Annotated in this window: 102 protein-coding genes, 12 tRNA genes, 1 other RNA gene and 1 pseudogene (2 of these 116 only partly in view); 56 read left to right on the top strand and 60 right to left on the bottom strand. The window is 72.2% G+C overall.

Annotated elements, in window-relative coordinates; all coding sequences use genetic code 11:
• Positions 1–126: the 3' portion of an RNA polymerase sigma factor SigJ gene (gene sigJ, locus DEJ43_RS19280; RefSeq protein WP_015035057.1), read on the top strand. The gene continues 834 nt to the left of window position 1, outside the view; the window shows 126 of its 960 coding nt (coding positions 835–960); its start codon lies off the left edge, out of view; it ends in the stop codon at positions 124–126.
• A gap of 36 nt (positions 127–162) precedes the next feature.
• Here sigJ (DEJ43_RS19280) and DEJ43_RS19275 read toward each other — a convergent pair whose 3' ends face one another.
• From DEJ43_RS19275 to DEJ43_RS19240, 8 genes are all read right to left on the bottom strand, one after another.
• Positions 163–819 carry a phosphatase PAP2 family protein gene (locus DEJ43_RS19275; RefSeq protein ID WP_079179232.1) on the bottom strand — a complete coding sequence of 219 codons (657 nt, stop codon included), beginning with the start codon at positions 817–819 and terminating at the stop codon, positions 163–165.
• Positions 816–2,210, bottom strand: a complete 1,395-nt coding sequence (locus tag DEJ43_RS19270) for a diacylglycerol/lipid kinase family protein (protein ID WP_181399533.1) — start codon at positions 2,208–2,210, stop codon at positions 816–818. Before DEJ43_RS19270 ends, DEJ43_RS19275 begins: the two co-directional genes overlap by 4 nt.
• A gap of 245 nt (positions 2,211–2,455) precedes the next feature.
• Positions 2,456–2,528, bottom strand: a tRNA-Lys gene (locus DEJ43_RS19265).
• 171 nt (positions 2,529–2,699) lie between these two features.
• Positions 2,700–5,861: an FG-GAP-like repeat-containing protein gene (locus tag DEJ43_RS19260; RefSeq protein WP_015035054.1), complete on the bottom strand. Its 3,162-nt coding sequence runs from the start codon at positions 5,859–5,861 to the stop codon at positions 2,700–2,702.
• A 106-nt stretch (positions 5,862–5,967) separates the two neighbouring features.
• Positions 5,968–8,154, bottom strand: a complete 2,187-nt coding sequence (locus DEJ43_RS19255; RefSeq protein ID WP_015035053.1) for an FG-GAP repeat domain-containing protein — start codon at positions 8,152–8,154, stop codon at positions 5,968–5,970.
• Positions 8,155–8,385: 231 nt separating this feature from the next.
• Complete coding sequence (locus DEJ43_RS19250; protein WP_015035052.1) at positions 8,386–10,704, bottom strand: DEAD/DEAH box helicase; 2,319 nt, start codon at positions 10,702–10,704, stop codon at positions 8,386–8,388.
• A 197-nt stretch (positions 10,705–10,901) separates the two neighbouring features.
• Positions 10,902–11,471 (bottom strand): hypothetical protein, encoded by a 570-nt coding sequence (locus DEJ43_RS19245; protein WP_071891418.1) that lies wholly within the window; start codon positions 11,469–11,471, stop codon positions 10,902–10,904.
• Positions 11,472–11,762: 291 nt separating this feature from the next.
• Positions 11,763–12,113, bottom strand: a complete 351-nt coding sequence (locus tag DEJ43_RS19240) for a metallopeptidase family protein (protein WP_041662692.1) — start codon at positions 12,111–12,113, stop codon at positions 11,763–11,765.
• Between the two features lie 104 nt (positions 12,114–12,217).
• On the opposite strand from DEJ43_RS19240, the gene DEJ43_RS19235 reads away from it, so the two are divergent.
• The 3 genes from DEJ43_RS19235 (at position 12,218) to DEJ43_RS19225 (ending at position 12,500) form a co-directional block, all read left to right on the top strand.
• Positions 12,218–12,290: transfer RNA gene (locus DEJ43_RS19235), tRNA-Glu, on the top strand.
• Positions 12,291–12,330: 40 nt separating this feature from the next.
• Positions 12,331–12,404 (top strand) — tRNA-Asp (locus tag DEJ43_RS19230).
• Between the two features lie 22 nt (positions 12,405–12,426).
• Positions 12,427–12,500, top strand: a tRNA-Phe gene (locus DEJ43_RS19225).
• 98 nt (positions 12,501–12,598) lie between these two features.
• Here DEJ43_RS19225 and DEJ43_RS19220 read toward each other — a convergent pair.
• From DEJ43_RS19220 to DEJ43_RS19210, 3 genes are read right to left on the bottom strand one after another with little or no spacing between them, the layout of a single operon-like run.
• Complete coding sequence (locus tag DEJ43_RS19220) at positions 12,599–13,441, bottom strand: cytochrome c biogenesis CcdA family protein (RefSeq protein WP_015035049.1); 843 nt, start codon at positions 13,439–13,441, stop codon at positions 12,599–12,601.
• Positions 13,438–14,289 carry a DsbA family protein gene (locus DEJ43_RS19215; RefSeq protein ID WP_015035048.1) on the bottom strand — a complete coding sequence of 284 codons (852 nt, stop codon included), beginning with the start codon at positions 14,287–14,289 and terminating at the stop codon, positions 13,438–13,440. Before DEJ43_RS19215 ends, DEJ43_RS19220 begins: the two co-directional genes overlap by 4 nt.
• Positions 14,290–14,346: 57 nt before the next feature.
• On the bottom strand, positions 14,347–14,697 hold the full coding sequence (locus DEJ43_RS19210; protein WP_041662691.1) for a hypothetical protein: 351 nt from the start codon (positions 14,695–14,697) through the stop codon (positions 14,347–14,349).
• 141 nt (positions 14,698–14,838) lie between these two features.
• On the opposite strand from DEJ43_RS19210, the gene hrpA reads away from it, so the two are divergent.
• From hrpA to DEJ43_RS38775, 3 genes are all read left to right on the top strand, one after another.
• Positions 14,839–18,777 carry an ATP-dependent RNA helicase HrpA gene (gene hrpA, locus DEJ43_RS19205; protein WP_015035046.1) on the top strand — a complete coding sequence of 1,313 codons (3,939 nt, stop codon included), beginning with the start codon at positions 14,839–14,841 and terminating at the stop codon, positions 18,775–18,777.
• Between the two features lie 87 nt (positions 18,778–18,864).
• A tRNA-Asp gene (locus DEJ43_RS19200) sits at positions 18,865–18,938 on the top strand.
• Positions 18,939–18,964: 26 nt separating this feature from the next.
• On the top strand, positions 18,965–19,324 hold the full coding sequence (locus DEJ43_RS38775; protein WP_369124459.1) for a DUF6274 family protein: 360 nt from the start codon (positions 18,965–18,967) through the stop codon (positions 19,322–19,324).
• A 330-nt stretch (positions 19,325–19,654) separates the two neighbouring features.
• Here DEJ43_RS38775 and bldC read toward each other — a convergent pair whose 3' ends face one another.
• Together bldC and DEJ43_RS19190 are read right to left on the bottom strand one after the other, a co-directional pair.
• The gene (gene bldC / locus DEJ43_RS19195) at positions 19,655–19,861 is read right to left on the bottom strand and encodes a developmental transcriptional regulator BldC (RefSeq protein ID WP_003949541.1); all 207 of its coding nucleotides are present in this window, start codon (positions 19,859–19,861) and stop codon (positions 19,655–19,657) included.
• A gap of 581 nt (positions 19,862–20,442) precedes the next feature.
• Positions 20,443–21,312, bottom strand: a complete 870-nt coding sequence (locus DEJ43_RS19190) for a DUF8083 family protein (protein ID WP_015035044.1) — start codon at positions 21,310–21,312, stop codon at positions 20,443–20,445.
• A gap of 155 nt (positions 21,313–21,467) precedes the next feature.
• On the opposite strand from DEJ43_RS19190, the gene DEJ43_RS19185 reads away from it, so the two are divergent.
• The gene (locus DEJ43_RS19185; RefSeq protein WP_041664066.1) at positions 21,468–22,559 is read left to right on the top strand and encodes a Leu/Phe/Val dehydrogenase; all 1,092 of its coding nucleotides are present in this window, start codon (positions 21,468–21,470) and stop codon (positions 22,557–22,559) included.
• Positions 22,560–22,893: 334 nt separating this feature from the next.
• A complete protein-coding gene (locus tag DEJ43_RS19180) occupies positions 22,894–23,148 on the top strand; it encodes a DUF3073 domain-containing protein (RefSeq protein ID WP_015035042.1) in 255 nt (84 codons plus the stop codon).
• 162 nt (positions 23,149–23,310) lie between these two features.
• Here the strand turns inward: DEJ43_RS19180 and purM are convergent, their stop codons facing one another.
• The 4 genes from purM to DEJ43_RS19160 all read right to left on the bottom strand — a co-directional run bounded on the left by purM (position 23,311) and on the right by DEJ43_RS19160 (position 27,930).
• Positions 23,311–24,390, bottom strand: a complete 1,080-nt coding sequence (gene purM / locus DEJ43_RS19175; RefSeq protein WP_015035041.1) for a phosphoribosylformylglycinamidine cyclo-ligase — start codon at positions 24,388–24,390, stop codon at positions 23,311–23,313.
• 43 nt (positions 24,391–24,433) lie between these two features.
• Positions 24,434–25,960 (bottom strand): amidophosphoribosyltransferase, encoded by a 1,527-nt coding sequence (gene purF, locus DEJ43_RS19170; protein ID WP_015035040.1) that lies wholly within the window; start codon positions 25,958–25,960, stop codon positions 24,434–24,436.
• A gap of 228 nt (positions 25,961–26,188) precedes the next feature.
• Positions 26,189–27,085: an META domain-containing protein gene (locus DEJ43_RS19165; protein ID WP_015035039.1), complete on the bottom strand. Its 897-nt coding sequence runs from the start codon at positions 27,083–27,085 to the stop codon at positions 26,189–26,191.
• 56 nt (positions 27,086–27,141) lie between these two features.
• Positions 27,142–27,930: a maleylpyruvate isomerase family mycothiol-dependent enzyme gene (locus DEJ43_RS19160; protein WP_015035038.1), complete on the bottom strand. Its 789-nt coding sequence runs from the start codon at positions 27,928–27,930 to the stop codon at positions 27,142–27,144.
• Positions 27,931–28,008: 78 nt separating this feature from the next.
• On the opposite strand from DEJ43_RS19160, the gene DEJ43_RS19155 reads away from it, so the two are divergent.
• Complete coding sequence (locus DEJ43_RS19155) at positions 28,009–28,413, top strand: nuclear transport factor 2 family protein (RefSeq protein WP_015035037.1); 405 nt, start codon at positions 28,009–28,011, stop codon at positions 28,411–28,413.
• On the opposite strand, the gene DEJ43_RS19150 is transcribed toward DEJ43_RS19155, so the two are convergent.
• From DEJ43_RS19150 to purS, 5 genes are all read right to left on the bottom strand, one after another.
• The gene (locus tag DEJ43_RS19150; protein ID WP_015035036.1) at positions 28,401–29,288 is read right to left on the bottom strand and encodes a M23 family metallopeptidase; all 888 of its coding nucleotides are present in this window, start codon (positions 29,286–29,288) and stop codon (positions 28,401–28,403) included. The two genes, DEJ43_RS19155 and DEJ43_RS19150, sit on opposite strands and share 13 nt — an antisense overlap.
• A 26-nt stretch (positions 29,289–29,314) precedes the next feature.
• Entirely contained in the window at positions 29,315–29,815 is a 501-nt protein-coding gene (locus DEJ43_RS19145) for an ArsR/SmtB family transcription factor (RefSeq protein ID WP_015035035.1), read from the bottom strand.
• An 87-nt stretch (positions 29,816–29,902) separates the two neighbouring features.
• Positions 29,903–32,152 (bottom strand): phosphoribosylformylglycinamidine synthase subunit PurL, encoded by a 2,250-nt coding sequence (gene purL / locus DEJ43_RS19140; RefSeq protein ID WP_015035034.1) that lies wholly within the window; start codon positions 32,150–32,152, stop codon positions 29,903–29,905.
• The gene (gene purQ / locus DEJ43_RS19135; RefSeq protein ID WP_015035033.1) at positions 32,152–32,832 is read right to left on the bottom strand and encodes a phosphoribosylformylglycinamidine synthase subunit PurQ; all 681 of its coding nucleotides are present in this window, start codon (positions 32,830–32,832) and stop codon (positions 32,152–32,154) included. Before purQ ends, purL begins: the two co-directional genes overlap by 1 nt.
• Entirely contained in the window at positions 32,829–33,074 is a 246-nt protein-coding gene (purS, locus tag DEJ43_RS19130) for a phosphoribosylformylglycinamidine synthase subunit PurS (RefSeq protein ID WP_015035032.1), read from the bottom strand. The genes purQ and purS overlap by 4 nt, the downstream gene beginning before the upstream one ends.
• Positions 33,075–33,440: 366 nt before the next feature.
• Between purS and DEJ43_RS19125 the strand changes: the two genes are divergently transcribed.
• From DEJ43_RS19125 to DEJ43_RS19090, 8 genes are all read left to right on the top strand, one after another.
• The gene (locus DEJ43_RS19125) at positions 33,441–33,782 is read left to right on the top strand and encodes a histone-like nucleoid-structuring protein Lsr2 (RefSeq protein ID WP_071891413.1); all 342 of its coding nucleotides are present in this window, start codon (positions 33,441–33,443) and stop codon (positions 33,780–33,782) included.
• Positions 33,783–33,927: 145 nt separating this feature from the next.
• Positions 33,928–33,999: transfer RNA gene (locus DEJ43_RS19120), tRNA-Gly, on the top strand.
• 81 nt (positions 34,000–34,080) lie between these two features.
• Positions 34,081–34,156: transfer RNA gene (locus tag DEJ43_RS19115), tRNA-Gly, on the top strand.
• Between the two features lie 160 nt (positions 34,157–34,316).
• Entirely contained in the window at positions 34,317–35,327 is a 1,011-nt protein-coding gene (locus DEJ43_RS19110; RefSeq protein ID WP_015035030.1) for an ABC transporter ATP-binding protein, read from the top strand.
• Positions 35,328–35,393: 66 nt separating this feature from the next.
• Complete coding sequence (locus DEJ43_RS19105) at positions 35,394–36,209, top strand: ABC transporter permease (protein ID WP_015035029.1); 816 nt, start codon at positions 35,394–35,396, stop codon at positions 36,207–36,209.
• 38 nt (positions 36,210–36,247) lie between these two features.
• Entirely contained in the window at positions 36,248–37,564 is a 1,317-nt protein-coding gene (locus DEJ43_RS19100; protein ID WP_015035028.1) for a sensor histidine kinase, read from the top strand.
• Entirely contained in the window at positions 37,561–38,175 is a 615-nt protein-coding gene (locus DEJ43_RS19095; RefSeq protein WP_015035027.1) for a response regulator transcription factor, read from the top strand. The genes DEJ43_RS19100 and DEJ43_RS19095 overlap by 4 nt, the downstream gene beginning before the upstream one ends.
• A gap of 22 nt (positions 38,176–38,197) precedes the next feature.
• Positions 38,198–38,273 (top strand) — tRNA-Gly (locus DEJ43_RS19090).
• Positions 38,274–38,345: 72 nt separating this feature from the next.
• On the opposite strand, the gene DEJ43_RS19085 is transcribed toward DEJ43_RS19090, so the two are convergent.
• The 6 genes from DEJ43_RS19085 to ffs all read right to left on the bottom strand — a co-directional run bounded on the left by DEJ43_RS19085 (position 38,346) and on the right by ffs (position 47,053).
• The gene (locus tag DEJ43_RS19085; RefSeq protein ID WP_015035026.1) at positions 38,346–39,254 is read right to left on the bottom strand and encodes a phosphoribosylaminoimidazolesuccinocarboxamide synthase; all 909 of its coding nucleotides are present in this window, start codon (positions 39,252–39,254) and stop codon (positions 38,346–38,348) included.
• An 88-nt stretch (positions 39,255–39,342) separates the two neighbouring features.
• Positions 39,343–40,803 carry a N,N-dimethylformamidase beta subunit family domain-containing protein gene (locus tag DEJ43_RS19080; protein WP_015035025.1) on the bottom strand — a complete coding sequence of 487 codons (1,461 nt, stop codon included), beginning with the start codon at positions 40,801–40,803 and terminating at the stop codon, positions 39,343–39,345.
• 251 nt (positions 40,804–41,054) lie between these two features.
• Positions 41,055–43,025, bottom strand: coding sequence for a M48 family metalloprotease (locus DEJ43_RS19065; protein WP_015035024.1), 1,971 nt, complete (start codon positions 43,023–43,025; stop codon positions 41,055–41,057).
• Positions 43,026–43,275: 250 nt separating this feature from the next.
• Positions 43,276–44,526, bottom strand: coding sequence for a phosphoribosylamine--glycine ligase (purD, locus tag DEJ43_RS19060; RefSeq protein WP_041662689.1), 1,251 nt, complete (start codon positions 44,524–44,526; stop codon positions 43,276–43,278).
• A gap of 61 nt (positions 44,527–44,587) precedes the next feature.
• The gene (locus DEJ43_RS19055; protein WP_071891410.1) at positions 44,588–46,747 is read right to left on the bottom strand and encodes a DNA polymerase III subunit gamma and tau; all 2,160 of its coding nucleotides are present in this window, start codon (positions 46,745–46,747) and stop codon (positions 44,588–44,590) included.
• 207 nt (positions 46,748–46,954) lie between these two features.
• Positions 46,955–47,053, bottom strand: an RNA gene (gene ffs / locus DEJ43_RS19050) — signal recognition particle sRNA small type.
• A 129-nt stretch (positions 47,054–47,182) separates the two neighbouring features.
• On the opposite strand from ffs, the gene DEJ43_RS19045 reads away from it, so the two are divergent.
• A tRNA-Ser gene (locus DEJ43_RS19045) sits at positions 47,183–47,270 on the top strand.
• Between the two features lie 83 nt (positions 47,271–47,353).
• On the opposite strand, the gene DEJ43_RS19040 is transcribed toward DEJ43_RS19045, so the two are convergent.
• Positions 47,354–47,758 carry a hypothetical protein gene (locus tag DEJ43_RS19040; RefSeq protein ID WP_015035021.1) on the bottom strand — a complete coding sequence of 135 codons (405 nt, stop codon included), beginning with the start codon at positions 47,756–47,758 and terminating at the stop codon, positions 47,354–47,356.
• A gap of 135 nt (positions 47,759–47,893) precedes the next feature.
• Here DEJ43_RS19040 and sigJ (DEJ43_RS19035) point away from each other — a divergent pair, with 135 nt between their 5' ends.
• Complete coding sequence (gene sigJ / locus DEJ43_RS19035; RefSeq protein ID WP_041662687.1) at positions 47,894–48,934, top strand: RNA polymerase sigma factor SigJ; 1,041 nt, start codon at positions 47,894–47,896, stop codon at positions 48,932–48,934.
• A gap of 18 nt (positions 48,935–48,952) precedes the next feature.
• On the opposite strand, the gene DEJ43_RS19030 is transcribed toward sigJ (DEJ43_RS19035), so the two are convergent.
• A complete protein-coding gene (locus DEJ43_RS19030; RefSeq protein WP_041662686.1) occupies positions 48,953–49,516 on the bottom strand; it encodes a hypothetical protein in 564 nt (187 codons plus the stop codon).
• A gap of 156 nt (positions 49,517–49,672) precedes the next feature.
• On the opposite strand from DEJ43_RS19030, the gene DEJ43_RS19025 reads away from it, so the two are divergent.
• The 5 genes from DEJ43_RS19025 to DEJ43_RS19005 all read left to right on the top strand — a co-directional run bounded on the left by DEJ43_RS19025 (position 49,673) and on the right by DEJ43_RS19005 (position 53,858).
• Positions 49,673–49,903 carry a hypothetical protein gene (locus DEJ43_RS19025; RefSeq protein WP_041662685.1) on the top strand — a complete coding sequence of 77 codons (231 nt, stop codon included), beginning with the start codon at positions 49,673–49,675 and terminating at the stop codon, positions 49,901–49,903.
• Positions 49,904–50,165: 262 nt separating this feature from the next.
• Complete coding sequence (locus tag DEJ43_RS19020; protein ID WP_015035017.1) at positions 50,166–50,579, top strand: hypothetical protein; 414 nt, start codon at positions 50,166–50,168, stop codon at positions 50,577–50,579.
• A gap of 61 nt (positions 50,580–50,640) precedes the next feature.
• Positions 50,641–51,315 (top strand): ABC transporter ATP-binding protein, encoded by a 675-nt coding sequence (locus tag DEJ43_RS19015; protein WP_015035016.1) that lies wholly within the window; start codon positions 50,641–50,643, stop codon positions 51,313–51,315.
• On the top strand, positions 51,312–53,564 hold the full coding sequence (locus tag DEJ43_RS19010; protein ID WP_015035015.1) for an FtsX-like permease family protein: 2,253 nt from the start codon (positions 51,312–51,314) through the stop codon (positions 53,562–53,564). The genes DEJ43_RS19015 and DEJ43_RS19010 overlap by 4 nt, the downstream gene beginning before the upstream one ends.
• An 84-nt stretch (positions 53,565–53,648) precedes the next feature.
• Positions 53,649–53,858 (top strand): DUF4287 domain-containing protein, encoded by a 210-nt coding sequence (locus DEJ43_RS19005; RefSeq protein ID WP_015035014.1) that lies wholly within the window; start codon positions 53,649–53,651, stop codon positions 53,856–53,858.
• A 10-nt stretch (positions 53,859–53,868) separates the two neighbouring features.
• Here DEJ43_RS19005 and DEJ43_RS19000 read toward each other — a convergent pair whose 3' ends face one another.
• On the bottom strand, positions 53,869–55,158 hold the full coding sequence (locus DEJ43_RS19000) for an MDR family MFS transporter (RefSeq protein ID WP_015035013.1): 1,290 nt from the start codon (positions 55,156–55,158) through the stop codon (positions 53,869–53,871).
• A 102-nt stretch (positions 55,159–55,260) separates the two neighbouring features.
• On the opposite strand from DEJ43_RS19000, the gene DEJ43_RS18995 reads away from it, so the two are divergent.
• The 3 genes from DEJ43_RS18995 (at position 55,261) to DEJ43_RS18985 (ending at position 58,260) form a co-directional block, all read left to right on the top strand.
• Positions 55,261–56,247 (top strand): ArsR/SmtB family transcription factor, encoded by a 987-nt coding sequence (locus tag DEJ43_RS18995; protein ID WP_041662684.1) that lies wholly within the window; start codon positions 55,261–55,263, stop codon positions 56,245–56,247.
• A gap of 70 nt (positions 56,248–56,317) precedes the next feature.
• Entirely contained in the window at positions 56,318–57,145 is an 828-nt protein-coding gene (locus DEJ43_RS18990; RefSeq protein WP_015035011.1) for an alpha/beta fold hydrolase, read from the top strand.
• A gap of 56 nt (positions 57,146–57,201) precedes the next feature.
• The gene (locus DEJ43_RS18985) at positions 57,202–58,260 is read left to right on the top strand and encodes an aldo/keto reductase (RefSeq protein WP_015035010.1); all 1,059 of its coding nucleotides are present in this window, start codon (positions 57,202–57,204) and stop codon (positions 58,258–58,260) included.
• A gap of 150 nt (positions 58,261–58,410) precedes the next feature.
• Here DEJ43_RS18985 and DEJ43_RS18980 read toward each other — a convergent pair whose 3' ends face one another.
• Positions 58,411–59,268, bottom strand: a complete 858-nt coding sequence (locus DEJ43_RS18980) for a helix-turn-helix transcriptional regulator (protein WP_015035009.1) — start codon at positions 59,266–59,268, stop codon at positions 58,411–58,413.
• Between the two features lie 281 nt (positions 59,269–59,549).
• Between DEJ43_RS18980 and DEJ43_RS18975 the strand changes: the two genes are divergently transcribed.
• A complete protein-coding gene (locus DEJ43_RS18975; protein WP_015035008.1) occupies positions 59,550–60,380 on the top strand; it encodes an alpha/beta fold hydrolase in 831 nt (276 codons plus the stop codon).
• Positions 60,381–60,396: 16 nt separating this feature from the next.
• Positions 60,397–61,596: a winged helix DNA-binding domain-containing protein gene (locus DEJ43_RS18970; RefSeq protein WP_041664059.1), complete on the top strand. Its 1,200-nt coding sequence runs from the start codon at positions 60,397–60,399 to the stop codon at positions 61,594–61,596.
• Positions 61,597–61,757: 161 nt separating this feature from the next.
• On the opposite strand, the gene DEJ43_RS18965 is transcribed toward DEJ43_RS18970, so the two are convergent.
• Positions 61,758–62,387 carry a MarC family protein gene (locus tag DEJ43_RS18965; protein WP_015035006.1) on the bottom strand — a complete coding sequence of 210 codons (630 nt, stop codon included), beginning with the start codon at positions 62,385–62,387 and terminating at the stop codon, positions 61,758–61,760.
• A gap of 149 nt (positions 62,388–62,536) precedes the next feature.
• On the opposite strand from DEJ43_RS18965, the gene DEJ43_RS18960 reads away from it, so the two are divergent.
• Together DEJ43_RS18960 and DEJ43_RS18955 are read left to right on the top strand one after the other, a co-directional pair.
• Entirely contained in the window at positions 62,537–62,953 is a 417-nt protein-coding gene (locus DEJ43_RS18960; RefSeq protein WP_041662681.1) for a YciI family protein, read from the top strand.
• Positions 62,954–63,114: 161 nt separating this feature from the next.
• Positions 63,115–63,657 (top strand): GNAT family N-acetyltransferase, encoded by a 543-nt coding sequence (locus DEJ43_RS18955; RefSeq protein WP_015035004.1) that lies wholly within the window; start codon positions 63,115–63,117, stop codon positions 63,655–63,657.
• A gap of 16 nt (positions 63,658–63,673) precedes the next feature.
• Here DEJ43_RS18955 and DEJ43_RS18950 read toward each other — a convergent pair whose 3' ends face one another.
• On the bottom strand, positions 63,674–65,188 hold the full coding sequence (locus DEJ43_RS18950; protein ID WP_015035003.1) for an MFS transporter: 1,515 nt from the start codon (positions 65,186–65,188) through the stop codon (positions 63,674–63,676).
• A gap of 64 nt (positions 65,189–65,252) precedes the next feature.
• Here DEJ43_RS18950 and DEJ43_RS18945 point away from each other — a divergent pair, with 64 nt between their 5' ends.
• Both DEJ43_RS18945 and DEJ43_RS18940 read left to right on the top strand, forming a co-directional pair.
• A complete protein-coding gene (locus DEJ43_RS18945) occupies positions 65,253–65,945 on the top strand; it encodes a TetR/AcrR family transcriptional regulator (RefSeq protein ID WP_015035002.1) in 693 nt (230 codons plus the stop codon).
• Between the two features lie 97 nt (positions 65,946–66,042).
• Complete coding sequence (locus DEJ43_RS18940; protein WP_015035001.1) at positions 66,043–66,330, top strand: metal-sensitive transcriptional regulator; 288 nt, start codon at positions 66,043–66,045, stop codon at positions 66,328–66,330.
• A 169-nt stretch (positions 66,331–66,499) separates the two neighbouring features.
• Here DEJ43_RS18940 and wrbA read toward each other — a convergent pair whose 3' ends face one another.
• Entirely contained in the window at positions 66,500–67,108 is a 609-nt protein-coding gene (gene wrbA / locus DEJ43_RS18935; protein ID WP_015035000.1) for an NAD(P)H:quinone oxidoreductase, read from the bottom strand.
• Positions 67,109–67,283: 175 nt separating this feature from the next.
• On the opposite strand from wrbA, the gene DEJ43_RS18930 reads away from it, so the two are divergent.
• From DEJ43_RS18930 to DEJ43_RS18910, 5 genes are all read left to right on the top strand, one after another.
• The gene (locus DEJ43_RS18930) at positions 67,284–67,922 is read left to right on the top strand and encodes a TetR/AcrR family transcriptional regulator (protein ID WP_015034999.1); all 639 of its coding nucleotides are present in this window, start codon (positions 67,284–67,286) and stop codon (positions 67,920–67,922) included.
• 120 nt (positions 67,923–68,042) lie between these two features.
• On the top strand, positions 68,043–68,615 hold the full coding sequence (locus DEJ43_RS18925) for an RBBP9/YdeN family alpha/beta hydrolase (RefSeq protein WP_015034998.1): 573 nt from the start codon (positions 68,043–68,045) through the stop codon (positions 68,613–68,615).
• Between the two features lie 10 nt (positions 68,616–68,625).
• On the top strand, positions 68,626–69,564 hold the full coding sequence (pip, locus tag DEJ43_RS18920) for a prolyl aminopeptidase (protein WP_015034997.1): 939 nt from the start codon (positions 68,626–68,628) through the stop codon (positions 69,562–69,564).
• Between the two features lie 42 nt (positions 69,565–69,606).
• The gene (locus DEJ43_RS18915) at positions 69,607–70,251 is read left to right on the top strand and encodes an HhH-GPD-type base excision DNA repair protein (RefSeq protein WP_015034996.1); all 645 of its coding nucleotides are present in this window, start codon (positions 69,607–69,609) and stop codon (positions 70,249–70,251) included.
• A gap of 115 nt (positions 70,252–70,366) precedes the next feature.
• The gene (locus tag DEJ43_RS18910) at positions 70,367–71,920 is read left to right on the top strand and encodes a M28 family metallopeptidase (RefSeq protein WP_015034995.1); all 1,554 of its coding nucleotides are present in this window, start codon (positions 70,367–70,369) and stop codon (positions 71,918–71,920) included.
• 17 nt (positions 71,921–71,937) lie between these two features.
• Here DEJ43_RS18910 and DEJ43_RS18905 read toward each other — a convergent pair whose 3' ends face one another.
• On the bottom strand, positions 71,938–73,533 hold the full coding sequence (locus tag DEJ43_RS18905) for a helicase HerA-like domain-containing protein (protein WP_015034994.1): 1,596 nt from the start codon (positions 73,531–73,533) through the stop codon (positions 71,938–71,940).
• Between the two features lie 97 nt (positions 73,534–73,630).
• Here DEJ43_RS18905 and DEJ43_RS18900 point away from each other — a divergent pair, with 97 nt between their 5' ends.
• On the top strand, positions 73,631–73,927 hold the full coding sequence (locus DEJ43_RS18900; protein WP_015034993.1) for a type II toxin-antitoxin system VapB family antitoxin: 297 nt from the start codon (positions 73,631–73,633) through the stop codon (positions 73,925–73,927).
• A 117-nt stretch (positions 73,928–74,044) separates the two neighbouring features.
• Positions 74,045–74,674, top strand: a complete 630-nt coding sequence (locus DEJ43_RS18895) for a LytR C-terminal domain-containing protein (RefSeq protein ID WP_015034992.1) — start codon at positions 74,045–74,047, stop codon at positions 74,672–74,674.
• A gap of 57 nt (positions 74,675–74,731) precedes the next feature.
• Here DEJ43_RS18895 and upp read toward each other — a convergent pair whose 3' ends face one another.
• Positions 74,732–75,367 carry a uracil phosphoribosyltransferase gene (gene upp, locus DEJ43_RS18890; protein WP_015034991.1) on the bottom strand — a complete coding sequence of 212 codons (636 nt, stop codon included), beginning with the start codon at positions 75,365–75,367 and terminating at the stop codon, positions 74,732–74,734.
• Between the two features lie 93 nt (positions 75,368–75,460).
• On the opposite strand from upp, the gene DEJ43_RS18885 reads away from it, so the two are divergent.
• The 9 genes from DEJ43_RS18885 (at position 75,461) to DEJ43_RS38155 (ending at position 81,369) form a co-directional block, all read left to right on the top strand.
• A complete protein-coding gene (locus DEJ43_RS18885) occupies positions 75,461–75,670 on the top strand; it encodes a hypothetical protein (RefSeq protein ID WP_041662680.1) in 210 nt (69 codons plus the stop codon).
• Positions 75,671–75,953: 283 nt separating this feature from the next.
• Entirely contained in the window at positions 75,954–76,490 is a 537-nt protein-coding gene (locus DEJ43_RS18880) for a tRNA adenosine deaminase-associated protein (protein WP_015034989.1), read from the top strand.
• Positions 76,491–76,740: 250 nt separating this feature from the next.
• Positions 76,741–77,169 carry a tRNA adenosine(34) deaminase TadA gene (gene tadA, locus DEJ43_RS18875; RefSeq protein WP_041664056.1) on the top strand — a complete coding sequence of 143 codons (429 nt, stop codon included), beginning with the start codon at positions 76,741–76,743 and terminating at the stop codon, positions 77,167–77,169.
• 55 nt (positions 77,170–77,224) lie between these two features.
• Positions 77,225–77,309: transfer RNA gene (locus tag DEJ43_RS18870), tRNA-Ser, on the top strand.
• A gap of 410 nt (positions 77,310–77,719) precedes the next feature.
• A complete protein-coding gene (locus tag DEJ43_RS37515) occupies positions 77,720–77,884 on the top strand; it encodes a hypothetical protein (protein ID WP_015034987.1) in 165 nt (54 codons plus the stop codon).
• 10 nt (positions 77,885–77,894) lie between these two features.
• Positions 77,895–78,188 carry a Dabb family protein gene (locus tag DEJ43_RS18865; protein ID WP_015034986.1) on the top strand — a complete coding sequence of 98 codons (294 nt, stop codon included), beginning with the start codon at positions 77,895–77,897 and terminating at the stop codon, positions 78,186–78,188.
• A 244-nt stretch (positions 78,189–78,432) separates the two neighbouring features.
• Positions 78,433–79,278, top strand: coding sequence for an RNA polymerase sigma factor SigF (locus DEJ43_RS18860; protein WP_150161197.1), 846 nt, complete (start codon positions 78,433–78,435; stop codon positions 79,276–79,278).
• A 235-nt stretch (positions 79,279–79,513) separates the two neighbouring features.
• The gene (locus tag DEJ43_RS18855) at positions 79,514–80,425 is read left to right on the top strand and encodes an RNA polymerase sigma factor SigF (RefSeq protein ID WP_015034984.1); all 912 of its coding nucleotides are present in this window, start codon (positions 79,514–79,516) and stop codon (positions 80,423–80,425) included.
• 701 nt (positions 80,426–81,126) lie between these two features.
• Positions 81,127–81,369: a hypothetical protein gene (locus DEJ43_RS38155; protein WP_106433728.1), complete on the top strand. Its 243-nt coding sequence runs from the start codon at positions 81,127–81,129 to the stop codon at positions 81,367–81,369.
• On the opposite strand, the gene DEJ43_RS18840 is transcribed toward DEJ43_RS38155, so the two are convergent.
• Positions 81,350–82,294, bottom strand: coding sequence for an oxidoreductase (locus tag DEJ43_RS18840; RefSeq protein ID WP_015034982.1), 945 nt, complete (start codon positions 82,292–82,294; stop codon positions 81,350–81,352). The genes DEJ43_RS38155 and DEJ43_RS18840 overlap by 20 nt on opposite strands.
• A 67-nt stretch (positions 82,295–82,361) precedes the next feature.
• Here DEJ43_RS18840 and DEJ43_RS18835 point away from each other — a divergent pair, with 67 nt between their 5' ends.
• Positions 82,362–83,066: a TetR family transcriptional regulator gene (locus tag DEJ43_RS18835; RefSeq protein WP_015034981.1), complete on the top strand. Its 705-nt coding sequence runs from the start codon at positions 82,362–82,364 to the stop codon at positions 83,064–83,066.
• Between the two features lie 105 nt (positions 83,067–83,171).
• Here the strand turns inward: DEJ43_RS18835 and DEJ43_RS18830 are convergent, their stop codons facing one another.
• The gene (locus DEJ43_RS18830) at positions 83,172–83,405 is read right to left on the bottom strand and encodes a hypothetical protein (protein WP_015034979.1); all 234 of its coding nucleotides are present in this window, start codon (positions 83,403–83,405) and stop codon (positions 83,172–83,174) included.
• Positions 83,406–83,563: 158 nt separating this feature from the next.
• On the opposite strand from DEJ43_RS18830, the gene DEJ43_RS18825 reads away from it, so the two are divergent.
• Positions 83,564–84,007 (top strand): MarR family winged helix-turn-helix transcriptional regulator, encoded by a 444-nt coding sequence (locus DEJ43_RS18825; protein WP_015034978.1) that lies wholly within the window; start codon positions 83,564–83,566, stop codon positions 84,005–84,007.
• Between the two features lie 96 nt (positions 84,008–84,103).
• Positions 84,104–85,612, top strand: a pseudogene (locus DEJ43_RS18820) (MDR family MFS transporter); the annotation flags it as partial.
• 96 nt (positions 85,613–85,708) lie between these two features.
• Here the strand turns inward: DEJ43_RS18820 and DEJ43_RS18815 are convergent.
• The 9 genes from DEJ43_RS18815 to DEJ43_RS18775 all read right to left on the bottom strand — a co-directional run bounded on the left by DEJ43_RS18815 (position 85,709) and on the right by DEJ43_RS18775 (position 96,366).
• Positions 85,709–86,494, bottom strand: coding sequence for a TetR/AcrR family transcriptional regulator (locus tag DEJ43_RS18815; protein ID WP_015034976.1), 786 nt, complete (start codon positions 86,492–86,494; stop codon positions 85,709–85,711).
• 35 nt (positions 86,495–86,529) lie between these two features.
• The gene (locus DEJ43_RS18810) at positions 86,530–88,059 is read right to left on the bottom strand and encodes an MFS transporter (RefSeq protein ID WP_015034975.1); all 1,530 of its coding nucleotides are present in this window, start codon (positions 88,057–88,059) and stop codon (positions 86,530–86,532) included.
• 79 nt (positions 88,060–88,138) lie between these two features.
• A complete protein-coding gene (locus tag DEJ43_RS18805) occupies positions 88,139–90,346 on the bottom strand; it encodes an ArnT family glycosyltransferase (RefSeq protein ID WP_015034974.1) in 2,208 nt (735 codons plus the stop codon).
• Positions 90,343–91,626 carry a bifunctional glycosyltransferase family 2/GtrA family protein gene (locus tag DEJ43_RS18800; protein WP_051025900.1) on the bottom strand — a complete coding sequence of 428 codons (1,284 nt, stop codon included), beginning with the start codon at positions 91,624–91,626 and terminating at the stop codon, positions 90,343–90,345. The genes DEJ43_RS18805 and DEJ43_RS18800 overlap by 4 nt, the downstream gene beginning before the upstream one ends.
• A 26-nt stretch (positions 91,627–91,652) precedes the next feature.
• Complete coding sequence (locus DEJ43_RS18795) at positions 91,653–93,212, bottom strand: sensor histidine kinase (protein WP_015034972.1); 1,560 nt, start codon at positions 93,210–93,212, stop codon at positions 91,653–91,655.
• Positions 93,213–93,218: 6 nt separating this feature from the next.
• Positions 93,219–93,962, bottom strand: coding sequence for a response regulator transcription factor (locus DEJ43_RS18790; RefSeq protein WP_015034971.1), 744 nt, complete (start codon positions 93,960–93,962; stop codon positions 93,219–93,221).
• Between the two features lie 78 nt (positions 93,963–94,040).
• Positions 94,041–94,937: an amidohydrolase family protein gene (locus tag DEJ43_RS18785; protein ID WP_015034970.1), complete on the bottom strand. Its 897-nt coding sequence runs from the start codon at positions 94,935–94,937 to the stop codon at positions 94,041–94,043.
• Entirely contained in the window at positions 94,924–95,259 is a 336-nt protein-coding gene (locus DEJ43_RS18780) for an antibiotic biosynthesis monooxygenase family protein (protein ID WP_015034969.1), read from the bottom strand. Before DEJ43_RS18780 ends, DEJ43_RS18785 begins: the two co-directional genes overlap by 14 nt.
• Positions 95,260–95,496: 237 nt before the next feature.
• Entirely contained in the window at positions 95,497–96,366 is an 870-nt protein-coding gene (locus tag DEJ43_RS18775; protein ID WP_041662678.1) for a DUF2797 domain-containing protein, read from the bottom strand.
• A 91-nt stretch (positions 96,367–96,457) separates the two neighbouring features.
• Between DEJ43_RS18775 and DEJ43_RS18770 the strand changes: the two genes are divergently transcribed.
• Complete coding sequence (locus DEJ43_RS18770; protein WP_041662676.1) at positions 96,458–96,877, top strand: hypothetical protein; 420 nt, start codon at positions 96,458–96,460, stop codon at positions 96,875–96,877.
• Here DEJ43_RS18770 and DEJ43_RS18765 read toward each other — a convergent pair.
• The 6 genes from DEJ43_RS18765 to DEJ43_RS18735 all read right to left on the bottom strand — a co-directional run bounded on the left by DEJ43_RS18765 (position 96,862) and on the right by DEJ43_RS18735 (position 100,506).
• Entirely contained in the window at positions 96,862–97,683 is an 822-nt protein-coding gene (locus tag DEJ43_RS18765) for a BRO family protein (RefSeq protein WP_015034966.1), read from the bottom strand. The genes DEJ43_RS18770 and DEJ43_RS18765 overlap by 16 nt on opposite strands.
• 136 nt (positions 97,684–97,819) lie before the next feature.
• A complete protein-coding gene (locus DEJ43_RS18760) occupies positions 97,820–98,185 on the bottom strand; it encodes a PH domain-containing protein (RefSeq protein WP_015034965.1) in 366 nt (121 codons plus the stop codon).
• 80 nt (positions 98,186–98,265) lie between these two features.
• The gene (locus DEJ43_RS18755) at positions 98,266–98,601 is read right to left on the bottom strand and encodes a hypothetical protein (RefSeq protein ID WP_071891404.1); all 336 of its coding nucleotides are present in this window, start codon (positions 98,599–98,601) and stop codon (positions 98,266–98,268) included.
• 650 nt (positions 98,602–99,251) lie between these two features.
• Positions 99,252–99,761, bottom strand: a complete 510-nt coding sequence (locus tag DEJ43_RS18745) for a hypothetical protein (protein ID WP_015034963.1) — start codon at positions 99,759–99,761, stop codon at positions 99,252–99,254.
• 325 nt (positions 99,762–100,086) lie between these two features.
• Positions 100,087–100,159, bottom strand: a tRNA-Arg gene (locus DEJ43_RS18740).
• A 256-nt stretch (positions 100,160–100,415) separates the two neighbouring features.
• A tRNA-Ser gene (locus tag DEJ43_RS18735) sits at positions 100,416–100,506 on the bottom strand.
• A gap of 267 nt (positions 100,507–100,773) precedes the next feature.
• Here DEJ43_RS18735 and DEJ43_RS18730 point away from each other — a divergent pair.
• Positions 100,774–101,199 carry an SSI family serine proteinase inhibitor gene (locus DEJ43_RS18730; RefSeq protein WP_041662671.1) on the top strand — a complete coding sequence of 142 codons (426 nt, stop codon included), beginning with the start codon at positions 100,774–100,776 and terminating at the stop codon, positions 101,197–101,199.
• 144 nt (positions 101,200–101,343) lie between these two features.
• On the top strand, positions 101,344–105,396 hold the full coding sequence (locus DEJ43_RS18725) for a PAS domain-containing protein (protein WP_015034960.1): 4,053 nt from the start codon (positions 101,344–101,346) through the stop codon (positions 105,394–105,396).
• Positions 105,397–105,531: 135 nt separating this feature from the next.
• On the opposite strand, the gene DEJ43_RS18720 is transcribed toward DEJ43_RS18725, so the two are convergent.
• The 6 genes from DEJ43_RS18720 to DEJ43_RS18695 all read right to left on the bottom strand — a co-directional run.
• Entirely contained in the window at positions 105,532–107,184 is a 1,653-nt protein-coding gene (locus DEJ43_RS18720) for a long-chain fatty acid--CoA ligase (RefSeq protein ID WP_015034959.1), read from the bottom strand.
• A 168-nt stretch (positions 107,185–107,352) separates the two neighbouring features.
• Entirely contained in the window at positions 107,353–107,898 is a 546-nt protein-coding gene (locus DEJ43_RS18715; protein WP_015034958.1) for a SigE family RNA polymerase sigma factor, read from the bottom strand.
• A gap of 132 nt (positions 107,899–108,030) precedes the next feature.
• The gene (locus DEJ43_RS18710) at positions 108,031–109,158 is read right to left on the bottom strand and encodes a DUF1906 domain-containing protein (protein WP_078508692.1); all 1,128 of its coding nucleotides are present in this window, start codon (positions 109,156–109,158) and stop codon (positions 108,031–108,033) included.
• Between the two features lie 52 nt (positions 109,159–109,210).
• The gene (locus DEJ43_RS18705) at positions 109,211–110,377 is read right to left on the bottom strand and encodes a lipid-transfer protein (protein ID WP_015034956.1); all 1,167 of its coding nucleotides are present in this window, start codon (positions 110,375–110,377) and stop codon (positions 109,211–109,213) included.
• Complete coding sequence (locus tag DEJ43_RS18700) at positions 110,374–110,757, bottom strand: MaoC family dehydratase (RefSeq protein ID WP_181399506.1); 384 nt, start codon at positions 110,755–110,757, stop codon at positions 110,374–110,376. The genes DEJ43_RS18705 and DEJ43_RS18700 overlap by 4 nt, the downstream gene beginning before the upstream one ends.
• A gap of 8 nt (positions 110,758–110,765) precedes the next feature.
• Positions 110,766–111,604, bottom strand: the 3' portion of a protein-coding gene (locus DEJ43_RS18695) for an acyl-CoA dehydrogenase family protein (RefSeq protein WP_015034954.1). 190 nt of this gene lie beyond the right edge of the window; 839 of the gene's 1,029 nt are visible here — the last part of the coding sequence; its start codon lies off the right edge, out of view; the stop codon is at positions 110,766–110,768.

The following is a 111,604-nucleotide window of genomic DNA, read 5'->3' as shown; positions in this document are numbered from 1 at the left end:
CCGGGCGCGCTCATGGCCTTCACCATCGCCGGCGACCGGATCGTCGAGCTCCAGATCCTGGCGGACCCGGAGCGGCTCGCCGCACTCGGCCTCTCGGAGGAGGACCTGGCCCGCGCGACGTACTGAGCCGGCGTCGCCGCCCCGTGGGTCCGTGACTCCCGGTCACTTCCCCCTGGCGGGCGGCAGAGAGGCCCCGGCGACCAGGGAGACGGCGGCGCTCGCGATGCCGAGGACCGCACCGGCCGCGACGTCACCGGGGTAGTGCACCCCGGTGTGGACGCGGGAGTAGCCCACGGCCATCGCCAGGACCTGGAGGGGCACGGCGGCCGGCGGCAGCACCACGCCCACGGCGGTGGCGAAGGCCACCGCCGAGGCGGTGTGCCCGGAGGGGAACGACGCCGAGTCCGGCATCCGCACATGACGGCCCACCACCACCCGGGCCGCCTCCCGGTCCGGCCGGGGCCTGCGGACCAGCCGCTTGCCCAGCAGGTTGGCGGTGGCCGAGGCCACGGCGACGGCCCCGACCCCGGCCAGCGCCGCCCTGCGCGGCCGGCCGGGCACCAGGGCGAGCGCGGCCGCCACGCCGAACGAGATCTTGGAGTGGTTCGCCGCCCGCGACAGCCTGCGCAGGCTCGTGTCGAGGGTGGGCGTGGGGGTGGCGGCCACGGCGGCGTAGACGGCGCCGTCGATCGCGTTGAGGTCCCGGAGGACGGCCCGGAAGCGGTTCGTGGGGGTGCCGTCGGGGGTGGGGGTGGTGCCGGGGGTGGGGGTGCCGTCGGGGGTGGGGGTGCCGTCGGGGGTGGGGGTGGTGCCGGTCATGAACCGCTGCTCCTCGAAGTGGGCTGGAAGGCGATTTCGGTGATGCGCCGCCAGTCCAGTGGCGGCTGGGGCTCGATGACGCCCGGCCGGTGCCGCGGCACGAGCACCCGCAGGGCGCGGGGGCGCAGGGTGCAGACGACGGGGGTGGGCAGGGTCAGCGCCTCACCGTCGACGGCCACGGCGATGGTGCCGGGGGCGCCGGGGGCCGGGGCCTGCGCGGGGACGATGGCCGAGGCGGGCGGGGGCACGGGCGCCGCGGCCTTCCCCGTCACCTCGACCCGGGCGGCCGTCAGGACGTTCAACCCGGTCGACTGGGTGCCCAGTACGGCCATCTCGGCGGCCTGCGCGGCCCCGTCGACCCGGACGGCGATCACCCCCAGCTTCCCGCTGTCCAGGCGGGGTCTCCGGGCGGCGGCGGCACTGAACGGATCGGGCGCGGCGTACGCGTTGTTGCTGACGAGGAGCGCCTGCTGGGCGGGCAGCCGGACACCGTCGGCGAGCGCGTCGAGCCGGTCTCCGCCCCCGCCCTGGAGCAGGTCGGGCAGGACCTCGACGGCGGTGCCGGCCTTCGCGTCGCGGTACTCGGGGTGCTGGACGACATCGGCGTACACACCGAAGGAGACGGTGTTCACGAACGCCCGCCCGGCCACCGACCCGAGGTCGACGCGGAGTTCCTCGCCGTCGACGAGGGCGTCCAGACAGGTCGTCGGGTCGGCGCGGTCCAGGCCCAGGTCGAGGGCGAAGTGGTTGCGGGTGCCGGCCGAGATGACGAGGAACGGCAGGTCGTGCTCGGCGGCCACGGCCGCGACCAGCGCCTGGGTGCCGTCCCCGCCGGCCACCCCGAGCAGGTCGGCGCCGTCCGCGACGGCCTCCCGGGCGAGCGCGGCGACGTCGGTCTCGACCGACGGGTCGATGAGGACGACCCGCGCGCCCAGCTTCTCGGCCCGCTCGACCAGCCCGAAGCGGGCGACCTTCCCGCCCCCGGACTTCGGGTTCATGATCAGTACGGGCCGCTTGGGCCGGGGCCGCCGCTTCGGCCGCGGGCGGCGCGGCCCGCCGTTCACGTCCCGGATGAGGCGCAGGGCGGCCCGCGCGCAGACCAGCGCCACGCCCCAGGACGCCAGGGCTCCGAGCGCCGTCAGCCAGGGCCCCCAGACGGCGTACATGACGAGGACGGCGAGCGGCGCGCCGACGGCGAGCAGCGCACCGGACACCCGCAGCGGCCCGCGGTGGGCGAGGAACCACCAGATGCCCACGGCCGAACAGGCGAGCCCCGCGAACGCGCCGAGCAGGACCAGCACCCCGGCGCCACCGAGGCCCGTCAACAGCAGCACGACCGCCAGCGCGGCGGCACCGAGCGCCCACCGCGCCAGCGTCCGGGCCTGCTCCATCGGATCACCGGCCCCGTACACCGCCACCGTTCCCCACCTCCGTGCTCGACGTCCCGCCCGCGTCCGGGCGGCCACGTCCCAGACTCACCTACGGTGACGCACCCCGCGCCCGGAAAGATGCCTTCCCGCAAAAACGTTCCCCAGCCCCGCCGATGGGGCCAGGTGCACGAAAGCGCCCCGCCCGGTCGGAACCGGGCGGGGCGCTTCTCGGCGGCGCGGAGGTCTCCACCCCCGGCTGCCACACGTAGGCCGTGTGGGACTCGAACCCACAACCAACGGATTAAAAGTCCGCTGCTCTGCCAATTGAGCTAACGGCCCGTGGACAAGCACACCCGTGCAGCATAGCCCGAGTGATCCCCCGAACCGATCGGGTATCCGACACGGGCCCGGGCGCGTGCCGTGCGCCCGGGCCGGTGGCCGGTGTTCCGGGTCGGCGGGGGCCGTGCCGCGCCCCCGGGCCGGCGGGGGCCCGGGGGCGCGGCACAGGGATCAGAACAGGGCCTTGAAGGTGTTCCAGCCGCCCGAGCCGATCAGGACGCGGCTCTGGTAGGCGCCGGCGCAGGTGGCCGGGTAGCCGTAGAGCTTGCCGGTGGTGTCGCGGGCGACGAGGTCCGCGCAGCCGTCGCCGGAGATGTCACCGACGCCGGCGAGGGCGGAGTAGCCGCCCCAGCCGCCGCCGACCCTGACGCGCGGCGTCACGCCGCCGGTCGCCGTGCCGTAGTAGCGCCACAGCACGCCGGCCGCGTCCACGCCGAGCAGGTCGCCCCGCCCGTCGCGGTTGAGGTCTCCGACGCCGACGATCTTCTTGTACAGCTTCCAGTTGACGCCGATCCGCACCCGGGGCGCGAGCCGGTGGTCGGCCGTGCCCGCGTAGAAGTACATGTCACCGGTGGTGGTCTGGCGCACGATCAGGTCGATGAAGCCGTCGCCGTTCGCGTCGCCCGGGGACGTCAGCACGTCGTACTGGCCCCAGCCGGAGCCCAGGAGGGTGTACGGCGACGAGGCCGTCACCACCTTGCCGCACCCCGGCCGGTAGGCCCGCAGCTGGTCGCCGACCCGGGCCAGGACGTCCGCGCAGCCGTCGGCGTTCACGTCACCGAACGGCACCAGGACGGTGCTGGTCGCGAACTTCGCGCCGGTGGCCGTCATCCGCCCCGACAGACCGCCGAAGCCGTCGCCCCGGTACATCGAGACGCCGCCCGTGGTGTCCAGGGCCAGCAGCTCGCCCTGCATGTCGTTGCCCGCCAGGTCCCGCCAGACCGGCCTGCCGCCGGAGACCGAGACCGAGCCGGCGACGAGCAGGTCGGCGCCCTTCCCGTCGGCCGTGTTCGCCCGCAGCCGCCAGGTGTACGAGCCATTGGGCACGGGCTTGCCCGCCGCCGTCCGGCCGTCCCAGACGACGTCGACGCGGCCGCGGGTCTCCCCGCCCGCGAAGGAACGCACCGGCTCCCAGCTGTGCGGGTCGAACAGCTGGAGCTCCCAGGCCGCCGCGGGCTTGGAGAGCGCCCAGGACGCCCGCCAGCCGTCCTGCACCCGCATGGTCGCGGGGGTCCGCGCCGCGAGGGTGGTGAGGTCGGAGGTGGGGACGCCGGTCCACACGACGTGGACGTGGTCCTGGGCGTCCCGGTAGGCGACGGCCCCGCCGAAGCGGTCCACGGTCCAGCCCTCGCGGCGGACGCCCGGCAGGGGCTCGGAGTCCACGAGCGTGCGCGGCGCGGCGGCCGTCCCCGTGTGGAAGTCGGTCAGCCGCAGGTACGAGCCGCCGTCCCGGTCCACGACGAAGCCGTCGCCGAGCAGGCCGCCGGTGGACGAGCCCCTGGGCAGGGCGATCCTCGTGCCCGTCTGGAGGTCCAGGACGCCCTGCCGGCCGAACTGGGCGCAGGCCCAGTACAGCCAGCGGCCCGTCACCTGAAGCTCCGTCGCCTGGCAGGTGGCGCCGGTCGCGACCGTGCCGAGGTCCTTGCCCGTGACCAGGTCCGTCCGGGACACCTGGCCGGCCGTCGCGGTGCCGGCGAACAGCGTGTCGCCCCGCAGGGCGGCCGCCGTCTGCGGCTGCCGCTTCACGACGGACGGTGCTCCGGGGGCGGCGTCCAGGTCGACGACGAGGGTCTCCTCGCCGGGGACGAGGACGCCGGCGACGGTCGGCCGCCCGCCCTGGAAGACCGCCCAGCGGCCGGAGGCGTCGGCGAGCCATCCGCTGGTCTTGCCCGTGGAGACCCTGGCTGCCTCCTTCGCGGAGCGCCGCCCGACCACGTCGAGACCGGAGCCGCCGCGGGCCAGGTGGACCGTGCGGCCGTCACCGGAGTCGAACAGCGGGGTCGTGGGCTCCAGCCGCTCCTCGGAGCCGACCGGCGCGGGCTCCGGCGCGCCGGTGTGCAGCGGGGCGACCGGCAGGTCCCACGCGAAGAACCCCCGGCTCAGCCCGCCGTCCTGCTCCAGGGTGGAGAGGCGGCCCGCGCCGAGGGCGAGCGACTGCACCGCCGTCGCCAACGGCTCGACCCGGCGCAGCTTCTCCAGCGCCGGCGCGCCGCCGCCCTTCCCCGGGACGGCCTTCAGCAGGGACCAGTCGGTGGCGGACGAGCCGCCGACGACGGCCGCGCCGGCCCCGCCGGCGATCTGGTTGATCTCCGGTTCCGCCTTCTCCAGGAGCGTCTGCGGGACGCCCTCGGGGGAGAGCGCGACCAGCGGCCGCCGCAGGGCGGAGTCGACGCCGCCGGCCTCGCCGACGGCGAGGACCCAGTCGCCGACCAGGCCGATGCGGGCGGCGCTCAGGCCCTCGGGCAGTGCGTACGTCCGCTCGGGGCCGAGGGGCGCGGACCGCTCGCGGACGTGCACCCGACGGTCGCGGTCGATCCACGCGATCCGGTCGGCGCTCAGGGCGACCGGCGCGACGAGGATGCTCTGCCCGGCGGAGGTGGGCGCGTCGATCACCGTCATCCGCCCGGTCCGCAGGTCGACGAGGCCGAGGTCGGTGAGGTCGTACGGGTCGGTGGCGGACCGGCCGAAGCGGATCACGGCGGCGGTGTCGTCGCCCGCGACGAGCCGCGCCATGTGGAGGCCGGCGCCCTCGGGGAAGCCGGTCACGGGGATCTTCGTGCCCGCGGGGTCCCCGACGCGCCGCAGGTAGTAGCCGGTGGTCGTCTGCGTCGACTCCTCGGACTCGTACTGCTGGAAGAGCAGGGTGTCGCCGAGCAGACCCCGGTAGCTCGCGTCGCGCGGGATGGTCAGCGGCTCTTCGGTACCAGTGGCGAGGTCGCGCAGGGCGTGGCTGCCGGCGCCGGAGCGGACGTACGCGTACCGCCCGCCGACGCCGCTCTCCGCGAAGGCCGGGGTGCCGGAGCCGTACCCGAGGGACGCGGTCCGGCCGGTCGCGAAGTCGGTCCAGAAGAGTTCGCCGCCGAAGGCCGGGTCGGAGTCCTCGGTCTCGTGCGCGAAACCGCCGGCGGAGACGGCGGAGACCGTCACCTGCCGGGGCTGGGTCCGCCAGTGGGGCGTGATGTCGAGCTGGTCGCCGGGCGGTACGGCGGCCGGCAGCGCCGTCGGCGCGGCGGCCGGTACGGCGTGGGCCGGCGCCGCGCCGATCACCGAGGCGATGAGCGTGGCGGCGACGACGGCCGTACGCGCGCGCCCGCGCGATGAGCGTGCCAACAAGGGTCCCTCCCCGGGAGTTCTGAAAGCTGAGGAAACGGTGCGGAAGCCGGACCGGGGCCCGTGCGGCGGATGTCCGCCGCACGGGCCCCGGTCTACGCGTCGCGGATCACGACAGCGTCTTGTACATCTGCCAGCCGCCGCCGACCTTCACGCGGGACGCGAACGCGCCCTTGCCGTCGCCGTCGTACCGCCACAGCACACCCGTGGTGTCGCGGGCCACCAGGTCCGCCCTGCCGTCGCCGGTGAGGTCACCGACGCCCGCGAGCGCGTTGTAGGCCTGCCAGCCGCCGCCGACCCGGACGCGGGACGCGAACGCGCCCTTGCCGTTGCCGTCGTACCGCCACAGCACACCGGTCGTGTCGCGGGCCAGCAGGTCGCCGGCCTTGTCGCCGTTCAGATCACCGACGCCGACGACCGAGTTGAAGATCTGCCAGCCACCGCCGAGCCGCACCCGGGACTTGAACGTGCCCGCGCCGTCGTCGGCGTACATCCACAGCTCGCCGGCCGGCGTGCGCGCCAGCAGGTCCGTCCGGCCGTCGCCGGTCAGGTCACCCGGCGCGGTCAGGGTGTTGTAGCTGTTCCAGCCCCCGCCGAGAGTGCGCTGCGGGCCGCCCGGCGCGAACGCCGTGCCGCAGCCGCCGTCGTGCCGCGTCAGCACACCGGTGGAGCTGCGGACCAGCAGGTCGTTGCACCGGTCGCCCGACAGGTCCCCGAAGGGGACGACCGTCGACGTCGCCGGCCAGCCGGCCGCCGTGGCCCCGGTCCCGAGTCCGCCGGTGCCCGTGCCCGTCCGCACGGTCAGCGCGCCGGCCGGGGTCAGCGCGAGCAGGTCGCCCTTCCCGTCACCGCTGTGGTCCCGCCACTTGGGGAGCGGCTTGACGGGGGCGGGGGCGGTGGTGGCCGCCCGCAGCTCGTTGGTGAAGTCGCCGCTGGACTGCTCCCACACGGCGACGGGCCGGTCGGCGGCGTCGGTGGTGACCTTGCCGAGGGAGTAGCCGCTGGTGTGGGTGGAGAGCCGCGTCGGAGCGGCGGACCAGACGCCGTCGACGCGCGAGGACGTCATCAACGTCTTCTCCTGCGTCCACACCGCGTGGAAGGTGTCGTCGGCCCCGACCGTCAGATCGAACTGGTCGTCCTGGACGTATCCGGAGGAGAGCGTCTTCAGGGCGGACCAGCCGCCGGTGGCGGACCGCGTCGTGGTCCGTGCGCCGAAGCCGGTGGCCTCGTCTGCGGCGACGCCGAGCAGGGTGACGTCACCCCGCCCGTTGACGGCGACCTCGCGCCAGGCCCCCGTGCGGAAGCCGTTGGCCGGCTCCTCGGCACCCCAGGTCAGGCTGCCGGCCGGGCGTACGGCGAGCACCTGCGTCGACGACCCGGACGTGGGGTCGTCCGTCGTGGCCCAGGCCAGCGCGGCGTGGCCGCTCCGACCGATGGCCAGGGTGAGGCCGGTGGGGTACATGCCGGCCTTGGAGACGGGGACCGGCGTGGTCCACGTGCCTCCGGCCGTGCGGTCGCTGACCTTGACCTCGCCGGTCCTGCCGGTGCCCTGGACGAAGGCGAGGGTGGCGGTGCCCTGATCCGAGTAGACGAGCTCCGGCGAGCCGTTGACCCCTCCGTCGGCCAGGGGCTCGTCGATCCGCAGCGGCTCCGACCAGGCCTCGCCCGGGGCGGGGCGGACCGAGGACCACACCCCGGCCTTCCCTTCCGAGAACTTCTGCCAGACCGCGACGAGCTCGCCCGAGGGCGAGCCGGCCAGCTGCCCGCTGTGGACCCAGCCGGGGTCGGTCATGATGACGGACGCGGCGGACCACGTGGTGCCACCGGCGGCGAGGGTGGACATGCGCCATACGGCGCCGGGCTTCTCGTTCTCCGGCCCCCCGTCGTTCGGGTACTCCATCCAGCCCGCCGTGACGGACCCGTCGGCCGAGACGGTGAGGTTGGCGTCGGAGCGCTGGCTGGGCAGCTCGGCGAGGACGTGCGGCGCGCCCCAGGCGGAGCTGACCGCGGGACGCACCGCCACGACGAGGTCGTTCTTGCTGTGGTCCACGGGACTCCGGTGCCACAGCGCGACGATCGCGCCGTCCTTGGCCGTCTTGAGGTCCACGAGGCTGTGGATGGCCGTGCCGTCGGTCAGCGGTACGGACGCCGCCCACGGGTCGATCTGGGCGGCGGCGGTCGCCGCCGCGGTGGCCGGGGCGGCGGTCGCCGTCGCGGCCAGTGGGCCGACGCCCGCGAGCAGGGTCGCGGCGGTGACGGCCGCGATGGAATGGCGTAGAAGAGCGCTACGAGGCACCCGGGTCCTCCCCTGAGGCATGCACGAAAGTCGAGACATGGGGAAGGACAGCGGTGCTCATGTGGAACAGACGTCGCTTCGCGGCCCCCCAGCCGCAGCTCCCCCATGCGAATGCGCCGATGCTAACAGCCGCTCCGCCGCCCCGGAACCGAGTTCCGAACCTGTTCAAAGAAGCAGGGCCCGTACGTCACCGAAGTGTCGTACGGGCCCTGCTCAGCCTGCTACGTGAGGTCAGCCGTTGCGCTTCCAGCGCGGCTTGTCGTCGCGGCGGGCGAAGCCGCCGGCCGAGCCGGTGCCGGTGCCGCGGTGGTCGTCACGACGGCCGTAGGGGCGGTCGCCGCCGCCCGGGCGGAAGCCGCCGGAGGGGCGGTCGTCGCGACGGTCACGGTTGAACGGGCGGTCGCTGCCGCGGTGGCCGCCGGAGGGGCGGTCGTCACGGCGGTCGAAGGAACGGCCACCGCGGTCGTCACGGTTGAAGCCACCCGAAGGACGGTCGTCACGACGGAAACCACCGGACGGACGGTCGTTGTCACGACGCTCGAAAGAACGGCCGCCACGGTCGTCACGGTTGAAGCCACCCGAAGGACGGTCGTCACGACGGAAACCACCGGACGGACGGTCGTTGTCACGACGCTCGAAAGAACGGCCACCACGGTCGTCACGGTTGAAGCCACCCGAAGGACGGTCATCGCGACGGAAACCACCGGACGGACGGTCGTTGTCACGACGCTCGAAAGAACGGCCACCACGGTCGTCACGGTTGAAGCCACCCGACGGACGGTCATCGCGACGGAAACCACCGGACGGACGGTCGTCGCGGCGGAAGCCGCCACGGTCACCGCCGCGGTCGCCACCACGGAACCCACCACGGTCGCCACGGTCGCCGCGGTCGTCGCGGTTGAAGCCGCCACGGTCACGGCGCTCGTAGTTGCCGCGCTCGTCACGGGCCGGGCGCTCCTCGCGGCGCTGCTCCTCGGCGCGGGCGGCACGCTCGGCCTCGACGGCTGCGGCCGCGACCTCGGCCTCGGCGGCCTCGGTCACCTCGGCGACGGCGGCCTCGGGGTCCTCGCCGCGCTCACGGGCGGCGCGGGCCACCAGACGGTCGGCCTCCTCGCGGAGCTCGACCGCGCGGCGCTGGAGGCGCTCCAGCTGCTTGGTCAGGTCGACGACCTCGCGCTCGGCCTGCTTGGCCGCGTTGTTCGCCGAGTCGGCCTGGACCTCGGTCAGCGAACGGGCGCCGGTGATCTCGGCGACCTCGGGGTCGAACGCGCCGGCGCCGCCGACGATGTGGCGCGAGGCGTCGACGCCCGCGTCCTCCATCAGCCGGAAGATCTGGCGGCGCTGGTGCGGCAGGGCCAGGGAGACCACGACACCGGAGCGGCCGGCGCGGGCGGTGCGGCCCGAGCGGTGCAGGTAGTCCTTGTGGTCGCCGGCCGGGTCCACGTTGAGCACCAGGTCGATGCCGTCGACGTGGATGCCTCGGGCGGCGACGTCGGTCGCGACGAGCGCGTTGACGTAGCCGTCCTTGAAGTCGGCGAGGGTGCGCGTACGGGCGCCCTGGGTCATGCCGCCGTGCAGCGCGTCGGCCTTCACACCGGCGTCGCGCAGCTGCTCCGCGATGCGGTCGGCGCCCAGCTGGGTGCGGACGAAGATGATGGTGCGGCCCTTGCGGGCGGCGATGGCGGCGGTGACCGGCGCCTTGTCCTTCGGCTTCACGACGAGGACGTGGTGGGTCATGGTGGTGACGGCACCGGCGGACGGGTCGACCTCGTGCGTGACCGGGTCCACCAGGTAGCGCTTGACCAGGCTGTCGATCTCGTTCTCCAGGGTGGCGGAGAAGAGGAGGCGCTGGCCGCCGACCGGAACCTGGTCGAGCAGCTCGGTGACCTCGGGCAGGAAGCCCAGGTCGGCCATCTGGTCGGCCTCGTCGAGGACGGCGATCTGGACGTTCTCCAGGGAGCAGGCGCCGCGGTTGATGATGTCGCGCAGTCGGCCCGGGGTGGCGACGAGGATGTCGACGCCGCGCTCGAGGGCGTAGATCTGGTTGCCCATGGACGTACCGCCGCAGACGACCTTCATCTTGAGGCCGAGCACGTCGCCGTACGGCTGGAGGGCGTCCGCGACCTGCATCGCGAGCTCGCGGGTCGGGGTGAGGATGACGCCGCGGGGCTTCTTCTTGTCGGTGTGACCGCCGGCCAGGGTGGCGAGCAGCGGGAGACCGAAGGAGAGGGTCTTGCCGGAGCCGGTACGGCCACGGCCCAGGATGTCCTTGCCGGCCAGGGCGTCCGGGATGGTCGCGGCCTGGATCGGGAAGGGGGTGGTGACGCCGTTCTGCGCGAGCTTGCGCACGACGCCCTCCGGCAGACCGAGGTCGCCGAAGGTGATGGTGGGCTCGGCCGGCTCCTCGGCGGAGTCGGCGTCGGTGTCGACGGCGTCGATGATGTCGTCGGCCTCGATCACGGCCGTCTCGACGGTCTCGGTGGCCGCTACGGCCTCGACGATCTCGTCGTTCTCGGGCATGACGGCGTGGTCAGAACTGAAAATGGACATGCGAAATGCGAAACCTTCCGGAGTCTCGGCACGCGCCCGTCAACTCCGTGATTTCGCAAACGACCGCCTCAATGCGGTCAGCCACGGCTAGGGAGAGTACGCGCCACGCGGCGCTCTTCTGTGTCGGCGCCGGGCAATGGGATCAAACGATCTACCACCATACGCACCCTCCCCCACCTATGGCAAATCGGACTCCGTCACACCGGTCCGACCTGCGGAGACGCCACCGGTTCCGGGGGCGCTCCCGGCCCGTCCGCGGCCCGCATCGCACCCATCTGGGTGTCGGGTCCCTGGGTCGGCGGGTCGGTGGGGTTGGAGGTCGGTTCCGGGGTCGGCTCGGGGGTGGGGTTGGAGGTGGGTTCGGGGGTCGGCTCCGGGGTGGGTTCGGGGGTGGGGTTCGGCGTCGGCGTGGAGCCGCCACCGCCCGGGCCGCCGGAACCGCCGCCGTTGCCCCCGCCGCCGTTCCCGCCGTTCCCGTTCCCGCCGTTGCCGCCGTTCCCCGCGGAGCCGCCCGCGCCGCCGCCCGGGCCGTCGTGGCCGCCGCCGGTCGGCTGCGGCTTCGACGTGCCGCCGGGGCCGCCCGGACCCTCCACCGGCAGCACCGCGCCCGGGGAGGCCGTGGCCGTGCCCGAGGGTGAGCCGCTCGGCACCGGGGACTCCTGGCCCGCGCCCGCCACGTCCGGTCCGCCGCCGTCCGGCCGGCCGTTCCCCGAGCCGCCCTCGCCGCCCGCGGCGCCGCCCCCGCCGCCGTCGGACTCGGTCGCCACGCCGTGCTTTCCGCCGGACGCGCCGGGCCCCGGCTTCGCCCCCTCGTCACTCACACTCATACAGCCGCTCAGACCGGCACAGGCCGCGACGGCCAGCGCGGTGGCGGCCCATCTCACCGGGGTGGGCAAATGGCGCACGGGGGCACCTCCAGGACACAACAGGCAGGAACGGAACGCGTTGCACTGCCCAACTCCCTTGGCACCGCAAGGGACACGCCCGGCGGCCGCCGGACCGACGCCCGTCGGACGGGAGCCCGCCGGCCCGGAGCGGCCCGGGGGGGGGGAGCCCGGTCAGCCGTAGCCCAGCGCGTGCAGCCGCTCGTCGTCGATGCCGAAGTGGTGGGCGATCTCGTGCACCACGGTGATCTCGGTCTCCGCGACCACGTCCTCGCGCGACTCGCACATCCGCAGCGTCGGCCCCCGGTAGATCGTGATCCGGTCGGGCAGCACGCCGGCGTACCACTCGCCCCGCTCGGTCAGCGGCGTCCCCTCGTAGAGCCCGAGCAGTTCGGGATCGTCGGAGGGCGGCTCGTCCTCCACGAACACGGCGACGTTGTCCATCAGCCGCGTCAGCTCCGGCGGAATCCGGTCCAGGGCTTCGGAGACAAGCTCCTCGAACTCCTCGCGCGTCATCTCCAGCACCCGCCCATTGTCCCCCGCCCGGAAACCGTTTTGGCGATAGCGCCCGGCATCCCATATGCTTCTCACGTCCCCGACGCGCTGGAAAGCGCGCAGGTGAGCCTCTAGCCCTCATCGTCTAGTGGCCCAGGACGCCGCCCTTTCAAGGCGGTAGCACGGGTTCGAATCCCGTTGGGGGCACGCAGTACCGTGTGCGAGACTAGTGATCGCGCACAAGCTTGGCTCTGTGGAGCAGTTGGTTAGCTCGCCACCCTGTCAAGGTGGAGGTCGCGGGTTCAAGTCCCGTCAGAGTCGCTGAAGCTGGAAACAGCTTCGTGGCTGGGTAGCTCAGTTGGTACGAGCGATCGCCTGAAAAGCGATAGGTCGCCGGTTCGACCCCGGCCCCAGCCACAAACAGAAGGCCCCGTTCGAAAGAACGGGGCCTTCGTCGTGTGTCCGCACCCGGGAGGGCGTACGGGGAGGAGGCCGGCGCCCCCTCCCCGTAAGTCTCAGACCTCCTCGCGTTCCCCCGTACGGCTCCCCCGCCGCGCCCGCACCACGAGCACCAGAGCCACCACGGCCACCACCGCGACGAGCAGCGCCCAGTCCGGGACCGCCCGGCCCAGCGAGGCCACCCGCTGCTCCACGGCGAACGAGTCGTCCACCGACAGCAGGCCCGGCAGCGCCGTCGTCCCGTCGAAGACCAGGAACATCGTGCCGAGGGCCACGAAGAAGAGCCCCGAGACCAGTGAGGTCGAGTGGAGGGTGAGCCGGCCGAGCCGGAGCGGCCGGCCGCGCAGCCAGGACCGCCGGCCCAGGTCGTACCGCTCCCAGAGCAGCGCGAGCACGAACAGCGGGACCGCCATGCCGAGCGCGTACACGGCGAGGAGCAGCCCGCCGTACGCCGGGCTGCCGCTCAGCGCGGCGACCGTGAGGACGCTGCCCAGGATCGGGCCCGCGCAGAAGCCCGCGAGGCCGTAGACCAGGCCGAGCGCGTACACCGAGAGCGCCGAGGTCGGTCTGATCCGGCCGCTCGCCTCGGCGATCCGACGGGAGGCGAAGCCCAGGCCGAGGATCTGGAGCACCCCGAGCCCGATGATCAGCCAGCCGCCGACGGTGACGAGCAGGTCCCGGTGGCCGTAGAAGAGGCGGCCCGCGAAGGAGCCGGCCGCACCGAGCGGCACCAGGGTGGTCGCCAGGCCCGCGTAGAGGATGCCGGTCCTGGCCACCAGCTTCGCGCGCGTGTCGATCGAGTACGCGAAGAAGGCCGGCAGGAGCAGGGCGCTGCACGGGCTGAGCAGGGCGAGCAGCCCGCCGAGGAAGGCGGCGAAGTAGCCGATGCCGGAGGTCACTGTCCGGCGCCCGGCTTCTCGCCCGCCCCGGCCGGCGGGGAGGACTTCCGCGGCTCGGACGGCTTCGACGGCTTCGCCTTCGCCGCCTTCGCGGCCGCCTCGATCGTCTCCGTGAAGGTCTCCAGCGGCTGCGCGCCCGCGATCGGCCGGCCGTTGATCAGGAAGGAGGGGGTGGAGGTCGCGCCGAGGGAGTACCCCTGCTCCTGGTCCGCGCTCACGGCCGCCCGGGCCGGCGCCCCCTCGCTGTCCTTCGCGAACCGGGCGGCGTCGGGGACGCCCGCCTCCTTCGCGAGGGCGGCGAGCCGGTCCTTCCCGAAGCCCTTCTCCTTGGCGCCCTCCGCGTAGGCCGCCTTGTGGAACTCCCAGAACCGGCCCTGCTGCCCGGCCGCCCAGGAGGCCCGGGCGACGGCCTCGGACTCCTCGCCGAAGATCGGGAAGTTCCGCCACTCGATGCGCAGGACGCCGCTGTCGACGTACTTCTTCACCAGGACGGGCTCGGTGTCCCGGGCGAACTTCCCGCAGTAGCCGCACTTGAAGTCGGCGTACTCGATGAGGACGACGGGGGCGTCGGCGCGGCCGAGGGCGAGCTTGTCGGCGGCGTCGCGGCGGGCGTACGCCTCCAGTTCGGCGTAGACGCCCGCGGACGGGTCGGCCGAGACCTCGGCGACGGAGCCGGAGCCGGCGGCGCCGGGGGAGGCGGGCCGGGTGGCGGTGTACGAGACGACGCCGAGCAGGACGGCGGCGACGGCCACCCCGGAGACGACGGCGAGCGGCTTCGCCTTGGACGCGGACTTCGGCGCGCGCTTGGACGGGGCCTTGGAGGCGGGCTTGGGCGGGTTCTTGGACATGCGGAAGTGCTCCTGAGGTACGCAGGACGGGACGGGCGGCGGAGGACGGCCGTCCGTCTACACCCTCAGGACCGACAGCTCCACGGGAGACAGCGGTACGCGCGCGGGGGGCTCCCGCCCCGGCGACACGCCCGGGCCGTCCGGGTACGGCTGCCGGACCCCGCCCGGCGCCCGGTCGGCGGCCAGCGCCGGGAGCAGCTCGGCGAACCCGTGCGCACGCGGCGGTACGACGGGACCGGCGGCCCCTTCGTCGGCGGGGTGGCCGGGGTCGCAGCCGGGGACGGCGGCGCCGAGGACGACCGGGCCGGCCGCCCGGGGCGTACCCGTCGTCGTCCCGCACACCAGGAGGCCCAGCACCAGGGCCGCGAGCGCGGCGAACGCCGCCGCCGCGCGGGTGGTGCGGAACATGCGAAACCTCTCCGGCCGGGTCGACGTGCCCGAAATAGTACGCACCCGGCTCCTCACGCCCGGGAAGCCACCCGTCCCCGGGGGCGCGGCTCGTAAATCGGTTCGCCGCTTCTCGGCCCCAGGTGCGATCCTGGATTCCGTATGTCTACTTCCTTCGCCGCCCTCCAGTCCGTCCTGGCCGAGGTCTCGCTGCGGGACTCCCACCGGCTCGGCCGCCGTCTCGAAGGCGCCCGCCGCATCCGCAAGCCCGAGGCCCGCGCGGCCGTCCTGGACGAGATCGCCGTCGAGGCGGCCAAGGCCAAGGAACGCGTCGACGGGCGCGCCTCCCGCGTGCCCGCGGTCACCTATCCCGAACAGCTGCCCGTCTCGCAGAAGAAGGACGAGATCCTGGAGGCGATACGCGACCACCAGGTCGTGATCGTCGCCGGTGAGACGGGCTCGGGAAAGACCACCCAGATCCCGAAGATCTGCCTGGAGCTCGGCCGGGGCGTCCGGGGCATGATCGGGCACACCCAGCCCCGCCGGATCGCCGCCCGCACGGTCGCCGAGCGGGTGGCGGAGGAGCTGCGGACCCCGCTGGGCGAGGCCGTCGGCTGGAAGGTCCGCTTCACCGACCAGGTGAACCCCGACGCGACCTTCGTGAAGCTGATGACGGACGGCATCCTGCTCGCCGAGATCCAGACGGACCGCGAGCTGCGCGCCTACGACACGATCATCATCGACGAGGCCCACGAGCGGTCCCTCAACATCGACTTCCTGCTCGGCTATCTGGCCCAGCTGCTCCCGAAGCGCCCCGACCTCAAGGTCGTGATCACCTCGGCGACCATCGACCCGGAGCGCTTCTCCCGCCACTTCGGCGACGCCCCGATCGTCGAGGTCTCCGGCCGTACGTACCCGGTCGAGGTCCGCTACCGGCCCCTGCTCGAAGAGGACTCCGAGGAGAGCGACCGCGACCAGATCACCGCGATCTGCGAGGCCGTCGACGAGCTCCAGGCCGAGGGCCCCGGCGACGTCCTGGTCTTCCTCTCCGGCGAGCGGGAGATCCGCGACACGGCGGACGCCCTGCTCAAGCGGAACCTCCGCAACACGGAGGTCCTGCCGCTCTACGCGCGCCTGTCGCACGCCGAGCAGCACCGGGTCTTCCAGGCGCACTCGGGCCGCCGGATCGTCCTCGCGACGAACGTCGCCGAGACCTCGCTGACCGTCCCCGGCATCAAGTACGTGATCGACCCGGGCACCGCCCGCATCTCCCGCTACTCGCACCGCACCAAGGTGCAGCGGCTGCCGATCGAGCCGGTCAGCCAGGCCAGCGCCAACCAGCGCAAGGGCCGCTGCGGCCGTACGTCCGACGGCATCTGCATCCGGCTGTACTCGGAGGACGACTTCCTCTCCCGGCCGGAGTTCACGGACGCCGAGATCCTCCGTACGAACCTGGCCTCCGTCATCCTCCAGATGACCGCGGCCGGCCTCGGCGAGATCGAGAAGTTCCCCTTCATCGACCCGCCGGACCACCGGAACATCCGGGACGGCGTGCAGCTCCTCCAGGAGCTGGGCGCGATCGACCCGACGGAGAAGGACCCGAAGAAGCGGCTGACCCAGCAGGGCCGGAAGCTCTCCCAGCTGCCCGTCGACCCCCGGCTCGCCCGGATGGTCCTGGAGGCCGACAAGAACGGCTGCGTCCGCGAGGTCATGGTGATCGCGGCCGCCCTGTCCATCCAGGACCCGCGCGAGCGCCCCGCCGAGAAGCAGGCGCAGGCCGACCAGCAGCACGCCCGCTTCAAGGACGAGACGAGCGACTTCCTCGCCTTCCTGAACCTCTGGCGGTACGTCCGCGAGCAGCAGAAGGAGCGCGGCTCCAGCTCCTTCCGCCGGATGTGCAAGCAGGAGTACCTGAACTTCCTGCGCATCCGCGAGTGGCAGGACATCTACGCCCAGCTGCGGACGGTCGCCAAACAGCTCGGCATCCACGTCAACGAGGAGGACGCCCCCGAGCAGTCCGTCCACGTGTCGCTCCTCGCCGGACTCCTGTCGCACATCGGCATGAAGGACGTGAAGGAGGGCGCGAAGAACGACTACCTGGGCGCCCGCAACGCCAAGTTCGCGATCTTCCCCGGTTCGGCGCTCTTCAAGAAGCCCCCGCGGTTCGTCATGTCCGCCGAGCTGGTGGAGACCTCGCGCCTCTGGGCCCGGGTCAACGCGCGCGTGGAGCCCGAGTGGATCGAGCCGCTCGCCCAGCACCTGGTGAAGAAGACGTACAGCGAGCCGCACTGGGAGAAGGACCAGGCGGCCGTGATGGCCTTCGAGAAGGTGACGCTGTACGGCGTGCCGATCGTCGCCGACCGCAAGGTGAACTACGGCCGGATCGACCCCGAGGTCTCCCGCGACCTGTTCATCAGGAACGCCCTGGTCGAAGGCGACTGGCGCACCCACCACAAGTTCTTCGCGGACAACCGCAAGCTGCTCACCGAGGTCGAGGAGCTGGAGCACCGGGCGCGGCGCCGGGACATCCTCGTCGACGACGAGACGCTGTTCGACTTCTACGACAAGCGCGTCCCGGAACACGTCGTGTCCGGAGCCCACTTCGACTCCTGGTGGAAGCACAAGCGCCACGAGGAACCGGAGTTCCTCGACTTCGAGCGCGAGATGCTCATCAACGAGAAGGCCGGGGCCGTCACCAAGGACGACTACCCGGACTCGTGGCGGCAGGGCCCGCTGAAGTTCCGGGTGACGTACCAGTTCGAGCCGGGCGCGGACGCCGACGGCGTGACCGTCCACGTCCCGCTCCAGGTCCTGAACCAGGTGACGGACGAGGGCTTCGAATGGCAGATCCCGGGCCTGCGCGCCGAGGTCGTCACCGAGCTGATCCGTTCCCTGCCGAAGCCGATCCGCCGCCACTACGTGCCGGCGCCGAACTTCGCGGGCCGTTTCCTCGACGCGGTCGTGCCCGTGCAGGAGCCGCTGACGGGGGCGCTCGCCCGCGAGCTCCAGCGGATGGTCGGCGTGCCGGTGACGGCCGAGGACTTCGACTGGGCGAAGGTCCCCGAGCACCTCAAGGTGACCTTCCGGATCGTCGACGAGCGGCGCCGGAAGCTCGCCGAGGACAAGGACCTGGAGACGCTCCGCCTGAAGCTGCGGCCGAAGGCCCGCAAGGCCCTCTCCCAGGCCGCCGCGGCGGCCACCGGGGGCCCGGACGGCTCCGGGCCGTCCCTGGAGCGCACGGGGCTCACGGACTGGACGATCGGGACGCTCACGAAGGTCTTCGAGACGAAGCGCGGCGGGCAGCCGGTCAAGGCGTACCCGGCGCTCGTGGACGAGGGCTCGACGGTCGCCGTGCGGCTCTTCGACACGGAGGCCGAGCAGCAGCTGGCGATGTGGCGGGGCACCCGGAAGCTGATCATGCTGAACATCCCGGTGAACCCGGCGAAGTTCGCCTCGGACAAGCTGACCAACCAGCAGAAGCTGGCCCTGTCCTCGAACCCGCACGGCTCGATCCAGGCCCTGTTCGACGACTGCGCGACCGCGGCGGCCGACAAGCTGATCGCGGACCACGGCGGCCCGGCGTGGGACGAGGAGTCGTTCCGGAAGCTGTACGACAAGGTCCGCGCGGACCTGGTGGACACGACCGTACGGACGGTGGGCCAGGTCCAGCAGATCCTGGCGGCCTGGCAGGCGTGCGAGCGCCGGCTGAAGTCGACGAACAGCCTGGCGCTGATCAACAACCTGACCGACGTGCGGACGCAGCTGGCCTGGCTGATGCCGGCCGGCTTCGTCACCCGTACGGGGCTGGGGCGACTCCCGGACCTGATGCGCTACCTGGTGGCGGTGGACCGGCGGCTCCAGCAGATGCCGACCGGGGTCCAGCGGGACACCACCCGGATGGAGAAGGTCCAGGAGATGCTGGACGAGTACGCCTGGCTGCTCGAACAGCTCCCGAAGGGCCGCCCGGTGCCGTCCGAGGTCACCGACATCCGCTGGATGATCGAGGAGCTGCGGGTGAGCTACTTCGCGCACGCGCTCGGCACGGCGCACCCGGTCTCGGACAAGCGGATCGTGAAGGCGATCGACGCGGCGGCCCCGTAGCGGGTCGTCGCCGTCGGTGAGTTCGACCAGACCCCCTGACCTGCTGTACAGTCTTGCTCGCAGCCGCTTACAAGGGGCTGCGAGCGAGGCTCTGTGGAGCAGTTGGTTAGCTCGCCACCCTGTCAAGGTGGAGGTCGCGGGTTCAAGTCCCGTCAGAGTCGCTTTTCACGAAGGCCCGCATCGCGAGATGCGGGCCTTCGTTGTGTCTCCGTGCTTGACGGGGACGGGAGCCCGCCGGTACCCCGGACATCAGGGAACCGGGGGCCCACACCGGAGGTGGTCGCGCATGGCCGCGGCGTCCGCAGCACGGCACGACACGAGAGCACTGCTGCGCGCCCATCTGGCGGCCGCGTCCCGCTACGGGCACCTCACGAGGCACTGCGTGGTCTGCCATCGCCTCCTGCGGCTCGCCATGGAGCTTCCGGAGCCTCCGGAGCCCCCGGAGGCCCCCGAGCCCGGACGGCCGGAGGACGGGCCGCAGGAGGGGCCGGGGGAGCCGCAGGAGCCGGCGGACGGCACTGGGGACGAAAGTCCCACCGACCCATGACCAACGGCGGGTTGGGGACCGTCCGCGCAGTGGCAGGCTGTTCTTTGGCAAGACTTCGCCGGTGTGACGGGAGTCACTGAGGCAGTTTCAGGAACCGCTTCACTTACACCCTCCCTACACCGGCCCGATTTAATATGTGCAATTGCACCACTCGCCGGGGAGTGACGCCGGGCACAAAAAAGATCGCGCCAGACCCGGCGGAGTCCAGCGCGATCGTTGACGAAGGCCTGTTGGGGCAGGAATCCGTCGGCAGAGCTAGGGGTGGGCGACCGGATTGGGGGATCCGGACGGGCCCGGTGTTACGGGGTACTGCGGGGTGTGAGCGCGACCTCAGGCCTCGCTGCGCTGCTGCGGAATGCCCGCCAGCAGAGCGCGAACCTCAGCTTCGCGGTACCGGCGGTGCCCACCCAGGGTGCGGATGGACGTGAGCTTCCCGGCCTTCGCCCAACGGGTCACCGTCTTCGGGTCCACGCGGAACATCGTGGCAACCTCGGCAGGGGTCAGCAGCGGCTCGGCATCAGGGGTGCGAGCGGTCATGAGCGGCCTCCTCGGGAGAACCGAACCTTCTCGGTTCTTTCCTCTAAATTCTGCACCTTGACCCGCGTTGCCCGAAATGGCAGAAGCGGGCCGAGTCGGTTATAGGACGAACGGCTTGTCCTCGGCACTACAACTACACCATCCGTCCAGCCACGTCGGCCAAACCGATGGAATTGCCCTCGCAGGTGTTCATCAGCGGCGGAAGTCGATGGACCATGCCATAACGGACAGTCACGCCACTGTGACGATCAGTCACAGAGCGATCAGGAGTCCTCAGACCCCCCATAGAGTGCAATGCTGAGCGTTCCGCCCAAAGATGGACGGAAGGAACCCTCCCCGGACTCCTTGTCCTATTTTGGCACGAGGGTGGGCGATGGGCGCAAGGGTGCGTTACGTGCTGTCCGTCACGCTTGAGCCAAAGGCCCGGATCGGGACCAACGTCCCCGCCGTACGGGTGCCGAAAGACCCGGCCGGCGGGAGCGACCGAATCCAGGCGTGCAGATTCGGACAACCCCGAAGATCATTTACACCGGCCGGACATGTCTTGTCGATACCGACCTGACGAAGATGCCCGACTGATGTCAATTCGCGAACCGCAGGTCCCTGACCGTCCGCCAGCGCTCCGCCAGCCGCCCGTACGTGTCGCTCGCCCGCTCCCCGTCACCGGCCCGCAGCGCCGCGAGCCCCTCCGCCAGCTGCGCCGCCGACCGGTCCTCCGCCAGCCACTCCTCCGTGACCGCGTGCACCAGACCGCCGAAATCCAGCTCCACCAGCGCCCGCGGATGGAACTCCTCCAGCCAGCGCCCCACCTCGATCAGGCCCTCCGTCATCGGACCGTCGTCGATCGACTCCCGCAGCGCCCGCAGCGCCCGCGCCAGCCGCCGCCGCGCCTGCGCCATCGTCGTCCGGTACCGCAGCACCGGAGCCCGCCCCGGCCCCGCACCGTCCCCGCCGTCCGGCCGCTCCCCCGGCTCGTACTCCCGGTCCTCGTCCCCGAAAAGGGCGAACCAGCGCAACGGCACCTGCCAGACCGCCGTCCTGATCCACGGCCGCGCGTCCGGGTTCCTGCTCAGCCACCGCTCGTAGTCCCCCGCCACCTGCAGGCGCACCACCGGCGGCAGCATCGCGTCCAGCACCGGCTCGGGGAACTGGCCGGCCAGCTCCTGGAGCGCCAGCCACCCCCGCAGCCTGGTCCGCCACGGACAGACCACCACCACCCCGTCCAGCTCGGCGACGAAGGCCTCCCCGCTCTCGTGCACCGGCACCGGGACCGGAGGCGTCGGCAGCAGATCCGCGAGCGAGCGCCGCAGCTCCTCCTGGGCCCCCGGGGCGCCCGGCCGGCCGGCGTAGCGGGCCCAGTGGGTCCGCTCCGGCTCGGGGAACGCGGCCAGCGGCTCGTACACCCGCAGATAGGACGCGTAGGGGATGAGGACCGAGGAGGCGACCGACATGTCGCGAATCCTTCCACGGAGGTACTCCGGGAGGGGGTGATCCTGAGCACTGCCGCCGATCTACGCCCAGGTAGGACTTACCCTCGTGCCGAACTGGTCCTCCCCCACCCGTAGGGAGGGCCGCAACCGCCGCTTCGTACTTGGGAGTCACCACCGTGACCGATGTGACCGGCGTTCCTGCTGACGTACTGCACACCTTGTTCCACTCGGAGCAGGGTGGCCACGAGCAAGTCGTGCTCTGCCAGGACCGCGCCACCGGCCTCAAGGCCGTCATCGCCCTCCACTCCACCGCCCTGGGCCCCGCCCTCGGCGGCACCCGCTTCTACCCGTACGCCACCGAGGCCGCGGCGATCGCCGACGCGCTCAACCTGGCCCGCGGGATGTCGTACAAGAACGCCATGGCCGGTCTCGACCACGGCGGCGGCAAGGCCGTGATCATCGGCGACCCGGAGAAGATCAAGACGGAGGAGCTCCTCCTCGCCTACGGGCGCTTCGTCGCCTCCCTCGGCGGCCGGTACGTCACCGCCTGCGACGTCGGCACCTACGTCGCCGACATGGACGTCGTGGCCCGCGAGAACAAGTGGACCACCGGCCGCTCCCCCGAGAACGGCGGCGCCGGCGACTCCTCCGTCCTCACCGCCTTCGGCGTCTTCCAGGGCATGCGCGCCTCCGCGCAGACCCTGTGGGGCGACCCGACCCTGCGCGGCCGCAAGGTCGGCGTCGCGGGCGTCGGCAAGGTCGGCCACTACCTCGTCGAGCACCTCCTGGAGGACGGCGCCGAGGTCGTGATCACCGATGTGCGCGAGGAGTCGGTGCGCCGGATCACCGACAAGCACCCGCAGGTCACCGTCGTCGCCGACACCGAGGCGCTGATCCGCGTCGAGGGCCTCGACATCTACGCGCCCTGTGCGCTCGGCGGCGCCCTCAACGAGGAGACCGTGCCGTTCATCACCGCGAGCATCGTCTGCGGCGCGGCCAACAACCAGCTCGCCCACCCGGGCATCGAGAAGGACCTCGTGGAGCGCGGGATCCTCTACGCGCCCGACTACGTGGTCAACGCCGGTGGCGTGATCCAGGTCGCCGACGAGCTGCACGGCTTCGACTTCGACCGCTGCAAGACCAAGGCGACGAAGATCTTCGACACCACCCTCGAAATCTTCGCACGTGCGAAGGCCGACGGGATTCCGCCGGCCGCGGCGGCCGACAGGATCGCCGAGCAGCGCATGGCGGACGCGCGGCGCGGCTGACCCGCCCGGAGCACCGGCTTGTCCGTGTACGGCCCGGCCAGGGCCGTACACGCCGCCGTACGGGGTCCGGCCCCGGCCGATGGCGAGACTTCGCTCACGCCCCTCGGCGGGTCGGGCCCCGAGAAGAGGTTAAAATCGCGATTGACCAGCGAGGAAAGGGCACCTCGATGGTTCTGTACCGGGGTATGTGATGCGCGCGGCGTACCGTAGACCCGCGGAAACAGGTACCGTTGAAGCCCTACGGACCGGTCTCTCTTTTGAGAGTCCGTTCCGAATCATGAACGCGTGTCAAGACTCTGGGGCCACCGAGCCCCGTCACCGAGGGGGTCGAGCCATGGGGCGCGGCCGGGCAAAGGCCAAGCAGACCAAGGTCGCCCGCCAGCTGAAGTACAGCAGCGGCGGGACGGACCTGACGCGTCTGGCCAATGAGCTGGGCGCTTCGACTTCGAGTCAGCCGCCGAATGGCGAGCCGTTCGAGGACGACGACGAGGAAGACGACCCGTACGCCCAGTACGCGGATCTCTACAACGAGGACGACGAGGACGAGGACGACGAGTCCGGTCCTTCGGCGTCCCCGCGTCGCGCTTGACCTTCTGAATCGACAGCACCGAAACCCGGTCCGGGAACACCCGGCCGGGTTTCTGTGCTGTCCGCGGACGGCTCGTGCACCGCTCGTGCACCGCTCGTACGGTGCCGTACGCGAACGGGGCGCCCCGCAAGGAGCGCCCCGTTCGCGTACCGCGGTCCGGTCCTACTTGGCGTAGTCGCCGACCAGCTCCGCGCCCGTGGCGTGCGCGCCGCGCTCGGTGATCTCGCCCGCGACCCAGGCCTCGACGCCCCGGTCCTCCAGCGTCGTCAGGGCCGCGTCCACGGAGTCCGCCGGCACGATCGCCATCATGCCGACGCCCATGTTCAGCGTCTTCTCCAGCTCCAGGCGCTCCACCTGACCGGCCTTGCCGACCAGGTCGAAGATCGCGCCCGGCGCCCAGGTCGAACGGTCGACCGTGGCGTGCAGGTCGTCCGGGATCACCCGGGCCAGGTTGGCCGCGAGACCGCCGCCCGTGATGTGGCTGAACGCGTGGACGTCCGTGGTCCGGGTGAGGGCCAGGCAGTCCAGCGAGTAGATCTTGGTGGGCTCGAGGAGCTCCTCGCCCAGCGTCCGGCCGAGCTCCTCGACCTGCTGGTCGAGGCTCATGCCGGCGCGGTCGAAGACCACGTGCCGGACCAGCGAGTACCCGTTCGAGTGAAGACCCGAGGAGCCCATGGCGATGACCGCGTCCCCCGTACGGATGCGATCCGCGCCGAGCAGCCGGTCGTACTCCACGACGCCCGTGCCCGCGCCGGCCACGTCGAAGTCGTCCGGGCCGAGCAGGCCCGGGTGCTCCGCCGTCTCGCCGCCGACCAGGGCGCAGCCGGCCAGGACACAGCCCTCGGCGATGCCCTTGACGATGGCGGCGACCCGCTCGGGGTGGACCTTGCCGACGCAGATGTAGTCGGTCATGAAGAGCGGCTCGGCGCCGCAGACGACGATGTCGTCCATGACCATCGCGACCAGGTCGTGGCCGATGGTGTCGTACACGCCCATCTGGCGGGCGATGTCGACCTTCGTACCGACGCCGTCGGTGGCGGAGGCGAGCAGCGGACGCTCGTAGCGCTTGAGGGCCGAGGCGTCGAAGAGGCCGGCGAAGCCCCCGAGGCCGCCGAGGACCTCGGGGCGCCGCGTCTTCTTCACCCACTCCTTCATGAGCTCGACGGCGCGGTCGCCCGCTTCGATGTCGACGCCCGCGGACGCATAGCTGGCGCCGCCTTCGGCACTGACGGTCTGAGACATGGGTTCAGAGCTTTCGTGTCGTACTGCGGGTTGCAGCGGGGTCTTACGGGCGACGCAGGGCGTCGGAGGCCGCGGTGGCGGCGGGGCCCGCCGCCAGCTCGTTCTCCAGGAGCTGCTTGCCGAGGAGCTCCGGGTCCGGCAGCTCCATCGGGTACTCGCCGTCGAAGCAGGCACGGCAGAGGTTCGGCTTCTGGATCGTCGTCGCCTCGATCATCCCGTCGATGGAGATGTACGAGAGCGAGTCCGCGCCCAGCGACTTGCCGATCTCCTCGATCGACATGCCGTTGGCGATCAGCTCCGCGCGGGTGGCGAAGTCGATGCCGAAGAAGCAGGGCCACTTCACCGGCGGCGAGGAGATCCGGATGTGGATCTCGGCCGCACCGGCCTCGCGGAGCATCTTGACGAGCGCGCGCTGGGTGTTGCCGCGGACGATCGAGTCGTCCACGACCACCAGGCGCTTGCCCTTGATGACGTCCTTGAGGGGGTTCAGCTTCAGCCGGATGCCGAGCTGGCGGATGGTCTGGGAGGGCTGGATGAAGGTGCGCCCGACGTAGGCGTTCTTCACCAGACCGGCGCCGAAGGGGATGCCCGAGGCCTCGGCGTAGCCGATGGCGGCCGGGGTGCCCGACTCCGGCGTCGCTATCACCAGGTCGGCCTCGACGGGCGCCTCCTTGGCGAGGCGGCGGCCCATCTCCACGCGGGAGAGGTACACGTTCCGGCCGGCGATGTCGGTGTCCGGACGAGCCAGGTACACATACTCGAAGACACAGCCCTTGGGCTTCGCTTCCGCGAATCGCGAGGTGCGGATGCCGTTCTCGTCGATCGCGATCATCTCGCCGGGCTCGACCTCGCGGACGAAGCTGGCGCCGCAGATGTCGAGGGCGGCGGACTCGGACGCGACCACCCAGCCGCGCTCGAGACGGCCGAGGACCAGCGGGCGGATGCCCTGCGGGTCACGGGCCGCGTAGAGCGTGTGCTCGTCCATGAAGACGAGGGAGAAGGCGCCCCGGACCTCGGGAAGGACCTTCGCGGCGGCCTGCTCGATGGTGAGCGGCTCACCGTCCTCGCCCACCTGGCCCGCGAGGAGCGCGGTCACCAGGTCGGTGTCGTTGGTGGCGGCCACCCGGGTCGAGCGGCCTTCCTTCTTGGGCAGGTCGGCGACCATCTCGGCGAGCTGCGCCGTGTTCACCAGGTTGCCGTTGTGGCCGAGCGCGATGGAGCCGCGGGCGGTCGCCCGGAACGTCGGCTGCGCGTTCTCCCACACGGAGGCCCCGGTGGTCGAGTAGCGGGCGTGACCGACCGCGATGTGACCTTGGAGGGAACCGAGAGAGGTCTCGTCGAAGACCTGGGACACGAGGCCCATGTCCTTGAAGACGAGGATCTGGGAGCCGTTGCTGACCGCGATTCCCGCGGATTCCTGGCCCCGATGCTGGAGGGCGTAGAGCCCGAAGTACGTGAGCTTTGCGACCTCTTCACCCGGAGCCCAGACACCGAAGACGCCACAAGCGTCCTGGGGGCCTTTCTCGCCGGGGAGCAGGTCGTGATTGAGTCGACCGTCACCACGTGGCACGTTTCCGAGTGTAGACGGGCTCGACCACTGGTCCGAATTGAGGAAATGCAGGCCTGGTCCCGCTCGTGCGATCGCACGAAATGATCATTTCCGGCCTGGAGGGGCCTACGAGGCAGGCACGGTAAGGGATTCCGGCTCCGGAACCCTCCCGAGCGGACGCTCGTACCAGCACCGGAGGCCCCTCACGATGTGACGGAGGGCACCCCGGGGAGACCCCGAGAGGCCCGTTCACCGGGAGGCCGGGGGCGCTTGGCCGTCCGTTCCGTCGGAGGTTCCACCAGTCGCCCCGGCCTTCGCGTCCGCCGCCTTCGCGCCCAGGCCCTCGCCCTCGGCGTTCACGAGGGTCAGCGTCCGGTGGTCCAGGCGGTAGGTGAGCGGGCCGTCGAGGAGCTCGTACAGCTTCGTCTCCAGCCGCATCTGCGGGCTCGTGCACATCATCCGGGTCGTCGCCGCCGGGCCCTCGATCGTCACCGTCTTCCCCTCGACGCGGGCGGCCGCGGAGAAGTTGTTGCAGCCGAGGTTGCCGGTGACCCGGCCGTCCGCGCCGAACACGAGACGCGCCTTGTCCCCGCTGCCGGCGGGCAGCGAGGACGCGGTGTTCCCGGAGACCAGCCCGTCGATCTTCCACGTGGTCCCGCGCAGCGGCACGTCCGCCTCGGCGGCCAGCTCCACTCCGGCGCGGCCGTCCGCGGAGGCCAGGGTGAGCGCCTCGCCCGCCAGCTTCCCCTTGAGCGGTCCGGTGAGGGCCTTCATCAGCTCCGTCTCGAAGCGCTGCCGGTCCGCGGGGCAGCCGATCGCGGTGATCTCCTGCGGGCCGACGGTCAGGGTCTCGCCGCGCACGGCGACGGTCGCGCCGAAGGTGTTGCAGCCGCTGTTGCCCCGGACCCGGCCGTCCTTCGTGAACTCGACGCGGGCGCCGTCCGGGGCGGCGGACCTGCGCCCGTCGACCGTGACGGCCCCGATCGTCCAGTGGGTCCCGGCGACGGGCAGGTCGGGCGAGACGGTGTCCGAACCGGACCCCGGCCCCGAGCCCGTACCCCCCTCGGTGCCACAGGCGGCGAGGAGGAGGACCAGGGCGGCGGCGGATGCGGCGGATGCGAGGGTGCGCGGCGTCTGCGTCTGCATGGGGGTGGGACGGACGGCGGCGGAACTCGGTTCCGCCGGCCTCCCGTACGGGAGGCTCAGCCCATCAACGGCAGGAGGGCCTTCAGATCGGCCCGCTCGCCGCTCGCGCCGACCCGGGCCTCGTCCAGCTCCGTCGCCCACTCCGCGCGGCCGGTCGCCAGCCTGATCCAGGTCATCGGGTCCGTCTCGACCACGTTGGGCGGGGTGCCCCGGGTGTGCCGGGGGCCCTCCACGCACTGCACCACCGCGTACGGCGGGATCCGCACCTCGACCGCCCCGCCCGGGGCCTTCGCCGCGAGGGCGTCGGCGAGCAGCCGGGTGCAGGCGGCCAGGGCCTGCCGGTCGAAGGGGATGCCGGCTCCGGTGGCCGCGTTCAGGTCGTCGGTGTGGACGACCAGTTCGACGGTACGGGTGACGAGGAAGTCGGCGACGGTCATGGCACCGAAGCGGGTCGGGACCAGCCGCTCGCCGGGGACGTCCGCGAGCGCCGCCTCGTACCGGGCCGCCGTCTCCGCGAACAGCGCCGGCAGATCGGTCGTGTCGACCGCCCGGGTGTCCTCGTCGATGCTCGCCGCCTCCGTCGCCGTGACCTGGGGCCAGTCGAGCAGGGCGAGCTCCCGGTGGGCCGGCTCGGGCTCGCCGAGCTTCCGTGCCATCGAGGCCAGCACCATCGTCACGTGGCCCGCCAGGTCCCGTACCGTCCACTCCCCCAGCCGGGTCGGCCCGTCGAGCTGCTCGGGGGTGAGCGCCTCGACCGCCTCCCGGACGTGGGCGAACTGGGCGAGCACGGCGGCCCGGATCTTCGTGGAGTCGTAGCTGCGGGTGCGCTTCTTGGCCGGTGGCATGGGGGCGAGGGTAGTCGGAGACTGGAGGGGGAGGGCTTCCGGCAGCGCACCTACCCGTACGAGAGGGGTCGATCGGTCATGGCCCAGCACCCTGACAGCATCGTGGTCCACCGGGGCTACGAGGCGTTCGCCCGGGGAGACATGGAGACCCTGGGGTCGCTGATGGTCTCCGACTGCACCCACCACTCACCGGGATCCAGCCAGATGTCCGGCCACTTCAAGGGTGTCAGCAACGTCCTCGACCACTACAAGCGGCTCATGGACCTCACCCACGGCACGTTCCGGGTCGAACTGCAGGGCGTCTACGCGGACGGCAGGGGCCATGCCATGTCGGTGCACAGGTGGCACGGCGACCGCGGGAACCGGGGCATCGAAATGCAGGGCGGCCTCTTCTTCACCATCGTCGGCGGCAAGATCACCGACATCGACGAGTGCGTCGAGGACATCGACGAGGCCGACGCCTTCTGGGGTCAGGCCGAGTAGACCCCGCCGGGCACCGCGAACGTCTCGCCGTTCCTCGGTACGCCGACCCCGCGCCAGCTGAACGGCACGCCCCGCGCGGTGTCCAGGTCCGGGCCGTCCATCAGCTGGAAGTGCACGTGCGGCTCGGTGGAGTTGCCGGAGTTCCCGCAGCGGGCGAGTTCCTGGCCGGCGCGGACCCGGTCGCCCGGGCGGACGGCGAGGGAGCCGCGCCTCAGGTGCGCGTACATCGCGTACGTACCCCCGCCGAGGTCGAGGACCAGGTGGTTCCCGGTCACCCGGCGGGCTCCCGCGAGGCCCCGGGCGCCGGACTCGACCAGCATCAGATAGAGGACGCCGAGCAGCGAGTTGCGGCTGAGGTGGTCGCGCAGGCCGTCCTCGGCGTGCACGACGGTCGCGTCGGCGACCGCGAGCAGCGGCGCGTCGAAGGCCGGGAAGTCCTCGGCGCGCCGGGCCACCGGCCACAGCCACGCGAACGCCGGCCGGGGCCGCGTCCCGTCCTCCGCCACGATGTCGATGGCGTACGTCTGGCCGTACTGGTGGGTGCCGTGGCTGGGCGTGCGGTCCGCCGGGCTGTTCAGCGCCGACCAGCGGCCGGTGACCGGCGGGTCCACCTCGACCGTCGCGCGGGGCGTGGCCTCGACCTGACGGCGGGCGGAGACGGAGAGGCCGGTGCCGATGATCACCGCGGCGACCGCGGGCAGCCAGCCGGCCCAATAGGGGTAGGGCAGGTCGACGAAGGGCGAGGCGACGGCCTGGACGATGAACACCAGCCACAGCAGGCGGTGCAGCAGGACGACTGCCCTGCGCGCGGATGCGGCGCGCGAGGTCGTGATGCGTGCGGTCGTGGGGCGCGAGGTCGTGGTGCGCGCGGGCATGAGGGCTCCCCCCGGGAGGATCGCGGTTAAGGTCGGGCCGCCGTGAGGACCACCAGGAGCGGGACGGCCCGGGCCGCCGGGACCTCGTAGCGGCCGCGGCCGGTGGTCCTGAGCCAGCCCGCGCCGGTCAGTTGGCGCAGGTGGTGGTAGATCTGGCCGGTCGTGCCGATCTCCTCGAGCTCCGCCAGTTCGGCGGCCGTGCGCCGGCCGCCGAGCACCTCCCGCAGCAGCCGGAGCCGTACGGGATGGCCGAGCGCCGCGAGGGACTCGGCGTTCTCCGGCCAGTCCCGGCCGAGCAGGTCCTCGGTCAGGGCGCCGAACTGCCACTCGTACCGCTCGCCCGTCGGCAGCCGTACCGCGCCCGTATAGAGGACCCCGCCGTCGTCGGCGGCGGCCTCCGCCAGCTCGCGCTTCAGCCCTTCCAGCGCCCAGAAGTCGCCCTCCGTGGGCGGGGCGGGGGCCGGGGCGGTGCTTTCCAGGGCGTCGAGGCGCCGCTCCAGGGCGGCGACCCGCTGTTCGAGATCCATGCGTACGACATTACGTGATTACGTAATGTCGTACAACGAGGGCAAGAGAAAACCCCCGCCCGAAGGCGGGGGCTCTCAGGAGGAACGTCAGGCCAGCAGCGCCGGGATCGTCGCCTCGTGCGCCGTGCGCAGCTCGGCCAGCGAGAGCGTGAACTCGCCCTGGACGTCCACCGCGTCACCGTCGACGACACCGATCCGGGTCGCCGGCAGCCCGCGCGCACCGCACATGTCGGTGAAGCGGAGCTCCTCGCTGCGCGGGACGGCGACGACCGCACGGCCCGCCGACTCGCTGAAGAGGAACGTGAAGGCGTCCAGGCCCTCCGGCACGACCAGCCGCGCGCCGTTCCCGCCACGCAGGCAGGACTCGACGACCGCCTGGACGAGACCGCCGTCGGACAGGTCGTGCGCCGCGTCGATCATGCCGTCGCGGGAGGCCGAGATCAGGATCTCGCCGAGCAGCTTCTCCCGGTCGAGGTCCACGGCCGGCGGCAGACCGCCGAGGTGCTGGTGGACCACCTCCGACCAGGCCGAACCGCCGAACTCCTCACGCGTGTCACCGAGCAGGTAGAGGAGCTGGCCCTCTTCCGCGAAGGCGATCGGCGTACGGCGGTTGACGTCGTCGATCACACCGAGGACGGCCACGACCGGCGTCGGGTGGATCGCGACCTCACCGGTCTGGTTGTAGAGCGAGACGTTGCCGCCGGTCACCGGGGTGCCCAGCTGCAGACAGCCGTCCGCGAGACCACGGGTGGCCTCGGCGAACTGCCACATCACGGCCGGGTCCTCGGGCGAACCGAAGTTCAGGCAGTCCGAGATGGCCAGCGGCTTCGCACCGGAAGCGGCGACGTTGCGGTACGCCTCCGCCAGCGCGAGCTGCGCACCCGTGTACGGGTCGAGCTTCGCGTACCGGCCGTTGCCGTCGGTCGCCATGGCCACGCCGAGGTTGGTCTCCTCGTCGATGCGGACCATGCCCGCGTCCTCGGGCTGCGCCAGGACCGTGTTGCCCTGCACGAACCGGTCGTACTGGTCCGTGATCCAGGACTTCGAGGCCTGGTTCGGGGAGGAGACCAGCTTCAGGACCTGGTCCTTCAGCTCCTCGCCGTTCTGCGGCCGGGGCAGCTTGCCGGCGTCGTCGGCCTGGAGGGCGTCCTGCCACTCCGGGCGCGCGAACGGCCGGTGGTAGACCGGGCCCTCGTGGGCGACCGTGCGCGGCGGAACGTCGACGATCTGCTCGCCGTGCCAGAAGATCTCCAGCCGCTCGCCGTCGGTCACCTCACCGATGACGACCGCGATGACGTCCCACTTCTCGCAGATCTCCAGGAAGCGGTCGACGTGCTGGGGCTCGACGATCGCGCACATGCGCTCCTGCGACTCGCTCATGAGGATCTCCTCGGGCGAGAGCGTCGCGTCGCGCAGGTGGACCTTGTCGAGGTCCACGTGCATGCCGCCGGAGCCGGCGGAGGCCAGCTCGGACGTGGCGCAGGAGAGCCCGGCGCCGCCGAGGTCCTGGATGCCCGCGACCAGCTTCTCCTTGAAGATCTCCAGGGTGCACTCGATGAGGAGCTTCTCCTGGAACGGGTCGCCGACCTGGACGGCGGGGCGCTTGGTCGGCTTCGTGTCGTCGAAGGTCTCGGACGCGAGGACCGAGACGCCGCCGATGCCGTCGCCGCCGGTGCGGGCGCCGTACAGGATCACCTTGTTGCCGGGGCCTGAGGCCTTGGCGAGGTGGATGTCCTCGTGCTTCATGACGCCGATGCAGCCGGCGTTGACCAGCGGGTTGCCCTGGTAGCACTCGTCGAAGACGACCTCGCCGCCGATGTTCGGCAGGCCGAGGCAGTTGCCGTAGCCGCCGATGCCGGCGACGACACCGGGCAGCACGCGCTTGGTGTCGGGGTGGTCGGCCGCGCCGAAGCGCAGCGGGTCGACGACCGCGACCGGGCGGGCACCCATGGCGAGGATGTCGCGGACGATGCCGCCGACGCCGGTGGCCGCGCCCTGGTAGGGCTCGATGTACGACGGGTGGTTGTGCGACTCGACCTTGAAGGTGACCGCGTAACCCTGGCCGACGTCGACGACGCCCGCGTTCTCGCCGATGCCGACGAGCATGGCGTCGTTCTGCGGGACCTTCTCGCCGAACTGCTTCAGGTGGACCTTGCTGCTCTTGTAGGAGCAGTGCTCGGACCACATGACGGAGTACATGGCGAGCTCGGCACCGGTGGGACGGCGGCCGAGGATCTCGCGGATGCGCGCGTACTCGTCCTCCTTGAGGCCGAGCTCCTTCCAGGGCTGCTCGGTGTCCGGCGTCTCGCTCGCGTGCTTGACGGTGTCGAGGCTCATCAGGCGTTGACCAGCTTCTTGAGGATCGAGGTGAAGAATCCGAGGCCGTCCGTCTTGCCGGTGCCGACGAGCGGCTCGACGGCGTGCTCGGGGTGCGGCATGAGGCCGACCACGTTGCCCGCGGCGTTGGTGATGCCGGCGATGTCACGGAGCGAGCCGTTGGGGTTCATGTCCAGGTAGCGGAACGCGACCCGGCCCTCGGCCTCCAGCTCGTCGAGGACGCGCTCGTCGGCGACGTACCGGCCGTCCATGTTCTTGAGCGGGACCTCGATCTCCTGGCCCTCGGTGTAGTCCGAGGTCCAGGCGGTCTCCGCGTTCTCCACCCGCAGCTTCTGGTCGCGGCAGATGAAGTGGAGGTGGTTGTTGCGCAGCATCGCGCCCGGCAGCAGATGGGCCTCGGTGAGGATCTGGAAGCCGTTGCAGATACCGAGGACGGGCATGCCCGCCTTCGCCTGCTCGATGATCGTCTCCATCACCGGCGAGAAGCGGGAGATGGCTCCGGCCCGCAGGTAGTCGCCGTAGGAGAAACCGCCGGCCAGGACCACGGCGTCGACCTGCTTGAGGTCCTTGTCGCGGTGCCAGAGCGAGACGGGCTCGGCGCCCGCCAGGCGGGCGGCACGCAGCGCGTCCTGGTCGTCGAGCGTTCCGGGGAACGTGACGACGCCGATGCGTGCGGTCACGACTCCACCTTCACGACGAAGTCTTCGATCACGGTGTTGGCAAGGAAGGTTTCGGCCATCTCATGGATGCGGGCGAGGGCGGCGTCGTCGACCGGTCCCTCCACCTCCAGCTCGAAACGCTTCCCCTGACGGACGTCGGCGATTCCGGCGAATCCCAGGCGGGGCAGTGCACGCTGCACCGCCTGCCCCTGAGGGTCGAGGATCTCCGGCTTGAGCATGACGTCGACTACGACGCGTGCCACTGGCACTCCCGGTGGTGTGTTGCGTGGGCGGTTCCCTCAGCGTACCTGTCTCCAAATTCTACGCGGGTAGAGATCTGAAGGATCCTACAAAAGCCAGGTCACGGGGGCGCCCGGCCGACGAACACCACCCAGACCCCCGCCCGAGCACACCCACGCAAAATTCGAGTGAAATATCGCGTACCTCATTGCACCGGGACACGCTGAAACAATTGCCAGGGCTTCACAATGCGACGCCTGCCGCTGTACAAAGGATTCCAGAAGAAAGCAGCATTGTCCCGGCACAGCCGTACGGTCTGTATCGCCGCACGTCAGAGGCGTCACAAGCGCCCCCGAAGCGGCATCGGCCGAAGGAAAGGACAGATATCCGTGGCTCAGCGTGTGGTGGTCACTCTCTCCGACGACATGGACGGCGGAGAAGCGGCTGAAACGGTCGCGTTCGGCCTCGACGGGAAGATGTACGAGATCGACCTGAATGCTGCCAATGCAAAGAAACTCCGCAAGGCTCTCGCGCCGTACCTCGCCGCCGGGCGCAAGCTGCCGGCGAAGGCCGCGGCCGGCCGGAGCCCCGCCGCGGAGTCGTACACCCACACCTCGCTCGCGCCCGACCCGGCGGCGGTCCGCGCCTGGGCGCAGTCCAACAAGATGGAGGTGCCCGCGCGGGGCCGCATCCCGAAGCGGGTCTACGAGGCCTTCCGCGCCGCGAGTTGAGCGGGCCCGGCCCCGGCCGCCGGCCGGGCGGCCCCCCAGCCCCCGGCGGGGCGGCCGGAGCCGATTTGCATTGCACCCCCCATGATCCGCTAGAGTCTGGAACACGCCGAGGGGCGAGGCCGCAAAGCCCCACCTCACGCAGCGTGCGGGTGTAGTTCAGTAGCAGAACGTCCCCCTTCCAGGGGGAAGGCGCAGTGTGCAATTCCTGTCACCCGCTCTGCATCGCAAGACCGAAGCACTCCGGTGCATCAGGTAGAGTGGTGCTCGCACCGCCCAGTGAAAGCTGAGCGGCAGCAATGCGGACGTGGCTCAGTTGGTAGAGCATCACCTTGCCAAGGTGAGGGTCGCGAGTTCGAATCTCGTCGTCCGCTCCAGATCGAAGGCCCCGGTTCTCAGGAACCGGGGCCTTCGTCGTGTCCCCGTTCCCCCGGGCCCCCCGTTCCTCCAAGCCCCCGCGCCCCCATGACATTTGTCAGAAGCGGGCGGTGACAGCGCGCACTGCCGGACCGCCCGGGCCGCCGCGAGCCTGGACACATGACCCACGCGACGACCGACGCGACGCACCCCCGGACCACCCACCGGGCGGCCCACGGCACGACCCACCCGGCCTTCGCCATCGAAGCGGACGGCCTGCGCCGCGGCTACACCGGCGGCTTCGAAGCCGTCCGCGGCATCTCCTTCACCGTCCCGCGCGGCGAGATCTTCGCCCTCCTCGGCACCAACGGCGCCGGCAAGACCTCCACCGTCGAACTCCTCGAAGGACTCGCCGCCCCCAGCGCCGGCACCGCCCGCGTCCTCGGCCACGACCCGTACCGCGAGCGGACCGCCGTCCGCCCCCGGATCGGCGTGATGCTCCAGGAAGGCGGCTTCCCCTCCGAACTCACCGTGGCCGAAACCGTGAGGATGTGGGCGGGCTGCACCAGCAACGCCCGGCCCGCCGCCGAAGCCCTCGACGCCACCGGACTCGGCGGCCGCGAACAGGTCCGGGTCAAGCAGCTGTCCGGCGGCGAACGGCGCCGGCTCGACCTCGCCCTCGCGCTCCTCGGCCGCCCCGAGGTCCTCTTCCTCGACGAACCCACCACCGGCCTCGACGCCGAAGGCCGCCGCGACACCTGGGACCTCGTCCGCGCCCTCCGCGACGGCGGCACCACCGTGCTGCTCACCACCCACTACCTGGAGGAGGCCGAGATCCTGGCCGACCGGCTCGCGATCATGCACCGCGGGCAGATCGTCCTCACCGGCACCCCCGCCGAGGTCACCGCCGCCCGGCCCGCCCGCATCCGCTTCACCCTCCCCGCCGGAGTCCCCGCCGCCCGGCTCCCGCTCCACCTGCGGGCCGCCGAGGACGGCGGCCGGGTGGAGATCCGTACCGGACACCTCCAGGACGACCTCGCCGCACTGCTCGGCTGGGCCCATGACCACGACGTACGGCTCCACGGGCTCGACGCCCGCGCCGCCTCCCTCGAAGAGGCCTTCCTCGACATCGCCGCCGCGGCGGACACCGTGACGGAAGCCCCCACCCCGCAGCCGGAGGCCGACCGATGAGCACCCCCACCCCGCAGCCGGAGGCCGCCCGATGAGCACCCCTACCCCGCCACCGGAGACCGCCCGATGAGCACCCTCGCCCCGACCCCCTCCCGTACTAGGGCCCTCTCCCGTACCCGCGTCCCCTCCCGTACGCGGCTCGTCGCCCTCGGACGGGCCGAACTGACCCTGCTCGTCCGCAACCGCACCGCGCTCTTCGGCGCGATCCTCGTCCCCCTCCTCATGGTCGGGGCCGTCCGCAGCTCCCTGCGCAGCGCCGACCTCGGCAAGGCGGGCACCAGCCTCGCCGAGGTCGCCGTGAGCGGCGCCATGGGCATGGCCCTCCTCATGGGCGTCTACAGCAACCTCGTCTCCGCCTACGTCGCCCGCCGCGAGACCCTCGTCCTCAAACGGCTCCGCACCGGCGAACCGACCGACCCCGAGATCCTCACCGGCATCGCCCTGCCCGCCACCACGCTCGCCCTCGCCCAGTGCGCCGTCCTCGCCACCGGCGGCATCACCGTCCTCGGCCTGCCCGCACCCGCCAGGCCCGAACTCCTCCTCGCCGGCGTCCTCCTCGGCACCGTCCTGTTCGCCGCCCTCGCCGCCGCCACCTCGGCCGTCACCCGCACCCCCGAGAGCGCCCAGCTCACCGCCCTGCCCCTGGTCCTGGTCTCCTCCCTCGGCTCCGGGCTCTTCGTCCCCCTCTCGCTGCTCCCCGACCGACTCGCCTCGGTCTGCGAACTGCTGCCGGTGACCGGCGTGATGACGCTGGTACGGGCCGGCTGGACCGGCGGCGTCCCCGCGGCCGAGCTCCTGGGCGCGGCGGCGACCGCTGTGGCCTGGATCGCGGTCTCGGTGTTTGCTGTGCAGCGGTGGTTCCGCTGGGAGCCCCGACGCTGAGGAATCCCGCGCGAGACCGAGAGGACGGACCTGCGCCCGTGAAGAGCTGGAGCGGCCGGAGCGGCCTGGCCAAGGTCGACCTCTACACCCGCGTCACCGCGTACATGCTGATGTGGTCCGCCGTGCTCGTCCTCGGGATGCTGCTCCTGGTCCGGCCGGTCCGGCACGAGGCGCCGCTCCTCCTGGTCGTCGCCGCCCCGCTGCTCGCCCTCGCGAACGGGGTGCTCGGCCACCGCCTGCTGCGCCGCGCCATGGACGCCTACCTGAAGCCCGGGACCGTACTCCCGCCGCGTGAGGTGCTGCCCGCCGCGGCGGCCGGGGCGGCGACCGCCGGGGCCGTCCTCCTGGAGGCGGCGACCGCCGACCTCGCCGAGCTGCTGCCCGGCATGCTCGGGGCGGCGCTCGTGCCCTTCCTCGCCGGACACTGCCTGGTGCACCGCGTCCGGACCGTCGCCCTGCACCAGGCGCTGCTCGCCGGCGCGCTCCTCGTCCTCGTCCCGCTCACCGGGCAGGACACCGGGCAAAGCATCGTCACCGTGCTGATCGTCCTCTTCGTCACCGGCTGGCTCGCCGTGACCGTGCGGCTCTCGCTCTGGGTCCTCGGCGTCGTCTTCGAACTGCGCGAGGCCCGCGACGTGCAGGCGCGGCTCGCGGTCGCCGAGGAGCGGCTGCGGTTCGGGCGGGACCTGCACGACATCCTCGGCCGGAATCTGTCCGTGATCGCCCTCAAGAGCGAGCTCGCCGTGCGGCTGGCCCGGCGCGGACGCCCCGAGGCGGTCGACCAGATGATCGAGGTGCAGCGCATCGCCCAGGAGTCCCAGCGGGAGGTGCGCGAGGTCGTCCGCGGCTACCGCGAGGCCGATCTGCGGGTGGAACTGGAGGGGGCCCGCGGGGTCCTCGACGCGGCCGGGATCGACTGCTCCGTCGAGTCCGCCTTCGACTTCGGCGTCGAGTCCGACGTCGAGTCCGCCTTCGACTCCGGCGCCGAGTCCGCCTTCAACCCCGGCGTCGAGTCCGGCGTCGTCTTCGCTTTCGGCCCTCCCGGGACCGGCCTGCCGTACGAGATCCGGTCGGCGCTCGGCTGGGTGGTCCGGGAGACCACGACGAACGTACTGCGGCACGGGGACGCGCGGCGCTGCGCCATCGCCGTCCGCGCGGAGGAGGACACGGTGCTGCTGACGGTGGAGAACGACGGGGTACGGGAGGACGGCGGCAGCGGCGCCGGCACCGGGCTCCTCGGGCTGCGGGAGCGGCTCGCGGCCGTCGGCGGAACCCTGGAGGCGGGCCCGGGCGACGGCGGGACGTTCCTGGTGACGGCCCGCGTCCCGCTGGCCCGGGCGGGGGTGCGGCGATGACCACGCCCGTACGCGTGCTGCTCGCCGACGACGAGCACCTGATCCGCGGCGCGCTCGCCGCGCTGCTCAGGCTGGAGGACGACCTCGTCGTCGTCGCCGAGGCCGCGACCGGACCCGAGGCGCTCGCCATGGCCCGCGCCCACCGCCCCGACGTCGCCGTGCTCGATCTGCAGATGCCGGGCGCCGACGGTGTGAGGGTCGCCACAGCGCTGAGGGACGAACTGCCCGACTGCCGCACCATGATCGTGACCGGTCACGGCCGTCCCGGCCACCTCAAGCGGGCCCTCTCGGCGGGGGTCCGCGGCTTCGTCCCGAAGACCGTCAGCGCCCAGCGGCTCGCCGAGATCATCCTTACCGTGCACGCCGGAAACCGTTACGTGGACCCGGAGTTGGCGGCGGACGCCATCGCCGCCGGGGACTCCCCACTGACCGCGCGGGAGGCCGAGGTGCTCGAGTTCTCCGCCGACGGGGCGCCCGTCGCGGAGATCGCCCGGCGCGCCTCGCTCTCCCCCGGAACCGTCCGGAACTACCTCTCCTCCGCCGCCGCGAAACTCGGTGCCGAGAACCGTCATGCGGCAGTGCGTCTCGCACAGGCGAAAGGTTGGGTATAGTTGGCTCCGCGCTACGGCGCATGCGGACGTGGCTCAGTTGGTAGAGCATCACCTTGCCAAGGTGAGGGTCGCGAGTTCGAATCTCGTCGTCCGCTCCACGAAGAAGCCCCCGGTCGAACCGACCGGGGGCTTTCTCGTGCCCCGGGCTCCTTCGCCCGGGGCACCCGGCATCAGAAGCTGTCGGACCAGGCCTTGCCGGTCAGCAGCTCGTACGCCTCCACGTACTTGGCGCTCGTGGCCTCCACGATCTCCTGCGGGAGGGCCGGCGGCGGCTGCTCGCTCCTGCGGTCCCAGCCGGAGGCCGGGGAGGTCAGCCAGTTCCGCACGAACTGCTTGTCGTACGAGGGCTGGGCGCGGCCCGGCTCCCACTGGTCGGCCGGCCAGAAGCGCGAGGAGTCCGGGGTGAGGACCTCGTCGGCGAGGACGAGCGTCTCCCCGTCGAAGCCGAACTCGAACTTGGTGTCCGCCAGGATGATCCCCCGGTCGCGGGCGATGTCCCGGGCCCGGCCGTACACGGCGAGGGTCGACTGCCGCAGCAGCGCCGCCGTCTCGGCGCCGACCTGCCGGGCGACCTCCTCGTACGACACGTTCTCGTCGTGGTCGCCGACCGCGGCCTTGGTGGCCGGGGTGAAGATCGGCGCGGGCAGCTCCGAGCCGTCGGAGAGCCCCTCGGGGAGGGCGAGGCCGCAGACCGTGCGGGACTCGTCGTACTCCAGCAGACCGGAGCCGGTGAGGTAGCCGCGGGCCACGCACTCGACCGGGACCATGTTCAGCGACTTGCAGACCGTGGTGCGGCCCGCCCAGTCGGCGGGGGCGCCGGCCGGCACCTCGGTCGAGAGCACGTGGTGCGGGACCAGGTCGGAGAGCTGATCGAACCACCACAGGGACAGCTGGGTGAGGACCCGCCCCTTGTCGGGGATCTCGGAGGGCAGCACCCAGTCGTACGCGGACATGCGGTCACTCGCCACCATCACGAGATCGCCCGCCTCGTTCCGGTACAGGTCGCGAACCTTGCCCGTGTGGAGATGGGTGAGGCCCGGGACCTGGACGGGTTCGGGCTTTTCTACGAATCCGGACACGGTTCCTCCGCGTAGGTTGATCCAGGAGCGTCTCCGATTCTCTCGCACATCCGGACGGCTCCGGACGCCCGCCCCTGTGACTCCCCGCTCAGTCCCTCTTGCAGATGCGGTCGAGGAGGTTCGCGGTGGCCCGCTGGATCCGGGCGTCGACATGGCCGGGCCGGTCGAGCGCCGGGGACCAGGCGAAAGTGCCGGAGGCGAAGACCCAGGCACCCGAAGGCGCCCGGTAGAGGCTCGTCTCCTGGTGCCGGGCCGCCCCGGCGGCATCGCGGTACGGCGAGTGGGCGAGCAGGATGCGGCCCTGGTGCTCCGGCAGCGCCGTCCGCGGGAAGTAACGGTCGGCCTCACCCGCGACCAGGCCGGGCAGCTCGTCGCCGTCACCGGCGCCGGTCGCCTCCCAGAGCCAGTGCTCCGCGTTCCGTACGACCAGCGGGTGCGGTTCGGGCACCCGGCCCGCGTACTGGATGCCGAGGAGCTGCTGCTCCGGTCGGTCGACCTCGCGCCACAGCGCGGGCCGGCCGGGACCGCGCCGCTTGCGGCAGGTGAGGAGCCGGTCCGGCACCCCGGACGGCGAAGGGGCGAGCTCCACCTGCCAGTACATGGTGTTGGCGGAGAGGAAGACCAGCGACGTGCCCTGGTCGCGGGCGAGTTCGACGGTCCTGCGCATCGGCGCCGACCAGTACTCGTCGTGACCGGGGAACACCAGGCCCCGGTAACGGCCCGGGTCGACCCGGCCGGCGTGCAGGTCGCGGGTCTCGGCGTACGCCAGGTCGTAGCCGTAGCGCTCGGCCCAGCGGATGAAGTCGTAGGCGTGCCCCACGTGCAGCGGCAGCCCCGCACCCGCGTACGGGCGGTCGAACGAGACGGTCACGGCCGCGTCCTGCTCGCCGAGCAGCCGGCCCTCCTCGTCCCAGGCGTGGTAGAGACTGGCGCCGGTGTGACCGTCCTCCGGGTAGAGGTTGTACGCCTGCCAGGTCACGTCCGGGAGGACGAGGAGCAGATCGGCCGGGTGGTCGTCGCGGACCGTGAACGGGATGTGCGAGCGGTAGCCGTCGGCGGTGGTGAGGACGGCGACGTACGCCCCGATCGACCAGTACGAGGGCACCTGGAGCCGCCAGGACTGCCACCAGTGGTGACAGGAGACCGTGCGGTCGGCGGTCAGCGGGGCCGGCTGGACGATCCCGGAGAGCCGCGGACTGGTGGTGATCTTCGCCGCGCCGTCGCCGCCGTAGTGACCGATCCGGTAGACGTCGACCGAGAACTGCTGCGGCGGGTCCACCGTGATGTGGAAGTCGATCGACTCGCCCGGGGCGACGGCACCGACGGAGGCGAAGCCCTTGATCTGGCGCCGGACGTCGTCGGCCGTCCGCGGGCCGCCGCTGCCGCCCCGGGCCAGGATCTCGTCCGCGTACCAGGGGACCATCTGCCCGGTGTCGTCGAAGTAGTTCTCGGAACCGCGCAACCAGGGCAGCGGGCCCTGCCCGAAGGGATCGGTGACGGCGTGCGCGAGCGCGCCCGACTCCCACCGCCTGATCTGCTCCGCCCCCATGCTGCGCCCCTCCCTTGACTCCCCCGGGTCGGCTGGTCACTGCCTCTGGTTCGTGCCTCTGGTCCGTGCTTTGGTTCGTGCTGTGGTTCGTGCTGTGGTCCGCTGGTCCGTGCCGCTGGCCCGTGTATCTGTCAGTGGCGGTCTCCAGCACATCACATAACGCACGCACTCCGTCACCGTTCGTCGTGAATTGGCGAGAGTGGAAGCCGGGGCTCCGAAACGGGTGATCACCGGTGCGGCCCGGACCCGCCTCAGACCAGGCGTACGGGCTTCTCCGGACGCACTCCCGTACGCGCCAGCCAGGCGCGCAGCGGCTCCGGATCGCCGTCCTCGACCAGCGCGAGGACCCGCGGGCCGAGGTCCACCGCCCGCTCACCGCCCACCAGCAGCGCCGGCCCGTCGAGCCAGTCGAGACCGGGAGCGGCCTCGGCGGTGTCCACGGCCGCGCAGCAGACCATCGCGGTGACGTGGTCGGCGAGCAGGTCGCGGCCCGAGCGGGGCGGCTGGAGCGGGAAGAGCGGCAGGGGGCCGTCGGGACCGCTGACGACGACGGGACTCGCGCCGCCGGAACGGTCGGCCTTGTCGGCCCGGTCGGTCTTGTCGCCCCGGTCGGTCTTGTCGCCCCGGTCGGTCTTGTCGCCTCGGTCGGTCCTGTCCGGGCTTTCGGACGCCGCCGCCGTCGTGAGGGCGGTGGCGGCGGCCACGCGCGCTTCCCGGGCGGCCTCCTCGCGGGCGAGGAGCGCGCTGAGCGCACCGGCCAGCGCCTCGGCGGCGGGGTTCACGGGGTCCTCGTCGTCGTGGTGGGCCGCCGGCAGCGGAAGTTCCTCACCGGTGCCGATGCCGGGGTCGGTGTCGGGGTCGGTGTCGGTGTCGGCCGGGTCCGCGGCGCCGTCGCGGTCCTCCACGTCCAGGGGTACGGCTCCGGGGCCGGCCGGGCGCGCGAGGGCCAGGTGGGCGATCACCCGGGTCAGGGTCGGGCCGTCGTCGGCGGCCGCGTCACTGCCCGCCGCCGAACCGGACAGGCCGAGACCGTCGAGGACCTGGTGCAGCCGGGCCGCGTCGGTGCGCCACTTCCGGTCGACGACCTCCTCCGGGTACTGGCTCCACTCCACCGGCGACCAGTCGGGCCCCGGTTCGGCGGGGCCGCCGTGGAAGAGACGGGCGGCGAGCAGCGAGGTGGCCTCGTCGACCGCGCCCGGCTCCTCCAGGAGGTCGCAGGCCGGCCGCTCGCCGAGCCGGGAGGAGAAGCCGTCCGCGAGCCGGTCGCGGCGGGACAGTTCGGTCAGCGCCGAGACCACGCCCGCGTCGAGCTTGGCGGGCCAGCGGCCCATGCGCCAGGCGGGCAGCGCGACCCGGGTGAGGAGCCGGTCCCAGCCCGCGTACGCCAGGCCGACCTGCTCCTGGGCGACGATCCGCACGCCGTAGTCCACGGCCTGGGCGCGCTCCGAGCCGGCCGCGGCGACCCCGCGCTCCATCTCCGCCGCGTGCCCGCGGCAGGCCCGGAGCAGGACGCGGGCGACCTGCCCGACGCCGTGCGCGCCGAGTCGGCGCAGCGGGTCGAGGCCGGGGGTCCCGGGCACCGCGACGGCGGCGTCGAGGCCCCGGACGAAGCGGCGCGCGGCCGCTATGTCGGGGTGGGCGGCGGGGCCCGTACCGGCGACGACGGGGGCGAGGACGGCCCGGAGCTCGCCGACGCGCATCCACCAGAGGAAGGGCGAGCCTATGACCAGGACGGGAGCACCGTCACCGGCTCCGCCGACGGCCGGGTGCGGCCCCAGGTGGGCGCGGTGGGCGCGGTGGGTGCGGTCCTCCAGCCAGCTGTCGCAGTCCGGGGTCAGGGCTATCGCGGAGGGCGCGGGCACGTCGAGGCGGTCGGCGAGGTCGCGGACGAGCCGGTAGAGGTCGGGGGCGGCGGTCTCGGCGAGCTCCACCGTGGGCGTCGCGGCCGGGCGGGCCCGGGCGACGACGAGGCCGACGGCGGTGGCGGCGAGGAGGGTGAGGACGGCGAGGACGGTCACGACCCAGCGGGCCGCGTCCCAGCCGGGGCCGGTGAAGTGGCCGGTGACCCCGCCCGCGTAGAGCACGACGGCCACGGCGGCGGGCAGGACCGCGAGGCCCAGCGCCCTGCCGCGGACCCGGAGGACGGCGAGGGCCCGGGAGCGCGCGGCGCGCGCTCCCCACTCCTCGCCGACAACGGAACCGGTACCGGACACGCCGTACATCACCCCCTCCTGCCCTCGACGGGACTGCCTGTGGCGGTGTTGCTCACTCCCCCACTGTGGCACCCGCCACTGACATCGCAATGCCGGTGGGCCAAGTGCCGGAACGCCTTCGCCGCACCCTAGTTGGGGCATGGGCGGACGTCATCCGGATGGCCGAGCCGTCACTCGATGGAATGGCTTTGGGTAAAGGTGATGGCGCTCGTGCGGCCGTACGGTTCCCCGCACGGCCGCACGATTCAGCTGCGGGAACTCAGGCCTCGGCGGCCTTCCGCGCGATGTCCGTACGGTGCTGCGAGCCGTCAAGGCGGATGCGGCCGACCGCCGCGTAGGCACGCTCGCGGGCCTGCGACAGGTCCGTTCCGGTCGCGGTGACCGAAAGGACCCGGCCGCCGGCGCTCACGATCGCGTCGCCGTCCCGCTTCGTCCCGGCATGGAGCACGTACGCGTGCGGGGCGTCCTTCTCGGCGACCTCGTCCAGGCCCTCGATCGGGTCGCCCGTCCGCGGGGTCTCCGGGTAGTTGTGGGAGGCGACGACCACGGTGACCGCGGCCTCGTCGCTCCAGTTCAGCGGCGCCTGGTCGTCCAGAGTGCCGTTCGCGGAGTGCAGCAGGACACCCGCCAGGGGGGTCTTCAGCCGGGCCAGCACGACCTGGGTCTCCGGGTCGCCGAAGCGGGCGTTGAACTCGATGACCCGGACGCCACGGCTGGTGATCGCCAGACCCGCGTACAGCAGGCCCGAGAACGGCGTGCCGCGGCGGCGCAGCTCGTCGACGGTCGGCTGGAGGACGGTCCCGAGGACCTCCTCGACCAGCTTCGGGTCCGCCCACGGCAGCGGCGAGTAGGCGCCCATGCCGCCGGTGTTCGGGCCCTCGTCGCCGTCGAGCGCGCGCTTGAAGTCCTGCGCGGGCTGCAGCGGCAGGACGGTGGTGCCGTCGGTGATCGCGAAGAGGGAGACCTCGGGGCCGTCCAGGAACTCCTCGATGACCACCCGGTCGCAGGCCAGCGCGTGCTCCCGCGCCTTGGCGAGGTCGTCGGTCACGACGACGCCCTTGCCGGCGGCCAGACCGTCGTCCTTGACCACGTACGGAGCGCCGAAGGCGTCGAGCGCCTCGTCGATCTCCTCCGGAGTGGTGCAGACGTAGCTGCGGGCCGTCGGAACGTTCGCCCCGGCCATGACGTCCTTGGCGAACGCCTTGGAGCCCTCCAGCCGCGCCGCCTCCCGCGAGGGGCCGAAGGCGGGGATGCCGGCCGCGCGGACGGCGTCGGCGACGCCGGCGACGAGCGGGGCCTCCGGGCCGACGACGACCAGACCGGCACCGAGCTCGGTGGCGAGGCGCGCGACGGCGTCGCCGTCCAGCTGGTCGACGGGGTGCAGCTCGGCGACCTCCGCGATTCCGGCGTTGCCGGGCGCGCAGTGCAGAGCGGTGACGTCGGGATCGAGGGAGAGAGAGCGGCACAGGGCGTGTTCGCGGGCGCCGCCGCCGATGACGAGGACCTTCACGCCAGCCAGGGTAGCCCGCTGGCCGGGATGCCCCTTGTGCGGGCCACTGAACGAGACGCCCCTACTCGTTCGTGTATTCCTCCACAACCGTGGCTCCGAGCTCCCGCACGATCAGGTCGTGCCCGGACAGCGCCGAGTCGACGAGGTCCGGATCGTCCTCCTCCGGCACGTCGTCCTCAGGCGCCACGGGCTGCGGCGCGGGCGGCGTGTACGCGGACGCGGACTCCTGCCGCTCGGGCGCGGGAGCCTGCTGGAAGGCGGGCGGCTGCGGAGCGGCCGGCGCCTGCTGCGGGGCCGGGGCGGACGGCGGAGCCTGCTGGAAGGCGGGCGCGGGAGCGGCGGCCTGCGGCCGGCCGAAGCCTCCGGTACCACCCGACCCGCCGAAGCCGGTGGCGGCGGGCGGCGGCGAGGCACCACCCGAGGGGTCGATGATCGCCTCGATCTTCCAGTTCACCTGGAACTGCTCGGCGAGGGCCTGCTTGAGGACGTCCTCACTGCCGCTGCTCGCGAAGTTGTCGCGAGCACCCGCGTTGAGGAAGCCGAGCTGGAGGGTCGTGCCGTCGAAGCCCGCGACCTGCGCGTTCTGGCTGAGCAGGATCCAGGTGAAACGGCGCCGGTTCTTCACGGCGTCGAGGATCTGCGGCCAGAGGTTCCGCACCTGGGCGGTGTCACCGCCCGTGGCGGCCGGGGCGGGCGCCGGCGCGGGCTGCCGCGCCTGCACGGGGGCGGGCGCGGCCGGAGCCGGCGCCGCCGGGGCGGACGCGCCGGGCCAGGCACCGGGAGCGCCGCCGCCGGGAGTGGCGGCACCGGGCCAGGCGCCGGGCCGGGGCCCGGCGGGCGCCTGGGGCGCGGGAGCCTCCACGGGAGCGGGGGCGGGCGCCGCCTGCGGCGCGGCCTGTACGGGAGCGGGCGCGGGGGCCGGCGGGGGCGGGGCCATCGGGGTGTGGGCGTCGGGACCGGGGACGTACCCCAGGGCGGGCGCGGGCGGTCCCGACGGCCCCGGCGTGAAGACCGGCGGGCCCTGCACGAAGGCGGGCGCGGCGGACACCGACGGCCCGGAGGCCGCGCCGCGCTCCAGGCGGTCCAGGCGCGCCTGGACGGAACGCTCGTCGTCGAAGGCGGCGGGCAGCAGCACGCGCGCGCAGATCAGCTCCAGCTGGAGCCGGGGCGAGGTGGCGCCCCGCATCTCGGTCAGACCGGTGTTGACCAGGTCGGCGGCCCGGCTCAGCTCGGCGGCGCCGAACACGGACGCCTGGGCCTGCATGCGCTCGATCACGTCGACGGGGGCGTCGATGAGCCCCTTCTCGGCAGCGTCCGGCACGGCGGCCAGGATCACCAGGTCACGCAGCCGCTCCAGGAGGTCGGCGACGAACCTGCGCGGATCGTTGCCGCCCTCGATCACCCGGTCGACGACCTCGAAGGCGGCGGCGCCGTCACCGGCCGCGAAGGCCTCCACGACCGAGTCGAGCAGCGACCCGTCGGTGTAGCCCAGCAGCGAGGTCGCCATGGCGTACGTCACGCCGTCGGCGGCGGCACCGGCCAGGAGCTGGTCCATCACGGACATGGAGTCACGCACGGAACCGGCACCGGCCCGGACGACGAGCGGCAGCACCCCGTCCTCGACGGGGATCCCCTCGCGGCCGCACACCTCGCCGAGGTAGTCCCGGAGCGTGCCGGGCGGCACCAGCCGGAAGGGATAGTGATGGGTCCGCGACCGGATGGTCCCGATGACCTTCTCGGGCTCGGTCGTGGCGAAGATGAACTTCAGGTGCTCCGGCGGCTCCTCGACCACCTTCAGGAGGGCGTTGAAGCCCGCCGAGGTGACCATGTGGGCCTCGTCGATGATGTAGATCTTGTAGCGGCTGGACGCGGGCCCGAAGAAGGCCTTCTCCCGCAGGTCACGGGCGTCGTCCACACCACCGTGCGAGGCGGCGTCGATCTCGATGACGTCGATCGACCCCGGCCCGTTCCGCGCGAGGTCACGGCAGGACTGGCACTCCCCGCAGGGCGTGGGCGTCGGCCCCTGCTCACAGTTCAGACACCGCGCGAGGATGCGCGCACTGGTCGTCTTGCCACAGCCCCGGGGCCCGCTGAACAGGTACGCGTGATTGACCCGGTTGTTCCGCAGGGCCTGCTGCAACGGGTCGGTGACATGCTCCTGCCCGATGACCTCGGCGAAGGACTCGGGGCGATAGCGGCGGTAGAGCGCGAGAGACGACACATGTACGAGGTTATAGGCGCCCACCGACAACCCGGGAAAAACCACCGGGGGCGGGGGGCGGGTGAGGTCGGAGCCCGCACCGCCTCGGCCCGACCTGAGGGGCCTGACGTGACCGGCCCGGACCGACGTGACCGGCCCGGCCCGGCCCAACCCGACCTGATCGGCCCGGCCCGCCTGGCCCGGCCCGCCTGGCCCGGCCCGCCCGGGAACGCAAGCGCCCCTCACGCACCTGCCAGAGCCGACCTACCCTTGCTGCCTTCCGGCCCTGGGGGAGTTCAGTCAGATAGCACCGCGTGAGGGGCTCCGCCCAGCGTACCCGATCCCCGACCCCGCCTTGCCCAGCTCCCCCCACCTGGGACACCTCGGGGACCCCACCCGACCCCCTCCCCCGATCGAGTTCGCGAGCACCCTCCTCGGTCATGTAATGTTCGCGGCGGAGGATTCGCCTAGAGGCCTAGGGCGCACGCTTGGAAAGCGTGTTGGGGGCAACCCCTCACGAGTTCGAATCTCGTATCCTCCGCCATTGCTCTCACCGGGCAATTCGTCGAAGGGCCCCACCGTTCACGGTGGGGCCCTTCGACGTTGTCCGTGGCTTCCCCGGCGGCGTTACGCGCCGGCGACCGTCCGGTGGGCCCGGTGGGTCGTCAGGGCCTGGCCCAGTGCCAGCACGCTCAGGGCGAACATCAGCACGCCCAGGGGGACGTGGACCGGCGGCACGTGGGCTATGCCCAGGATCACCTGCGCCGAGGCGAGCACCAGGAAGCCGGACGAATAGAGGATGGGCCGCGGCGAGCCGCCGCCCGGCCGCCACGCCAGGATCGCGGCCAGCACGTACAGCATCGTCGCGCCGTACATCACCCGCGCTCCGACGCTGTGCAGCACCTCGCCGACGGACGAGGACAGCAGCATCCCGGCGGTGGTCGCCTGGAAGAAGAGGGACAAGGTCTGCAGGGCTGTCGCGACCTGCACGAGCGTGAGGGTTCGGCGTGCTGCCGTCGTCCGGGTGGCCATGGTGCGGTCCCCTCTTCTGCCTCGCGGCGGTGATCGATAGTGTCTCGTCGGTTCGACGACACAGGGCCGCGAAATGTGAGGCGGGGCGCCGAGGAAACAGCGGCGAGGCAGAAGAACCGGGGGACGGACGCCACCATGAACACCTCATCCGGGCCGGGTCACGACAGCTCCGAGCAGGTTCTCGGCGTGATCACCGGCGAGCGGCGCCGGCTGATCAACGTCGCCTACCGGCTGCTCGGTTCGCTGACCGAGGCCGAGGACGCCGTACAGGAGGCCTACGCCCGCTGGTACGCGATGCCGCGCCGGCAGCAGGAGGCCGTCGAGTCACCCGGGGCATGGCTGACCACGGTGGCCAGCCGGATCTGCCTGGACCTGCTCGGCTCCGCCCGGGTCCGGCGCGAGCGCTACGTCGGCCAATGGATACCCGAGCCGGTGCCCGGCCGTGGGGAGTGGATCGGCGGACCGGGAGGCGGCACGGGGACGGTGCCGGACGACCCCGCCGACCTCATCACCCTGGACGAGTCGGTGAGCATGGCCTTCCTCGTCGTCCTGGAGTCCATGACGCCCGCCGAACGCGTGGCGTTCGTCCTCCACGACGTCTTCCGGTACCCCTTCGCCGAGATCGCCGACATCGTCGGCCGGACACCGGCCGCCTGCCGCCAGCTCGCGTCCTCGGCGCGCCGGCGGGTGAGCGCCGCGCAGGCCCCGCCGGGCACGGGGGCCACGTCGGGCGCGGTGGGCACTTCGGTCACGGTGGGCACTTCGGTCACGGCGGCCGAGCAGGCGGGTCTGGTGCGGCACTTCAAGCGGGCGTGGGAGGCCAGGGACATCGAGGCGCTCGTCGGCCTCCTCGACCCCGACGCGGCGATGGTCGCCGACGGCGGCGGTCTGGTCGGCGCGGTCCTCCGCCCGGTCGAGGGCGGCAGGCGGATCGCCCAGTACCTGATCCACATGGCCGACAAGGCCCCCGGCCTGACCCTCCTGGAACGCCCGGTCAACGGCCGCCCCGGCCTTGTCGCCCAGCACACGGGCGTGACGGTGACGGTCGCGGCGTTCGACCTGACCGGCGACCGCATCGGGCGCATCTGGGCGGTGCGCAACCCGGAGAAACTCCGCGCGTGGACGAAGAACGCGGGACCGGGACGGGATACGGGACCGGCCGGCCTCGCTCTCTGACGGTGCTCGATCCACGCCCTACACGGGGCAGGGGCGGTACTCGAGGCTGAGTTCGCGGTCGACGGCGTAGCTGGTCCGCATCGACGCGTCGATCACCTGCTGCCAGGAGCCGTACTTCACGTACAGCTGATCGGCGGTGGGGCCGAGGGGATTGCCGTACTTGGCGATGTTCCGCTGCTCCAGGATCCGCACCTCCTCCGGGGTCATGCCGGCGCGGGTGATCTCCTTCGCCTGGTTCCGCATGTCGACCAGCTCCCGGGCGATCTCCTCATCCGTGGCGCCCGCCTCGCGCATGGCGGCCTCCGTGCGATGCATGTCCTCCAGGAGGCCGTGGTACCGCATCCGGGTCCGCTGGGCCTCCACCTTCTCGTCCATCGGCAGGACGCGGATCCGGCACACGACCGGGTCGGTGCTGGGACAGGGGTCGTCGGCCGGAACGGGCCGGGCGAGCGGGGCCGTGATGACCGAACCGCACGCCTCGACCGCACCAGCCACGGAGGACCCGGCCGTACCGAAGAGAGCGAGGGCGGCGACGAAGGGCAGAACGGCGCGACGAACCCGCGAGGGGGAGGAAGGAAACATGCCCGCATCCTTGGGCGCACCGCCGCACCCCTTCACGCAGGCGCACCGGTGATCACTCCTACGGGGTGGCGGCGGAGCGCGCATCGAGTACGGGTGCGGTCGCAAGGCTTCGTCACGTTCGACCCAAAGGCCGGAGATGATCCATCTAGAAATCCTATGACCGCATCACGACCTCTCGACTGGCACGGCTGCCTCGTCGACGGGCAGCATCGAGGCGCGGCCATCCCGGAGACCGGGGTCCTGGTGAGGGCCCAAGTCACCTCCCACCTCAGCCCCGAGACGTCCTCGGCGATCGACGGAGGCCGGGTCCGTACGGCCAGGGACTTCGTCGCCCAGATGACCGAGCCAACCGCGCGGCCTGCGAAGAGGTTCAACAGGAACACCTGACGGACCGCTACCCCGAGGTGATCCAACCGGCGATCACCATCAGCGAGCGGCGGATCGGAAAGCCGGAGGGGTAGCCCGCGCTGCCCTGGGCGTCATGGCTGGGTGCGCACGGGTCCGCTCTGCGGGTGACGACAGCCACGAGGGGCCTCGTTCACCGGATCGGGGGGTGATCTGAGGGAGGGACGTTCCTGCGACAACCGATCTGTAGTGATGTCGATACTTTCTGTAATGACCAGTCGGCTCGACCAAACAGGGGTTATCGATGAGGAAGTTGGCTACGGCGGTGGTGGCCGCGGGGCTGTTCTTTGGGGGGATGGGGGTGGCGGTTGCGGACACTTGGCATTCCCTGGCGCTCCTGAAGACGACCGGGGCTCGCTTCGAGGAGGGCAAGTTCAAGTGGGAGCCCGCAGAGCGGGAGCACGGCGCGTTTCACGTCAAGGGCAAGTTGCGTGACATCGGCCTGGAAGACGACCACAACGTGTACCTGCAGGTGAAGGTGCACGGCTACGGGTGGAACCGCTTCGACGGCGTGCAGAAGAAGACTGTCTGGCTCGACAAGGTCGTCTATGACGGGGCCACTCGGTACACGACCTCAGCGGATGTTCGCGTCTGCCAGAACCGCGGCTCTCTGCGTCCCGACAACTGCTCGCCAGCAAGCCACTTCGAGCGCAAGTAGACAGCCAGCCCGTGATGGGAGCCGCCATTGGCGGCTCCCACCCCTTTGGAGTACGACCACGATGGACGTCATCCTCCGCGCCGATGGCGTGGATCTTTTCTATGGCACCGAGCAGGCCGTCAGCAGCGCGGATTTCACTCTCAAGCGCGGCGAAGTGGCCGCCATCATGGGTAGCAGCGGGTCGGGGAAGTCGTCGCTGCTGTACTGCCTCGCGGGGGTTCTGCCGCCGACCAACGGCACCGTGACCTTCGACGGCGTACAGCTCTCGGCCCTTCCCGACGGAGAGCTGAGCGCCCTGCGGCGTACCCGTCTCGGTTTCGTTTTCCAGTACGGGGAGTTGTTGCCCGAACTGACCGTGGAGGAGAACGCCGCACTCCCCCTCCGCCTCGCCGGCATCAGCAAGACCCACGCTCATGCCGTGGCCGCCCAGGTACTGGGACGGCTCGGCATGAGCGAGCTGTTGCGGCGCAGGACCTCGAAGTTGTCGGGAGGCCAGAGTCAGCGCGTTGCGGTTGCGCGGGCTCTGGTCCACCGGCCGGACGTGGTGTTCGCCGACGAGCCGACCGGAGCGCTGGACAGCGCCAACGCGACCGCTGTGCTCGAGGAGTTCCTTCGGCTGGCACGCCGGCAGAAGACCGCCGTCGTGATCGTCACCCACGACGCCGACGTGGCCGCGAGGGCCGACACGCAGTACACGATGTCGGACGGGGTGCTGGCCCAGCGGGTGGCGGTGTGAACACGTTCGTACTCGGCATGCGGCTGCTGTGGGGTAGCGGTCGCCGGGGACGCGTCCGGTTCCTGCTGATGGCGATGGGGTCGGCGCTCGGGGTCGCGTGCCTTGCCGCCGTGCTCACCATCCCTTCGATCCTTGCCGCCCATGACGCGCGCACGGCTGCCCGCCAGCCCTGGCCAGGGGAAGGGCGGTTTGTCTACCTCCAGCTCAGCGACCCTTTCGGCTCACAACCCCTTCGCAGGGTGTTCGTCGCACGCACGGAACCTGGACCAAGCCTCGCAGCGCCGGGGGTCAAGAGGCTTCCTGAAGCCGGCGAGGTTGTCATCTCACCGAAACTCGAAGAGATCCTTGCTTCAAACCCGCAGGTGGCCGGACTTGTACCAGGCCGTGTGACCGCCACGATCGCACCAGAGGGCCTGGGGGGGCCTGACGACCTGTACGCGTACATCGGCACCCGCGCTACAGAGTTGCCTGATGCCGCGCCGCTCGGCGGCTTCGGCCGTCGCTACTCCTCGCAAAAGATCATCGATTCTGGAACTCTCGACATTCTGCGGTTCACTCTCGGGTGCATCGTGCTGCTACCCCTTGTCGTTTTCCTCTCCGTCTGCGCGCGTCTATCCGGCGAGTCACGCGCCCGTCGGCTGGCTGCCCTCCGGCTCGTCGGGCTCAGCATGAAGGACACCCTGCGAGTCAATGCTGGGGAGAGCGTGGCTGCTGCATTCAGCGGGGCTTTGCTAGGCACCGTGGCGTACCTCGGTATCAACGAGATCGGGGCACGGGTTGGACTGCCAGGACTGCAGTGGTATCCGGCGGACGGATGGCCAGAGCTGCCGACACTCGCCGCATGCCTTCTCGGCTGTCCCGCACTCGCATGGTTCGTAGGACGACATGGTGCTCGTCAAGCGGCACGGTCCCCCATCAGTGTGCGACGCACAGCGGAGCGTCGACGGCCCCGGAAGTACGGATCGCTGCTGCTGGTTCCTGGATTGGGAGTCATCGGCGGGTATTGCATTCTCAGTGCGGCCGGAGGAGACCCTTCGGGCGGATCAGCTAGCGCCGTGCTAGTACCTGCTGCCGTGCTGCTGACTGGGGCGGGACTCGTCCTAGGGCTGACGCCGATCACAGCATGGATCGCTCAGCGGGTGGCTGGGACTGCGGAGAAGCTTCCATTGGTGCTAGCCATGAGGCGCACGGAGGTGGATCCCGGCAGTTCTTTGCGAGTGGCTACTGGCCTCGTTCTACTCATGTTTGGTGCATCCCTGACCCAAGGCGTGCTCATCGAGTTGGACCAGGTGAGTCGGCGCACTGCTCCGGTCCAGGAGTACAGCATTCCGCTGGCCGATCTGAGCTCTCAGCAGCGCGAACAAATGACCGCTGTTGACGGAGTGGATGCAACCGGAATGGCCGCGTCCTCATGGGTGCACACTCTGGAAGAAGATGTGCCCGCTGTACAAGCCGTCGTTGCGACGTGTGCCCAACTTGCTGCCTTTACTGAAAGCATGCGGGGGTGCGTCGACAACGAGGTTCTAAGGATCAACGATCCGGCACTTCTGATTGATGAGGATGCCCGCCCTGGCAGAAAATTCCCATTCCTACTGAGCAGCGGCGGAATTCTGGAGGTCAGCGTCCCTTCAGCCGCTGTCTCGATTCGAGCATTTCAACCATCCGAATTCGCAGGCCCGAGCCTCCTCATTCCCCCTTCAAGGGTTCCTCGCGGGACATTCATCAAGGATGGCCACCTGGTTCTCCTCAGCGACTCCGACCCCGCCACCATCCGTGCCGTCCTCGACGGTGTCGGGGCCGTGGCGCCTACCTCGGCTGTGGAGCCGGTGGGGATTGTCATCGACTCGCTCGCTCAGCTCACCGTCATCCGGAGTCTGTTGGTCGTCGGGATGGTGCTCGGGTTGGTCATCGGGGTGGCCGCGTTTGTTGTGTCTGTGGCTGATCGGGCCATGGAGCGGCGGGGGCAGGTGACTGCGCTCGCGTTGTTGGGGGCTCGGGCTGGGACGTTGCGGGTGGTGCAGGTTCTGCAGGTGTTGTTGCCGCTTGGCGTGGGGCTGGGGGCGGCCATCGTGGCGGGGTGGCTTGCCGAGTCCAGTTATCTGATCACCGGCGGTGGTGCGGTGCACTGGGACTGGGAGGGGCTTCCCCTGCTCTTCGTCTGCGCCCTCGGCGTGCTCCTCGCCGCCGCTCTCGCCTCCGTGCCCATGGTGCGGCGGCACATCGATCCTGAGCACATTCGGCGGGATTGAAGGCGGGTCGCGCGCGGGCGATGAGTTTTTGGGGTGGCGAGGGTCTTAGTGTCGTTGTTCGCTTCGCCTGACAGGAGATCAGCCATGTCCGAGAACGTCGTCAAGGGTCCCGCCAGTTACTTCCCCTCCATCGAGAAGAAGTACGGCCGGCCCGTCTCCGAGTGGCAGGGGCTCATCCGGGCCTCGCCGCTCGCCAAGCACATGGAGCTGGTCTCCTGGCTGAAGGACGAGTACGGGCTGGGGCACGGGCACGCCAACGCGCTCGTCGCCCACACCCTCGCCGAGGGGAAGTGACCCGCGGCGTTCATACCGCCAGTTCGTGGGCCGTGCGGGCCGTCACCCGGGGCGTCAGGGCCACCGTCGCCACCGCGGTCGTCGTGCCCGCCACCAGGGCCGTCCACCAGAGGACCGACGGGCCCAGGGTCGTGTAGACGGCCACGCCCAGGGTGAGGGCCGCGAAGCGGGCCGTGCCCCAGGTCCAGCTGTAGGCGCCCTGGTAGCGGCCCCGGGCGTGGGCCGGGGCCAGGTTGGCCACCACGCCTGCCGCGATGCCCGCGACCACGACCTCGCCCAGCGACCAGACCACGACCGACACCGTGTAGCCGGCGATTCCGTCCGCCACGCCCGTGAGCGCGACGCCGGCCGCGATCAGTGTGCCGCCCGCGCCCTGTACGGCCAGTTGCGGGAAGCGGGCCAGCCAGGCCGTCGCGAAGGGCTGGAGTGCCACCACCAGGATCGCGTTCACCGCCGCCATCGCCCCGTACACCGCAGGCGACAGCCCGCTGTCGTGGATCGCGAGCGGCAGGGCGACCTCGGTCAGCGAGTACACGAACAACTGGATCCCGAACAGCGGCAGCAGGATCAGCGCCAGGCGGTCGCGGAGGACCACTCCGTACCCGATGCCGTCCTTCCTCCCGCTCGTCTTCCGCGGGCTCGCCGTACGTCGCGGTTCCGGCAGGCGGACCGCGACGACCAAGGCGTACACGAGCATCGAGCCCGCGTCGACGGCGAACAGCAGCCAGTAGCCGTGCGCGGCGAGGTAGCCGCCGAGGATGCCCGCCACGGCCGTCCCGATGTTCACTCCCCAGCCGAACAGGGCGTACGCACGCTGGCGGCGCTCGCTGTCCACGGCGTCCGCGAGCAGGGCGTACGCCGCCGGGGAGACCGTGCTGCCCGCCGCGCTGATCAGCAGCGCCGCCGCGGCCATCGTCCACACGCCAGGCGCGAGGAACAGTGCGCCCTGCGCCGCCGAGGCCCCGATCAGGCCGATCAGCATCGTCGGGCGGCGCCCGATGCGGTCGGCCAGGATGCCGCCTACGGCAGGGCCGAGGAGGTTGCCGGCACCGAGGGCACCGAGGACGTACGAAGTGTCGGAGCCGGTCACCCCGCGTGAGGCGAGGAAGAAGACCAGGAACGGCGTGACGAGATAGCCCAGCCTGTTGATGATCGTTCCCGCGAAGATCGTCCAGACCACGGACGGCAGGTCCCGGAACGAGGACGGGACCAGGCGGGAGGTCGATGAGCGGGCGGGAGCGGGATCAGGGGTGGAAGGAGAGGGCGGTGTCGGCTGCTGGGGGGATTCGTTCGACGGCATGTCTGGAGCTTGGGGCCCGCCCCTCCCCACCCTCCATTCATTAAGCTCAGAACGAATCCAAATCAGCCGTTCGCACCCACCCCGCACCTAGGACACCGCCTCGTGGACTCCGGGCTCAGCTTCTCCGCCGCCGACCTCGCTCAGACCCGCTTCGCCGTCTCCCCCCTGTGGGAGGTCGTCACCAGCTACCGCGTCCTCACCGGCCGGCCCGACTCCGCACCCCATCAGCGCTGGGTCGCGCAGGTCCGGCCCCGGATCGTGCGGGCCGGCCTCGACCGCGGCTGGCTCGCCGCGCTCGTTCCCCCGCACGGCTACCTCGCGGACTTCCTCAACCCCACCCCCTCCGGGCCCTTCCCCACCCTCGACTCCGAACTCGACGCCCTCCGCCGCACCCCCGCCGACCAGGTCCGCGACGATCTCCAGAAGCTCCAGAAGCTGCCGAGGGAGGGGGCCGCGGGCGAGCTTCTGCGCATGCTGCACGAGGACACCCCTGCCGCCCTGCTCAAGGTCGCCGACGAGATCGAGACCTACTGGGAGCTGGCCCTCGCCCCCTACTGGGCCCGCATCCAGCACGTCCTCGAAGCCGATGTCTTCCATCGGGCGCGGCAGGTCGCCGAGCACGGTTCCGCGCGGGTCCTGAGCGACCTGCACGAAACCGTACGGTGGGACGACGGCACCCTGCTGCTCGTACGGCGGCATTGCTCGCTGAGCCGCGACGAGGCCGGGTCCGGCCTGCTCCTCGTCCCCTCCGTCTTCGCCTGGCCCCGGGTCCTCACCCGCTCCGTCGCGCCCGACCCGCCCCAGCTCGCCTATCCGGCGCGGGGGTTCGGCACCGTCTGGGAGCCCCGTACCGCGGGAGCGACCGAGGCCGTCGCCGCCGTTCTCGGGCGCTCCCGCACCCTGCTCCTCACCGAGCTCGACACGCCCGCGTCCACCACCCAGCTCGCCGCCCACTGCGGGCTGTCCCCCGCCGGGGTCTCGCAGCACCTCATCGCGCTGCGGAACGCCGGCCTCGTGACCGCCCACCGCAGCGGACGTTCCGTCCTCTACGCCCGTACCGCCGTCGCCGATCAGCTTCTCAACCCGTAAGGGGTCGCTCCTCCCCGTACGGGGCCTCCGTCGTCGATCCGCCTCTCAACTCGTGGGGGATCATGGTGGGATGACATCTTCCTGCTGGTCGGAGCGGATCCTGGTACGTGACGGTGTGCGGCTCGTATGCCGTGACTGGGGCGGCTCGGGGCCCGACGTACTCCTGCTCCACGGGCTCGCCGGACACGTCGGCGAATGGGACGACACCGCGCGGCTCCTGCGGGACTCCGGGCATCGCGTCGTCGCCCTCGACCAGCGCGGCCACGGCGCGAGCGAGCGCCACCCCGGCGATGTCTCCCGTGCCGCGTACGTCGCTGACGTCGTCGCCGTCGTCGGTGAACTCGGCCTCGACCGGCCCGTGTTGGTCGGCCAATCGCTCGGCGGCAGCACCGCGCTCCTGACCGCCGCCGCCCACCCCGCGCTCCCCCGCGCCCTCGTCCTCGTCGAGGCCGGCCCCGGCGGGGCGAACGCCGGCGTCCAGGAGCAGATCTGCGGCTGGCTGCGGGCCTGGCCGGTGCCGTTCCCCTCCCGCGAGGTGGCCGCCGCCTACCTCGGCGGCGGCCGCGAACCCGTAGGGGAGGGCTGGGCTCGCGGGCTTGAGGAACGCCCCGACGGGCTGTGGCCCCGATTCGACCCCGAGGTCATGGTGCGGTCCCTCGACGAGATCGCCACCCGCGCCTTCTGGGACGAGTGGGCCGCGATCGCCTGCCCCACCCTCACCGTCCTCGGGCAGGGCGAGCAGGGCGGGATCATCAGCGGTGCGGAGTACGCCGAGATGGTCCGGCTCCGGCCCTCGCTGCACGGCGCCAGCCTGCCCGGCACCGGGCACGACGTCCATCTCGAACGGCCCGACGTGCTGCACCGGTTGATCGTCGACTTCCTCGGCCGGACGCTCTGAAAGATCGGCCGAATCGCCCTTGCGTTGGAGTGCACTCCAGTTCCTAGAGTGCGCGCATGCGCTATCGGGTACTCGGCGGGACCGGGTTCGAAGTAAGTACGTACTGTCTCGGCACGATGATGTTCGGTGCCATCGGCAATCCCGACCACCAGGACTCCGTACGGATCATCCACGCCGCCCTCGACCAGGGCATCAACTTCGTGGACACCGCCGACATGTACTCGGCCGGTGAGTCCGAGGAGATCGTGGGCAAGGCACTGCGCGACTCCCGCCGGCGGGACGAGACCGTGCTCGCCACCAAGGTGTACTTCCCCTTCGGCGGCGAGGGCCCCAACCGGGGCGGTCTGTCCCGCCGTTGGATCACCCGCGCCGTCGAGAACAGCCTCAAGCGGCTCGGTACCGACTGGATCGACCTCTACCAGGTCCACCGGCCCGACCACCGGACGGACATCGAGGAGACCCTCGACGTCCTCGGCGACCTCGTGAGCCAGGGGAAGATCCGGGCCTTCGGCTGCTCCACCTTCCCCGCCGACGAGATCGTCGAGGCCCACGCCGTCGCCGAGCGGCGCGGGCTGCGCCGCTTCCGCTCCGAGCAGCCGCCGTACTCGCTGCTCGCGCGGGGCGTGGAGGCGTCCGTCCTGCCCGTCGCCCAGCGGTACGGGATGGGCGTACTGACCTGGTCGCCGCTCGCGTCCGGCTTCCTCACCGGCAAGTACCGCAAGGGGTTGCCCGTCGACATGAGCAGCGGACGCCCCGCGCTCTTCCCGCAGCGCTTCGACCCGGCCCTCCCCGTCAACGCCGCCAAGCTCGACGCCGTCGAGGAGTTCGTCGCGCTCGCCGACGAGATCGGCTGCTCCCTGCCCGAGCTCGCGATCGCCTTCGCGGCCGCGCACCCGGCGGTGACCTCGGTCATCATCGGGCCGCGCACGATGGAGCAGCTCGACGGGCTCCTGAAGGGGGCGCCGCTCGTCCTCACGGACGACGTCCTCGACCGGATCGACGCGATCGTGCCGCCGGGTACGAACCTCTACCAGCCGGACGGCGCCTGGCGGCCGCGTTTCCTCACCGAGCCCGCCCTGCGGCGCCGCCCGCCGGCCGAACGCGCCGCGGGCTGAGCGCGCCGCCGGCTGAACCCCGTAACCGGGACGCGCCGGGGCGTACCCGTGCCGGACCGGCCCGTACCCGGGTGCGCCGGGGCGTACCCGTGCCGGACCGGCCCGTACCCGGGCCGCGCCTCGCCGGGGCCGCAGTACGGTCCCGGCCCGTCAGCCCGTCGCGAACTGTTCCGTTCCCACCACCCGGAGCAGTGCGAGGCGCTCCGCCGCGTCCGTGCCGGGCGGCGGGGTGTACAGGACGAGGCGCTGTTCGCCCTCCGGGGCGAGCAGCACCTGGCAGTCCAGGTCGACCGGGCCGATCAGCGGGTGCGCGACCCGCATCCGGTTGTGCCGGCGGACCGCCACCTCGTGCCGTTCCCACAGCTCCGTGAACTCCCCGGACGCCCCGCGCAGCCGCTCGACCAGCCGCGTCGCGGCCGGATCGCCGGCGCGGCGGCCGAACGCCGCGCGCAGGTCGGCGACGTGCAGGCGGCTGTGGTGCGCGTGCTCCTCGGCCGGGTACGCCGTGCGCGCCTCCGGGTCGGCGAACCAGCGCCACACCACGTTCCGGCCGTGCTCCGACACCGTGCACACGCCGCCGAGCAGCGCCCGCGCCGTCGCGTTCTGCGCGAGGACGTCCCCCAGGTCGCTCAGGACCTGCGCCGGGGTCGACTCCAGCTGGTCCAAGAGGTGCAGCAGCCCCGGTGAGACGTGGTCGCCTGCCACCGGCCCGGCGGGCGGGCGGTGGCCGGCGAGGAGGTGGAGGTGGTCGCGGCCGTCGGTGTCGAGCCGCAGGGCGCGGGCGAGCGCGGCGAGCATCTGGGGCGAGGGCTGCGGGCCGCGGGCCTGCTCCAAGCGGATGTAGTAGTCGGCGGACATGCCCGCGAGCTGGGCGACCTCCTCGCGGCGCAGTCCGGGCGTGCGGCGCCGGGGGCCCGCCGGGAGGCCCACGTCCTGCGGGCGGACCCGGTCGCGGGAACGGCGCAGGAAGTCGGCGAGTTCACGGCGGTCGATCGTCATGCCGGTCATCCTGCCTGGTCGGGGGTCCGCCCGCCGGCTGCCTCCCGTACCCAGGGGCCGTGGCCGGGGACCGTGGCCGGGGCCGTATCTAGGGGCCGGGTCCAGTGGCCGTATCCAGGGGCCGTGTCCATTGGCCGTATCCAGGGGCCGGGGCCGTACCCAGGACCCGTATCCAGGGATCGCCGATCCCAGGGTCAGGAGGGCTCTCCCGTGGGTTCTCGGCGGGCGGCAGAGTCGGGGACGTCAGCAAGCGACTCCGCACACCACCACCACCTCCGGGAGCACAGATCATGGCCACCGCCACCGTCGGCACCGCCCGCGTCCGCTACGACGTCGAGGGGTCCGGTTCCGGGCCCGCTCTCCTTCTCGTCCACGGCACCGGTTCGGGTGGCGCCGTCGTCAACTGGGGGCAGACCGTGCCCCGGTTCACCGCCGGCCGTACGGTCGTCACCCTGGACCTGTCGGGCGCCGACCGGACCGTCGACGACGGCGGTCCGCTGACCGTCGAGGCGCTCGCCGCGCAGGTGATCGCGGTGATCGAGGACGCCGGTACCGGGCCCGTCGACCTGCTCGGCTTCTCCATGGGGTCGCCGGTCTCGGCGGCCGTCGCCGCCCTCCGCCCCGACCTGGTGCACCGTCTGGTGCTGGTGGCGGGCTGGGCGTACACCGAAGGCGACGAGTACCTGCGGAACCTGTTCACGCTCTGGCAGCGGCTCGGTGAGGTGGACCCGGCGGGCTTCGGGCGGATCGTGACGATGACCGGCTTCAGCCGCGGCTTCCTCAACTCGATCGGCCGCGAGGGCGTCGAGGCGCTCGTCCCGAACATGCCGCCCACGCCGGGCACACTGCGACACGTGGCGCTCGACCTGTCGGTCGACATCCGCGCGCTGCTGCCCCGGATCACGGCGCCGACGCTGGTCGTGGGATGCGCGCAGGACGCCACCGTCCCGGTGGAGAACAGCCGGGAGCTGCACGCGGCCATCGTCGGCAGCTCGTACGCGGAGATCGACGCGGGTCACGTCGTCTTCTTCGAGAAGGAGGACGAGTTCGTCGGGACGGTGACCGGATTCCTCGGCGCGGACGTCACCGCGGCGGATCTCCACGTGCTTGTCAGTGCCTGAGGTCATGCTGGAGGGCATGGCTGAGACGACGGCGAGGACGATCGGTGGTGCGGAGCGCCGGGCGCGGCTCGGGGTGCGGCACCGGCTGGCCGGGAGTGCGCGGGGCGGGACGGCGGAGGAGGTCGCGGGGGCGCTCGTCGCGCTGCACGGGACGGATCCGGCGAGTGTGTTCCTGTCGGTGGGGGCACGGCTGCGGGAGGGGGTCGGTCCGGTCGGGGACGTCGAGCGGGCGCTGTACGAGGACCGGTCGCTGGTCCGGATGCACGGCATGCGGCACACCGTCTTCGTCTTCCCGGCCGCTCTCGCCGCCGCCGTGCAGGCCTCCACCACCGATCCGGCGGCCGTTCGCGAACGGACCGTTCTGCTCGGCCACTTGGCCGCAGGGAGCGCCTTCGACGCGAAGTGGCTGGCGGAGACGGAGCGGCTCGTCCTCGCCGAGCTGGCCGTACGGGGCGAGGCGACCGGGAGCGAACTCGGCCTTGCGGTACCGGTGTTGAGATCGACGTATGTGTACGGGAAGGGCACGCGCCAGGAGGGCGTCCAGTCCGTCGCGAGCCGGGTGCTGCGGGTCCTCGGCATGGAGGGGCGGATCGTACGGGGCCGGCCGCAGGGGACGTGGACGTCGAGCCGGTTCCGGTGGGCGCCCGCCGATCCCCACCCGGCGCTCGATCCGGCGGAGGCGCGGGCGGAGCTGATCCGGCGCTGGCTGGCGGCCTGCGGGCCGGCGACCGAGGCGGATCTGAAATGGTGGACCGGGTGGAAGGTGACGGACGTGCGGGGCGCGCTCGCCTCGGTGGGCGCGGTCCGGGTGACGCTCGACGAAGGCACCGGTTTCGTCCTGCCGGACGACGTCGACCCCGTACCGGATCCGGAGTCGGGAGCGGACGCGGAGCCCTGGGCCGCGCTGCTGCCCGCGCTCGACCCGACGCCGATGGGCTGGCAGGCCCGCGACTGGTACCTGGACCCGGAGCACCGGGCGGCGCTGTACGACCGTAGCGGGAACATCGGGCCCACCGTGTGGTGGAACGGCCGGGTCGTCGGGGGCTGGGCGCAGCGCCCGGACGGCGAGATCGTCCACCGGCTGCTCACCGACGTGGGCGCGGCGGCGGAGCGGGCCATCGCGGCGGAGGCGGAGCGGCTCGCGGGCTGGGTGGGCGGCGTACGGGTGACGCCCCGGTTCCGGACGCCGCTGGAGCGGGAGTTGAGCGGGGGCTGAGTCCGTTTCCCTCGTGTCCTCGACCGGCTGGGACGGCCGGCGCCGCGGGTGCGGTCGGTGCCGTACGTAGGGTCCGTGGGGTACGTACGGTCACTGCCGTACTCACGGTCACTGCCGTACTCACGGTCCGTCCGGCACGTACGGTCAGGCCGCACGTACGGTCAGTGCCGCAGGTACAGGCCCGGGATGCCCAGGTCGGAGAGGCCGTCGAGGACCAGGTCGACGCCGACGGCGGCGAGCAGCAGGCCCAGGAGGCGGCCGAGGAGCTCGATCGTGGCGTGGTGGGTGCGCCGCAGGATCTTCGCGAGCACCAGCACGCAGATCAGGTCGATCGCGATGACGGAGACGTACGCGCCCACGACCGTGGAGCGCCAGCTGAAGGAGTCGCGGGCGGCCGCCTCGATGAGCACGGCGGTCATGGCGAGCGGGCTCACGACGTACGGCATGAGCAGTTCGCGCACGCCGCTGGTCAGGTCCGGGGCGTCCTGGTGGGTCGGGCTGGTGCCGAGGTGGAGACCGAGGACGAGTCCGACGGCGTAGATGAAGAAGATGATGCCGCCCGCGAGCTGGAGCGCCGGGGTGCTGATGTGGAAGACGTTCAGCAGCCACGGGGCGGTGATGCCGGTGACCAGGCCGACGAGGACGGCCACGCCCGAGGAGATCAGGGCGAGGGTCCGCATCTGGCGCGCGGGGTGGACCTGGGCGAGGCCGGCGAAGGCGAGGAGCACCTTCGGGGGGCCGACCACGGAGAAGAAGGTGATGAATGCGGCGGAGTAGCTGAAGGGGTTCACACCGGAATCATGGTGCGGGCGGGTGATTTCTCCGGGTTTTCCGGCCGGTGCCCGCGCGGTGTCGAGAAGCGGCCCGCGGCTCCGACTGTTCTGCGAGAGGCCCCCTGGGGCTCCCCGGGGAGACCGGAATCGGAAGCGAGGAGGACGTCATGAAGTACCTGGTGATGGTGCAGGGCTCCCAGGCCGACTACGAGGCCATGGTGGGCCGTCCCACCGACAGCAGCCCGGCCTGGAGCAAGTCGGATCTCACGGCGATGTTCGCGCACATGAACGCGATCAACGAGGAACTGACGGCGAACGGCGAGCTGATCGACGCCCAGGGCCTCACCGCCCCGTCCACCACCCGGTTCGTGTCGGTGGACGGCGACGGCAAGCCGGTCGTCACCGACGGCCCGTACGCGGAGACCAAGGAGGTCATCGCGGGGTACTGGCTCGTCGACTGCGCCTCCCTCGAGCGCGTCACCGAGATCGCCGCGCAGGCGGCCCGCTGCCCGCAGCCGGCCGGCGCCCCGGAGTACCCGGTGGTCATCCGCCAGGTGGACGAAGGCGGCCCGAGCCAGGACTGACCGGGCACGCGCGGGGCGTGGGGCGTCACCGGGTCGCGGCGCCGGTACCGGCACCGGCGCCCGCTCCTCGCATCCGGCACCGGCGCCCGCTGCTCGCATCCGGCACCGGCGCCCGCTCCTCGCATCCGGCACTGTCCGTGCCGGATGCGAGGATCCGCCGCATGGACGACAGCGCTCTCGACCTGCGACAGGTCACGACCCCCGACGAGGTCTCACCGGAACTGCGGCGAGAGCTCGTCGCCTGCTGGGTGGAGGTGACCAACGCCGGCGGGGCGGCGGGCTTCCCCTTCCCGCCCGTCGACGCCGGTCAGGTCTCCCCCGCCGTCGACTCCCTGGTCGCGGGGCTCGCTCCGGAGACCAGCCGGCTCGTGCTCGCGTCGGCCGGCGGGGACCTCGCCGGCTGGCTGAACGTCCGCCGTGACCCCTTCGCGCTGGTCGCCCACTGGGGCACGCTCCACCACGTCCAGACCCGGACCGGGCTGCGCGGCCGGGGCATCGGGGCCGCGCTCGTGCGGCACGTACGGCGGATCGCCCGGGACGAGATGGGCCTCGAACAGCTTCGCCTCGCCGCCCGCGGCGGCGTCGGGCTGGAGACCTTCTACGGTCGCCTCGGCTGGCGGGAGATCGGGCGCTGGCCCGGCGCCCTGCGCCTCGGCCCCGGGGACGACCGCGACGAGATCCTCATGGTCCTGGCCCCGCTCTGACCACCTGTCGGGCCCATCAGTGCATCCCGTGCGGGCCACCCGTCGGGCGCGGGACGCCCCGGGGGATCAGGAGGGGCGCGGCCAGGGCCGTCGCCGCCGCGGCGACGGTGCAGAGGGTGTACGCGGCGGTGAGGCCGCCCGGCGTGGGGGTCGCCGTGGCCGTCAGGGCGAGGGTGGAGACGAGCGCGACACCGATCGAACCGCCCAGCTCGTGGAAGGTGTTCACGATGCCGGAGGCGAGGCCCGCCTCGTGCGGGGTGATCAGGCCCAGGGCGGTCGTGGTCGCCGTGACGAAGACCGCGCCGAGGCCGAACGCCGCCGTGGCGAGGGCCGGGAGGAGCGTCGTCCAGGGCCCGGAGCCGGGGTCGAGGAACGTCAGCGGGAGACAGCCGAGGGCGGCGACCGCCAGGCCGCCCGTGGCACAGGCCCTGGGGCCTGCCGTGGCCACCAGGCGGGAGCCCAGGTGGGCGCCGATCGCCGTGGTGAGCGCCACGGGGAGGAAGAGGAGGCCGGTGCGGAGGGCGTCCAGGTGGTGGACGTGCTGGAGCTGCGCCGAGCCCAGGAAGAAGAACGAGATCAGGAGCGCCGTCGCGACGAGCATGAGGAGCGAGCCCGCGACGACCGGCCGCCGGGTGAGCATCCGCAGGTCCATGAGCGGGGTGCGGACCGTTCGCTCGGCGGCCGCGAAGGCGGCGTAGAGGGCGAGCGCGGCGAGCAGGGGGAGCAGGGTCGCGGCGGAGGTCCAGCCGGTGTCGCCGGCCCGGACGAGTCCGTAGACGAGGGCGCCGGTGGCGGTGGTGACGAGGACGGCGCCGGGGATGTCGAGACCGCCGCCGCGCGTCTTCGCCGTGCGGTCGGACGTCTTCGCCCTGTGGTCTGGCGTTTCCGGCTTCGGCTCCGGCTTCGGCTGCGGCTCCGGCTCCGGTTTCGGTACGAACCTGGGGAGGGCCGCGAGGACCGCGAGGCCCACCGGCACGTTGACGTAGAAGACCCACGGCCAGCCCGGGCCCGCGGTGAGGGCGCCGCCGAGCAGGACGCCGACGGCGGAGCCGGTGCCGCCGACGGCCGCCCAGACACCGAGCGCCCGGTGCCGTTCCGGGCCGTGGAACACCGTGGTGACCAGGGCGAGCGCCGCCGGGGAGAGCAGGGCGGCGCCGATGCCCTGGGCGACGCGGCCGCCGAGCAGGACGGCGGCGTCCGGCGCGAGGCCGCAGGCGAGGGACGCGGCGGTGAAGAGGGCGAGGCCGGTGAGCAGGACGCGGCGGGCGCCGAGGGCGTCGGCGAGGCGGCCGCCGAGGAGCATCAGTCCGCCGAAGCAGAGGGTGTACGCGGTGACGACCCAGGTCAGGGCGGTGCGGTCGAGGCCGAGGTCGGCGGCGAGCGCGGGCAGTGCGACGTTCACCACGGTCACGTCGAGGACCAGCATGAACTGGGCGGCGCAGATCAGCGCGAGGGCGGTCCAGCGGCGGGGGTCGGGGCGGGGCCGGCCGGAGTGGTGGGCAGGGGTGGGTACGGCGGCTTCGGTGGACATAACTGAACTGTACGGCACAGTACAGTTGAACTCAAGAGTACAGTTACGTTGGTAGGGTGGCCCCATGGACGCCAAGCCCGCCCCCACCGGCCCCCGGGCCGCCCGTAAGCGCCAGGCCATCGTGCGGGCCGCCCGCGACCTCTTCCTCCGCGAGGGCTTCGGCGTCGGCATGGACGCCATCGCCGCCGAGGCGGGCGTCTCCAAGGTGACCGTCTACAACCACTTCGGCAGCAAGGAAGCCCTGTTCACGGCCGTGGTCGCGGGCGTCATCGACGAGCCGCTGACCGGCGGGGAGCAGAACGGGGAGCAAAACGGGGAGCAGGTCGGGCAGCCGACCGGGAAGGCGTCCGACCTCGGGCGGCTCGTCGAGGCCGAGGGGCCCGAGCAGCTCAAGGCCGCGCTCACCGAGACCGGCCGCGCCTGGGGCCGGGCCGTACGCGCCGACGCCGAGGGCCGCGCCCTGCGCACCCTGGTGGCAAGCGAGCTCCACCGCTTCCCCGAGCTGGGCCGCGCCTGGCGGGCGCACGGCCCGGCCGGCCACCACCCGGCCGTGGCCGAAGCGCTGCGCGCGCTCGCGGACCGCGGGCTGCTCGACGTGCCCGACACGGAGGTGGCCGTCCTCCAGCTCTACTCGCTGCTCGTCTTCCCGCAGATGGTCTTCGAGCAGCATGGCGCGGAGCTCACCGAGGACCTGGCCGAGCGGCTCGTCGTCGACGGGGTGGAGATGTTCCTCCGCCGGTACGCGCCCGCGTCCTGACCGTCCGGATGTCATCCTTGGTGTTCGACGGGCGTCTTCGACGGGCCCCGCACGGGGGGAGTAATTCACCCCCCGGGGTATCTGTGGAGGAGTGGCTGTGGAACTGGATCTCGCGGGTGCGGAGCTGAAGTCGGTACTGAACCGGCTGCGCCGGGCCCAGGGCCAGATCTCCGGGGTGATCCGGATGATCGAGGAGGGCCGGGACTGCGAGGAGGTCGTGACGCAGCTCGCCGCCGCCTCGCGGGCGCTCGACCGGGCCGGGTTCGCGATCATCGCGACCGGACTCCAGCAGTGCCTGACCGATGTCGAGGGCGGCATCCGCGACGGCGAGGACCGTGACGCGATGCGGGCCCGGCTGGAGAAGCTCTTCCTCTCGCTCGCGTAGCCGGGCGGCGAGAACGCGCGACGAGACGGGCGCCGAAAGGTCGCAGCGAGACCCCCGGGGTGCCTCACCCCGGGGGTCTACGCATCCGCAAGGCCGCGGGTCGGTCGTCCGCGCGGCCGCGAATCCGTCGTCCGCAAGGCCGCGAATCCGTCGTCCTTGAGGCCGCGGATCAGTCGTCCGCGAGGCCCTTCAGGCGCTTCGCGATCTTCGTCAGGCGGCGGCCCTGGTAGCGGGCGGCCTCCAGGACGCTCTCCCCCGGGGCACCGTTCGCGCCCGGGTGCGCCGTGCCGTACGGGTTGCCGCCGGCCGCGTAGACCGCCGGGTCGGTGAAGCCGGGCGAGACGATGACCGAGCCCCAGTGGTGGAAGGTGTTGTAGAGCGCGAGCAGCGTCGACTCGTTGCCGCCGTGCAGGTTGTGCGCACTGGTGAACGCCGTCGCCGGCTTGTCCGCCATCACGCCGCGCTGCCACAGCCCGCCGGACGTGTCGATGTACTGCTTCAGCTGCGCGGCCACGTTGCCGAAGCGGGTCGGCGAGCCGAAGGCGTACGCGTCCGCCCACTCCAGGTCGTCCAGGGTGGCGACCTCCACGTCACCGGTGGCGTCCACATGGGCGCGCCAGGCCGGGTTCGAGTCGATGGCGGCGTCGGGAGCGAGCTCGGGCACCCGGCGCAGCCGCACCTCGGCGCCGGCCTTCTCGGCGCCCTCGGCGACCGCCTGGGCGAGCTGGTGAACGGCACCCGTGGCCGAGTAGTAGATGACGGCGACCTTCACGGACATGGCGAGCTCCTCAACCGGATTACTTTCCGCTTCGACGCTTCGAGACTAAGCGGATTGCTATCCGCTTTGCAAGGGGGACGGGTATGCTCACTTCGAGGCCGACCGGCAGGGGGAGACGGGACGCGGACGGACCAGCGCGCCGAGGACGAGCGCGCCAAGCGCAGGGAGTCGCCAGATGAGCACGGAGTATCCGCGGGCCGGAGGCGCGGCGGCGGTGCCGTCGGCCGGTCTGCTGCCCACCGTGGACGCCCCCGCCCCCGAGCGCGCCGACGCGGCCCGCAACCGGCGCAAGATCCTCGACGCCACGGCCCGGATCATCGCCGAGGACGGCCCCGAGGCCGTCACGATGAACCAGGTCGCCCACGCCAGCGGCATCGGCGTCGGCACCGTCTACCGCCGCTTCGGCGACGTCTCCCAGCTTCTGTGGGCGCTCCTGGACGACCGCGAGCGCCGGTTCCAGGAGGCGTTCATGACCGGCCCGCCGCCGCTCGGGCCCGGCGTGCCCGCCGGGGAACGCCTCGACGCCTTCCTCGACGCGCTCGTCGACCGGATCGGCGAGCAGCGCTCGATCCTGCTCGCGGCGCACTCGGCCTCGCCGCGCGCCCGGTACCACAGCGGTGCCTACCGGGTGATGCACACGCACGCGGCCCTGCTGATCGGCCAGCTCAGGCCCGGCTCCGACAGCACGCTCCTCGCGCATCTGCTGCTCGCGCCGTTCTCACCGGACGTGATGCACCATCTGGCCGTCGAACAGGAGCTGTCGGCGGTCCGCCTCAAGGCGGGCGTACGCCACCTGCTGCGGCTGCGCGCCTGAGGTCCTGGCGCGGGGCCCCCGCGTGCGGCTGCGCGCCTGAGGTCCTGGCGCGGGGCCCCCGCCCGTCCACGGTGTGGAACTCGGTGGACCCCGGCCCGCTTCCGGTCGCACCATCCCGCCATGACCACCCCACCCAAGACCTTCCTCGTCCTCCACGGTTACGAGAACCGGCGGCCGCCCGGGCACTGGCAGCACTGGCTCGCGCAGCGGCTGCGGGAGCGGGGGCATCACGTGCGGTACCCGCAGCTGCCCGAACCCGAGGCGCCCGTGCTCGACGACTGGCTCGACGCGCTCGACGAGCACGGGTCCCGCCCCGCCGAGGGCGAGTTCGTGGTGCTCGCGCACAGTCTGTCCGTGCTGCTCTGGCTGCGGGCGGGCACCCGCAGGCCGCGGGCCGACCGCGTTCTGCTCGTCGCCCCGCCCTCCCCGTCCGTCACCGCCTCGATCGCCCCGATCGCCGCCTTCGCCGACGGACTCGACCTGACCGAGGCGGGGCTCGACGCCCGTCTCGTGTACGGCGACGGGGACCCGTACTGCCCCGAGGGCGCCGACCTGTCCTACGGCCGGCCGCTGGGCCTGGACCTGGACCGTGTACCGGGCGGCGGGCACCTCAACCCCGACTCGGGGTTCGGGGAGTGGCCCGCGCTGCTGGCGTGGTGCGAAGACCCGGCGGTGCGGATCACGGGCCGTTAGGCTCGGCCGGATGTACTCCGACGCCACCGCACCGTACGACCAGGGCCTGCTCGACGTGGGCGACGGCAACCTCGTGCACTGGGAGGTCTCCGGCAACCCGCAGGGCAAGCCCGCGCTCGTCGTCCACGGCGGGCCCGGCTCCGGCTCCTCCCCGGGCAGCCGGCGCTACTTCGACCCGGAGGCGTACCGCCTGGTCCTCTTCGACCAGCGGGGCTGCGGCCGCTCCACCCCGCACGCGAGCGACCCGGCCGCCGACATGGCGGTGAACACCACGGCGCACCTGGTCGCGGACATGGAGCGGCTGCGCGAGCACCTCGGGATCGAGCAGTGGCTGCTGTACGGCGGCTCCTGGGGCTCCACGCTGATCCTGGCGTACGCGGAGGTGTACCCGGAGCGGGTGACGGAGATCGTGATCGCGGCCGTCACGACGACCCGGCGGTCCGAGACGGCCTGGCTGTACGAGGGCGTCGCCCGTTTCTTCCCGGAGGCCCACGCGCGCTTCCGCGAAGGGGCGGGCCACGCGGACGACCTGGTCGGCGCGTACGCGGCGCTCATGGAGCACCCCGACCGGTCCGTCCGGGAGAAGGCCGCGGCCGACTGGTGCGCCTGGGAGGACGCCGTCCTCTCGATGGAGGGCATGGGCACCCCGTACACCGACCGGGTCGACGACGCCCGGCTCGGCTTCGTCCGGATCTGCTCGCACTACTTCGCGCACGGCGCGTGGCTCGACGAGGGGGCCCTCATCCGTGACGCCCACCGGCTGGCCGGCATCCCCGGCGTCCTGATCCACGGCCGGACCGACATGGCCGGCCCGCTCGACACCGCCTGGGAGTTGTCGCGCGCCTGGCCGGACGCCGAGCTGCACGTCGTCGAGAGCGCCGGTCACCTGGGCGGGACCGAGACCAAGGAGCTCGTCCTCGCCACGCTCGACCGCTTCGCGAAGGGGTGAACCCACCGGGCGGGCGTCCCGGCCGGGCGGGATGATCAGGGCATGAGTCCCGCTTCCCAGAGCCCGTCCGAGTCCGCCCACCCCGAGATCCACCTCGCCCAGCAGCCGGACGCCGACGCGCTGCTCGGCCGGTCCCCGCTGGCCGCGCTCGTCGGCATGCTCCTGGACCAGCAGGTCCCGATGGAGTGGGCGTTCTCCGGGCCGTACACCATCGCCTCCCGGCTCGGTGCGGACGATCTCGACGCGCACGAGATCGCCGCCCGCGACCCGGAGGAGTTCGCCGCGCTGCTCTCCGAGAAGCCCGCCGTGCACCGCTACCCGGGGTCGATGGCGCAGCGCGTGCAGCAGCTGTGCCGGTTCCTCGTCGAGGAGTACGGCGGCGATGCCCGGGCCGTGTGGGCGGACGCGGCGACCGGGAAGGAGCTGCTCGCCCGGCTCCAGGCGCTGCCGGGCTTCGGGAAGCAGAAGGCGCAGATCTTCCTGGCCCTGCTCGGCAAGCAGTACGGGGTGCGGCCGACGGGCTGGCGGGAGGCGGCGGGGGCGTACGGCGAGCAGGGCGCGTACCGCTCGGCGGCCGACATCACGGGCCCGGAGTCGCTGGCGAAGGTGCGGGCCCACAAGCAGGAGATGAAGGCGGCGGCGAAAGCCGCGAAAGCCGCCAAGGACCCCAAAAGATCAGGGAATTGATAATTCCAGATTTCATTCCTGCTCTACGTGACAGGAATTGTGGAGAAGGTGTTCACAGACCGACCCGCAGATCGCTAACTTCCCCTCAACCTCGTCCGTAACGGGAAGGACTTCTGTGAACGCTACCCAGCGCCGGGCCGCGGCCGTTCTGGCCGCCGCCGCCCTCGCCACCCCGCTGGTCCTCGCCTCGCCCGCCACCGCCGGGCAGGACCCCACGGCAGCACCCGCCCGCGATGCCGCCAAGCTGGCGAAGAAGCTGGTCCGCGAAACCTCCGCCCAGGATGCCTACAAGCACCTGCAGAAGTTCCAGGCGATAGCCGACTCGGCCGGCGGCCACCGCGCCGCCGGTTCGCTCGGCCACGACGCCTCGGCCGCGTACGTCTACACGCAGCTCAAGAAGGCCGGATACGACGTCAGGTACCAGAAGTTCGACTTCGAGTACACGGAGACGCTCGCCGAGAAGGCCTCGGTCGTCTCGCCCGCGCCCCGGACCCTCGACATCAAGGCGATGACGTACACCAAGTCCACCCCGGTCGGCGGCATCACCGCGGCCCTCGCGGCCGTGCCCGTCGACGCCGACGGCACCACCGGCTGCGAGCCGGGCGACTTCGCCTCCGGCACCTTCACCGGCAAGATCGCGCTGATCAAGCGCGGCGGCTGCACCTTCGCGGTCAAGCAGCAGAACGCCGCCGCGGCCGGCGCCGCCGCCGCCGTCATCTACAACAACACCGCCGGCGCCCTCTCCGGCACCCTCGGCGACGCCGCCTCCGGCAAGATCCCGACCGGTGGCCTCACCCAGGCGCAGGGCGAGCAGCTCGCCGCCGACCTCGCGGCCGGCCCCGTCTCGCTGTCGCTGGAGATCCGCCAGCTCCAGCAGATCCGGTCCACCAACAACGTCATCGCGGAGACCCGCGGCGGCAACGCCGCCAACACCGTGATGCTCGGCTCGCACCTCGACTCCGTCACCGCCGGCCCCGGCATCAACGACAACGGCTCCGGCTCCGCCGGTCTCCTCCAGACCGCCCTGGAGCTCGCCAAGTCGAAGGACAAGGTCCGCAACAAGGTCCGCTTCGCCTGGTGGTCGGCCGAGGAGAACGGGCTCCTCGGCTCCGAGCACTACGTCAAGAACCTGAGCTCGCTCGACAAGAACGAGATCAAGCTCTACCTCAACTTCGACATGATCGCCTCGCCGAACTACGGCCTGTTCGTCTACGACGGCGACGACTCCGACGCCACCGGCGCCGGCGCGGGCCCGGCCGGCTCCGCCCAGCTGGAGCGCGACATCACCGACTTCATGGACAAGCGCGGAGTCCCGCACGAGGGCACCGACTTCACCGGCCGCTCCGACTACGGCCCGTTCATCGAGGTCGGCATCCCCTCCGGCGGCACCTTCACCGGCGCCGAGGGCATCAAGACCGCGGGCCAAGCCGCCAAGTTCGGCGGGACGGCGGGCGTCGCGTACGACGTGAACTACCACGCCAAGGGCGACGACCTGAAGAACATCAACATGACGGCCTTCGACGTGAACATCGACGTCATCGCCAACGCCGTGGGCACCTACGCCCACGACATCTCCTCGCTGCGCAAGCCGGTCGTCTCCGTCCCGACCACCGGCGACGCGGGCAGCGGCGGCGGCCTGCACGCCGACCACGACGAGGTCACCTCCTGACCCCCGCCGCCTGACCCTCATCTCCTCCGGCGGGCGGTGCCGAAGACCGAGCGGCTGATCTCCCGGCCCAGCTGGGTGCCGATCGAGCGCGCCAGGGACTTGAAGATCCCACTGCCCACCACCTGTTCGGCCAGCGAGGGCTCCTCCTTCCGACGAGGAGCCCTCGCTCCCGCCCCCTCGGCCTTCGCCGCCTTCTCCGCCTCCTCGGCCGCCGCGGCCTCGACCGCCGCCGCCTCCGCCGCCCGCTGCTCGGCCGTCAGCTTCTCGTACGCCGACTCGCGGTCCACCGCCTCCGCGTACCGCCCGTACAGCGGCGAGCCCTTCACCGCCGCGTCCAGCGCGGCCGCGTCGATCGGGCCCATCAGCGACTCCGGCGCCCGCAGCCGGGTCGCCGCCACCGGGGTCGGCGCGCCCCTCTCGCTCAGTACGGTGATCACCGCCTCGCCCGTACCGAGGCCCGTGAGCACCTCCTCCAGGTCGTACGGCGAGTTCGGGAAGGTCCGCACCGTCGCCTTCAGGGCCTTGGCGTCGTCCGGTGTGAACGCCCGCAGCGCGTGCTGCACCCGGTTGCCCAGCTGGGCGAGCACGTCCGAGGGCACGTCCTTCGGCGTCTGCGTCACGAAGAAGACCCCGACGCCCTTCGAGCGGATCAGCCGCACGGTCTGGGTGATCGACGCCAGGAACGCCTTCGACGCCCCGCTGAACAGCAGGTGCGCCTCGTCGAAGAAGAACACCAGCTTCGGCTTCTCCAGGTCGCCGACCTCCGGCAGGTCGTGGAAGAGGTCCGCCAGCATCCACATCAGGAAGGTCGAGAACAGCTGCGGCTTGTCCTGCACCGCCGGCAGCTCAAGGACCGAGACGATCCCCCGCCCGTCCGCGGCCGTCCGCAGGAACTCGGACGTGTCGAACTCCGGCTCCCCGAAGAAGTCTCCCGCGCCCTGCTGCTCGAAGGCCGTGATCGACCGCAGGATCACCCCGGCCGTCACCGTCGAGAGACCGCCGATCCCCTTGAGTTCGGCCTTCCCGGTGTCCGAGACCAGGAACGCCACCACCGCCCGCAGGTCCTTGAGGTCCACCAGCTCCAGGCCCTTGGCGTCGGCGTAGTGGAAGATCAGGCCGAGCGACTGCTCCTGCGTCTGGTTGAGCTGGAGCACCTTCGACAGGAGTACGGGGCCGAAGCTGGTCACCGTCGCGCGCACCGGGATGCCGGGGCCGGTCCCGCCGAGCCCGTAGAACTCGCAGGGGAAGCCGGTCGCCCGCCACTCCTGCCCCACCTGGGCGGCCCGCTCCCGCACCTTCTCGCCGTCCTCGCCGGGGGCCGAGACGCCGGAGACGTCGCCCTTGATGTCGGCGAGGAAGACGGGCACGCCGTGCGCCGAGAGCTGCTCGGCGATCAGCTGGAGCGTCTTCGTCTTGCCCGTGCCGGTGGCGCCGGCGACCAGGCCGTGCCGGTTGAGCACGGGCAGTGGGATGCGGACCGGCGCGTCCGGGTGACAGCCGCCGTCCCAGAGCAGTGCCCCCAGATCGAGTGCCGCTCCCTCGAAGGCGTACCCGGCGGCGATCTCGGCGGCGGGGCCGCCCGGCGCGGCCGGTGGCTGCTCACTCACGCCCATCACAGCACCCCGATTTCGGTTTTGTCATGGTTTGCACCAGCATCGCACCGGTGGCGCATGGCTGCGCCGGGAGCCGCTCGCCCGGTAGGCTTTCCGTGTGATCTTCAAGCGCATCGGAAACGGAAAGCCGTATCCCGACCACGGCCGGGAAAGCACCCGGCAGTGGGCGGACGTCGCCCCGCGCCCGGTCCGCCTCGATCAGCTGGTCACCACCAAGGGCCAGCTGGACCTGGAGACGCTGCTCGCCGAGGACTCCACCTTCTACGGCGACCTCTTCGCGCACGTCGTGAAGTGGCAGGGCGATCTCTACCTCGAGGACGGACTGCACCGCGCCGTCCGCGCGGCGCTCCAGCAGCGCCAGGTGCTGCACGCCCGCGTCCTGGAAATGGACTGAGACGGCGCCCCACGGCCCCGTTCCCGCTGACCCTTTCGGGGTCAGTTCGCCCCCATCCGGACGCGATCACATGATCATCAAGTAGGCATCGCCGACCGGCGGCATTACGCTGCGTTCATGAGCATGCTCACTCCCCCCGGAATGGGCGGAAAGTACCGCATCACAGGGGACACGTACCCCCGCATGCGCCGCCCGCGGCGCCGTCGCAGGATCGTCCTCGCGGCCGCGGCCGCCGTGGTCGTGCTCGGCGCCGCCGGCTGGGGCACGCTCCAGCTCGTCGACGTCTTCTCGGGCGACGAGGGCAAGAAGACGACGGCCGGCCGACAGGCCGACTGCAAACCCGTCGCCAAGGCGACGCCGCCGCCCGCCGCCGCCCTCCCCAAGCCCGCCCAGATCACGGTCAACGTCTACAACGCGACCCCGCGCAGCGGGCTCGCCAAGACGACCGCGGACGAGCTCAAGAAGCGCGGCTTCAAGATCGGCAAGGTGGGGAACGCGCCCACCGCCTACGACAAGAAGGTCCCCGGCACCGGCCTGCTGCTCGGCGCCACCACCGCCGCCAAGGGAGCCTTCCCGGTCCTCGGCACCCAGCTCAAGGGCGCCACGACCAAGACGGACACCCGGGGCACGGCGGACGTGGACCTGATCATCGGGACCGCCTTCAAGAACCTGGACCCGAAAACGACGGCGGACGCGGCCCTGGTCGCCCTGACCAAGCCCGCGCCCGTACCGACCGGAAAGTGCTGACGTAAGGGTCTACTCGGCCGAGCCGGCTGTGGCTTACTCGGCGGAGCCGGCTGTGGCCTACTCGGCGGAGCCGTACATGCGGTCGCCCGCGTCGCCCAGGCCCGGGACGATGTAGCCGTTCTCGTTCAGGCGCTCGTCGACCGAGGCCGTCACGACGGTGACGGGGGTGCCCGCGAGTTCGCGCTCCATGACCTCGACGCCCTCCGGGGCGGCGAGGAGCACGACCGCGGTCACGTCGTCGGCGCCGCGCTTGATGAGCTCCTGGATCGCCGCGACGAGCGTGCCGCCGGTCGCCAGCATCGGGTCCAGGACGTACACCTGGCGGCCCGAGAGGTCCTCCGGCATCCGCGTGGCGTAGGTCGACGCCTCCAGCGTCTCCTCGTTGCGGATCATGCCGAGGAAGCCGACCTCGGCGGTCGGGAGCAGCCGGACCATGCCGTCGAGCATGCCGAGTCCGGCGCGCAGGATCGGGACCACCAGCGGACGCGGGTACGACAGCTTCACGCCGGTCGTGGGCGTGACGGGGGTCTCGATGTCGACCTGCTCGGTCCGGACGTCCCTGGTGGCCTCGTAGGCGAGCAGGGTGACCAGCTCGTCGGCGAGCCGACGGAAGGTCGCGGAATCCGTGCGCTTGTCGCGCAGCGTGGTGAGCTTGTGGGCGACCAGCGGGTGATCGACGACGTGGAGACGCATGACTCAACAGTAGCCCGCCGCGCACTGGCATCGACCCACGCCACTGGGGGAAGGTGGGTGGCACGGGAACCCAGCGATGGGGTGGAGTGGCCGATGCCCGACCTGGAAGAACCGGCCGACGGCGCCGCCGAGGGGGCGGCCCGCAGGCCGGCACCGGAGACGGACGCGGAGCGCCGCAGGCGCCGCGCCCAGTTCCTGCGTGAGCTGGGCGAGGCCAAGGCGCTGCGCGAGCGCGTGCAGCCCCGGCGGGCGAGAGCGGCGCGGATGCGCCAGGCGATGCGGATGCGGACCTTCCGCTGGTGAGGAGCCCGTACGAGCGCCCGCACGGACCGTGCCGACGCTCCCGCGCCCTTCCCCGCCGCGTCCCGGCCCCGCTCCCGTGCCGCCGCTGCCCCGTCCCTCCGTGCGCCCCCTGTGTGCGCCGGGGTCGCACGCCCACCCGATCGCGGGGTCGTTCAGACTGATGCACGACGCAAGAGCCGAAGACCTCTCCTGCGGGCGTCGTTTCTGTCACGATGCCGATTGGGCGGGGCATCAGCAGCGCGCCGCCGGATCGTCACACCTCTGATCAGTGGGAGAGAGTCAGGTGTACTTCGCCGCACTGCTCGCGCGCACCGAAGACGGGTGGGAAGCGAGCGACACGGAGCTCGACGACGTGGAGACCCTGTCGGATCTGACCGAGCTCGCCCGCGAGGCCTCGGACGACGACACGGTGATCGTCTTCATCGAGCAGGAGGACGCGTGGTTCGGGATCGTGCGGATCGAGGGTGAGGAAGACCCTCGCGTCTACGTCTCGGACGGCGCCGCCGCCGCCCGTTCCTCGTACGGGGAGATCCTCACCCGGGAGATCCTCGGCGACGACCTGGACGACATCGTCGACGAGCTGGAATCGCTGGACCTGGACGGCACGGAGGACGGGGAGCCGCTCGACGGCGACTCGGACGAGGACGACGAGGAGACGAGCGTCGCGGCCGAGGCCGTGCCGGCCGCTCCGGTCGGCGACCGGCTGATCCTGGCCGACCTCGGCATGTCGGCGGCCGACCTGCTGGCGCTCGACAGCGACGCGCTCGCGGAGATCGCGGACGCGCTGGGGGCCGCCGAGGTCCTGGAGGCCGTCCGCTAGTGGCACGTGCCGTACCCGTCCCCGACCCGACGACCGACCCGGTCCCCGGCCCCGAACCGACGACCGGCCCCGTGACCGGCCGTCGACCGACCCTGTGACCGACCCTATGAACCGCGCTTCGACCGACCCTGCGAACGCCCCCGCGAGCGGCCCCTCGGGCGACCCTGCGAACGCCACCCCGAGCGGCCCTTCGGGCGATCCGGCGCCCGGGCCCGTGACCGATCCCGTCAGGGACCCCTGGCGGGACGTCATGCGGATCGCCCTCGCCGAGGCCGACGCGGCCCTGCCGGCCGGTGACGTACCGGTCGGCGCGGTCGTGCTCGGTCCCGACGGCGCGGTGCTCGCCCGCGCGCACAACGAGCGGGAGGCGACCGGTGACCCCACCGCGCACGCCGAGGTGCTCGCCCTGCGCCGGGCGGCCGTGGCGACCGGGGAGTGGCGCCTGACGGGCTGCACGCTCGTCGTGACCCTGGAGCCGTGCGTGATGTGCGCGGGCGCGCTCGTCCAGTCGCGGGTCGAACGGGTGGTGTTCGGCGCCCCGGACGAGAAGGCGGGCGCCGCCGGCTCCCTCTGGGACCTCGTGCGGGACCGCAGGCTCAACCACCGTCCCGAGGTGATCCAGGGCGTGCTGGGCGCCGAGTGCGCGGAGCAGCTGACCGCCTTCTTCCGTACGCGCTGACCTGCTGCGGGATACGGATTTCATCGCAGCGCGAGTTTCGGCTAAGCTCTCTCTCGGTAGCGTGTCCGAGCGGCCGAAGGAGCTCGCCTCGAAAGCGAGTGTGGGGAAACTCACCGAGGGTTCAAATCCCTCCGCTACCGCTTCGATCGAAGGGCCGGTTCCTCTGGGAACCGGCCCTTCGTCATGTTTCGGGACGCGCGACGGAAGCGGAGCCCGGCCCCCGCGTGGAACCGCGGGGTGGGCGAAGTGAGGACGGGGGGAGCGGCATCGGGGGGACAAGCCGCTCCCCCCGATGAGAACCGGTCCTACAAGTCCTGCGCCGCGGTCAGGGGGGAAGCTCGCGGCGCGGACCCCGCAGTGCGGGCCGGTTCCAGGAGCCCTTCGGATTCCTGCCAGATCCGCCGGGCTCGACATCCATCCTGCTCGCCCGTCACCCTTCCGGGGGGCGGCAAAAGGCCTCGATGACCGGGCCCTTGGTCCATAAAGCCTCGGTTAGAGTGGCGCGGTCGTACGGCGGGGGAACAGGCGGGGGAGCAGGGGAGGACTGGCAATGGTGCAAGCGAAGAAGGTCGCGCTGTACGCGGTCGTGGTCTTTGTGCTGTACACGATCGTCACGTCCCCGGCCCGGGCGGCCGATCTCGTGCAGGTAGGGTTCGAGGGCATTTCCAGCGCCGCCCAGGGTGTCGGCGAGTTCATGACCGAACTCATCAACTAGGAGCCCTTTCGTGATCCGCCATCTGGTCCTGTTCAAGCTCAACGACGGCGTCGCACGCGACGAGCCGCGGGTGGTCGCCGGCGTCGAGGCGTTCCGCGCGCTCGGCGACCAGATTCCGGAGCTGCGCTTCTGGGAGTGCGACTGGAACATCACGGACCGGCCGATCGCGTACGACTTCGCCATCAACTCGGCGGTCGAGGACACGGACGCGCTCCAGCGCTACCTGGAGCACCCGGCGCACCAGGCGGGTGTCGCGCAGTGGCGTGAGTTCGCCACCTGGGTGATCGCGGACTACGCGTTCTAGCCCGTTACGCCCCGGGGTTCGACCGAATGCCCCGCAGGCCCTCCGCCATCGAGGTGGGGGGCCTTCTTCATGGGCGATTCCCTGCGTGACCTCCCCTTTTTCCGCCAATATGCCCTCAACACGTGGCAATGCGGTGCTTGCACACAGTGGACATGTCTTGTGATGCTATGACCGCTTTTGACGGATGAGTTGACCGTAGTTGACCCAGTCGACCAGCAAGACCAGCCAAAGGGGTGGCGTGAACGTGCCGGCCAGTACAGCACCTCAGGTCCCGCCCCAGCACGAGGCGGGCGGCCCGGAGGCCCCGCGCCCCCGCCCCCAGAGCACCCGCGGCGCCGACACCCGCGCCCTCACCCAGGTGCTCTTCGGGCAGCTCAAGAACCTGGAGCCGGGCACTCCGGAGCACCACCGGGTGCGCGGGGCCCTCATCGAGGCCAACCTTCCCCTCGTGCGGTACGCGGCGGCCCGCTTCCGCTCCCGCAACGAGCCGATGGAGGACGTCGTCCAGGTCGGCACGATCGGGCTGATCAACGCGATCGACCGCTTCGACCCCGACCGGGGCGTCCAGTTCCCGACCTTCGCCATGCCGACGGTCGTCGGCGAGATCAAGCGGTACTTCCGCGACAACGTCCGCACCGTGCACGTGCCCCGCCGGCTCCACGAGCTCTGGGTCCAGGTGAACGGCGCCACGGAGGACCTGACGACCGCTCACGGCCGCTCCCCCACGACCGCGGAGATCGCCGAGCGGCTGCGGATCGGCGAGGACGAGGTGCTCGCCTGCATCGAGGCGGGACGCTCGTACCACGCCACCTCCCTGGAGGCCGCGCAGGAGGGCGACGGGCTGCCCGGGCTGCTCGACCGGCTCGGTTACGAGGACCCCGCCCTGGCCGGGGTGGAGCACCGCGACCTCGTCCGGCACCTGCTCGTCCAACTGCCGGAGCGGGAGCAGCGGATTCTGATGCTGCGTTACTACAGCAATCTGACCCAGTCTCAGATCAGCCAGGAACTCGGCGTCTCGCAGATGCATGTGTCAAGGCTCCTCGCCCGGAGCTTCGCACGTTTGAGATCCGCAAACAGAATCGAGGCGTAACCGGAACGGGTAGACCGGTTCGGAGCAGTTCCACGGCGCCCCAAATGCCGTACACCCCTTGTTTCCTGCGGATATGCACCTACGCCTTGTCGACAAGTCACTACAGCGTGTTGCCGACATGTGACATTCTGCTGGAACCGAGTTTGCCGCAGCCCCGCCGCCGGTATTCAGGTGGAGGCTGCGTTCCTCAGATGGTCGCGGCCACCGCGACCGTCCGCGACCTCAAGGGGGTGGCATGTCCACAGAACTGGGCAGCTCGAAGGTGCTCACGCTCACGCCCGTTCCCGTGCCCGCGCAGACGACGGCGCCGACCGCGACCGACAGCGAGAGCGCCCCGACCGCGCCGCCGCCGATGGCCGTCACGTCGGGAGCCCTCGACACCCGCACCCTCTCCCGCTCCCTGTTCCTGCGGCTGCGCGCCCTGGACGACGAGGGCGCGGCCGCGGACAGCCCCGAGCGGACCTACGTCCGCGACACCCTCATCGAGCTCAACCTCCCCCTCGTGCGGTACGCGGCGGCCCGGTTCCGCTCCCGCAACGAGCCGATGGAGGACATCGTCCAGGTCGGCACCATCGGCCTGATCAAGGCGATCGACCGCTTCGACTGCGAACGGGGCGTGGAGTTCCCGACGTTCGCGATGCCGACCGTCGTCGGTGAGATCAAGCGCTTCTTCCGCGACACCTCGTGGTCGGTCCGCGTCCCGCGCCGGCTCCAGGAGCTGCGCCTGGCCCTCACCAAGGCCAGCGACGAGCTCGCCCAGAAGCTCGACCGCTCCCCCACCGTCACCGAACTCGCCGCCGTGCTCGGGGTGTCGGAGGAGGACGTCGTCGACGGCCTCGCCGTGGGCAACGCCTACACCGCCTCCTCGCTGGACTCCCCCTCGCCCGAGGACGACGGCGGCGAGGGCTCCCTCGCCGACCGCCTGGGCTACGAGGACACGGCGCTCGAAGGCGTCGAGTACCGCGAGTCGCTCAAGCCGCTGCTCGCCAAACTCCCGCCCCGGGAGCGGCAGATCATCATGCTGCGCTTCTTCGCCAACATGACCCAGTCGCAGATCGGCGAGGAGGTCGGCATCTCGCAGATGCACGTCTCGCGGCTGCTGACCCGCACCCTCGCCCAGCTGCGCGAGGGCCTCATCGCGGACTGACTTCCCCGAAGGGCTCCCTTGCTGACGGATCGTCAGCCAGACTGGGGGTCATGAGGCGAAGGAAGCCGGGACTCGTGGCGGTGGCGCTCTGCCTCGGCGGGGCGCTCACCGCAGTGACCGCCTGCGGCGGCGGAGGAGACGGCGAGGGGTACGCGGCGGTCGGCGCGGGCCCCTCCCCCGGAGGCGCGGCCACCCCGTCGGGCGCGGTCACCCTGGTGCCCTTGGACGGGCCGACGACGACCGGGGACACCTCCAGCACGTCCTCCCCCTCCCCACCGGCACCACCCTCACCTGCCCCGGGCGGTACGGGACCGGGGACGGGCTCGGGGCCCGGATCGGGATCAGTTACGGGTACGGGTACGGGGCACGGATCAGGGTCGGGTTCGGGTGCGGCCACCGGATCCGGGTCCGGGGCCGGTACGGCTCCGAGTTCCACGACCGGCGGCTCGGGCGGCGGCTCCGAAGGTTCCGGTAGCTCCGGTGGCTCCAGCAGCCCCGGCGGCGGCTCCGGTACCGGAAGCGCGGCCCCGCGGCCCGGCGGCAGCACCCCGCCCCGTACGCCGCCCACAGCGCCCTCAAGGCCCGCGCCCGGCACCGGCACGCCCACCCCCGCGCCCACGACCCCACCCGTCCCCGGCCCCGCCCTCCTCACCGTCTCCGCGCCCGCGCTCGCGGACGGCGACCGGCGCTGGTGCGAGCGGGTGACCGTGACCTTCCGGAACAGCGGGGGCACGGCGGTCCGTTCGGGCACGGTCACCTTCGCCACGCATGTCATCGGGGCGCTCGGCGTCGACTGGGCGACGCTCACCTCCAGCCAGCCGCTGCCCGCCCCGATCGCCGCCGGGGCGGCGCGGACGCAGACGTACACCGTGTGCGTGGACTCCTGGCGGGTGCCGCTCGGCATGCGGATCGACACCCGGCAGGTCACCGCGAGCTGGCAGTGACCGGGAAGCCGACCCCGGTCAGGCGTTCCGAGAGCTCCCACAGCCGGCGGCCCGTCTCCGGGTCGGCCGCCGCGGCGGTGGGCCGCACGCGGACCGGTGCGCCGCGCAGTTCGGCCATGCCGCCGGGCCCGATGAACTCGCCGCCCACCACGCCCGGTTCGGTCGCCGCGTACAGCTGGGGCAGTGCGCCCTGCTCCGGGCGCTGGGCGACGTACGGGTTGCCGACGTGGTGGAAGACCCATCGCTTGAGGCCCGAGGTGTCCCGGGTCTGGAGCCGGGTCGCCGTGTAGCCGGGGTGGGCGAGCACCGCGGCGACGGGGCTGCCGGCCGCGGTGAGTCGCCGGTGGAGTTCGAGGCCGAAGACCGTGTTGGCGAACTTCGACTGGTTGTAGAAGCCCATGGGCGTGTAGCCGCGCTCGCCGGTGAGGTCGTCGAGGCGGAGGCTGCCCTGCCGGTGCTTGATCGAGCTGAGCGCGACGACCCGGGGGTCCCGCCCGGCGGCGAGCAGGTCGAGCAGCAGTCCGGTGAGCGCGAAGTGGCCGAGGTGGTTGGTGGCGAACTGGACCTCGTGACCCTGGGGGCTCAGGGTGCGCGGCGGAGCCATGACGCCCGCGTTGTTGACGAGCACGTCGAGGCGGGTGTGCTCGGCGTGCATCCGGTCGGCGAAGGCACGGACCGAGTCGAGGTCGGCGAGGTCCAGCGGGCGTACGTCGAGGAGCCCGGGACGGACCCCGGAGGCGGCCAGTTCCTCGACGGCCCGGCGACCCTTCTCCTCGTCCCGTACGGCGAGCACCACGCGTGCGCCCCGGCGGGCGAGCTCGCGTGTGGTGGCGAGGCCGAGGCCGCTGTTGGCCCCGGTGACGACGAAGACCCGCCCGGTCTGGTCCGGGATCCGGTCGGCGGTCCAGCGCTGCTTCTTGGTCATGCGTCTCACGCTGCCGCTTGTGTCACCGAGTGTCAAGCGCGAGTCTTGGTGTCATGAAGGGCTCTCAATGACATCGAAGGCACCGCGTTACCATTCCTCCGTGAGTTCCTCCGCGAGTTCCTCCGTGATTCCGTCCGCGGCCGGCGGCCCCGGCCCCGCCGCCCCCGTCAGCCTCGCCCAGCGCAAGCGCCAGCTCGTCGCCACCGAGCTCACCGAGGCGGCCCTCCAGCTGCTCGCCCTCAAGGGCTTCGACGCCGTCACCGTCGACGAGATCGCGACCGCCGCCGGGGTCTCCAAGCGGACCTTCTTCCGCTACTTCGCGTCCAAGGAGGACGTGGTTGTCCAGTTCCTCGCGGGCATGGGCGCCGACATACGCGCCGACCTCGCCGCCCGGCCCGCCGGCGAGCCCCTCTCCGACGCGCTCCGGCACGCCGTGTCCGTACCCCTGACCACCTGCGGCGAGCACGTCGAGCGCGCCCTGCCGGTGGTCCGGCTGATCCTGCGGACCCCCGCCCTGCTCGCCCGCTTCCTCGAGCACCAGGAGCGGTGGCGCGAGGACCTGACGGAGGAGCTGGCGGCCCGCCTGGGCCGCGACCCCCGGGCCGACCTCCGCCCCCGGCTCGCCGCGGGCATGGCACTGGCCGCCTTCGACGCCGTACTGCGCCGGTGGAGCGAGGGGGAGGGGGCCGCCGACGGCGCCGAGGACCCGGACGCGCTGATCGGGGAGGCCTTCGCCGTCCTCGCGCCCGCGCTGGACTCCGTGGCGCCGTAGCCGTCGGTCTTGAGGCCAGCCCCGTGGCGGCCGGAAAGAGAAAGGTGGGCCGGGTCCGCGTGCTGCGGATCCGGCCCACCTCGGGCGTGTGGAGGTACGGAGTGGTCAGCCCAGGGCCAGCCAGGCGACGGCGGCCAGGACGACGATGACCGCGACGACGCCCACGATGAGGCCGACCCTGGGGCCGCCCGACGCGGTCGCGGCCTGCGGCTGCTGCCGCTGCGGGGTGCCCTCGTCCACGAAGGCGCGGAACATCTGGGTGCTGCCGGCGGGGTCGTAGCCCTCGGGTCCCTGCGGGGGCTGGCCCTGGCCGTACGGTGCTTGGGGGTTGTGTGCCATGGGCCAGGACCCTAGCGAAGTCCGGGTGGGGGGCCCAAGCCCCGGCACCGACGATCCGCCTTTGCCGATTCTTTAGCGCCGTTTGACCGATTTAGTTTGCCTGGAGCAACCATCCATCTCTATGGTTGCCCTAAGCAACAACATCTATGGAGTGCCCGATGGACAGAGGCAATCGATACGAGGACCTCGCCCGCCAGGTGAGCGCCATCGGAGCGGTCAAGCGCGGACTCGCGCGCGTCCTGCCCACCGAGTGCCCCAGTGGATCGGCGATCGTCCTGGCCCTGCTCAACCACCACGGCGACATGCGGATGGGCCGGGTGTCCGAGCTGATGGCCGTCGACATGTCGGTCAGCAGCCGGCACGTGGCCCACACCGTGGACCGCGGCTGGGTCGAGCGACTGCCCGACCCCGCCGACAAGCGCTCCCGCATCCTGCACCTGACCGGTGCGGGCGAAGACATGCTCGCCGTCCTGGACCGGCGGCTGACCGACATGCTCACCCGCACGCTCGCGGAGTGGTCCGACGAAGACGTCGAACTGCTCACCACCCTGCTCGCCCGCCTCCGCGATTCCTTCGGGGACTGCCGGGCCCACCACGCTTGAGAACGAAGGAAGTTGATGGCTACGACCACCACACCCGAGACCGGTGTGCGCGGCGGGAGCGCCCAGCAAGGGGGCAGTGCCTCCGGCGGCGCCCCGATGACGCACAAGCAGATCATGGAGGCGCTGTCCGGGCTGCTGCTCGGCATGTTCGTCGCCATCCTGTCCTCGACGATCGTCTCCAACGCCCTCCCGCAGATCATCACCGACCTCGGCGGCGGCCAGTCCGCCTACACGTGGGTGGTCACCGCCGCGCTTCTCTCGATGACCGCGACCACCCCGCTCTGGGGCAAGCTCGCGGACCTCTTCTCCAAGAAGCTGCTCGTCCAGATAGCCCTGATCATCTACGTGGCGGGCTCGGTCGTCGCCGGCCTCTCGCAGAGCACCGGCATGCTCATCGCCTGCCGTGTCGTCCAGGGCATCGGCGTCGGCGGTCTGACCGCCCTCTCGCAGATCATCCTGGCCGCGATGATCGCCCCGCGTGAGCGCGGCCGGTACAGCGGCTACCTCGGCGCGACCTTCGCCGTCGCCACCGTCGGCGGCCCGCTGCTCGGCGGCGTCATCACCGACACCGAGTGGCTCGGCTGGCGCTGGTGCTTCTACGTGGGCGTGCCCTTCGCGATCATCGCGCTGGTCGTCCTGCAGAAGACCCTCAAGCTCCCCGTCGTGAAGCGTCAGGTCAAGGTCGACTGGGCCGGTGCCTTCTTCATCAGCGCCGCCGTCTCCCTGCTCCTCATCTGGGTCACCTTCGCGGGCGACAAGTACGACTGGATGTCCTGGCAGACGGCCGCGATGGTGCTCGGCGCACTCGCGCTCGGCGGGATCTTCGTCCTCGTCGAGTCGAAGGCGAGCGAGCCGATCATCCCGCTCCGCCTCTTCCGCAACCGCACGATCACCCTGGCCTCGCTCGCCTCGCTCTTCGTGGGTGTCGCGATGTTCGCCGGCACGGTCTTCTTCAGCCAGTACTTCCAGCTGGCGCGCAACGAGTCGCCGACCATGTCCGGCGTCCTCACCATCCCGATGATCGGCGGCCTGTTCATCTCCTCCACCGTCTCCGGCCTGGTCATCACCAAGACCGGCAAGTGGAAGGCGTGGCTGGTCAGCGGTGGCGCGCTCGCCGCGGGCGGGCTCGGGCTGCTCGGCACGATCCGTTACGACACGGCGTACTGGCACATCGCGCTCTTCATGGCGGTCCTCGGCCTCGGCCTCGGCATGATGATGCAGAACCTGGTGCTCTGCACGCAGAACCAGGTGGCCCCCGCCGACCTCGGCGCCGCCTCCTCCGTCGTCACCTTCTTCCGCTCCCTCGGCGGTGCGATCGGTGTCTCGGCGCTCGGCGCGGTCATGGCCCACCGGGTCACGAGCTACGTCAAGGAGGGCCTGGCCGAGCTCGGTCCGAAGGCCGCGGGCGCCATGGGCAAGGGCGGCTCGGGCGGCGGCATCCCCGACATGGACAAGCTGCCGGCCCCGATCCGGACGGTCATGGAGGACGCGTACGGCCACGGTGTCGCCGATGTCTTCCTCTACTCGGCGCCGTTCGCGCTGCTGGCCTTCGTGGTGACGCTCTTCATCAAGGAGGTCGCCCTGAAGAGCAGCTCGGCGAAGGCCTCCGAGGAGGCCTAGAAAGACTCCCGGCCGTGCTTCGAGCGGAGGCGCGGCCGGGTCCGGTACGGAGCGGCGGGCAGGGGACGGCCCGCCGCTCCGTCATGTCCTGGTCCCGCCGGTCGCCGTTCCACGTGAAACCATCGCCTCGATGCCGGCGATCAGGACCTCCAGCGCATAGTCGAAGTCACGGTCCCAGATCTCGGTGACGCTGCCGTGCGAGGCCCGCTCGTCGAGGATCTCCGCCACGGGTCCGAGGGACTCCGCGAAGCCCGGATCGTCCCGGAAGGCCTTGATCGACTCCACGTAGAACTCGTCCTGCGACATCCCGGCCTCCGCCGCGCGCCGCCGGAACTGGGACTCGATCGTTCCGTAGCCGTAGACGAACTGGAAGACCGCCGAGGTCGCGCTGGGCTGACGGTCCCTCGGCAGACCGGTGTCCCTGACCGCCTCCTGGATCTTGCCGCCGACCTCCATCGCGTGCGGGCCGATGTTCAGGTACTGGCCCGCGCTCGGCGACATCCACGGGTGGCGGACCAGCATCGTGCGGTACTCCACGGCGAGCGCCCGGAGCCGGTCGCGCCAGCCGTCGGCGGCGTCGACCGCCGCCAGGTCGAACTCGCCGTACACGCTGTCCATGGCGAACTCGATGATGTCGTCCTTGGTGTCCACGTACCAGTACAGGGACATCGCGGTGACGTTGAGCTCGGCCGCGAGCTTGCGCATCGACAGCTTGGCCAGGCCCTCCTCGTCGAGCATCCGGATCGCGGCGGCGACGATCCGGTCCCGGTCGAGCCCGGCCGGGCCGCCGCCGCTGCGCGGCTCCCTGACCTCCAGCCAGACGCTGGAACGCGCCGGGTTCTTGGCCCGATCGGCTGCCTTGACCATCGCGTTCCTCCGTCTGTCAGATGTCCGACACCATGCTAGGCAGCGACCGGCTGCTCGGCGGCCCGGGCCTTCTCCGTCCGCTCGGCGCGCCGGAGCAGCGCCGCGGCCACCAGGCCGCCGGCGAAGACGGCGATCGCGCCGACCAGCTGGCTGGTCTGCAGCCCGGAGGCGAAGGCCTCGGAGATCGCCCGGCGCTCGGCCTCGCCGCCCGCGGCGGCCAGGGCGGCCGGGAGCGAGCTGGCGGTGACGGCGACCAGCGCGGCGAACCGGGCGTTGAGCACGGCGCCCAGGACGGCGACGCCGAGGCCGTTGCCGAACTCGGCGAGGGTGCCGTTGATGCCGGCGCCCACGCCCGCCTTCTCCGGCGGGATGGAGCTCATGATCGCGTTGGCCATGGCCGGCGAGGAGACGGCGATGCCGCCGCCCATCAGGACCAGGCCGAGGAGCATGCCCGCGTAGCTGCCGTCGGTACCGCCGCCGAGCAGCGAGATCGCGGTGAGGCCGCCCGCGACCAGGGACATGCCGAGGACGACGGTGGGCGGGGTGCCGAGCTTCATGACGATCTTCGGCCCGATGCCCGTCAGGTTGAGGCCGACGATCGTCAGCGCGAGCGGCGCCATCCGCAGCCCGGCCTCAAGGGGTTCGTAACCGAGCACGAACTGCAGGTGCTGGGTGAGCAGGAAGAGCGAGCCGCCCATGCCGAAGACGACCAGGATCGAACCGCCGATGGCGCCGATGAACTTCTGGTTCCGGAAGAAGTGCATGTCGAGCATCGGGTACGGGGTGTGCAGCTCCCACAGCGCGAACGCACCGAGACCGAGCACCCCGATCGCGGCCGGAACCAGCACCTGCGCGGAGACCCAGCCGTGCTCGGGGCCGCTGATGATCGCGTACACGACGGCGGCCATGCCGATGGTGGAGAGCAGCGCGCCGAGCAGGTCCGGGCGCTCGCCCTGCGGGTTCTTGGACTCCGGTACGAGCTTGAGGACGGCGACGAGCGCCATGACCGCGACCGGGATGTTGATCAGGAAGATCATTCCCCACCAGAAGTGGTTCAGGATCACGCCGCCGACCAGCGGTCCGCCGGCGAAGCCGAGGGAGGCCACGGTGGACCAGAGCGCGATGGCCTTGACCCGCTCGGAGTCGTCGAAGATCTGCATGACGACGGCGAGGGTCGTGGTCATCAGGAGCGCGCCGCCGACGCCCATGCCCGCGCGGGCGGCGATCAGCTGGGCGGTGGAGTCGGCCAGCCCGGCGGCGAGCGAGCCGATGCCGAAGAGCGCGAGTCCGATCGCGAGCAGCTTCTTGCGGCCGTAGCGGTCGGCGGCGTTGCCGGCCGAGAGGAGCAGGCCGGACTGGACGAGTGAGTACGCGTTGATCATCCACTGGATGTCGGTGGTGGTCGCGTGGAGTTCCGAGGTCAGCGACGGGATGGCGACGCTGAGGACGGTGTTGTCGAGCAGCACGGTGAGCTGGGCGAGGCAGATGACGCCGAGGATCAGCCAGCGCTGAGGGTGACCGCCGGTGGCGGCGGTCGGTTCGGTCGCGGCGGTCTTCGCCGTCATGGGCAGGACTCCTTGTACGGTGTACGGGACTAGGTCTCGTACACCGTACAAGGGCTCTCGTACGCTGTATAGGGGTTATTTACTTCGCGGCGGTCAGGTCGTAGAAGGTGGCGCTTCCGATCGTGACCTTCTCGAAGGTCGCCGAGACCCAGGCGGAGATCTCCGAGTTGCCGCCGGGACCACCGCCGCCGCCCATCCGGCCGCCGGCCATCCGTCCGCCGTCCTCACCGGTCCCGCCGCCCTCGCCGCCGCCGATGAAGTAGTGGATCTTCCCCTCCGCGACGTACTGCTTGAACTGCGCGAGCGTCGGGGACGGGTCGCTGCCGTTGAAGCCGCCGATCGCCATGACCGGCTTCTCGGTCGCCAGTTGGTAACTGGCCGCGTTCTGGGCGCCGACCGTGGCCGCGACCCAGGTGTAGGAGTCGGCGTCCTCAAGGAGCGCGTCCTTGGCCTCCGTACCGACACTGGCGCCGTTGAGCAGCCCGCCCATGCCGCCGCCACCGCCACCGAAGCCCTCGCCGCGGGTCATGCCCTGGGGCGGGGTGCCGCCGGGCATCTGGCCCTGGGGCTGACCTTGGCCTTGGGCCTGGCCCTGGCCTTGGCCGTCGTTGGGGAGCTGGCCGTTGGGGGGCTGGCCGCCGCCCTGGCCTGGCCGGCCTGCCTGCCCACCGGGACCGCCGGGCCCGCCGGGCATCTGGCCGCCCGGGCCGCCGGGGAAGCCCCCGCCCTCCATCATCCGCATGCCGCCACCGGGACCCCGGCCGCCCATCGCGCCGCCCGCGGGACCCGCCGTGACGATCGAGCCCTGATGGCCCGAGTCCAGCGTCGCCAGGGTGTACGCGAAGGGGCCCGCGAGCCCCGCCGCCAGCCCGAGGCCCGCGACCCCGAGGCCGATCCGCCGGTCCACCCGACCCGCGAACAGCAGCCCCAGCGCGGCCACCGCGCCCGCGACCAGCACCGCCCAGCGCAGCCACGGCAGCCACTCCGGCGTCCGCCCCAGAAGCGTCCAGCCCCACCAGGCCGTCCCGCCCACCGTGACCGCGAGGGCCGCCGAGGCGAGCAGCCGGGTGCGCTCCTCCCAGAGCACGGCCGCGCCCATGCCGACCAGCGCCGCGAGGTACGGGGCGAGGGCCACCGTGTAGTACTCGTGGAAGATGCCGGCCATGAAGCTGAACACGGCGAGCGTGATCAGCAGCGAGCCGCCCCACACCAGGAACGCCGAGCGTGCCGTGTCCGTCCGGGGCGCCCGCCAGGTGACGACGAGACCCGCGACGAGCAGGATCAGCGCGGCCGGCAGCAGCCAGGAGATCTGGCCGCCGATGGAGTCGTTGAACATCCGGGCGATGCCGGTCTCGCCCCACCGGCCACCGCCGCCGCCCCCGCCTCCCCCGCCGACGCTGCCGGTCTCGTTGCCGTTGATCCGGCCGAGGCCGTTGTAGCCGAAGGTCAGCTCCAGGAAGCTGTTGTTCTGGGAGCCTCCGACGTACGGTCGTGAGGACGCCGGCCACAGCTCGACCAGGGCCACCCACCAGCCCGCCGAGACGAGCATCGCGAGCCCGCCCAGGGCGAGCCGGCCGAGCCGCCGCCCGAGGCCGCCGGGCGCGCACACCACGTACACGAGGGCGAGCGGCGGCAGGATCAGAAAGGCCTGGAGCGTCTTCGCGAGGAACGCGAACCCGAAGGCCACACCGGCCAGGACGAGCCACCTCGCCGCGCCCCGGTCCTGCTCCAGGGCGCGCAGCACGCAGTACACGGCGACCGTCATGAGCAGGGCGAGCAGCGCGTCCGGGTTGTTGAACCGGAACATCAGCGCTGCGACGGGCGTGAGCGCCAGGACGACGCCCGCGACGAGACCCGCGCCCGCGCCGAACCGGCGCCGTACCGCCGCGTAGAGCACGGCGACGGTGCCCACGCCCATGAGCACCTCGGGCACCAGGATCTGCGAGGAGCCGAGGCCGAAGAGGCGGACGGAGAGGGCCATCGGCCACAGGGCGGCGGGCGGCTTGTCGACGGTGATGGCGTTGGCCGCGTCGAGCGAGCCGAAGAAGAAGGCCTTCCAGCTCTCGCCGCCCGCCTGGACGGCGGCCGAGTAGAAGGAGTTGGCGTAGCCGGAGGCGCTCAGGTTCCACAGGTACAGCACGGTGGTCACGGCGAGCAGGCCCAGGAACGCGGGCCGGACCCAGGGGGCGTCCTCGGGACGGCCGCGCCACACCCGGGCGAGCGGGCCACCGCGGGACGGCACGGCATGGGCCGCGCCGACGGGCGCGGCCAGGGAGGTCGAAGTCATCGGTCGTTCCTTGGGTCGTTCCTTGAGGCGGACCGCTCGGGGAAGACCCAGAGCCGGAAGAGGAGGAAGCGCAGCACGGTCGCGGCGAGGTTGGCGACGACCAGGACGGCCAGTTCGGTGGAGTGCGCCGGATCGCCGCTCGCCGCGCCGAGGGCGGCGAGCGAACCGCTCGTCAGGGCCAGGCCGATGGCGAAGACCACGAGCCCCTGCGCCTGGTGGCGGACCGCCCGGTCCCGGCCCCGTACCCCGAAGGTGAGCCGCCGGTTGGCCGCCGTGTTGGCGACGGCGGACACGAGGAGGGCGGCGGCGTTGGCGAACTGCGGGCCCACACCGAGCCGGAAGAGCGAGTACAGCGCGAGGTAGAAGAGCGTGGAGAGCACCCCGACCACGCAGAAGCCGACCAGCTGACGGGCGAGACCGCCCGGCACACCGGTGAGTTCACGGTCCCGGGGATCGTCACCGAACGGCCTGGCCAGCCGGTCGAGCGGCAGCGAACCCGTGGCGAGGGCCCGCCCCACCCGCCAGACGCCCTTCAGGTCGTCGGTGGCGGTGCTCACGATGTGTACGGTCGAGTCCGGGTCGTCCACCCAGTCCACCGGCACCTCGTGGATGCGCAGCCCGGCCCGCTCGGCGAGCACGAGCAGTTCGGTGTCGAAGAACCAGCCGGTGTCCTCCACCATCGGGAGCAGCCGCTCGGCGACATCGCGCCGGATCGCCTTGAAGCCGCACTGCGCGTCCGAGAACCGGGCGGCCAGCGAACCGCGCAGGATCAGGTTGTACGCGCGGGAGATGAACTCCCGCTTCGGCCCGCGCACCACCCGCGAGGAGCGGGCGAGCCGGGAGCCGATCGCCAGGTCGGAGTGACCGGAGATGAGCGGCGCGACCAGCGGCAGCAGGGCGTTCAGGTCGGTGGACAGGTCCACGTCCATGTAGGCGAGGACGGGCGCGTCCGAGCTCGACCACACCGTGCGCAGTGCCCGGCCGCGCCCCTTCTGCTCCAGCCGTACGGAGCGCACCTCGGGCACCTCGGCCGCGAGACCGGCGGCGACGTCGGGGGTGCTGTCGGTGGAGGCGTTGTCGGCGACGGTGATGCGGAAGCCGTACGGGAAGGTCCTGAGGAGGTGTTCGTGGAGCCGGCGGACGCACGGCTCCAGGTCCTTCTCCTCGTTGTAGACGGGGATCACCACGTCCAGGACGGGCCGTCCCGCGATGTTCACCGGCAGGTGTTCCCGGGCGGGGAGGGCCCCGGACGTGGGCCCCGCGATCGTTGGGGTTCGCATGCCACCGACACTCGCCGGGGCCGCTGTCACGGCTGTGTGATGAGCCTGTGGCCTGCCTGTGAGTGGGCCCCCGCCGGGGCCGCGGCGGGCAGCCGGACGGTGAACACGGTCCGGCCGGGGGCGCTTTCGACGTCCACGTCGCCCCCGTGCGCGCCCACGACCGCGCGGACGATGGCGAGCCCGAGCCCGGTCGATCCGGCGTTGCGGGAGCGCGAGGCGTCGCCGCGCGCGAACCGTTCGAAGACGGCGGGCAGCAGCTCGGGCGGGATGCCGGGCCCGTCGTCCTCGATCTGGACGATCACCCCGGCGCCGTCCGTACGGACCCGCGCGGTGACCTTGGTGCCGGGCGGGGTGTGCGTACGGGCATTGGCGAGGAGGTTCACCAGGACCTGCTGGATCCTGGCGCCGTCCGCCCGTACGGGAGGGGCGCCGTCCTCGGGCAGTTCGAGGCTCCAGTGGTGACCGGGCCCGGCCGCGCGGGCGTCACTCACGGCGTCCACGACCAGCGGGAGCAGGTCGGTGGGCTCGTACGAGAGGGGGCGTCCGGCGTCGAGCCGGGCGAGCAGCAGCAGGTCCTCCACCAGGCCCGTCATCCGGGTCGCCTCGGACTCGATGCGGCCGAGCGCGTGCCGGGTGTCCGGCCCGCACTCCTCCCCGCCGCGCCGGGTCAGCTCGGCGTAGCCCCGGATCGAGGCGAGCGGGGTGCGCAGTTCATGGCTGGCGTCGGCGACGAACTGCCGGACGCGGGTCTCGCTCTGCTGGCGTGCGTCGAGCGCCGAGTGGACGTGGTCGAGCATCCGGTTGATGGCCGCGCCGACCTGGCCGACCTCGGTCCGCGGGTCGGCCTCCGGCTCGGGGACCCGCTGATGGAGCGCCACTTCCCCGCTGTGCAGGGGCAGCTGGGCGACCTGCCGCGCGGTCACGGCGACCCTCCGCAGGGGCCGCAGGGCCACCCGGACGAGGACGGTTCCGGCCAGGGAGGCCGCGAAGAGGCCGGCGCCGGTGACGCTGAGCTCGACGAGGATCAGGGTGGAGAGGGCGTCCTCGACCTCGGCGAGCGGGATGCCGGTGAGGAAGGTGCCCTTGCCGCCCTCCGCGTACGCGACCCGGTAGCTGCCGAGGCCGCCGGGCAGGTCGACGGTGTGCGGCCGGCCGTCGCGCGGGACGGCGGCGAGCGCGGCCCGCTGGGCGTCGTCGAGCGGCTTGATCCGCTCCGGCGGCCCGTAGACCCCGCTGTCCTCGGCCTCCGCCGAGTAGCCGGCCGCGGTCACCTCGCCGCCCGTGAGGACCGCGCCGAGCGTGCCCGTCTTGGCCCCGGGCCCCACGACGAACCGGAGCTGGTCCGTACCGGCCCGGCCCGGTTCGGGAAGGGCGGCCGGCGGGCCCGCGGCCCAGTGGGAGACGGCCCGGACCTCCTCGTCGGCCCGGTCGTACAGATACGAGCGGAACGCGATCGTCGTGACCGTGCCGATGACGGCCGCGACGACCGCGATCAGCGCGACCGCCGAGACGACGAGCCGCGTCCGCAGCGACCACGGCCGCCCGGCCCGCGAGGGACGGGACCGCTGCCCCGCACGACGTGCCACGGGCCGCTACTCCCCCGGCTTGATCAGGTAACCGGCCCCGCGCCGGGTGTGGATCATCGGGGCACGCCCCGCGTCGATCTTCCGCCGCAGATACGAGATGTAGAGCTCGACGACGTTGGCCTGACCGCCGAAGTCGTACGACCAGACGCGGTCGAGGATCTGCGCCTTGCTGAGCACCCGCCGGGGGTTGCGCATCAGATAGCGCAGCAGCTCGAACTCGGTCGCCGTGAGATGGATGGAGTCCCCGCCCCGGGTGACCTCGTGGCTGTCCTCGTCGAGGGTCAGGTCACCGACGACGAGCAGCGACTCGCTGCGGGCCAGCGCCGCGCCCGACCTGCGGATGAGCCCGCGCAGCCGGGCCACGACCTCCTCCAGGCTGAAGGGCTTGGTGACGTAGTCGTCGCCGCCCGCGGTGAGCCCGGCGATCCGGTCCTCGACGGCGTCCTTCGCCGTGAGGAACAGCACCGGAACGTCCGGCAGTTCACGCCGGATGCGACCGAGCAGGCTCAGCCCGTCGACGTCGGGCAGCATGATGTCGAGGATCACGGCATCCGGCCGGAACTCGCGCGCGGAGCGCAGGGCCGCGGCCCCGTCCCCGGCGCTGCGCACCTGCCAGCCCTCGTAGCGCAGAGCCATGGAGAGCAGCTCGGCGAGCGATGCCTCGTCGTCGACGACGAGGACACGGACGGCGGTTCCGTCGGCACGGAGCATGTCGGCGCGGGTGCCGGGACGGCGTGTGGTGACGGTCATGACCTCACGGTGTCCGCCGCCGCTGAGAGGCCTCTTTCCCTTTCCTGTGAATTCCCTGAGAAAGGGGCGGCGTGGCGCTCACGGTTTCACGTGAAACAACGCCGCGCCGTTCTCGTACAGGACCCCTCGGAGCCAGTCGTCCCCGAGCCCGAGCCGTTCGAGCGCGTCGAGCTGGTGCAGGTACGGGTACGGGATGTTCGGGAAGTCGGAGCCCAGCAGGACGCGGTCGCCGAGGTCCACGAGCCGCTTGCGCTCCGCCACCGGGAAGGGCGCGAGCCGCTCGCTGAAGTCCGTGAACGCCATGGTGGTGTCGAGGTGGACCCCCTCGTACCGCTCGGCGAGGTCGAGGAAGTCGCCGTACTCCGGCATCCCCATATGAGCGACGATCACGCGCAGCGCGGGATGGCGGGCGAGCAGCCGGCCCATCGGCCCGGGCCCGGTGAAGGCGCCGGGGGTGGGCCCGGAACCGCAGTGGACGACGACGGGCGTCCTGCTGTCCGCGAGGGCGGCCCACACCCCGTCGAGCAGCGGGTCGGTCGGGTCGAAGCCACCGACCTGCAGGTGCACCTTGAAGACCCGGGCACCGGCGTCGAGCGCCTCCCGGACGTACTGCTCGGCGCCCGGCTCGGGGAAGAAGGTCGCGGTGTGCAGACAGTCGGGGGTACGGGCGGCGAAGTCGGCGCCCCAGGAGTTCAGCCAGGCGGCCATGCCGGGCTTGTGCGGATACAGCATCGCGGTGAAGGCGACCGCGCCGAAGCCTCGCAGGAGGGCGAGCCGGCGGTCCTCCTCCTCGCGGTAGGTGATGGGCCACTCCACGCCGGTAAGGGGCCCGACGGCATCGAAGTAGGCCCACACCTTGTCGAGGACGTTCTGCGGCATGAAGTGCGTGTGCACATCGACGAGCCCGGGAATCCCGAGGCGGCCCAGGAGGACCTGGATGTCGTCCCGCTCGCCGGCCCCGCTACTCCCGCTCAAAGCTGTAACTCCGCTCGACCTTGCCGATGTGGACGCTGTAACTGTCGTACCAGTGCTCCCGCCCGTACGCCTTGGCGGCCTGGTGCTCCGCGTGCAGCCGCCAGGCGTCGAGGGCCTCCAGATCGCGGAAGTAGGCGACGGTGATGCCGATGCCGCCGGGCGAACGGGCGACCTCGTAACCGAGGAAGCCGGGGATCTCGCTCACGAGCTCACTCATCCGCTCGGCGGTCTCGGCGTAACCCTCGGGGGCGTCGGGCCGGACGGACGTGAACACGGCGGTGTAGTAGGGCGGTTCGATGCCCGCCACCAGCTGGGAAGTCATGTGATCACCCTCGCCGGGCGGGGGCGGGGATGTCCACGGAGCCGGGGAAAGGGGATCCAAGACTTTACGAAGGGGGGCGGGGGGGAAGGAGGCGTCGCCAGCCGTGCCACGGCGGGGGGCCCGCGAAGGCGACGCAGGCGAGGCGGCATCACCCCGCGAGGGCGACGCAGAAGAGGCGGCATCACCCCGCGAAGGCGACGGAGACGAGGCGGCATCACCCCGCGAAGGCGACGGGGCTCAGAACAGTTCGCCCTGCGCGCCGGGGTCGGCGGCGGTCGCGACGTCCGTCACGGGGACGGAGAACGCGTCCCCCTCCACACCGCCCTGGAGCACCCACCCGCCCATCAGCCGGGTGTCGAGGGCGAGACAGCGCCCGGCGGGATCGAGGAGGTGCAGATCGGGACCGGCGGCGGCGAGCAGCCGCCCGGTGACGACACCCCCGTCGACGAGCGCGGCGACGGTGCCGTCGAGCGGCGGCAGCCCGTCGAGACCGAAGGCCCCGGCGTGGTCGCGGGGCACGAACTCCAGCGGCTCCAGGGTCTCCGTCCAGCCGCCGACCTCCCGCGCACGCCGGTGCAGCTCGCCGACCTCCCCGGCCCGGGCGCCGGCGGGCGGCAGGGCATGCCGGGCGGCCCGCTTCCGCTCGTACGCCACCCGGTCGGGCACCGCGAGCGCCTGCCGCAGCACCTCCTCGGTCCGCCGGGCGGCCATCAGGGGCCCCCGACCGAGCCAGCTGAACGTGACGGCGCCCTGTTCGAGCAGCCGGGCCTCACCGCGGGCCTCGGCGGTGATCCCGACCTTGGTCATGCCGGGCCCGAACCAGGCCAGGTACACGCGGTACGGCTGCGGGTCGTCCAGGAGGGTGTCGGCGGCGACGGAGTGCGCCCGGTCGAGCCGCGCGCACTCGGCGCACCGCCCGCCGGTGGCCCGGCCGGGCACGACGGCCCGCAGCGGGCAGGGGTTCCCGCGGGCGCCGGGGCACCGCCGCTCCCCCACGGCCCGGAAGGCGAGCCGCTGCCCGTACGAGAGGGTGCTGACCCGCCCGCCGCGCCACCGCAGCCCGGGCACCCCGCCGCTCCAGGTGATCCCCCGGCACCACCACTCCACGCCGCTCCTCCTCGCGCACCGCACCCGACGGGGAAAGCCCCCAGAGCGAACCCCGCAGGGCGAACCCCACGGGGGAGGCCCCGCAGGGAGCATGGGGACTGTGCGAGCTCCCCTGACACCCAGTCTCCGCCACGTCCGCTACCAGTCCCCGAACCGAGGGCCCCGGGGCCATCACACCGGGATCTTCGGCCTGACCAATCTGCTGGCCAGGGAGGGCAGGCTCTCCCCCGAGGAGTGGGCGGTCTGGCGCGCCTCGAACGACTGGTACGACGCCCACTTCCCCGACCCGACCGCGGTCGACCCGACGGTCTACGACCCGGAACGGAACCCGGGCGCGGCCGCCTGGTTCCGTCCGACGGCGACGGAGGCGCTGGCCCGGGTCGCCCCGTACCTGCGGATCCTGCGGGACCACGGGGTGCCCTGCGTCCGCCTGGAGTCGGCGGACCCGGGCAGGATCGTGTACGAGGACGCGTACCAGGTCGTGGTCGTGCCGGCTCAGGGCAGGACGTAGATCCGCGCCCCGTCGGCGTCGGGCCCGCCGACCTCCCGCATGCAGCCCCGTTCGAGCAGCAGGCGTACGCAGTCCCGGACGCGCTCGCAGGAGAGGCCGGTGTGCCGGATGACGTCCTGGGCGCGGTAGCGGACGCCGCCGCGGACCAGGGCGGGGGCGAGGCAGCTGGCGACCATCCGCACGTCCCCGGTGATGGCCCAGGACTCGACGAGTTCCTGCGGGGTGAGCGCGACGGCGGCGCCGGTGCGCTGACGGGGCACGGCGAGCCGCTCAAGGGAGTCGGCGACCCTTGACAGGCTCCGCCGTGTCTCGCGCAGCAGCTCGGCGTACGCGGTGTGCTCGGCGTACGCGGCGGCCCGCTCGTCGAACTGCCCCTGAAGGCGGACGAGGACGTCGACGAGCTCGGGCGGCAGGACGAATCCGGCGTGGACGGGGGAGGGTTCGAGGCCGTAGCCCCCGTACCGCTGCACCGCCGCTATGACCTCGGCCGTCCACGCCCGGAACGGCCCGGCCTCAGGTCTCCGGCAGGCCCCGACGAGCTGGACGAGCCCCTGGAGGCTCACCATCCGCGTCGCCGCCCGGATCCCGGACCGGCCGGGGACCTCCCCGCCGGTGATTTCCCGCGCGGACGCCAGGCAGGTCACGGGCAGCGCCACCGTCCGCAGCGCCTCCCTGCTGCCCGCGTACCCCAGCCGCTTGGCCACGTCGACGACGGGGAACCAGTGGGTCCCGTCGGGCGCGGTCAGCCTCCGCAGGGGGGCGCCGGTGGCGGCGCACACCAAGTCATCGATGTCGATCGCGTCCATCGATCATCACCTCCGCCTCGCAAGCTAGGACGAAGGCATATTCAACTGACATTCAAATCAGACAGGTTCACCCAAAAGGGGAGGGATTCCCGGGCGTACTCCCGGAAACCCCTCCCCTGCTCAGCCCGCGTCGGGCCTACCTGGCGACGAACTGCGTCAGGATCGCCTGCACCTCGTAGATGTCGACGCCCTTGGTGAAGGTCTTCTGCACGGGCAGCTGGCTGCCCGAGATCCAGATCTTCAGCTCGGCGTCGAGGTCGAAGGTGCCGGCGGTCTCGACGGCGAAGTGCGTGATGCTGCGGTACGGGATCGAGTGGTACTCGACCTTCTTGCCGGTGATCCCCTGCTTGTCGACCAGCACGAGCCGCCGGTCGGTGAAGAAGATCGTGTCGCGGATCAGCAGGTACGCGGCGTGCACCTGCTCCCCCTGCCCGAGCAGCCGCGCGAAGTCCCGCTGCGCCTGCGCCGGATCGATAGCGTGCGCGTTCCCGAAGAGCGCCATGCCCCCACCCCCACGTCCAAACGGAAAAAACGATCACCAGACCCTAACCCGCACCCGCAGGGTGATGTCGGGAAGGGATGTCAGGCACCCCCGTCGGACTGGCCCGCCGGGGGCGGCACGAAGAGGCCGATCAACCCGGAGAGCGACGAGCTGAAAACGGTGAACAGCATGTCCGTCTCCATCTTGTTCAGCGCCGCGTAGAGGAGGCAGCCCACGGCGCCGAGGAGGATGACGCACAGCGTGCCCACGAGCATGGTCCACAACTTGGCACCCGCCTCGGCCGGCAGCGGGATCACCCGCCGGACAGCGGCGGCAGCCGCCGAAGCGGCCACGGCCTGCCGCACTTCAGGGGGCTGGTCTCCCACGCCCCTCAGCGACTCCGTTACGGCGCGACTGATCTGATCACCATCGCTCATGCCGCAATGAGACCCAATCCCCCCACCCCACCCACCCGGCCACGCCGACCCCCCGCCCCAGACACTCGAACAGCTGAAGCCCCCGTCGCCCACTCAGCCGACGCCCCGACCGAGGCGGGGGACCCAACCAGCAAAACGCAAGAGGCCCCGGATCTCTCCGGGGCCTCTTACCTGTGTGCACTTGGGGTTACTTCTTGCCCTGGTTCTTTATCCGACCTGGGCTGACGGCCTCTGACATGCGGTTCAGCGGTCATGGCCTGTCATCGTTGGCCGTCCTCAATCACCCTCCCACGGCCCGGAGACGGCCCGGTGGCCGACCGCTGAGTCACCTGCCAAACGCCTGCGGGATCGGGCAGAGATCAAGAGGTGCGTCCGGCTGGTCGGCCCAATGCCACCAGAGGTGTCGACCTGGGCACCGCCACAGGGCGCGGCACGTCCGCTTGCCATCTTCTTCGCGCTCCATAAGAGCCCAACCTCCGAACTTCATCGGCTGGTCGCACTCGGGGCAGATGGGAGGGCCACCGGACATGGCCTGGACCATACCCCGGGGCCAGCCTGTAGAGCCTCGCCAACCACTCGTTGCAGGTGCCGGCCTTCTCGACCTTGCGTCAGCCCGAGTGTGCCCAGGGCCCCTTCTCCATGCGGCTCGCCTAGGCCGACGAGGCGGCGACGGTCAACGTGTAGTCCACACCGGTCGAGAAGTCGCCTGACCGTCCACGGATCTTCAGGGAGTGCTTCCCGGAAGCGAGGGGTGGCAACTGCACCCACAGGCCGCATCCTGTAGCCGCAAAGCGCCCTTCCTCCCCGGTGAGCGGGTTGCCTTGGGCTCCTTGCACCGTGATCGACTCGCCTCTGTAGGTCTCCGGCTCGACCACCTTGCCGTCGAGGAGCACGGTCCCCTGCGCACTGCTCATGAAGGCCTCACAGTTCTGAGGGTCTCCGAAGGTATTGACGACAGGCGCAGCAATCGGACGCCCGCTGGGAACCTCGCACGCGCGCTTGACCTGACCGCCGAAGGTTCCGGCCAGGAACCACACGTCGTGCGGTTGGTTGCGTCCGCACGCGCTCCCGTCCGTGTCGGCGACAGGATTGGTCGCGTCGGGCTCCGAGGCTGCCCATGTCCACCATCGGCCTTGCAGCTCCGCGGAAGGGAGGCGCACGTTCTCCCTCGCCGGAGCGGTGCTCGGCGGAACGGTGCTCGACGGCGCCACTCGTTCCGTGCCCTCCGGGTCCCCGGCTGCCTGGGCCCCGCACCCTGCCAAGGCCGCCATCACTACAGCGGTCAGGCCCGCTACTCCAGCTTTGAACCTCATATGCCCCCTCCCGATCGGACGCGCCGCCTTGTCCCCCACCCCGACGCGACATGAGCGGACACGCTACCCGCGGGGCAGGACCGGACGGCTCCCCGACCGGTTGCTGTACTTCGCTGCTGTACGGCCCGGAAACGCAAGAGGCCCGGACTCTCGTCCGGGCCTCTCACCTGTGTGCACTCGGCAGGATTCGAACCTGCAACCTTCTGATCCGTAGTCAGATGCTCTATCCGTTAAGCTACGAGTGCTTGTTCTTTTGTTTTGTCTTCGCTCCCCGGTCTTTCGACCCGCTCGCGGCGACAGGAAGAACATTACATGACTGCCGCCGTCATGTGAAATCCGATTGCCCCACCCCTTGTGACCTGCGGAAACGTCCTGCGGGGCGGGAGTGGGGGGGAGTGGTGCGGAGGGCGGTGGTGCTCTTCGTGGGGCCGTTCGGGCGGTTCGTATGTCGGTTCGGAACGGCCGAAGCCCCGGCCTTGGGGGCCGGGGCTTCGGTAGGGGCGGAGGCGGAGGGATTTGAACCCTCGATGGGCTTTAAGACCCAAACCGCATTAGCAGTGCGGCGCCATAGACCGGACTAGGCGACGCCTCCATGCACCTCGCGCATACGCGGGTGGTGCGTGCAGATGATGACACAGGCGAACCGGCTGTCACCAATCGATTCTCACCGTACTAGTCCTCCGGGGTCGAGGGCAAAGCCCCGAGCCCCCTCGTGCCGCCCGCGGCCGGCCGTCGGGCCCCGTCCCCGCCCGGCGCACCCCGGTTGCGCAACGCCCCGGCGCCCGGAGCGTTAGAGGGGGCGGGCGTCTCGTGCACCCCGCGCCCGTCGTACAGCCCGCTCCCGCTCCTGGAGATCCGTATGCTGCGCCGCCTCGTCCTCGCGTCCCTCGCCACCGCCGCCGCCGGTTCCGCCGGGTTCGGGCCGCTGCCGCCGCTGCCGCTGCTCTCGGCGCCCGAGACGCTGACCGTGACGGTCGCCGAAAGCGGGGACCCGAGCGCCGACGGCACCTTCGAGCTGACGTGTGACGACCGGCCCGGCGGCAACCACCCCGCCCGTGAGGACGCCTGCGAGCGGCTCGGGCAGCTCGCGAAGGAGGGCGCGAACCCGTTCAAGCCCGTCCCCGCCGACCAGTTCTGCACGCAGGTATACGGCGGTCCCGCCGTCGCGCACATCACCGGCACCTGGCAGGGCCGCACCGTCGACGCCCGCTTCTCCCGGGCCAACGGCTGCGAGATCGACCGCTGGGAGAATCTGGAGCCGGTCCTTCCTCTTGTCCGGGGATGAGACGGGATGGGAAGGATGAGACCTGGGTCTCCCCCCGGAGGCTCCCTTAGACTCCCTTCCGTGACAGGGTGCGGCCCGAGGGGCAAGATGGGGCCGGCCGGCCGATAGGCATGCACGTGCAGTGCGTCAGGGAGGAACGTCGTCGTGAGCAGCAGGCCATCCCGGGGCGCTGCTCGCCTCGCAGCCATACTCGACGCCCTCCCCGACGGCCTCGTGCTCGTCAACTGCAACGGCACGGTCGTCAACGCCAACACCATCGCCCTCGGCATGTTCGAGACCCCTGGCACCGCGCTCGTCGGGCGCGGTCTGCTCGACCTGCTGCCGGCCTTCGACTCGCGCCTCATCCCCGGCTCCATGCGCCGCCCCGAGGGCACCGACGAGCGGGGCCGTACCAAGCCGACCCGGATGATCGCCCGCCGTACGGACGGCAGCGAGTTCCCCGTCGAGGTGACCAGCGCCAGCCTCGAGGACGGCCGCGAGGCCTACGACTCGTACGGCGGCTACACCGGCGACGAGCTGCTCATGCTGGTCGTCCGCGACCTCACCGGCACCCTCGACACCGAGGCCGAACTGGCCCGTTCGCAGCGGCAGACCGAGATGATCCTGCGCGCCGCGGCCGAGGGCGTCGTCGGCACCGACACCGACGGCCGGGTCGTCCTCGTCAACCCCGCCGCGGCCCAGATCCTCGGTTACCGCGCCGGTGAACTCGGCGGCCAGGAGCTCCACCCGCTGATCCTCGACAAGCGGGCCGACGGCGAGCCCTTCCCGTACGAGGAGTCGCCGCTCGCCGACACCCTCAAGTCGGGCCGCAAGCACCGCGTCCGCGGGCAGGTCCTCTGGGCGAAGAAGGGCGAGCGGGTGCCGGTCGACCTCACGACCGCCCCGGTCCGCGACGGCGACCAGCTCGTCGGCGCCGTCATGACCTTCACCGACCGCAGGCCGTACGAGCAGCTCGTCGAGGAACACGCCGCCGCGATCAAGGAACTCACCGAGCGGAACGCCGCCGAACTCGCCGACCGTGCCGAGCGCGCCGCCGCCGAACGGGAGGCGCAGCAGGAGCGGTACGCCTCCCTCGCCGCCCGGCACGAGCAGCTCACGGCCGTCCTCGCCGAGTCGCTGCGCGGCCCCCTGATGGAGCTGCGCACCCAGCTCGGGGCGCTCGCCGCCGACGACGCCGGCCAGCTCTGGCCCGAGGCCAACCAGGTCCTGCACCACCTCGCCGCCGGGTACGCCCGGATGACGGCGCTCGTCGACAACGTCCTCGGCTACCAGCGCCTGGACTCCGGCGCGGAGACCCTGGACAAGCGCGTCGCGCTCCTCGACGGGGTCGTGACGGCGGGCATCGACGGGGCCGTCGACCTGATCGGTCCCGGCCGCGCCCAGTTCGCCGTGCACGCGCCGCCCGTCGAGGCCGAGGTCGACGCCGCCCGCCTCGCGACGGCGCTCGCGCACCTCGTCGCGGACGTCGCCGGCGTCGACGCGACCGGCAAGAACCGGGCCGTGGCCCCCGGCGCCGCCCCGGCCGACTCCACGATCGTCGTCGCGGCCGCCCAGCGGGGCGATGTCGTACGCATCGAGGTCCGCGGCCCGTACGCGGGCGGCGACCCGGTCCACGGGCCGGTCGTGCGGGGCATCGTGGCCGCGCACGGCGGTGTCGTGCAGACCCACGAGGTGCCGGGGACGAGTGGCGGCGCGTACGTCCTGGAGGTCCCGCTCGGCGCCGGCCGGGGCACGGTCCCGGCGACGGAGCGGCAGCCTGAGGGCCCGACGGGCGGCCCGGCCACAGGAACGGCCGTCGGGACCGGCTCGGCTGCCGGGACCGGCTCGGCTGCCGGGGGAGTCAGTGGGCCCGTGGGCGGTGGGCGAGGCGGTGGTGGGGGCCGGGAGGCGCTCGCGCTGCCCGCGCAGGCCTCCCCGCCCGTCTCGGCTCCGGCCCCGGCCCCTGTGCCGGCCCCGGCTTCGGCTCCTGTACCGGCCCCCGCTTCCGCTTCGGCCGCTGTCGCTTCCCTCCCCGCCGCCGGCGATTCCTCGGAGACCTCCGGTGGCGGGCGGCGGCGGGCCCGGCGGGCCTCCACGGACGCCTTCCTGGAGAGCCCCGTCGCCCCCGAGGGCCTCGCCGAGCCCAGCGGCCGCCGCCGGGCCCGTACCGGAGAGGCCACCGGCGGACCCGCCGAGCTGATTCCGGCCCAGCAGCACGCCTCCGCACCGTCGGTGGCCGATGCGGCCGCCGGTGCGGCCGGTTCCGGCGCCCCGGGCGTCGAGCCGACCGGGCGGCGCCGCGGGCGGCCCGCCGAGGGCTCCGTGGTGACCGCCGCGGAGGGTGCGCAGGGGCGGGCGGCGCTCGGCGCCGCGGTGCCGCCACAGGGTGTCGCGGTGGAGCCCACCGGAGCTTCCGCCCCTTCCGCCGCTCCGGCCCTGGCCCGCGCCCTGCCGGCCGTCGCGTCCACCGAGGTCGCCCCCGTGTCCGCGCCCGAGGGGCAGCCGAGCGGGCGCCGCAGGCGGGCCCTCGCCGCCGCGCAGGAGCGGGCGGCGGCGGCCGAGGCCGGGCCCCGGACGCCGTTCGCGCTGCCGCCCGCCGAGGCCGACCGTCCCGACGAGCCGGTCGCCGACTCGACGGCCGGGCCCGTCGCGCCTCCGTACGCCGGGCCTGTCGCACCCCCGTACGCCGGGCCTGTCGCGCCTCCGTATGCCGGGCCGGGCGGGGTGCTGCCCGTCTCGGACGAGGGTCAGCACGAGGCCGTACAGGGCGTCCCGGGCGCGGATCACACGCCTCCGCAGCCCCCTCCGCACGTACCGCACCCGCACCTGCCGCAGGCGGACCCGGAGACGGGCCCGCAGGCGAACCAGCAGGCCGGGCTTCAGGCCGGGCCGACCGGGCGGCGCCGGGCCGTCACGCCTCCGCCGCCGGAGGAGCCGCGGAACAGCACCAGCTCCGGTTCGGGGACCGGCACCGGTTCCGTACCGCTGCCGCCCGAGTTGCCGATGCCGATGTCCATGCCGACGCAGGCGCCGACGCCGACGTCGACGCCTGCGCCCGTGCCGAAGGACTCGACGCAGGGTCGGGCGTTCAGCGTCCGCACCCTCGGGCAGGGTGTGCCCTTCGTTCCCCCGGCGTCCGCGGCCCAGACTCCGTCCGCACCGGCCGCCGGTCCCACACCCGCCCCGGCCGCACCTCCCGTGGCCCACGGCGCGCCCTCCAACGGCTCCGGGCGGCGGCGGAAGCTCGCCACCCCGCCGGAGGTCGACCCGCCGGCCGTCGGCGGCGAGGCCCGGCCGCACCCGCAGGCCGAGACGGCGTCCGCCCCGGCGGCCGAGTCGTCGCTCGGGCTCGTGCCCGCCGCGTCCGAGGGACGCGCGTACGCCATAGGGGCGCCCGCCGCAGGCTCCGCCGAGGGTCCGGAGCCGCTCGACGGCCCCGGCGGCGCCGTCGAGGTCGCCAACCGGCCCGCACCGCGGCCCGTCGACGACGAACTGCCCCCGGAGCCCCTGGACAACCCGCGCCGGCTACTCGTCTGGCCCGCGCCGGACGTCTCCACCCAGCAGGCGCTCAGCGACCGTGGCTACCGGCCGGTGATCGTGCACTCCCGCGAGGAGGTCGACGCGCAGATCGCCGCCTTCCCGGCCGCGCTCTTCGTCGACCCGCTGACCGGTCCCATCACCCGTACCGCGCTCCAGTCGCTCCGTCAGGCCGCCGTCGCCGCCGAGGTGCCCGTCCTGCTCGCGGCCGGGCTCGGGCAGGCGACCCGGGAGGCCGCGTACGGCGCCGATCCGGCCGTACTCCTCAAGGCCCTCGCACCGCGCGACAGCGAGCAGCACCCGTCGCGGGTCCTGCTCATCGAGGAGAACGAGGACATCGCCGAGGCGCTCGCGGCCACCCTGGAGCGGCGCGGGATGCAGGTCGCGCGCGCGGCCACGGACACGGAAGCGGTCACGCTGGCCACCCAGACCCGGCCGAACCTGGTGGTGATGGACCTGATGCAGGTACGCCGCCGCCGGGCCGGGATCATCGACTGGCTGCGGGCGAACGGGCAGCTCAACCGCACCCCGCTCGTCGTCTACACCTCGGCCGACCTCGTCGAGGAGGAGCTGCCGAAGCTGTCCTCCGGCGAGACCGTCCTCTTCCTCGCCGAGCGTTCGAACAGCGCCGAGGTCCAGGCCCGGATCGTCGACCTGCTCGCGAAGATCGGCACCAACTAAGGCACGCGAAAAGCAATCCGGACCAACTAAGGCTCGCGAAAACGATCCGGACCGACCAAGGCGCGCGAGAACGCGCCTGCGGGGAGGGCTTCTTCACCGAAGCCCTCCCCGCACGCGTACGTCCCGCCTCCGGAACTACAGCTCCGTCACGTCCAGCTCGCCCTCCGCGTACTGCTTGCGGATGACCTTCTTGTCGAACTTGCCCACGCTGGTCTTCGGCACCGCCGGCACGATCGCCCAGCGCTCCGGCAGCTGCCAGCGGGCGATGCCGCCCTCGGCCTCCAGGAAGGTCCGCAGGGTCTCGTAGTCCGCCGTCGCCCCCTCCTTGAGGACCACGGTCGCCAGCGGGCGCTCGCCCCACTTCTCGTCCGGCACCGCGACGACGGCGGCCTCGGCGACCTCCGGGTGCGCCATGATCGCGTTCTCCAGCTCGACGCTGGAGATCCACTCGCCGCCGGACTTGATGACGTCCTTGGCCCGGTCGGTGAGGGTGAGGTAGCCGTCCGGGCTGATCACGCCGACGTCGCCGGTCTTGAGCCAGCCGTCCTCGCTGAACTTGTCCGCCGGGCGGATGGCCTCGCCGTCGACACCGCCGAAGTACGAGCCCGCGATCCAGGTGCCGCGCACCTCCAGCTCACCGGCCGACACGCCGTCCCAGGGCAGGTGCTCGCCGGCGGGACCGACGAGACGCGCCTCGACGCCGGCCGGGAAGCGGCCCTGCGTGACGCGGTACGGCCACTCCTCCTCGGCGGTGAAGCCGTGCGGCGGGTGGGCCATCGTGCCGAGCGGGGACGTCTCGGTCATGCCCCAGGCGTGGCAGAGACGGACGCCGAGCCGGTCGTACGCCTCCATGAGCGCCGGCGGACAGGCCGCGCCGCCGATGGTGACCTGGGTCATCGAGGAGAGGTCGCGGGGGTTCGCGGTGACCTCGGCGAGCAGGCCCTGCCAGATGGTGGGGACGGCGGCCGCGTGGCTCGGCCGCTCGCGCTCGATCATCTCGGCGAGCGGGGCCGGCTGGAGGAAACGGTCCGGCATGAGCATGTTGATGCCGGTCATGAAGGTGGCGTGCGGCAGTCCCCAGGCGTTGACGTGGAACTGCGGGACCACGACCAGGGTCGTGTCCTTGTCGGTGAGACCCATCGACTCGGCCATGTTCACCTGCATCGAGTGCAGGTAGATCGAACGGTGGGAGTAGACCACGCCCTTGGGGTCGCCGGTCGTGCCGGAGGTGTAGCACATGGCGGCGGCCGAGCGCTCGTCCAGTTCCGGCCAGTCGTACGTGGTCGGCCGGCCCGCGATCAGCTCCTCGTACTCGTGTACGCGGGGGGCCGCGCCCGCCAGCACGGAACGGTCCCCGGGACCCGCGACCACGATGTGCTCGATCGTCGGCAGGTGCGGCAGCAGCGGGGCGAGGAGGGGGAGCAGGGAGCCGTTGACGAGCACGACCCGGTCGGCGGCGTGGTTGACGATCCACACCAGCTGCTCGGGGGGCAGACGGAGGTTCAGGGTGTGGAGGACTGCGCCCATCGAGGGGATCGCGAAGTACGCCTCGACATGCTCCGCGTTGTTCCACATCAGGGTCGCGACCCGCTGGTCGCCGGTGACCCCGAGCTCGTCGCGCAGGGCGTTGGCCAGCTGATGGGCGCGCGCTCCGGCCTCCGCGAACGTGCGGCGCTGCGGCTCGGGCTCGCCCGTCCACGTGGTGATGACGGACTTCCCGTGAATCGTCATCCCGTGCTTGAGGATGCGGCTCACTGTCAGCTGTACGTCCTGCATGGTGCTGTACACGGGGCGTCCTCCCGGTGGGCGCTACGTGGCAGAAAGGGTGGGGAGATTCTGCGCACGTACCGCGCGGTATGTCACTACCCGGGGGTACGCAAATTGCCAGTGATCGCTGGCACGGCCCTTACCGCGTCCGCTCCATGCCGGTTTCCACGTGTTCCTACCAGAGGGTTTCTACCGGACCGGAGTCAGCTCCGGGTCCTCGCGCAGCTTGCCGAGCGCCCTGGACACGGCGCTCTTCACCGTGCCGACCGACACCCCGAGCACCTCGGCCGTCTGGGCCTCGCTGAGGTCCTCGTAGTACCTGAGGACCACCATCTGCCGCTGCCGCTCCGGAAGCTTCAGGACCGCACGCCACATCGCGTCGTGCAGCACCTGCCGCTCCGCCAGGTCCGGCTCGGGAAGACCGGACGGCTCGGGCAGCTCCTCGCAGGCGAACTCGTCGACCTTGCGCTTGCGCCACTGCGACGTACGCGTGTTCAGCAGCGCACGGCGTACGTAGCCGTCCAGGGCACGGTGGTCCTCGATGCGCTCCCAGGCGACGAACGTCTTGGCGAGCGCGGTCTGGAGCAGGTCCTCGGCGTCGCACGGGTTGGCGGTCAGCGAGCGCGCGGTGCGCAGGAGCACGGGCCCCCGTGCCCGTACGTACGAGGAGAAGGTCGGGTACGACGCGTACTGCGAGGCACCGGCGCAGACGGGGCCAGAGGGTGGCGGAGTCATGACTCCACGCTAGGAGGGGAGGGGTACCCGGCGGATCGGCCCCAGGTCCCGACCCGCAGTCCGCCTCAGGTTGTAGGGGTGGGGACGACCCGACCTCCTGTGGGTGGAGACGCTCCGGGAACACCCTCAGGGTCACGGAGCGGAGAGCGGGGACTTCAGGCCGGCGGTGGGGGCGACGCGGGCGACGGGCGCGTCCATCGTGTTGCGGTCGATGAGGAGCCGGCGCCCGCCGTACGCCTCGCTGACATTGCCCGCGTACTGGTGGATCCGCGCGTGCGGAGTCCACGCCTGCGGGTCAAGCACCGTCTCCGTGTACAACGCGGGCCGCCCCCAGCGCGCGAACCACATCACGGCCGGCAGGTCCTTCGTACCCGCCCGCCGCTGCGCCTCGATGTCCCGCACCCCCGTCTCCACGCTGCTGTAGAACCCCGGCACATAGCCGAGGCGCCGCACCTCCCGGCTCCAGGCCCGCACGAACGAGAGGGTGGTCGCGGCGCAGCCCGCGTCACCCGCCCGGTACGCCTCGATGTCGAGGTACAGCGGGCTGCTCGCGTCCAGCCCGAGCGCCCCCGCCGCCCGTACCGCCTCAACGGCCTCCCGGGTCCCCTGGCTCCAGGGGCTGCTGCCGAGGGCGAAGGGCCGCTTGGCCGTCGAGATGACACAGGGCGCCTGGGAGCCGACGAACAGCGGCAGCAGCCGCCAGCCCATGGCGTGGACGGAGGCGACCCAGTCCCGGCTCAGCTCCCGCTGGACGGGACAGCCCCGCCCCCGGCCGCCGAAGTAGATCCCGACGGCCCCGTACGGCGAACTCCGCCAGGCCTTCATCACCGCGAGCGAGGGCGCCTCACAGGTGTCGAAGGCCCGACCGATGTAGTACCCGGGCCCGGCGGGAGCGCCCCGCGCAGCGCCCACGGCCCTGACGCCGCCGACGGAGCCGCCACGCGCGCCGGGAGCACCGCTCGTGGTGGTGGCGGCGGCGGTGGCGGCGGTGGTGTCCTGGCGGGTCGCCGAGGCCGGGTCCGGGGCGGCGAGCAGGGCCGCCCCGGCCAGGGCCGCGACCAGAGCGGTGACCACGACCCGCACCCCGGCGGGCGACGCGGCCCGCACCCGGCTCGCGGGCAGGGAGGAGCGGGACGGCGCCGGTGAGGGGGCCGGTGCCAGGGACGAGGCGGAGGTGGATGCGGGGGCCGGAGTCGGGGAGGAAGTGGATGCGGGGGCCGGAGAGAGGGCGGAGGCCGGGGTTTGCGCGTTGGTGTTCATGGCGCGAGTGAAGAACCGACCGCGCCGACCGGCCACCGCAGAGGCCCTCTCCTCAGCCGTCCGTACCCAGGATCAACCCGGACGTGGGAACGCCCGTCCCCGCGGTGACCAGGGTCCGCCCCGCCCCGGGTATCTGGTTCACCGAGGTCCCCCGCAGCTGCCGGACCGCCTCCGCTATGCCGTTCATGCCGTGCAGATAGGCCTCGCCGAGCTGCCCTCCGTGCGTGTTCAGCGGGAGGGCGTCGGCCGCGACGAAGTCCGCCGCCTCCCCCGGCCCGCAGAAGCCGAACTCCTCCAGCTGCATGAGGACGAACGGCGTGAAGTGGTCGTAGAGGATGCCCACGTCGATGTCGCCCGGTGCGAGTCCTGAGGTCTGCCAGAGCTGCCGGGCCACCACCCCCATCTCCGGAAGGCCCGTCAGGCCGTCCCGGTAGAAGCTGGTCATCGCCTCCTGCTTCCGTCCCGCCCCCTGCGCCGCGGCCAGGACCACGGCGGGCGGGCACCGCAGGTCACGGGCGCGCTCGACGGAGGTGACGACGATCGCCTGACCGCCGTCGGTCTCCTGGCAGCAGTCGAGGAGCCGCAGCGGCTCGACGATCCAGCGGGAGGCCGCGTGGTCGGCGAGGGTGATCGGCTTGCCGTGGAAGTACGCGGCGGGGTTGCGGGCCGCGTGCCGCCGGTCGGTGACGGCGACATGGCCGAAGGCGTCCGGGGTCAACCCGTAGGTGTGCAGATACCGCTGGGCGGTCATCGCGACCCAGGAGGCCGGGGTGAGCAGCCCGAAGGGCAGCTGCCAGCCGAGCGCGGCGCCCTCGGCGGACGGTTCGCGCTGCTGGACGCCCGAGCCGAAGCGGCGCCCGGAGCGCTCGTTGAACGCCCGGTAGCAGACGACGACCTCGGCGACCCCGGCGGCGACGGCGAGCGCGGCCTGCTGGACGGTGGCGCAGGCGGCTCCGCCGCCGTAGTGCACGCGGGAGAAGAAGGACAGCTCGCCGATGCCGGCCGCCTGGGCGACGGTGATCTCGGGGTTGGTGTCCATGGTGAAGGTGACCAGGCCGTCGACGTCGGAAGGAGCGAGCCCGGCGTCGTCGAGGGCCGCCCGCACCGCCTCGACGGCGAGGGAGAGCTCGCTGCGGCCCGAGTCCTTGGAGAACTCGGTGGCCCCGATGCCGACGACGGCCGCCCGGCCGCCGAGTCCGTCCCTGGTGCGCAGGCTCATCGCGGCACCTCCACGGTGACCGTGCCGGTGACGTGGTGCCCGACCCCGTTGACCCCGAGGACCCGGACGCGGGCCGTGTCCCCGTCGACCTCGGTGACGGTGCCGGTCAGGACCATGGTGTCGCCGGGGTGGTTGGGGGCGCCGAGGCGGATGGCGACCTTGCGGAGGACCGCGCGGGGGCCGAAGTGGTCGGTGACGTACCGGCCGACGAGGCCGTTGGTCGTGAGGATGTTCATGAAGATGTCCGGCGAGCCCTTCTCCCGCGCCAGCTCGGCGTCGTGGTGCACGTCCTGGTAGTCCCGGGAGGCGATCGCCCCGGCGACGATCAGGGTGCGGGTGATCGGGATCGTCAGCGGCGGCAGCTCGTCGCCGGCCTTCACCCCGGCTGTCATGACGGCGCTCCTTCCGCGAGCAGGTCGCCCAGTTCGGCGAGGAGCTCGGTGCCGCAGCCCAGGTAGGCGTCGAGCTGCCGGCCCCACAGGAAGTGCCGGTGGACGGGGTGGTCGAGGTCCGCGCCCATGCCGCCGTGCAGGTGCTGCCCGGCGTGCACGACCCGCTTCCCCGCCTCGGAGGCCCACCAGGCGGCGGTCACGGCCGCCCCCGTGGCGTCCAGGGCCTCGTCGAAGCGCCACGCGGCCTCGTAGGCGGTGACGCGGATGGCCTCGGTGTCCATGTGGGCGTCGGCGGCGCGCAGTTGCACGGCCTGATGGGTGGAGAGCGGGCGGCCGAACTGCTCCCGCACGGAGGTGTACGCGACGGCGCGGGCGAGCGACCCGGCGCACACCCCGGCCTGGAGTCCGGCGAAGGCGATCCGGGCGGCGGTCAGCACGTCCGCGTAGGCGTCGGCGGTCCCGAGGCGCTCGCCCGCCGTCCCGTCGAGGACGAGGCGGCCGGCGGACCAGGGGGCGGTGAGCTCGACGGGGTCGACGCGGGCGGCGTCCTCGGTGCGGACCAGCCACAGGGCGTGGCTGTCGTCCGGCACGAGGACGTGCGTGGCGTCCCGCAGCCACGGCACCCAGTCCACCGTCCCGCTGAGCCGCCCGTCGCGCGAGGAGACCGCGCGGGGCGCCGGGAAGGCGCCCGTCACCACCGTCGTGCCGTCGCGGAGGCCGGGCAGGAGCCGGGCGCGCTGCTCGTCCGTGCCGTGCCGGGCGACGCCGAGGACTCCGTACACGCAGGACGCGGCGAAGGGCACCTGGGCCGTCACGCGTCCCTGCTCCTCCAGGA

The sequence above is a fragment of the Streptomyces venezuelae ATCC 10712 genome (genome assembly GCF_008639165.1).
Classification (GTDB): domain Bacteria; phylum Actinomycetota; class Actinomycetes; order Streptomycetales; family Streptomycetaceae; genus Streptomyces; species Streptomyces venezuelae.
This window is presented reverse-complemented; position numbering and strand designations above follow the sequence as displayed.

Bases quoted from the DNA above. Each gene is read 5' to 3' on its own strand.
- DEJ43_RS19275 (WP_079179232.1), bottom strand. From the start codon at position 819: ATGACCGGCACCACCCCCACCCCCGACGGCACCCCCACCCCCGACGGC.
- DEJ43_RS19270 (WP_181399533.1), bottom strand. From the start codon at position 2,210: ATGGAGCAGGCCCGGACGCTGGCGCGGTGGGCGCTCGGTGCCGCCGCG.
- DEJ43_RS19250 (WP_015035052.1), bottom strand. From the start codon at position 10,704: ATGTCCATTTTCAGTTCTGACCACGCCGTCATGCCCGAGAACGACGAG.
- DEJ43_RS19215 (WP_015035048.1), bottom strand. From the start codon at position 14,289: ATGTCCAAGAACCCGCCCAAGCCCGCCTCCAAGGCCCCGTCCAAGCGC.
- DEJ43_RS19210 (WP_041662691.1), bottom strand. From the start codon at position 14,697: ATGTTCCGCACCACCCGCGCGGCGGCGGCGTTCGCCGCGCTCGCGGCC.
- hrpA (WP_015035046.1), top strand. From the start codon at position 14,839: ATGTCTACTTCCTTCGCCGCCCTCCAGTCCGTCCTGGCCGAGGTCTCG.
- DEJ43_RS38775 (WP_369124459.1), top strand. From the start codon at position 18,965: ATGCGGGCCTTCGTTGTGTCTCCGTGCTTGACGGGGACGGGAGCCCGC.
- bldC (WP_003949541.1), bottom strand. From the start codon at position 19,861: ATGACCGCTCGCACCCCTGATGCCGAGCCGCTGCTGACCCCTGCCGAG.
- DEJ43_RS19190 (WP_015035044.1), bottom strand. From the start codon at position 21,312: ATGTCGGTCGCCTCCTCGGTCCTCATCCCCTACGCGTCCTATCTGCGG.
- DEJ43_RS19180 (WP_015035042.1), top strand. From the start codon at position 22,894: ATGGGGCGCGGCCGGGCAAAGGCCAAGCAGACCAAGGTCGCCCGCCAG.
- purM (WP_015035041.1), bottom strand. From the start codon at position 24,390: ATGTCTCAGACCGTCAGTGCCGAAGGCGGCGCCAGCTATGCGTCCGCG.
- DEJ43_RS19165 (WP_015035039.1), bottom strand. From the start codon at position 27,085: ATGCAGACGCAGACGCCGCGCACCCTCGCATCCGCCGCATCCGCCGCC.
- DEJ43_RS19160 (WP_015035038.1), bottom strand. From the start codon at position 27,930: ATGCCACCGGCCAAGAAGCGCACCCGCAGCTACGACTCCACGAAGATC.
- DEJ43_RS19155 (WP_015035037.1), top strand. From the start codon at position 28,009: ATGGCCCAGCACCCTGACAGCATCGTGGTCCACCGGGGCTACGAGGCG.
- DEJ43_RS19150 (WP_015035036.1), bottom strand. From the start codon at position 29,288: ATGCCCGCGCGCACCACGACCTCGCGCCCCACGACCGCACGCATCACG.
- DEJ43_RS19145 (WP_015035035.1), bottom strand. From the start codon at position 29,815: ATGGATCTCGAACAGCGGGTCGCCGCCCTGGAGCGGCGCCTCGACGCC.
- purL (WP_015035034.1), bottom strand. From the start codon at position 32,152: ATGAGCCTCGACACCGTCAAGCACGCGAGCGAGACGCCGGACACCGAG.
- DEJ43_RS19110 (WP_015035030.1), top strand. From the start codon at position 34,317: ATGACCCACGCGACGACCGACGCGACGCACCCCCGGACCACCCACCGG.
- DEJ43_RS19105 (WP_015035029.1), top strand. From the start codon at position 35,394: ATGAGCACCCTCGCCCCGACCCCCTCCCGTACTAGGGCCCTCTCCCGT.
- DEJ43_RS19095 (WP_015035027.1), top strand. From the start codon at position 37,561: ATGACCACGCCCGTACGCGTGCTGCTCGCCGACGACGAGCACCTGATC.
- DEJ43_RS19080 (WP_015035025.1), bottom strand. From the start codon at position 40,803: ATGGGGGCGGAGCAGATCAGGCGGTGGGAGTCGGGCGCGCTCGCGCAC.
- DEJ43_RS19065 (WP_015035024.1), bottom strand. From the start codon at position 43,025: ATGTACGGCGTGTCCGGTACCGGTTCCGTTGTCGGCGAGGAGTGGGGA.
- DEJ43_RS19040 (WP_015035021.1), bottom strand. From the start codon at position 47,758: ATGGCCACCCGGACGACGGCAGCACGCCGAACCCTCACGCTCGTGCAG.
- sigJ (WP_041662687.1), top strand. From the start codon at position 47,894: ATGAACACCTCATCCGGGCCGGGTCACGACAGCTCCGAGCAGGTTCTC.
- DEJ43_RS19030 (WP_041662686.1), bottom strand. From the start codon at position 49,516: ATGTTTCCTTCCTCCCCCTCGCGGGTTCGTCGCGCCGTTCTGCCCTTC.
- DEJ43_RS19025 (WP_041662685.1), top strand. From the start codon at position 49,673: ATGACCGCATCACGACCTCTCGACTGGCACGGCTGCCTCGTCGACGGG.
- DEJ43_RS19020 (WP_015035017.1), top strand. From the start codon at position 50,166: ATGAGGAAGTTGGCTACGGCGGTGGTGGCCGCGGGGCTGTTCTTTGGG.
- DEJ43_RS19015 (WP_015035016.1), top strand. From the start codon at position 50,641: ATGGACGTCATCCTCCGCGCCGATGGCGTGGATCTTTTCTATGGCACC.
- DEJ43_RS19005 (WP_015035014.1), top strand. From the start codon at position 53,649: ATGTCCGAGAACGTCGTCAAGGGTCCCGCCAGTTACTTCCCCTCCATC.
- DEJ43_RS19000 (WP_015035013.1), bottom strand. From the start codon at position 55,158: ATGCCGTCGAACGAATCCCCCCAGCAGCCGACACCGCCCTCTCCTTCC.
- DEJ43_RS18990 (WP_015035011.1), top strand. From the start codon at position 56,318: ATGACATCTTCCTGCTGGTCGGAGCGGATCCTGGTACGTGACGGTGTG.
- DEJ43_RS18985 (WP_015035010.1), top strand. From the start codon at position 57,202: ATGCGCTATCGGGTACTCGGCGGGACCGGGTTCGAAGTAAGTACGTAC.
- DEJ43_RS18980 (WP_015035009.1), bottom strand. From the start codon at position 59,268: ATGACCGGCATGACGATCGACCGCCGTGAACTCGCCGACTTCCTGCGC.
- DEJ43_RS18975 (WP_015035008.1), top strand. From the start codon at position 59,550: ATGGCCACCGCCACCGTCGGCACCGCCCGCGTCCGCTACGACGTCGAG.
- DEJ43_RS18970 (WP_041664059.1), top strand. From the start codon at position 60,397: ATGGCTGAGACGACGGCGAGGACGATCGGTGGTGCGGAGCGCCGGGCG.
- DEJ43_RS18960 (WP_041662681.1), top strand. From the start codon at position 62,537: ATGAAGTACCTGGTGATGGTGCAGGGCTCCCAGGCCGACTACGAGGCC.
- DEJ43_RS18955 (WP_015035004.1), top strand. From the start codon at position 63,115: ATGGACGACAGCGCTCTCGACCTGCGACAGGTCACGACCCCCGACGAG.
- DEJ43_RS18950 (WP_015035003.1), bottom strand. From the start codon at position 65,188: ATGTCCACCGAAGCCGCCGTACCCACCCCTGCCCACCACTCCGGCCGG.
- DEJ43_RS18945 (WP_015035002.1), top strand. From the start codon at position 65,253: ATGGACGCCAAGCCCGCCCCCACCGGCCCCCGGGCCGCCCGTAAGCGC.
- wrbA (WP_015035000.1), bottom strand. From the start codon at position 67,108: ATGTCCGTGAAGGTCGCCGTCATCTACTACTCGGCCACGGGTGCCGTT.
- DEJ43_RS18930 (WP_015034999.1), top strand. From the start codon at position 67,284: ATGAGCACGGAGTATCCGCGGGCCGGAGGCGCGGCGGCGGTGCCGTCG.
- DEJ43_RS18925 (WP_015034998.1), top strand. From the start codon at position 68,043: ATGACCACCCCACCCAAGACCTTCCTCGTCCTCCACGGTTACGAGAAC.
- pip (WP_015034997.1), top strand. From the start codon at position 68,626: ATGTACTCCGACGCCACCGCACCGTACGACCAGGGCCTGCTCGACGTG.
- DEJ43_RS18915 (WP_015034996.1), top strand. From the start codon at position 69,607: ATGAGTCCCGCTTCCCAGAGCCCGTCCGAGTCCGCCCACCCCGAGATC.
- DEJ43_RS18905 (WP_015034994.1), bottom strand. From the start codon at position 73,533: ATGGGCGTGAGTGAGCAGCCACCGGCCGCGCCGGGCGGCCCCGCCGCC.
- DEJ43_RS18895 (WP_015034992.1), top strand. From the start codon at position 74,045: ATGAGCATGCTCACTCCCCCCGGAATGGGCGGAAAGTACCGCATCACA.
- upp (WP_015034991.1), bottom strand. From the start codon at position 75,367: ATGCGTCTCCACGTCGTCGATCACCCGCTGGTCGCCCACAAGCTCACC.
- DEJ43_RS18885 (WP_041662680.1), top strand. From the start codon at position 75,461: ATGCCCGACCTGGAAGAACCGGCCGACGGCGCCGCCGAGGGGGCGGCC.
- tadA (WP_041664056.1), top strand. From the start codon at position 76,741: ATGCGGATCGCCCTCGCCGAGGCCGACGCGGCCCTGCCGGCCGGTGAC.
- DEJ43_RS37515 (WP_015034987.1), top strand. From the start codon at position 77,720: ATGGTGCAAGCGAAGAAGGTCGCGCTGTACGCGGTCGTGGTCTTTGTG.
- DEJ43_RS18855 (WP_015034984.1), top strand. From the start codon at position 79,514: ATGTCCACAGAACTGGGCAGCTCGAAGGTGCTCACGCTCACGCCCGTT.
- DEJ43_RS18840 (WP_015034982.1), bottom strand. From the start codon at position 82,294: ATGACCAAGAAGCAGCGCTGGACCGCCGACCGGATCCCGGACCAGACC.
- DEJ43_RS18835 (WP_015034981.1), top strand. From the start codon at position 82,362: ATGACATCGAAGGCACCGCGTTACCATTCCTCCGTGAGTTCCTCCGCG.
- DEJ43_RS18830 (WP_015034979.1), bottom strand. From the start codon at position 83,405: ATGGCACACAACCCCCAAGCACCGTACGGCCAGGGCCAGCCCCCGCAG.
- DEJ43_RS18825 (WP_015034978.1), top strand. From the start codon at position 83,564: ATGGACAGAGGCAATCGATACGAGGACCTCGCCCGCCAGGTGAGCGCC.
- DEJ43_RS18815 (WP_015034976.1), bottom strand. From the start codon at position 86,494: ATGGTCAAGGCAGCCGATCGGGCCAAGAACCCGGCGCGTTCCAGCGTC.
- DEJ43_RS18810 (WP_015034975.1), bottom strand. From the start codon at position 88,059: ATGACGGCGAAGACCGCCGCGACCGAACCGACCGCCGCCACCGGCGGT.
- DEJ43_RS18805 (WP_015034974.1), bottom strand. From the start codon at position 90,346: ATGACTTCGACCTCCCTGGCCGCGCCCGTCGGCGCGGCCCATGCCGTG.
- DEJ43_RS18800 (WP_051025900.1), bottom strand. From the start codon at position 91,626: ATGCGAACCCCAACGATCGCGGGGCCCACGTCCGGGGCCCTCCCCGCC.
- DEJ43_RS18790 (WP_015034971.1), bottom strand. From the start codon at position 93,962: ATGACCGTCACCACACGCCGTCCCGGCACCCGCGCCGACATGCTCCGT.
- DEJ43_RS18780 (WP_015034969.1), bottom strand. From the start codon at position 95,259: ATGACTTCCCAGCTGGTGGCGGGCATCGAACCGCCCTACTACACCGCC.
- DEJ43_RS18770 (WP_041662676.1), top strand. From the start codon at position 96,458: ATGGGGACTGTGCGAGCTCCCCTGACACCCAGTCTCCGCCACGTCCGC.
- DEJ43_RS18765 (WP_015034966.1), bottom strand. From the start codon at position 97,683: ATGGACGCGATCGACATCGATGACTTGGTGTGCGCCGCCACCGGCGCC.
- DEJ43_RS18760 (WP_015034965.1), bottom strand. From the start codon at position 98,185: ATGGCGCTCTTCGGGAACGCGCACGCTATCGATCCGGCGCAGGCGCAG.
- DEJ43_RS18755 (WP_071891404.1), bottom strand. From the start codon at position 98,601: ATGAGCGATGGTGATCAGATCAGTCGCGCCGTAACGGAGTCGCTGAGG.
- DEJ43_RS18730 (WP_041662671.1), top strand. From the start codon at position 100,774: ATGCTGCGCCGCCTCGTCCTCGCGTCCCTCGCCACCGCCGCCGCCGGT.
- DEJ43_RS18715 (WP_015034958.1), bottom strand. From the start codon at position 107,898: ATGACTCCGCCACCCTCTGGCCCCGTCTGCGCCGGTGCCTCGCAGTAC.
- DEJ43_RS18710 (WP_078508692.1), bottom strand. From the start codon at position 109,158: ATGAACACCAACGCGCAAACCCCGGCCTCCGCCCTCTCTCCGGCCCCC.
- DEJ43_RS18705 (WP_015034956.1), bottom strand. From the start codon at position 110,377: ATGAGCCTGCGCACCAGGGACGGACTCGGCGGCCGGGCGGCCGTCGTC.